Here is a 101,749-nt window from a genome sequence, read left to right as displayed (position 1 = left end):
CTGGCGTTGACTTTTGGCACGCTGTTGAGTTCTCAAGGAACGGTCGCTTCCTTTGTACTCACCCTCTCGGGCTTTCCTCCGGGCTTCCCTTCGGTCTTGCGTTTCCGACTCTATCAGATCTTTTCTCGATCCGATTTCCTCGGTGCTTTCCAGGTTCCCGCTCTCGCGTTTCCCTTTCCGGCGGTTCCGACTCTATCAGATCCTTTCGGCGTCTGATTCCCAGTCAGCGGGAGTTGCCTTCGCGGCCGTTGGGCCGTTCCGACGAGTGAGACTTTAGCGGATTCCCGGCCTCCGAGCTAATCGGGGCCGCGTCCTTTCGAACGTGGATTCCTCATTCCGCAAATACGCACGCAGAAGCCGTCGACGACGTATCGCCGATTGCCGGTGGGTACTTGCGGAGTGGCTGTCCGGGGACCGACCGAGGTCGGCGCTCACGTCGGACAACTCGGAGAACACTACGTATGCGGTTGGGGCGTGTCAACTCGCGGCGGGACGGCACCCCGGCGGCGTATGGTGGGCCCCATGACGACGCGTACGTGTTCCCAGCAGTGGTGGCCCGCCTGACGGCGGCCGCCCTCACGTACGTATCCAACGGCCGCCGCTTCGGCGGCCGTTCGCGTATCTCCCTCCAGAACCCCTGAGGGCCGGCCGCCGGGGACGGCGGCCTCGACCAGGAGGTGGAGAGGGAATGACACGGGTCTTCAGCGGGATCAAGCCGACCGGGCATCTGACACTGGGGAACTACCTGGGGGCCATGCGGCAGTGGGCTGCCGTGGACCAGCACCAGTCCGACGCGCTGTTCTGCGTCGTCGATCTGCACGGCATGACCGTGGACCACGATCCGGCCCGGCTGCGCAGGCTCACCCGGCAGGCGGCGACGCTGCTGCTGGCGGCGGGGCTGGATCCGGAGCTGTGCACCGTGTTCGTGCAGAGCCATGTCGACGAGCACACCCGGCTGTCGTACGTCATGGAGTGCGTGGCGACCGACGGTGAGATGCGGCGGATGATCCAGTACAAGGAGAAGGTCGCCGGCGAGGCGGCGCGGGGGCGGGGTGTGCGGCTGTCCCTGCTGACGTATCCGGCGCTGATGGCGGCGGACATCCTGGCCTACGGGGCGGACGAGGTGCCGGTCGGGGACGACCAGGCGCAGCACGTGGAGCTGACCCGGGATCTCGCGGTGCGGTTCAACCAGCGGTACGGGCACACGTTCGTGGTGCCGAAGGCGACCGTGCCGACCGTGGCGGCGCGGGTGATGAATCTTCAGGATCCGACATCGAAGATGGGCAAGAGCGACGACTCCGGTCCCGGGATCGTCTATCTGCTGGACGAGCCGGACGTGATCCGGAAGAAGGTCATGCGGGCCGTGACGGACAGCGGGCGGGAGGTCGTGTACGACAGGGAGGAGCGGCCCGGGGTCGCGAATCTGCTGGAGATTCTCGCTGCGTGCACGGGCGGGAACCCTGAGTCACTGGCAACCGTTCACCATTCGTACGGAGCGCTGAAGCAGGCCACCGCGGAGGCGGTGCTGGAGACGCTGAGGCCCGTGCAGGCCAGGCACAAGGAGTTGTGTGCCGATCCTGGATATGTGGAGGGGGTGCTGCGGCATGGGGCGGAGAAGGCCCGGGCGATCGCCCGGCCGATCGTCGATACGGCTTACCGGGCGATCGGGCTGTTGCCGCCGGGCACCGTCTCTGACTCGGGCGCGGCCCCGGTGACGGCCGAGCCTGCGTTGAACGCCGCGCGGTAGGCGCGGGGGCTGGTGGCGAGGCGCGATGCGAAATGCTGACGCATGGTGACCTCGCTGCCGAACCCGGCCCGGCGGGCGATCTCGGGCATGGGCAGGTCGGTGCGTTCGAGGAGTTTCTGAGCCGCGGCGAGGCGCTGGTCGAGGAGCCAGCGGAGCGGGGTCGTGCCGGTCTCCGCCGTGAAGTGTCGGGCGAAGCTGCGCGGGGACATGCCGGCGTGCGCGGCCAGGTCGGCGACCGTCAGTGGTTCGTGCAGGTGGCGCAAGGCGTGTTCGCGGACGGCGGCAAGGGTGTCGGCGTCCCGGTCGGCGCGCGGTGTGGGGTGCTCGATGAACTGTGCCTGGGTGCCCGTGCGGAAGGGGGCGGTGACCATCGAGCGGGCGATGGTGGCAGCCGCTTCGGCGCCATGGGTCCGGCGGACCAGGTGGAGGCAGAGGTCGATGCCGGCGGCCGTGCCGGCGGCGGTCCAGATGTTGTCGTCCTCGATGTAGAGGGCGTCGGGGACGACGGTGATGCGGGGATGCCGGGTGTGGAGGAGGTCGATCAGGTTCCAGTGGGTGATGGCCCGGCGGCCGTCGAGCAGGCCGGCCTGGGCGAGGGTGAAGGCGCCGCCGCAGAGGGCGGCGAGGGTGGTGCCGCGGGCGTGTGCGCGGCGGAGGGCGTCGAGAACGGGGGTGGGTGCGGGGGTGAGGTCGTCGTCGAGGCCTGGGACGACGACGAGATCGGCTCGGTCGAGCCAGGCGAGGGTGCGGTCGGGGTGCAGGGCCAGGCCGCCACGCATCGGGACGGGGGTGCTGTCCACGGCGACTCTGCGCAGGTCGAAGGCGGGGGCGCCGCGGTCGGTGCGGTCGGTGCCCCAGACCTCCGTGATGACGGAGACGTCGAAGGCGCGAACGCCGGGGAAGGCGACGAGGGCGATGCGCTGTACGGGGGCCGTGGTCGGCATGGTTGGCAGTAAACCATCGATCGCTGACTTTTGCCGCTCTGGGGCGTGGCGCCCCACGGCGACAGGATCGTGCCCATGGGAAACGACAGGGAAAGCACACAGACCACGGCGAACTCCGAGAACTCGGAGAACTCGGTCACCGCGGAGAACTCGGTGTCTGCCGTCGCCGCCGACGCGGCGCTGGTGGTCGTAGACGTGCAGAAGGGCTTCGAGGAGCTCGGCTTCTGGGGACCGCGGAACAACCCTGGGGCCGACGAGAACATCGCCGCGCTCATCGATGTGTGGCAGGAGACCGGGCGGCCGGTGGTGTTCGTCCGGCACGACTCGTCGAAGCCGGGGTCGCCACTGCGGCCGGGGCAGGAGGGGAACGACTTCAAGGAGTACGTGGCGGAGAGGAGAGGAAAAAGGGCTGCCGGAGGCGGCGGTGCCGAGCTGCTGGTCACGAAGTCCGTGAACTCGGCGTTTCTGGGGGCGCCGGATCTGGGGGCCTGGCTGACCGGGCAGGGCGTCGGGCAGATCGTGCTGGCCGGGATCCAGACCAACATGTGTGTCGAGACGACGGCCCGGATGGGCGGGAACCTCGGGTACGACGTGCTGGTGGCGTACGACGCGACGTACACCTTCGACCTGGTGGGGCCGTTCGGCTGGCGGCGCGGCGCGGAGGAGCTGGCGCAGGCGTCGGCTGTGTCCCTGCACGGGGGTGGCTTCGCGCGGGTGTTGACCACGAGGGAGATCGTGGCGGCGGCGCGGTGACCACGGGACCACCCCCGGCGGGCCGTCAGTCCTTCTTGCCGGAGGCGAGTTCGCGGCTGCGGTCGCGGGCGGCCTCGAGGGCGGCGATGAGGGCGGCGCGGACGCCGTGGTTCTCCAGTTCGCGGATGGCGTTGATGGTGGTGCCGGCGGGCGAGGTGACGTTCTCGCGGAGCTTGACCGGGTGTTCGCCGCTGTCGCGGAGCATCACGGCGGCGCCGATCGCGGACTGGACGATGAGGTCGTGGGCCTTGTCGCGGGGCAGGCCGAGCAGGATGCCGGCGTCGGTCATGGCCTCGACCAGGTAGAAGAAGTAGGCCGGGCCCGAGCCGGAGAGGGCGGTGCAGGCGTCCTGCTGGGACTCGGGTACCCGGAGGGTCTTGCCGACGGCGCCGAAGATCTCCTCGGCGTGGGCTACGTGGGCCTCGGTGGCGTGGGTGCCGGCGGAGATGACGGACATCGCCTCGTCGACGAGGGCGGGGGTGTTCGTCATGACGCGGACGACCGGGGTGCCGGTGGCGAGGCGTTCCTCGAAGAAGGAGGTGGGGATGCCCGCGGCGCCGCTGATGACGAGGCGGTCGGCGGGCAGGTGCGGGGCGAGTTCGTCGAGGAGGGTGCCCATGTCCTGGGGCTTGACCGTGAGGATCAGGGTGTCGGCGGTCTTCGCGGCCTCGGGGTTGGTGACCGGGGTGACTCCGTGGCGGGCACGGAGTTCTTCGGCGCGTTCGGGGCGGCGGGCGGTGACCAGGAGGTCGGCTGGGGCCCAGCCGGCGCGGATCATTCCGCTGAGCAGGGCTTCGCCGATCTTGCCGGTGCCGAGGACTGCGACTTTCTGACTCATGCGGTTCAGTCTGGCACCGGGGGTGCGGGCGGGGGCCGGTTGTCCGCTGGACGGACGCCGGCGGCGGGTTACGCGGTGCGGCGCCGCAGGGTGGCCGCTCCGAGGGCCAGGACCAGCAGGGCGCAGCCGGCGACGATCAGGACGTCCCTGACGAACGTGGCGGTCATGTCGGTGTGGCGGAGGACCTCGTTCATGCCGTCGACGGCATAGGACATGGGCAGGACGTCGGAGATGGCTTCGAGGGCGGGGTGCATCTCGGAGCGGGGGGTGAAGAGGCCGCAGAGGAGGATCTGGGGGAAGATCACCGCGGGCATGAACTGGACCGCCTGGAATTCCGAGGCCGCGAAGGCCGAGACGAAGAGACCGAGGGCCGTGCCGAGCAGGGCGTCGAGCAGGGCGACCAGGAGCAGGAGCCAGGGGGAGCCGGTGACGTCGAGGCCGAGGAGCCAGACGGCGAGGCCGGTGGCGAGGGCCGACTGGATGATCGCGAGGATGCCGAAGGCGAGGGCGTAGCCAGCGATGAGGTCGGCTTTGCCGAGGGGCATGGCGAGGAGTCGTTCGAGGGTGCCCGAGGTGCGTTCGCGGAGGGTGGCGATGGAGGTCACCAGGAACATCGTGATGAGCGGGAAGATGCCGAGGAGTGAGGCGCCGATGTTGTCGAAGGTGTGCGGGCTGCCGTCGAAGACGTAGCGGAGCAGGACCAGCATCAGGCAGGGGATGAGGATCAGCAGCGCGATGGTGCGGGGGTCGTGGCGGAGCTGGCGCAGGACGCGGGCGGCGGTGGCGATGGTCCGGGAGAGGCTCAGGGCGCCGACGGGGATGGTGCCGGCGGTGGTGGTCGCGGTCTGGGTGGTCATCGTGCCGTTTCCTTCGTGCGGGAGTTGGCGGCGGCTTCGTCGACGAGGTGGAGGAAGGCGGACTCGACGGTGTCGGAGCCGGTGCGGGTGCGCAGGGCCTCGGGGGTGTCGTCGGCGAGGATCTCGCCCTCGCGCATGAGGAGGAGGCGGTGGCAGCGTTCGGCCTCGTCCATGACGTGGGAGGAGATGAGGAGGGTGGCGCCGCGGTCGGCGGCGATGGAGTGGAAGAGGTTCCAGAGGTCGCGGCGCAGGACGGGGTCGAGGCCGACGGTGGGTTCGTCGAGGACGAGGAGTTCGGGGCTGCCGAGCAGGGCCACGGCGAGGGAGACGCGGTTGCGCTGGCCGCCGGAGAGGTTGCCGGCGAGGGCGTCGGCGTGGTCGGTGAGGTCGACTTCGCCGAGGACGCGGTCGACGTCGGCGCGGCGGGCGGCGGTGGTACGGGTGGGGTCGAGGATCGCGCCGAAGTAGTCGAGGTTCTGGCGGATGGTCAGGTCGTCGTAGACGGAGGCGGCTTGGGTGACGTAGCCGATCCGGGTGCGCAGGGAGGGGTGTCCGGCGGGGCGGCCGAGGACGTTCAGGGTGCCGGTGACCTTGGCCTGGGTGCCGACGATGGAGCGCATCAGGGTGGACTTGCCGCATCCGGAGGGGCCCAGGAGGCCGGTGATCTGACCGCGCGGGACGGTGAAGTCGAGTCCGCGCAGGACGGTACGGGGGCCGCGGACCGCGGTGAGTCCGGTGGCCTGGACGGCGGGGGGCAGGGCTGGGTTGCCGGGGGCCTGGGGCGGCTCCGGCGAGTAATTCACCATGTGATGAATAATGCTCGGGAGGGGGTGGCCCGTCAAGGGGAGGGCATGGCGGGGCCGGGGCAGGGTGGTGGCGGGGACGGAGAGGGGGCGGGGGCGGGGAAGAGGGGCGGGCGGGGAGGAGGGGCGCTCACCGGCACTGGGCGGGTGCCGCCCGCGCCCACCCGTGCCGCCCGCGCCGCCCGCGCCGCCTGAGCGGCACGGGGAGCTGGGGATGCCTCGGACATGCCCCGTGAGGGGCGCCGGGGATGGCGGGGACGGGCCCCGTAAGGGGCGCTGGGGGCGGCCCCGGCCGAAGGCTGGGGGAGGAACTGCGCGACCAGCCTGCCCCACCCCCACCGGCCCACGGCCGAGTCGCTGCCGCGGGCCGGTGTTGTCGGTAGCGCTCAGGCGTTGAGTGCTACGAGGAGGAGGACGTCGTACGTCTCCTCGACGACGCCGTCCGGGAAGATCTTCAGGAGGTGGGCGCGTTCCGCCGCGAGGAACTCGGTGCGGCGTGCCTCGGAGGTGACGAGGAACGCCGAGTGGCTGCCGATGTTGGCGAGGTGGGTGTCGATCGGGACCCGGCGGCTCCAGCGGACCTCGCGGCGCGCGAAGCGGAGCCTGCCGCTGGGGTCGGCGAGGTCGGTGCGGTCGGCCCCCTTGCGCTGCTCGAACGCGTTGTTGATGCCGAAGAACCGGCTGATGCGTTCGGAGGCGTCGGCGATCCAGCCGATGTCGAGTGCGCTGGTGTTCCACCACAGCGCCAGCGCCCCGCCGGGACGCAGCACGCGGAGCGCCTCCGGCACGGAGCGGGCCGGGTCGGTCCAGTGCCAGGCCTGGGCGTAGGTGAGGAAGTCTGCGGTGGCGTCGGCGAGCGGAAGGGCGTCGCCGTTGCCGCGGACGATCGGAATGCCGGGCCGGGTGGCGTGGAACTGCGCCGCCATGCCCTCCCCAGGCTCCACCGCGATCACCTCGGCGCCGCGCGTGTGCAGGAGGGCGGTCGCGATGCCGGTGCCCGCGCCGACGTCGACCACCCGGGCGCCCGTGAGGGAGCGGCCGGCCTCCTCCTCGACGGCGTCCAGGAGGGCGGGCGGGTAGGAGGGGCGGTTCGCGGCGTACTGGGCCGCGGCGGCGTTGAAGGAGTGCGCGCGTGCGGCGTGGGAGGGGGCGGGGGTCGGGTTCGGGCCCGGGTTCCGGGGGTGCGACTGCGACTGGCCTGTGGTCATGCGGCCATGGTCCCCGGGGGCGGGGCGGGGAGGACAGGGATGTCCGAGAGGTGGGCTGGATTTGGCGCGCCGGCCTCAGGACTTCCGCTTCTTCTTCGACGGGTTGCCCGAGCGGCGGGTGGTGCGGCGTTCGTGGTCCCGGACGGCGGTGTCGTACTCGGCGCGGTGGAGTTTCTCGCCGGGGGCCTCGGCGAGGGAACGGAAGAAGTAGGCGAGGAGCGAGCCGACGAACCCGATGGCGAGGAGGCCGCGCAGGGAGGCCTGGCGTTCGGGGTCGGGGCGCTTGCCGAAGGACTCCCAGGTGTTGCGGAAGGCCAGGGCGCTGCAGATGGCGAACATCGCGACGACGAGGACGGTCACGAAGGCGCCGGTGTCGGCGAGCTGGACGCCCTCGTAGGCGAGGCGCAGGACCAGGCAGGAGCCGACGGCGGCGGCCAGCGAGCCCACGGCCACGCCGATCCGGCGGGCGGTGTAGCCGTCGTCGTGGTTCACCCAGGACGTGCCGAAGAAACGGAGGGGCTCGGGGCGGGGCCCGCCGGTGGAGCCCGCGGGGGTGTCCGGGGTGCCTGGTTCGTCGCTCACGGGACGATTATGGCGCCGGGGGCCGCGGGCTCCGGGTCGGGGTTGGTGTGCGGGTCAGGCGCAGCGGTCGGCCACGTAGCCGTCACTGCCCGTGTTGACGTAGGCGTCCGAGACGTACTCACCGTTGTCGATGTTGTCCCAGATGTTCGACGTGCCGTAGTAACCCGACACCGAGGTCCCCGGCGTCTGGCAGAAGATCGGGACCTTGGTGTTCTCGGGAAGGGTGCGGGTGATGCTGTAGCCGGTGCCCGGGCCGCTGCGGACGTTCAGGCGAACGCCCGGCGCGACCGAGTACGTCGATACGGCGGCGGCTTCCGACGCCGCACCCAGAATCATGAGAAAGGCTCCGGCAGAGCCTGCGAGAAGGACGGAAGCGCGTCTTAAGGGTGTCATCCCAGTCCCCCTGGACCGGTCAGGAGCAGCGGTCGGCCACGTAACCGTCGCTGCCGGTGTGGACATAAGCGTCTGACACGAACTCGCCGTTGCTGATGTTGTCCCAGATGTTCGACGTGCCGTAGTAACCCGACACCGAGGTCCCCGGCGTCTGGCAGTAGATCGGGACCTTGGCACCCTCGGGGAGGGCTCGGGTGATGTCGTAGCTGGTGCCCGGGCCGCTGCGAACGTTCAGGCGCACGCCCGGGGCGACGGAGTAGTAGCGGACTGTGGTGGTTGCCGCCAGCGTCGTGGCGGCACTCTCCTCGCCGCTGCTTTCGGCTTCCTGCACGTGGTCGACGGACATGTGCTGCTCCCCCCACTGGCCCCATGAGTTCCATGGGGTCCCGTTGATTCCCCTCATTCGAGTCACGAAACACATGTCCGCAACTCGCACGCGGAGGCTAGCAAGCCGCCTCTGTCTCGTACGAGTCATCGACTAGGCTCCGTGAGTCGCGCTCCGCGGAAACAGCACGGGGGTGGTCCCTTGACGCCACAGCGCAACACCGGAGCGGGCGCGGAAGCGGAACTTCCCGAGTATGCCGGGCACTACCGTCTGGAGTCGTGCCTCGGCTCCGGTGGCATGGGCGTGGTGCACCTTGCCCGCAGCACCTCGGGGCTGAAGCTCGCGGTGAAGGTCGTGCATGCCCAGTACGCCAAGGACCGTGAGTTCAGGGGCCGTTTCCGGCAGGAGGTGGCCGCCGCGCGCAAGGTCAGCGGCGCGTTCACGGCCCCCGTGGTGGACGCCGACCCCGAGGCCGAACGGCCCTGGATGGCCACCCTCTTCATCCCCGGCCCGACCCTTTCCGAGCACGTGAAGCGGAACGGTCCGATGCCTCCCGCCCAGTTGCGCCGGCTGATGGCCGGACTGGCGGAGGCGTTGCGCGACATTCACAGGGTCGGTGTGGTGCACCGGGATCTGAAGCCGAGCAACGTGCTGCTCGCCGAGGACGGTCCCAAGGTGATCGACTTCGGCATCTCCCGGCCGAAGGACAGCGAACTGCGGACCGAGACGGGAAAGTTGATCGGTACGCCGCCGTTCATGGCGCCGGAGCAGTTCCGGCGGCCGCGTGAGGTGGGGTTCGCCGCCGACATCTTCGCGCTCGGGTCGGTGCTGGTGCATGCGGCGACGGGGCGGGGGCCGTTCGACTCCGACAGCCCGTACGTCGTCGCCTACCAGGTCGTGCACGACGAGCCCGACCTCACCGGCGTACCGGAGGAACTCGCGCCGGTGGTGCTGCGGTGCCTCGCCAAGGAGCCGGAGGACAGGCCGACGCCCGACGAACTGATGCGGGAACTAAGGTCGTTGTCCGCGTCGTACGACACGCAGGCGTTCATACCGGCACAGCGGGCGACCGTTGGGGGCGGCACCGAGGAGGCCGTGAAAGCGGAGCCGTCGGAGGAGGGCGCGGAGCGCCCGCGGGAGGCGGAGAAACCGCGGCAGCCGGGCACAGCGCGGCTCGGCAGGCGGGTCGCCTTGGCCACGGGCGCTGTTGTCCTCGTGCTCGGCGCGGTCGCGGCCTTGGTCGAGTGGGGCGCCGGGAGTACCGCGCAGCCGCAGGTGAGCAACCCGAGGACGACGGCCGCCGCCTTCTCCGCCTGGCAGGCCAAGCCCGTCACCAAGGACGCGACCACTCCCCAGTGCACCGTCGGCAAGGGGAGGTTGTTCTGCACCGAGGCGTCGGTGGCGTTCGCCCTGGACCCTGTGACGGGTGACGTGCTCTGGCGACACACCGTCGCGAACGCCCACTGGAACCGGCCCCCGGTCCTCTCCGGCGGCCTCCTCCAACTCGTCACCGACGAGGCCCGGCACGTAAGCGCGCTCGATCCGGACTCGGGCAGGAGCCGATGGCAGCGTGACCTGCCCGAGAACAAAGGGATGGAGTACGCCGGCGACACCCTCCTGCTCACGCGTGCGGACGGCACGGTCACCGGAGTGGACAGCGCCACCGGCGCCACCAGGTGGAGCCGGTCGACAGGGGTGCACGGCACGGCACGGATCGATTTCTTCGCCGCGGATCCGTCCTCGGCATATGTGACCAGTACGTCCGCGGACGGGACCAGCACGCAGCTCACCGTCCTGGATCCGGCCACCGGAGACGTACGGGGAGACACCCGCCGATTGCAGGGGCTGCTGAAGCCGGTCGGCGCGCAGGACGGGACGGTCTTCCTGCTGTCCACCGATCCGGTCTACGGCGACGCCGACGCCGTGGTCCGCTACACGCCGGCGTCCGGGGACACCCGCCGGGTCAAACTGCCCGTGCCGCGTGAGGACGTGCAGGCCGGGGTGCACGGCGGCGTGGTCTACGTGCTGGCGGCCACCGGCTCGCTGGACGCCGTCGACGTGACGGCGGGCAGGCGCACCTGGCATGCGGAGACCTCGGTCAGCCGGGGCTCGGTGCCCGTCGCCGACGGCCGGCACGTGTACTTCTCGGCCGCCGACGGCCGGCTCATGGCCGTCGACGCACGCAGCGGAACGGCCGCCGGACAGACCTCGGCCCGCTTCGGAACGGACTCCGGCGGCGTCACCACCTCGGTGCCCGCCCCCCTGCTCCTCGACTCCCACGTCTACGCCACCGCCCCCGACGGCACCGTCTTCGCCGTGGACGCGGGGGATCCCGGCGACTGGTAGCGGCGCCGGAGAGAAGAGGAAGGGGCCGCCTCCGTGCGGGAGGCGGCCCCTTGCCGGCGTGCGGTGTGGTTCAGCCCAGCTTCGTCACGTCGCGGACCGCGCCCTTGTCGGCGCTGGTGGCCATCGCGGCGTAGGCGCGCAGGGCGGCGGAGACCTTGCGGTCGCGGTTCTTCGGGGCGTACACGCCGTTCAGGGCCTGCTCGCGGCGGGACAGTTCGGCCTCGTCGACGAGGAGCTCGATCGTGCGGTTCGGGATGTCGATGCGGATGCGGTCGCCGTCCTCGACGAGGGCGATGGTGCCGCCGGAGGCCGCCTCCGGGGAGGCGTGGCCGATGGAGAGGCCCGAGGTGCCGCCGGAGAAGCGGCCGTCGGTGATCAGCGCGCAGGTCTTGCCGAGGCCGCGGCCCTTGAGGAAGGACGTCGGGTAGAGCATCTCCTGCATGCCGGGGCCGCCCTTGGGACCCTCGTAGCGGATCACGACGACGTCGCCGTGGGTGACCTGCTTGTTGAGGATCTTCTCGACGGCCTCCTCCTGCGACTCGCAGACGACCGCGGGGCCCTCGAAGGTCCAGATGGACTCGTCGACGCCGGCCGTCTTGACCACGCAGCCGTCGACGGCGAGGTTGCCCTTGAGGACCGCGAGGCCGCCGTCCTTGGAGTACGCGTGCTCGACGCTGCGGATGCAGCCCTCCGCCGCGTCCTCGTCCAGAGCCTCCCAGCGCTCGGACTGGGAGAACGCCTCGGCGGAGCGGACGCAGCCGGGGGCCGCGTGCCACAGTTCGACCGCCTCGGGGGACGGGGAGCCGCCGCGCACGTCCCAGGTCTTCAGCCAGTCCGCGAGGGACGGGCTGTGGACGGAGTGCACGTCCTCGTTGAGGAGACCGCCGCGGTGCAGCTCGCCGAGGAGGGCCGGAATGCCGCCGGCGCGGTGCACGTCCTCCATGTAGTACGTGCGGGTCTTCGCGACGTTCGGGGCCACCTTGGCCAGGCAGGGCACCCGGCGCGAGACCTCGTTGATCTCCTCCAGACCGAAGGGGACGCCCGCCTCCTGGGCGGCGGCCAGCAGGTGGAGGATCGTGTTCGTGGAACCGCCCATCGCGATGTCCAGGGCCATCGCGTTCTCGAACGCGGCGAAGGTCGCGATGTTCAGCGGCAGGACCGTCTCGTCGTCCTGCTCGTAGTAGCGGCGGGTGAGGTCCATGACCGTGCGGGCCGCGTCGACGTACAGCTGCTTGCGGGCCGTGTGGGTGGCCAGCACCGAGCCGTTGCCGGGGAGGGAGAGGCCGATCGCCTCCGTCAGGCAGTTCATCGAGTTGGCCGTGAACATGCCGGAACAGGAGCCGCAGGTCGGACAGGCGTTCTCCTCGATACGGAGGATGTCCTCGTCCGAGATCTTGTCGTTCACCGCGTCGGAGATCGCGTCGACCAGGTCGAGGGTGCGGACGGTGCCGTCGACCAGGGTGGCGCGGCCGGCCTCCATGGGGCCGCCGGAGACGAAGACCGTCGGGATGTTCAGGCGCAGGGCGGCCATGAGCATGCCCGGGGTGATCTTGTCGCAGTTGGAGATGCAGACCAGGGCGTCGGCGCAGTGGGCCTCGACCATGTACTCGACCGAGTCGGCGATCAGGTCGCGGGACGGGAGGGAGTACAGCATGCCGCCGTGGCCCATCGCGATGCCGTCGTCCACGGCGATCGTGTTGAACTCGCGCGGGATGCCGCCCGCCTCCCTGATCGCCTCGGAGACGATCCGGCCGACCGGCTGGAGGTGGGTGTGGCCCGGCACGAACTCCGTGAACGAGTTCGCGACGGCGATGATCGGCTTGCGGCCGATGTCCGCACCCGGTACACCGGAGGCGCGCATAAGGGCGCGGGCGCCCGCCATGTTGCGGCCGTGGGTGACTGTGCGGGACCTCAGCTCGGGCATCGTCGCTCGCTCCTTCAGACAGATAGGGCTGCTAACGAGCGTACGCCCGTTGTTCAGGCCTCGGGACGAGGTGTCCGGAATGCGGGACGCGCGTCTCGCACGGGCGGGGATCACGGGTCGGGGATCACGGGTCGGCTCGCGGCCCCGCTCAAGGTCCGGCCCACGGCCCGGCTTACTGCCCCGCTCACGGTCCGGTCAGATGTCCCTGCACCACCGGGGCGATCCTCGCCACGATCTGCTCCAGGTCCGCGGACGCCAGCGGCTCCAGCTTGATCACGTAGCGCAGCATCGCGCACCCCACCAGCTGTGCCGCGGCCAGCTCGGCCCGCAGCTCCCCGTCGGAGTGGCCCAGCTGCTCCGCGAGCCGGCGCAGCAGCTGGGCGGCGACCAGCCGGCGGAAGACGGCGGCGGCCGTCTCGTTGTTGACGGCGGAGCGGACGATCGCGAGGAGCGGCTTACGGGTGGTGGGGTTCTCCCAGATGCCGAAGATGAACCGGGTCAGACGCTCTCCGACGCCGTCCAGCGGGCCGTCGGCGATGGCGGCGGGCGCGTTGAGCGCGGGGGCGAAGGCGACCGCGATGGCGGCCTCGAAGATCTGTTCCTTGGTGCCGAAGTAGTGGTGGACCAAGGCGGAGTCGACACCGGCGGCCTTGGCGATGCCACGTACGGACGTCTTCTCGTAGCCGTGTTCGGAGAACTCCTCGCGGGCGGCGACGAGGATACGGTCCCGGGTGTCGGCCGACTCGGTGCGCGGGGGGCGGCCGCGGCGCCGGCTGCCCGCACCGCCTTCGGCCGGGGTGTCGCTCACCGGCGGGGCACCTTCACCGCCGAGGCCAGGTGCAGCCGGGTGAAGGCCAGGGCCTCCGCGAGGTCGGCCTCGCGCTCCGCGCCGGACATCGCGCGCCGGGTGTTGACCTCGATGACGACATGGCCGTCGAAGCCGGTGACCGCGAGCCGCTCCAGCAGCTCGGCGCAGGGCTGGGTGCCGCGTCCTGGCACCAGGTGCTCGTCCTTGGCCGAGCCGCGGCCGTCGGCGAGGTGGACGTGGCCGAGCCGGCCGCCCATGCGGTCCAGCATGGCGAGCGCGTCGACGCGGGACGTCGCGGCATGGCTGAGGTCGATCGTGAAGTGCCGGTAGTCGTCCTTGGTGACGTCCCAGTCGGGGGCGTACGCGAGCATCTCGCGGTCGCGGTAGCGCCACGGGTACATGTTCTCCACCGCGAACCGCACGGCCGTCTCGTTCGCCATGCGCCAGATCCCCTCGACGAAGTCGCGGGCGTACTGGCGCTGCCAGCGGAACGGGGGGTGCACGACGACCGTGCTCGCGCCCAGCTTCTCGGCGGCGGCCCGGGCCCGCTGGAGCTTGACCCAGGGGTCGGTGGACCAGACCCGCTGGGTGATCAGCAGACAGGGGGCGTGAACCGCGAGGATCGGGATGCGGTGGTAGTCGCTCAGCCGGCGCAGCGCCTCGATGTCCTGGCTGACCGGGTCGGTCCAGACCATGACCTCGACGCCGTCGTAACCGAGGCGCGCGGCGATCTCGAAGGCCGTCGCCGTCGACTCCGGATAGACGGAGGCCGTGGAGAGCGCGACCTTCGCATCCGGGATGCGGACGACGTCCCTTGGGTTTGCCACGAGGGACAGGTTACGGGGTGGGGAGGAGTGGGAAGCGGGCGCCTACTCGCCGTTGTGACGAGGGTCGCGTCGGCGCGTGCGGCGCCTTCGTGGCTGCCCGAGCCCCTTCCGGGGCGCTCAAGCGGAACCCATGTGGTCGAGGCGCCGCAGGATCACGCCCTCCCTGAGCGCCCATGGGCACACCTCCACGCTCTCCACCTCGAAGAGGTCCATCGCGGCCTCCGCCACCAGCGCACCCGCCACCAGCTGGCCCGACCGCCCTTCCGACACTCCCGGGAGCGCGGAGCGCTGGGCCGTGGTCATGGCCCCCAGCCTCGGGACCCAGGTCTCCAGGGAGTCCCGCTTGAGTTCGCGCTGGACGTAGAGGCCGTCGGCGGAGCGGGCCGCGCCGGCGATGCGGGCCAGCTGCTTGAAGGTCTTCGACGTGGCGACCACGTGGTCGGGGGCGCCGAAGCGGCTGAACTCGCCGACGGTACGGGCGATCTCGGCGCGTACGTGGCGGCGCAGTGCCCGTATGTCGTCGGAGGAGGGCGGGTCGCCGGGGAGCCAGCCCGCGGTGAGCCGGCCGGCGCCGAGCGGCAGCGAGACGGCCGTGTCGGGCTCCTCGTCGATGCCGTACGCGATCTCCAGGGAGCCGCCGCCGATGTCGAGCACCAGCAGCTTTCCGGCGGACCAGCCGAACCAGCGGCGGACCGCGAGGAAGGTCAGCCGGGCCTCGTCGGCACCGGTGAGGACCTGGAGCTCGACACCGGTCTCGGCCCTCACGCGCGCGAGGACGTCGTCCGCGTTGGTGGCCTCGCGCACGGCGGAGGTGGCGAACGGCAGCAGGTCCTCGACGCCCTTGTCCTCCGCGGCCTGGAGGGCGTCCTTGACGACACCGACCAGTTTCTCGATGCCGTCGGGGCCGATCGCCCCGTTGCCGTCGAGGAGTTGGGCAAGGCGCAACTCCGCCTTGTGCGAGTGCGCCGGCAGCGGGCGCGCGCCGGGGTGCGCATCCACCACCAGCAGATGCACCGTGTTGGATCCCACGTCGAGGACACCGAGTCTCATGTACGGAACTGTACGGAACGCTGCAGACAGGGGTCCCTGAGCAGTCCCCGGAGTGGCCGTCGGCGACTTACCCTGGACGGGTGCCAAAGACGAAAAAGACGAAGGACCACAAGGCCGCCAAATCAGCCGACGGTTCTTCGCGGGCGAAGCCACCGAAGCAGTCGAAGCCGCCGAAGACCGCCCTCGCCGCGGACGAGAAGGGTCTCGACTTCGCGCGGGCCTGGGTGGAGTTCCCGGATCCGGCCGACGACGAGCAGGTGTTCCGCTGTGATCTGACCTGGCTGACCTCGCGCTGGAACTGCATCTTCGGCAGCGGCTGCCAGGGCATCCAGGCGGGCCGCGCGGACGACGGCTGCTGCACGCTGGGCGCGCACTTCTCCGACGAGGACGACGAGAAGCGGGTCGCCGATCATGTGGCGAGGCTCACTCCGGAGATCTGGCAGCACTACGACGAGGGCACGCGGGGCGGCTGGATCTCGGAGGACGAGGAGGGCTCCCGCCAGACCCGCCCGTTCCAGGGCTCCTGCATCTTCCAGAACCGCCCCGGTTTCGCCGCCGGCGCCGGCTGCTCGCTGCACATCCTGGCGCTGCGGGAGGGCCGCGAGCCGCTGGAGACCAAACCGGACGTCTGCTGGCAGCTCCCGATCCGCCGGACGTACGACTGGATCGACCGCCCCGACGACACGCGGGTCCTGCAGATCTCGATCGGCGAGTACGACCGCCGGGGCTGGGGTCCGGGCGGCCACGACCTGCACTGGTGGTGCACCTCGGCGACCTCGGCACACGGCGCGGGCGATCCGGTCTACGTCTCCTACCGCCCGGAACTGACCGAACTGATGGGCAAGGCCGGCTACGACCGGCTGGTGGAGCTGTGCGAGGCACGTCTCGCCTCCCAGCTCCCCCTGGTGGCACCGCACCCGGCCGACCCGGTGGACTGACGCCCCCCGGAGGGCCCCGAAAGGGCGCGGGGACCTGCGCGAACCCGCAGGCCGTAGGGGCCCCGCGGTACTCACGAAGCCGGTGGCGGGGTTTCGCTGCCGGGGTCTGTCGGTGAAGCCGGTGCCGTGGGGCTCGCGGTGTCGGAGTCCGTGGGGGTCGGTGTGGGCGAAGGTGAGGTCGGTGGGTCGGTGGGCGGTGGTGTCGGCGGGGTCGTCGGAGCGGATGCCGTCGGTGTCGGTGTCGGCCTCCCCGCAGGGGGCGGTTTCGGTCCCCGGCGCGTCGGCGGGGCCATCCCGAAGCCGTCGATCGACACCACCGCCCCCGCCGGCGCCACCGCCACCCGCGCGCTCCAGCGCCCGGCCGGCTCCCGCAGGTGATCGACGTACACCTTGATCGTGAACGTCTCGCCCGGCCGGAGCGTTCCCGACGGTCTGGAGAAGTACAGCCAGTCCGCCGAAGTGGACACCGACCACCGCACCGCCGCGCCCCCGGACGCCGTGAGCGTGACCAGGGTCGTGTCGCCGTCGTTCGCGGCGGTCACGGCGAGGTGCGCGGCACCGACCTTCCTCCGGTCGGCTCCCGTGACACCGATCACCTCGACCGACACGTCGGCCTTGCCGTCCTTGCCGATGCGCGGCCCGGGTCTGGTGCTGGCGTTGCCGGCGTTCTGGTAGCCCCCGCCCGTGTCGCCGTCGAGCGCGTCGGGTCCCGCGGCCTCCCGCGCGGTCACGGACGGACCGTCGTGCCCCTCCCCCGGCGAGCCCCGGTAGGCCGCCCACAGGGCCAGCACCGGGGCGGCCACCACCGTGGCGACGACGGTCGTCGTGACGGCACGCGCGCGCAGCCGGTCGCGGCGGGCCGCGTGGTCCTTGGGGTCCATCGGGAAGCCGCGCCGGTCGAAGCGCGGGGCGGCGGCGCCACGCGCGCGTGGCTGGTGCGCCATGGCCACGTGCAGGGCCGCGCGGGGCGCCTCCAGGACGGGCAGCTCGGCGGGCGTGGTCATCGCGCCGGGCCACCGGCCGGGGGCGGCACGCTCGGCGGTGCGGCGGCAGCGCGGGCAGTCGTCGACGTGCCGGACCAGTTCCCGGCGCAGGGCACTGCTGAGGACCAGCTGGCTGTCGCCGGTGAGGTGGGACACGCTCGGGCAGCCGCCGGTCTCGACGACCGCGAGTGCGGCGCGGGTGCGTTCGACCTCGCAGGCGGCGGAGGCGAGCAGCTCCCGGGCACCGGCCAGGTCCATGCCGAGGACGGCGGCGACCTCGTGGGCGGCCAGGTGGTGGCGTACCGCGAGTTCGAGCGCCTCGCGCTGCTCGGGGGTGGTGCCGGCGGCTTCCGGCCAGGCGAGCAGGGCGAGTTCGCGGCGCCGCTCCTCCTGGGTGTCGGCGGGGACCACGGGGTCGGCGGCGGGGGCGGGGTGCCGGCCCGCCGCGTGGGTGGCCTGACGTTTCTGCTTGGCCTCGGCGAGCCCGCGCAGACAGGCCCAGCGGGCCAGCGCGTACAGCCAGGCCCTGCGGTCCCCGGCGGCCTCCGGGACGCGCTGGCCGCGCCGCTCGGCGAGGGCGAGGACGTCCCCGAGCGCGGCGGTGGCCGCGTCGTGGTCGCACAGCACCGAGAGGCAGTAGGTGAACAGCCCGTCCAGGTACGGCTCGTAGCGGGTCGGCGGTCGCTGCGCCAGCGCACGCGCCGCCGCGCGGTCACGCGCCGTGCGCGCCTCCCGGTGCGCCCGGTGTGCGCCGGTCGTTCGGGCCGAGGTCTCCGGACTGCTGCTCATCACCCGTGCGACCGTAGGCGGCGCCGTATGGCCCCTTCTGGCGGCTTGAGCTCTTTTAATCCGTACGGGTGAAACGATCCCTCAATCGGGGACAGGAACCTGTTCCACCCTGGCTCGTACCCGTCCCCGGCCGGCCGGGATTGGTCCACCCACACCTGTCACGCGGGCCACCGTGGCCCCACTGTCAGTGGCGGAGGCTACGGTTTCCGCATGGCTGCCCGTACCAAGACCGCGAAGGACCGTCCGTCGTACCGCTGCACCGAGTGCGGCTGGCAGACGGCCAAGTGGCTCGGCCGGTGCGCCGAGTGCCAGGCGTGGGGGACGATCGAGGAGTACGGCGCGCCCGCGGTCCGTACGACGGCCCCCGGCCGGGTCACCACCTCCGCCGTGCCCATCGGCCAGGTCGACGGCCGGCAGGCCGCCGCCCGCACCACCGGCGTCCCGGAACTGGACCGCGTTCTCGGCGGCGGCCTGGTCCCCGGCGCGGTGGTGCTGCTCGCCGGCGAGCCCGGCGTCGGCAAGTCCACCCTCCTGCTCGACGTGGCCGCCAAGTCGGCCAGCGACGAGCACCGCACGCTCTACGTCACCGGCGAGGAGTCGGCGAGCCAGGTCCGGATGCGCGCCGACCGCATCGGCGCCATCGACGACCACCTCTACCTCGCCGCCGAGACCGATCTGGCCGCCGTCCTCGGCCACTTGGACGCGGTGAAGCCGTCGCTGCTGATCCTGGACTCCGTCCAGACGGTCGCCTCCCCGGAGATCGACGGCGCCCCGGGCGGCATGGCCCAGGTCCGCGAGGTGGCCGGGGCCCTCATCCGCGCCTCGAAGGAGCGGGGCATGTCCACGCTCCTCGTGGGCCACGTCACCAAGGACGGCGCGATCGCGGGTCCGCGGCTGCTCGAACACCTCGTGGACGTCGTCCTGCACTTCGAGGGCGACCGCCACGCCCGGCTGCGCCTGGTCCGGGGCGTCAAGAACCGCTACGGCGCCACCGACGAGGTCGGCTGCTTCGAGCTGCACGACGAGGGCATCACGGGCCTCGCCGACCCGAGCGGCCTCTTCCTGACCCGGCGTGCCGAACCGGTCCCGGGCACCTGCCTGACCGTCACCCTGGAGGGCCGCCGCCCCCTGGTCGCCGAGGTGCAGGCGCTGACGGTCGACTCCCAGATCCCCTCCCCCCGCCGCACCACCTCCGGCCTGGAGACCTCCCGGGTCTCGATGATGCTGGCCGTCCTGGAGCAGCGCGGGCGGATCAGCGCGCTCGGCAAGCGGGACATCTACTCCGCGACGGTCGGCGGGGTGAAGCTCTCGGAGCCCGCCGCCGACCTGGCCATCGCCCTCGCGCTGGCCTCCGCCGCCAGCGACACCCCGCTCCCGAAGAACCTGGTCGCCATCGGTGAGGTCGGCCTCGCGGGCGAGGTCAGACGGGTCACCGGGGTCCAGCGCAGGCTCGCGGAGGCGCACCGGCTCGGCTTCACGCACGCGCTCGTACCGGGCGACCCCGGCAAGATCCCGGCGGGCATGAAGGTCCTGGAAGTCGCCGACATGGGGGACGCGCTGCGGGTGCTGCCGCGCTCCCGTCGCCGAGAGGCCCCACGGGAGGCGGAGGAGCGCCGGTAGACTTTGCCCTGGTCTCGCCCGTCCGTACGAACCGAGTGCGGGGACGGCAGCGCCTCAGAACCTGCGACCGGAGGAGTGCAGTGGCAGCCAACGACCGGGCAGGAGCTCCCGGAAAGTCCGGTGGGAGTGCCGGTTCCGATGGCCTGATGCGCGCCTCGCTGAGCGCCGTGGCTCCGGGCACGTCCATGCGGGACGGCCTGGAGCGGGTCCTCCGCGGCAACACGGGCGGACTCATCGTCCTCGGCTTCGACAAGACGGTCGAGTCGATGTGCACGGGCGGATTCGTCCTGGATGTCGAGTTCACGGCGACCCGGCTGCGCGAGCTGTGCAAGCTCGACGGCGGCATCGTGATCTCCTCCGACCTGTCGAAGATCCTCCGGGCGGGCGTGCAGTTCGTGCCCGACGCGACGATCCCCACGGAGGAGACCGGCACCCGCCACCGCACGGCGGACCGCGTCTCCAAGCAGGTCGGGTTCCCGGTGGTCTCGGTCTCCCAGTCGATGCGGCTGATCGCGCTGTACGTCGAGGGGCAGCGCCGCGTCCTCGAGGACTCGGCGGCGATCCTGTCCCGCGCGAACCAGGCGCTGGCGACCCTGGAGCGGTACAAGCTCCGCCTGGACGAGGTCGCGGGGACGCTGTCGGCGCTGGAGATCGAGGACCTGGTGACGGTCCGCGACGTGTCGGCGGTCGCCCAGCGCCTCGAGATGGTCCGCCGGATCGCCACGGAGATCGCCGAGTACGTGGTCGAACTGGGCACCGACGGGCGGCTGCTCGCCCTCCAGCTGGACGAGCTGATCGCAGGGGTGGAGCCGGAGCGCGAGCTGGTGGTCCGGGACTATGTGCCCGAGCCGACTGCGAAGCGCTCCCGCACGGTCGACGAAGCGCTCTCCGAGCTGGACGCCCTGAGCCATGCGGAGCTGCTGGAGCTGCCGACGGTGGCACGGGCCCTGGGGTACACCGGGTCGCCGGAGGCGCTGGACTCGGCGGTGTCGCCCCGCGGCTTCCGGCTGCTGGCGAAGGTGCCGCGGCTGCCGGGGGCGATCATCGACCGGCTGGTCGAGCACTTCGGGGGCCTCCAGAAGCTGCTCGCCGCGAGCGTGGATGATCTGCAGACCGTGGACGGCGTCGGCGAGGCCCGCGCCCGCAGCGTGCGCGAGGGGCTGTCGCGGCTGGCGGAGTCGTCGATCCTTGAGCGGTACGTCTGATTTCGCCGGTCAGCTCGGGGCGATGCGTTGTGCGGCGAATGCGGGCCGGACGGGGCTGGTCGCGCAGTTCCTCGCGCCCCCGAGGGGCGCGCCGTACAGCCGCACCCGCAACCCGCCCTAGTCCGCCGCCAGCACGAAGGACGCCTGGGCCTTGGCATAGCCCGGGGCCGTCGCCTCCAGCAGGTAGGTGCCCGCTCCGGCCGAGCCCGCCGCAGGCGTCGCGCACTGGGGGGCGCTCGGCTTCCGGTCCCACTTCAGGGTGTACGTGATGCTGCTCCCGGACGGCACCCGGTACCACCGGCTCCCCGCCGACTTCGGGCAGTCCGCCGACGACCAGTAGGTGTCGTCCGCGCTGGCCTGCGTGATGGTCAGCACCGCGCTCTTCGGCCCGAGGTCGATCTTGCAGTCACTGGACGACGTGTTCTTCGCGGTGAGCTCGAAGGTCGGCGTCTGCTCGGGCGAGTACGAGTTGTGCAGGCTCCGCAGCGTCAACGCCACCGAACCCGCGGTGCAGTTGGGCAGCGAGGAGGCCCCCGGCAGCGAGGCGACCGTGCCGCCGGACCCGGACGTCACGTCGCCTCCCGAGCCGGAGGAACCGCCCGAACCACCCGAGCCGCCGGACGTGTCGCCGCCCGAGCCGGCCGAACTCCCGCCGGCGTCACCGGAACCGGACGTCGACCCGGACGTCGACCCGGAACTCGAACCGGAACCACCCGCCGAACCGCTGCCGCTCGACCCGTCCCGGCCACCCGGTGCCTGGCTGATCGCGGGACCGCTGCCCGACGGCCCCGGCGTGATCGTGGACACGGGATTCTTGCCGTTCGCCCCGTTGTCGCCCTTCTTGCCGCCTCCGCCGCCGGACGTGACGACCCAGACGATCAGCAGCGCCAGCACGGCGACCACGGACACCATGACGACCCTCCGTCGCCAGTAGATGGAGGAGGGAAGCGGCCCGACCGGATTGCGCAGAGATCCCACGGCGCAAACTGTACGAGAGATCCGTGCAGTTCCTCGCCCCACCCGCCGCCCAAACCTCAACTTTTCCGGATCATCATTTCGGCAACTCCCGTCGGCACGGCCACCCTTCGCCGTACGCGGCGTCGACCCCGACCCCGCCGCGCCCTCGCCGCGGACCACGTCCACCCCACCCGTCGCCGGACGTGGCAGGATCGGAAGGGCCATGACTGAGAAGCTTCACACCCCTGTGATCGCCTGGTTCGACGCCCACGCCCGCGACCTCCCCTGGCGCCGCCCGGAGGCGGGCCCGTGGGGTGTCATGGTCAGCGAGTTCATGCTGCAGCAGACCCCGGTGAACCGGGTCCTGCCCGTGTACGAGCAGTGGCTGGCCCGCTGGCCGCGCCCCGCCGACCTCGCCGCGGAGGCGCCCGGTGAGGCGGTCCGCGCCTGGGGCCGGCTCGGCTACCCGCGCCGCGCCCTGCGGCTGCACGGCGCCGCCGTCGCCATAACGGAACGGCACGGCGGCGACGTACCGACGGATCACGCGCAGCTGCTCGCGCTGCCGGGCATCGGCGAGTACACCGCCGCCGCGGTGGCCTCGTTCGCGTACGGGCAGCGGCACGCCGTACTGGACACCAATGTGCGGCGGGTGTTCGCGCGGGCGGTGACCGGAGTGCAGTACCCGCCGAACGCCACCACCGCCGCCGAGCGCAAGCTCGCCCGCGAACTGCTGCCCCCGGACGAGAGGACCGCCGCGCGCTGGGCAGCCGCCTCGATGGAGCTGGGCGCGCTGGTGTGCACGGCGAAGAACGAGACGTGCCAGCGGTGCCCGATCGCCGGGGAGTGTGCCTGGCGGCTGGCGGGCAAGCCCGAGCACGAGGGGCCGCCGCGGCGCGGGCAGACGTACGCCGGTACCGACCGGCAGGTGCGCGGCAAGCTGCTGGCCGTCCTGCGGGAGGCGCACGCGCCGGTGCCGCAGACGGCGCTCGACCGGGTGTGGCACGAGCCGGTGCAGCGGGCCCGCGCGCTGGACGGGCTGGTCTCGGACGGCCTGGTGGAGCCGCTCGCGGGCGGTCTGTACCGGCTTCCGCTGAGCTGACGTACAGCCACATCACAGGAGACGGGGCTCCGTTACGGCCTCACCCGCGCGACAAATGCCTACATACTCGGGCATAAGACTGCGCCTACTTACCCCGAACCTACTTCCGTTACACAACCGACGGACAGCCGATTGCTACCCGCAGGCTGCTCCGCACAGCCCCGTGACAACGGGTCCGTAGCTTCGTTTCTGTGCCCGCCAGGACCGCGGGACGGCAGTAACTCAGGCACAGGGCCGGGGAAAACGGGGATCGGGAGGCGGTTGATCATGGCGCAGGGCGAGGTGCTCGAATTCGAGGAGTACGTCCGCACTCGACAGGACGCGCTGCTGCGCAGCGCCCGCCGGCTGGTCCCCGACCCGACGGACGCCCAGGATCTGCTGCAGACGGCGCTGGTCCGGACGTACGGCCGCTGGGAGACCATCGAGGACAAGAAGCTCGCGGACGCCTACCTGCGCCGGGTCATGATCAACACGCGCACCGAGTGGTGGCGGGCCCGGAAGCTGGAGGAGGTCCCGACCGAGCAGCTGCCCGACGCGTCCGTGGAGGACTCCACCGAGCAGCACGCGGACCGCGCTCTCCTCATGGACATCATGAAGGTGCTGGCTCCGAAGCAGCGCAGTGTCGTGGTGCTGCGACACTGGGAGCAGATGTCCACGGAGGAGACGGCCGCCGCCCTCGGCATGTCGGCCGGAACGGTCAAGAGCACGCTGCACCGGGCGCTCGCCCGGCTCCGCGAGGAGCTGGAGTCACGCGACCTCGACGCACGCGCGCTGGAGCGTGAGGAGCGGGAGCGTTGCGCGGCCTGACCGGCACGGGGTCCAGCAGGGGCCCGGCGAGTGCACAGGCGGTGATCACGGCGACGGTCGTGCTCGCCGCCCTCGCCCTTTTCGCCGCGGCCTGCGGCACCGGCGGCACCGGAGCCCGTGACGAGGGACCGGCGCACGCCGGCTCGGTCGCGCCCGCCCCGGCCGCCAAGTCCCCCTCGCCCAACCCGTCGCAGACGTACGAGAAGGTCGACGCGGTCGCCCTGGTGAAGGCCGACCCGGCGGTCTCGGGCACGGTGAAACGGGACCTGAAACCGTGCTCGGGCGACGAGTACCCCGTCGACGTGACGTACGGCAATCTGACCGGCGGCCCGGTCGAGGACATCGTCGTGAACGTCCTGACCTGCGGGGACGCGGTCGGGGTCGGGGCGTACGTGTACCGCAGGGAGAGCGGCGCGTACAAGAACGTCTTCAAGGCCGAGGAGTCCCCGGTCTACGCGGAGATAGACCGGGGCGACCTGAGCGTGACCAAGCAGGTGTACGAGAAGGGCGACCCGGTGTCGAGCCCCTCCGGCGAGAACGTGATCACCTACGGCTGGTCCGGGGGACGCTTCGTCCAGGAGGACTTCCACCACACCGACTACGGCAACGCGTCCGGCAGCGGCGACGACGCCACGCCGGTGCCCTCCGTGGCCGGCTGAACCAGCCGCACCCGCCGTAGCGGCCGTACCCACTCGATCCCCCCACCGACCACCGACCACCGACCACCGAGAGAGCCGGGATGGCAGACCAGACCCACGTCCTGTTCGTCGAGGACGACGACGTCATCCGCGAGGCCACCCAGCTCGCCCTGGAGCGGGACGGCTTCGCGGTCACCGCCATGCCCGACGGCCTGTCGGGCCTGGAGGCCTTCCGCGCCGACCGGCCCGACATCGCCCTGCTGGACGTGATGGTCCCGGGCCTGGACGGGGTGAGCCTGTGCCGGCGCATCCGCGACGAGTCGACCGTCCCGGTGATCATGCTGTCGGCGCGGGCCGACTCGATCGACGTGGTGCTGGGTCTGGAGGCGGGCGCCGACGACTACGTCACCAAGCCGTTCGACGGGGCCGTCCTGGTCGCCCGGATCCGGGCGGTGCTGCGCCGCTTCGGGCACGCGAGCGGCGGCGAGAAGCCGCACGAGGACGCGGCGGAGGCGACGGGCGGCCTGCTCACCTTCGGCGACCTGGAGATCGACACCGAGGGCATGGAGGTGCGCCGGGCCGGGCAGCCGGTCGCGCTGACGCCCACCGAGATGCGGCTGCTCCTGGAGTTCTCCTCGGCGCCGGGGACCGTGCTCTCCCGCGACAAGCTGCTCGAACGCGTCTGGGACTACGGCTGGGGCGGGGACACCCGCGTCGTCGACGTCCACGTGCAGCGACTGCGCACGAAGATCGGCCAGGACCGGATCGAGACGGTCCGCGGTTTCGGCTACAAGTTGAAGGCCTGAGCGAGGCGGTCATGCGGGGGTTCTCCAGCCGGTACCGGGGTCCGGGGTTGCGCACCGGACTCAGATGGAAGCTGAGCGCGGCGATCGCGCTGGTCGGCGCGCTGGTCGCGATCGCGTTGAGCCTGGTGGTGCACAACGCCGCCCGGGTCTCGATGCTGGACAACGCGCGCGAGCTGGCCAACGAGCGGCTGCAGATCGGCCAGCGCAACTACGAGCTGTACGGGAGGGCGAACTTCCCCGACGTCAAGGTCGACGACCCCCGGCTGCCGCCGGCCCTGCGCGAGCGGGTCGACGCCGGCCGCCGGGCGACCGACGTGATCGACCACGGCAGCGGCGCGCCGGACATCTGGGCCGCGGTGCAGGCCAAGGACGGGCGGGTGCTGTCCCTGCACAGCACGTTCGCCAACCGCAGCAGCAATGTGCTGAAGGACCTCGACCAGGCTCTGGTCATCGGGTCCATCGCGGTCGTCCTCGGTGGCAGTGCGCTCGGCGTGCTGATCGGCGGGCAGCTCTCGGTCCGGCTGCGCAAGGCGGCGGCCGCGGCCAACCAGGTCGCCCAGGGCCAGCCGGACGTGCGGGTGCGGGAGGCGATCGGCGGGGTGGTACGGGACGAGACCGACGATCTGGCGCGGGCCGTGGACGCCATGGCGGACGCGTTGCAGCAGCGGCTTGAGGCCGAGCGGCGGGTGACGGCCGACATCGCGCACGAGCTGCGTACGCCGGTGACCGGCCTGCTCACGGCGGCCGAGCTGCTGCCGCCCGGCCGTCCGACCGAACTGGTCCTGGACCGGGCGAAGGCGATGCGCACCCTCGTCGAGGACGTGCTGGAGGTGGCCCGGCTCGACAGCGCCTCCGAGCGGGCCGAGCTGCAGGACATCGTGCTGGGCGAGTTCGTGGCCCGGCGGGTGGCCGCGAAGGACCCGGAGATCGAGGTGCGGGTGGTGCACGAGTCGGAGGCGACCACCGACCCGCGCCGGCTGGAGCGGGTGCTGTTCAACCTGCTCGCCAACGCCGCCCGGCACGGCAAGCCGCCCATCGAGGTGACCGTCGAGGGCCGGGTCATCCGGGTCCGCGACCACGGCCCCGGCTTCCCCGAGAAACTCCTCGCGGAGGGGCCGAGCCGCTTCCGCACCGGCAGCGAGGACCGGGCCGGCCAGGGCCACGGCCTCGGCCTGACCATCGCGGCGGGCCAGGCCCGGGTCCTGGGCGCCCGCCTGACCTTCCGCAACATCCGCCCGGCCGGGGCACCCGCGCACGTCCCCGCGGAGGGCGCGGTGGCCGTCCTGTGGCTCCCGGAGCACGCCCCGACGGCCACCGGCAGCTACCCGATCCTGCCGGGACCGACCCAGACGGGGAGCCGCTGACTCTCAGGTGGATGCCACCAGGAGTTCCCCGCCGCGTCCGGTCCGGCGAGCCGCAGCCCGACCTCCGTCCTCGATGACGTGCGGCGGCGGGTCGGCGCGCAGGTGCAGGGCCCGCCACAGCGCGGTGCGGACGGCGGTGTGGTCGGGCCCGGTCTGCGCCGGCATGCTCCATGACCCCCGTGGCGACCAGCCTGCGCAGCGCCTGGCGCCCTTGGCGAGGCGCAGCTGCCGCAGTGTGTCCACGCCGTCATTCCCGGCCCGGGAACGAAGAAGCGGGGGCCCCGGGGGCAGCAGCCCCCAGAACCCCCGCACCCGGTCTCAGATCGCCTCGACCGCCGGCATCGGTGCCGCCTCGTCCGCCTTCTGCGGGCCGCCCCGCAGCGGGACCTCCTTCACGAAGACCGCCGCCACCAGCACCAGCACGGCGATCACGGAACCGAGCAGGAACGCCGAGTGGGTACCGGCCGACACCGCGTGCTGGTACGCCTCGCGCGCCGCCGCCGGCAGCTTCGCCAGGCTCTTCGCGTCCAGCTGCGCCGACTGCTCGGTGATCTTCGAGCCCAGCGAGCCGGCCCGCTCGGCCATGACCGCCTTGACCCGGTCGTTGAAGATCGCGCCCATGATGGCGACGCCGAAGGACGAGCCGAGCGTACGGAACAGGGTGGTGGACGAGGACGCGACGCCCATGTCCTTCATCTCCACGCTGTTCTGCGCGACCAGCATGGTGATCTGCATCAGGCAGCCCATGCCGAGGCCGACCACGGCCATGTAGACGCCGGAGATGAACCGGGTGGTGTCCGTGTCCATGGTGGACAGCAGGTACAGGCCGATGGTGAGCAGCACGCCGCCCACGAGAGGGAAGATCTTGTAGCGGCCGGTGCTGGTGGTGACCCGGCCGGCGACCATCGAGGTCACCAGCATCGCGCCGAGCATCGGCAGCAGCAGCAGACCGGAGTTGGTCGCGGACGCGCCCTGCACGGACTGCTGGTAGAGCGGCAGGAACAGCGTGGCGCCGAACATCACGAAGCCCACGACGAAGCCGATGATCGACATCAGGGTGAAGTTGCGGCTGCGGAAGATGTGCAGCGGCAGGACCGGCTCGGCGGCCTTGGTCTGCCAGAAGACGAAGCCGATCAGGGCGACCACGCCGATGGCGATCAGTTCCATGATCCGCGCGGACGTCCAGGCGTACTGGGAGCCGCCCCAGGTCGTGACCAGCACGATCGAGGTGATGCCCAGGGTCAGCAGCGCGGCGCCCAGGTAGTCGATGCGCGTCTTGTTCCGCTTCTTCGGCAGGTGCAGGACGGCGCTGATGGCGGCCAGCGCGACCACGCCGAGCGGCAGGTTGATGTAGAAGGCCCAGCGCCAGCCCCAGTTGTCGGTGATGGTGCCGCCGACCAGCGGGCCGCCGATCATGGCGAGCGCCATGACGCCGGCCATCATGCCCTGGTACTTGCCGCGCTCACGGGGCGGCACGAGGTCGCCGATGATCGCCATGACGCCGACCATCAGACCGCCGGCGCCGAGGCCCTGGACGGCCCGGAACCCGATCAGCTGGCCCATGTCCTGGGCCATGCCGCTGAGCGCGGAGCCGATCAGGAAGATGACTATGGAGGTCATGAAGGCGCCCTTGCGCCCGTACATGTCACCGAGCTTGCCCCAGAGCGGGGTGGCCGCCGCGGTCGCGAGGGTGTACGCGGTCACGACCCACGACAGGTGCTCCAGGCCGCCCAGCTCGCCGACGATGGTCGGCATCGCGGTGCCCACGATCATGTTGTCGAGCATCGCGAGCATCATCGCGACCATGAGCGCGAGCATCACGACCCGTACGCTCCTGGGCTCCTTCTGCGGTGTCTCGGCCGCTGCCGGTGCCTCCGGTGCCTCCGGTGTTTCCTGGCCGGTCTCGGCCGCCTGGGTGTCCGCCATCTCTCCCACTCCCCCTGGCGACAACTACTTACTTGCCGCCCGGCTAGTTCAGTACACTCGGAAGTTAGACCCGTTGCTAGCCGGGCGTCAAGTAAGTTTACTAGCCGGGCGGCAAGCAAGTTTTCGCGGGAGTGCGAGGAGTAAGAGGATGAGCGTCACCATGGACGGCACCAAGCAGCAGCGCCGCGGGAACACCCGCCAGCGCATCCAGGACGTGGCGCTCGAACTCTTCGCCGAGCAGGGCTACGAGAAGACCTCCCTGCGGGAGATCGCCGAGCACCTCGACGTGACCAAGGCGGCCCTGTACTACCACTTCAAGACCAAGGAAGAGATCCTGGTCAGCGTCTTCCAGGACCTGACGCGGCCGATCGAGGACCTGATCGAGTGGGGCAAGGGCCAGCCGCACACCCTGGAGACCAAGCAGGAGATCGTACGGCGCTACCACGCGGCGCTGGGCGCCGCCGAGCCGCTGTTCCGGTTCATGCAGGAGAACCAGGCGACGGTCCGCGAGCTGAAGATCGGCGACACCTTCAAGGACCGGATGCGCGGCCTGCGGAACATCATCATCGACCCGGACGCGGCGCTGACCGACCAGATCCGCTGCATCAGCGCGCTCTTCACGCTGCACGCCGGCATGTTCGTGATGCAGGACATCGAGGGCGACCCCCGCAAGAAGCGCGAGGCCGTCCTGGAGGTCGCCGTGGACCTGGTGACCCAGGCCCACCGGGGCTCACACCCCGCCTGACCGCCGCTCAGACGGTCAGGCCCTTGGTGCGCAGGAAGGCGACGGGGTCTATCGCGGAACCGTAGTTCGGGGTCGTACGGATCTCGAAGTGCAGGTGCGGGCCCGAGGAGTTCCCGGTGTTGCCGGAGCGGGCGATGTGCTGGCCGGTCTTGACGATCTGGCCGACCCTGACGTCGATGCGGGACAGGTGGGCGTACTGCGAGTACTGGCCGTTGCCGTGCTTGACGACGATGGCGTTGCCGTACGCGGGACCGTCGCCTGCGCCGTTGCCGCCGGCCTTGACGACGGTGCCGCCGTGCGCCGCGACGACCTCGGTGCCGCTCGGCACCGCGAAGTCCTGACCGCTGTGGCGGGCGGACCACATGCCCCCGGCCTGGTTGAAGGTCGCGGAGAGCGTGTACTTCTTCACCGGGTCGACCCAGGCGGCGGCGCCGGAGGTGGCGGCCGACGCGACCCCCGAGCCCACCACGGCCGTGACCCCGGCACCGGCGGCCAGAACGGCGGCCCGCCTGCGGAACGAGGACGTACGGGGGGAGCGGAGAGCGGCGCGCAGGGACATCGAAACCTCGTGGAGTAGGCAGCAGGACCCCCCTCCGGCGGCACCGGCCCACAGGGGCGGCCGCCGAACGGGGCATCTCTTGGTAACCCGGAGGCCCGAAAACGCTCAAACCGCGCTTCTACGGCACACCTTAGTAATCTGACCCAGAATTGACCATTCCTTGACACGGACCATGCCGTCGAGGCAAGCCCGCTCTCACGTCGACTCCGCGCCAGGAATTACGGAAGGAAATTCCCGTTTCCTCCCGATAGGCGAATCCACTATCTCCACTAGTACCGGACATTTCGCCCGTGCGGTATGTCACCCTCTGGGGCCGCCGTCGGCCCCCGCGACACACCCGCGCCCGGCGACAGGACACCTGAGACCCTGCCCCGCCCCTCCACGCCACCCACGGGACCGCACGTACCGATACGACGCACACCCCTAGCGCCCTACCCGTCAGTAACCCTATGGTTCCCCGCACGCCATCTGCCCCACTCATCATGCCCCTGACACCACAGCCATGACGTGAGCCATGACGTGAGAGGACACCCCGCCCCGATGACCAGAGGCACCTGGACCCGCCGCATATCCGTCACCGCCGTCTCCGTGGCCGCGCTCGCCGGACTGGCCGCGCCGGCCCGGGCCGCGACGGAGAGCAGCTCCACCACGGTCGACTACGCCACCTGGCAGCAGGACTGCCAGTCCGTGATGGACCAGGCCCTGCCCTACCTGAAGCAGCGCATCGCCGCCGCCGAGCCGGGCGGGAAGCAGGCGATCGTCTTCGACATCGACAACACCACGCTGGAGACCGACTTCGGCTTCAGCTTCCCCCAGCCGGCCAACAAGCCGGTCCTGAACGTCGCCAAGTACGCCCAGGAGCACGGCGTCTCCCTGTTCTTCGTCACCGCGCGCCCCGGCATCATCTACCTGCCCACCGAGTACAACCTCGAACACGACGGCTACCAGGTCTCCGGCCTCTACGTCCGCGGCTTCCTCGACCTCTTCAAGGACGTCGCCGCCTACAAGACCGCCCAGCGCGTCGACATCGAGAACAAGGGCTACGACATCATCGCGAACATCGGCAACAGCGCCACCGACCTCTCCGGCGGCCACGCCGACAAGACGTTCAAGCTGCCGGACTACAACGGCCAGTTGTCGTAGACCACGGATAGGCTCCATCCGTCGACCGGACTCACGGGGGTGGCGGATGGAGCCGACGGTACTGGGCGGGAAGCTGGCGTCGAGCCTGGTCAGCCAGCTGGTGAAGAAGCTGTTCGTGGCGGACGGCCCGGGCGCCGGGCTGGTGGACAGGCCGGTGCGGCTGCGGGACCTGGTGTCCTTCAGGGGCGAGAAGCGGGTGCTGGGCGAGAAGGAGGTCGGCAGGCTCTCCGCCCAGCTGGTCGCACGGGCCGTCGAGCCCCCGGGGGAGCCGCGGTTCCCCGCCGACGAACAAGCGGCGGTGGCCGACGCCCTGGCCCGCCGGCTGCTCGCCCTCGGCGACCTGGACATGGACGACGTACAGGCCGTACGCCTGGGCCACGACGAACTCGCCAGGCGCCTTCGCGAAGCCGCCCCCGCCTCCGGCGCCGGCCTCTCCTCGGACGCCGCCCTCTTCCTCGACTCCGCGACCGGGTGGGCCTGCCTCCAGATCCTGGAGTTCTTCACCCGCCGGTCCACCTTCGTAGCCCGCACCCTGGTCGAACAGACCCGCTCGCAGGCCGAACTGATCGCCAGGACCGACGAGCTGATCACCCGCGTCCCGCGCCCGGACGCCCACGACACGGCCTTCGAACGCCGCTACCTTCCGTACGTCGCAGAGCACCACAGCCAGATCACCATCTACGGCATCGACCTGCGCGACTCGCCGGACCGCTGGCCTTTGGAAGTCGCCTACCTGAGCCTGGAGGCGACGACGGCCGACGAGCCCGACGCCCGGCAGGATGCCGCTCACTCGGCCCCGGTCACCCTCAAGCTGCCGGCCGAGGAGGCCATGCGCGGCAACGACCGCGTGCTGCTGCGCGGCGACGCCGGCTCCGGCAAGACGACCCTGGTCCAGTGGCTGGCGGTGTCGGCGGCCCACGCCGGTGAACGCGTCCCGTACGTGCTCCCCCTGCGCACGTTGATCCGCGCGGGCGCACTTCCCGCTCCGGCGGCCTTCCTCACCGCGGTGAGTTGCCCCCTGACACCCCCAGAAGGGTGGACGGAACGCGTCCTGACGGCGGGCCGGGCCCTGGTCCTGGTCGACGGCCTGGACGAGGTCCCGGCACCCGACCGCCACCGCACACGCGACTGGCTCCTGGCCCTGATCCGCGCGTTCCCCGGGAACAGCTGGCTCCTGACCTCCCGCCCGACGGCGGTACGCCCCGACTGGCTCGCCACCGAGGGCTTCCGCGAACTGGCCCTCGCCCCCATGCGCCGCCCGGACGTGACGACCTTCGTCCACCGCTGGCACACGGCCGCCGGGGCCCCGCAGTTCGAGGGGCCGCTGCTGGACTCCCTCCGGACCAAACGCGACCTCGCCCGCCTCGCCACCAACCCCCTGATGTGCGGCCTGATCTGCGCCCTGCACCGAGAGCGCCGCGGTTATCTCCCCACCGGCCGCAAGGAGTTGTACGACTCCGCCCTCACGATGCTGCTGGCCCGCCGGGACCGGGAACGGGGTATGGGCGCGGTGGACGAGGTGGAACTGAGCGAGGAGGCCCAGCTGGAACTCCTCCAGCGCCTGGCCTACGCGCTGGTGCTGAGCGGCCGCACCGAGATGGAGGTGGAGACGGCCGAGAGCATCGTGGAACGCTGCCTGCCGTCGATCACGCTGCCGGGACGGCGGGCGGACGCGCCGACCGTGCTCCACGCCCTGCTCCTGCGCAGCGGCCTGGTCCGTCAACCGGCCGTCGGTGTCATGGATTTCGTCCACCGCACCTTCCAGGACTACCTGGGCGCCCGGTACGCGGTGGCGGAGGGTCACCTGGACGTCCTCGCGAGCCACGCGAACGACACGCAGTGGGAGGACGTCATCCGCATGGCGATGGCCCATGCCAGGCCTCGCGAACGGGCCTGGCTGCTGCGGCAGCTGCTGGCCGGCGACAGTCCGCGGCTGACCCTGCTGGCACTGGCCTGTCTGGAGCACGCGACAGCACTGGATCCGGGGGTACGGGCGGAGGTGGAGGCACGGGCCGCCGCACTGATTCCACCCCGTACGAAGGAGGACGCGAAGCTCCTGGCAGAGGCGGGACCTCTGGTGCTGGAGCTGCTGCCGGGACCGGAGGCGCTGAGCGCCGAGGAGGCCCTGGGGGTCACGGTGACGGCATCGGTGCTGGGTACGGAGGACCCGACGGGGGCGCTGGGGGTGCTGCGGCGGTACCGGGACCATCAGGACCTCGATGTACGCAGGCAGTTGGCCGGCACCTGGAGCCGGTTCGACACCGAGGAGTACGCGCTGGAGGTGCTGGATCACCTCGCGCGGACGGACCTCTTCCTCCGCGGTGAGTCGGCCGGGGAGCTGAGGGCGCTGGCCCGCATGCGCCCCTGGCCGGAGCTTTCCTTCGTGGGGGCGCACCAGGTCTCGGACGTCCTGGCCGCGGTGCCGGCACCCGAATGCGTGACATCGCTCAATCTGCAGGGCAACCCCTGTCTCACCGATCTGGGGGTGCTCTCGCCCTTCAGCTCGCTCAACCGGCTCTGGGTCGACGGCTGCCCGGCGGCCACCGGCCTGGACCGACTGGCCGGCCTGCCGCTCGCGCTGCTCGGCTGCGGCGGTGTCGCCGATCTGACCGGGATGCGGTTCCTGCGGTCACTGACCGGAATCACCCTGGACCAGGAGCTCCCGGGCACCGATCTCACGGAGACCCTGCCGACGGAGGCGGCCCTGGAGTTCCTCTTCCTCGGCGCACACAGCACGGACGGCACGGGGCTGCGCGGGCTCCAGCACTGGACCACGTTGCGCACGCTCAGCCTGGGACCGCTGACCACGGAGCTGACGGTCGCCGACTGGCGACGGGTCACCGAGCTGCCGGAACTGACCCGCCTGTATCTGAACGCGCGGATCATCCGGGACTTCCCCCACTCCATCGAGCTGATGCCCGAACTGCCGGGTGTCGAGGAGCTGCGGATCGCGTCGATGCACGGCGCCGAGGACCTCGCTCCGCTGGTGCCTCGTCTTCCGGGACTGCGCTCGCTGATTTTGACCGACCGATCGGGGCACACCTTCCCGATCTCCCGCTTCACGGGCCTCTTCCCCGGCGTGGAGACGCGCCTTGAACCGCGCTGACGAGTGAGGGGCCGGTGCTCCGAAAAGCACCGGCCCCTCATCTCGGCTCACCCCGGAGGGCTACGCCTCCTTGCTCAGGTTCGGCCCGGCACCGCCGGCCGCCTGCTCGATCGGCGGGACGTCGGGGAGGGCCGACTTCTCCTCGCCGCGGAAGGTGAAGGTCTTGGTGTCGCCCTCACCCTCCGTGTCGACGACCACGATGTGACCGGGACGCAGCTCGCCGAAGAGGATCTTCTCCGAGAGCGTGTCCTCGATCTCGCGCTGGATCGTGCGACGCAGCGGACGCGCGCCCAGCACCGGGTCGTAGCCCTTCTTGGACAGCAGCTCCTTGGCGGACTGGGAGAGCTCGATGCCCATGTCCCGGTCCTTGAGGCGCTCGTCCACCTTGCTGATCATCAGGTCGACGATCCGCAGGATGTCCTCCTGCGTCAGCTGCGGGAAGACGACCACGTCGTCGACGCGGTTGAGGAACTCGGGCCGGAAGTGCTGCTTGAGCTCGTCCTGGACCTTGTTCTTCATGCGCTCGTAGTTGGACTTGGTGTCACCCGTGGCCGCGAAGCCCAGGTTGAAGCCCTTGGAGATGTCCCGGGTGCCGAGGTTGGTCGTCATGATGATGACCGTGTTCTTGAAGTCCACGACCCGGCCCTGGGAGTCGGTCAGGCGACCGTCCTCCAGGATCTGCAGCAGGCTGTTGAAGATGTCCGGGTGGGCCTTCTCCACCTCGTCGAAGAGGACGACGGAGAACGGCTTGCGGCGGACCTTCTCGGTCAGCTGGCCACCCTCCTCGTAGCCCACGTAGCCGGGGGGCGAACCGAAGAGCCGCGACACCGTGTGCTTCTCGCTGAACTCCGACATGTCGAGGGAGATCAGCGCGTCCTCGTCGCCGAAGAGGAACTCGGCGAGCGCCTTGGACAGCTCGGTCTTACCGACACCGGACGGGCCGGCGAAGATGAACGAGCCACCGGGGCGCTTCGGGTCCTTCAGACCGGCACGCGTACGGCGGATCGCCTTCGACAGCGCCTTGACGGCGTCGACCTGGCCGATGACCCGCTTGTGGAGCTCGTCCTCCATGCGCAGCAGACGCGAGGACTCCTCCTCGGTCAGCTTGAAGACCGGGATGCCGGTGGCCGTGGCGAGGACCTCGGCGATCAGCTCGCCGTCGACCTCGGCGACGACGTCCATGTCGCCGGCCTTCCACTCCTTCTCCCGCTTGGCCTTGGCGGCCAGGAGCTGCTTCTCCTTGTCGCGGAGGGAGGCGGCCTTCTCGAAGTCCTGCGAGTCGATCGCGGACTCCTTGTCCCGGCGGACGGCGGCGATCTTCTCGTCGAACTCGCGCAGGTCCGGCGGCGCGGTCATCCGGCGGATGCGCATCCGGGAACCGGCCTCGTCGATCAGGTCGATCGCCTTGTCCGGCAGGAAGCGGTCCGAGATGTACCGGTCGGCCAGGGTGGCGGCCTGGACCAGCGCCTCGTCCGTGATGGAGACCCGGTGGTGGGCCTCGTACCGGTCACGCAGACCCTTGAGGATCTCGATCGTGTGCGGCAGGGACGGCTCGGCGACCTGGATGGGCTGGAAGCGGCGCTCCAGGGCCGCGTCCTTCTCCAGGTGCTTGCGGTACTCGTCCAGGGTGGTGGCACCGATGGTCTGCAGCTCACCGCGGGCCAGCATCGGCTTCAGGATGGAAGCCGCGTCGATGGCGCCCTCGGCGGCACCCGCACCGACCAGCGTGTGCAGCTCGTCGATGAACAGGATGATGTCGCCGCGGGTGCGGATCTCCTTGAGCACCTTCTTCAGGCGCTCCTCGAAGTCACCGCGGTAGCGGGAGCCGGCGACCAGGGCGCCGAGGTCCAGGGTGTAGAGGTGCTTGTCCTTGAGGGTCTCGGGCACCTCGCCCTTGACGATGGCCTGGGCGAGGCCCTCGACGACGGCGGTCTTGCCGACGCCGGGCTCACCGATCAGGACCGGGTTGTTCTTGGTACGGCGGGACAGCACCTGCATGACCCGCTCGATCTCCTTCTCGCGCCCGATGACCGGGTCGAGCTTGGACTCACGAGCGGCCTGGGTGAGGTTCCGGCCGAACTGGTCGAGGACCAGGGACGTCGAGGGGGTGCCCTCGGCAGGCCCGCCGGCGGTGGCGGTCTCCTTGCCCTGGTAGCCGGAGAGCAGCTGGATGACCTGCTGCCGCACCCGGTTGAGATCAGCGCCCAGCTTGACCAGGACCTGGGCGGCGACGCCCTCGCCCTCACGGATCAGGCCGAGCAGGATGTGCTCCGTGCCGATGTAGTTGTGACCGAGCTGAAGGGCCTCGCGGAGCGACAGCTCCAGGACCTTCTTGGCACGGGGGGTGAAGGGGATGTGCCCGGACGGGGCCTGCTGGCCCTGGCCGATGATCTCCTCCACCTGCTGGCGGACCGCCTCGAGCGAAATCCCGAGGCTCTCAAGGGCCTTGGCGGCGACACCCTCACCCTCGTGGATCAGGCCCAGGAGGATGTGCTCGGTGCCGATGTAGTTGTGGTTGAGCATCCGGGCTTCTTCCTGAGCCAGGACGACAACCCGCCGCGCGCGGTCGGTGAACCTCTCGAACATCGTTAATCGCTCCTCAGAGCGGTCAGGCAGTGGGGGGAACTTCCCCTCTCTGTCCTTCCGCAGCTTAGTCCCGCAAGCGGGGACCGCTCATTCCAACTGCCGACACCGTCGATGGCCTCCTGACCCCGAACGCCGACATCTGCTCCAACCCGATGGTGCGAGACGATGTTCCCGCAGGCCAGGCAGTTACCCTTTCCTCCAGTACGCCGATGGCGAACGTGAGACGGCCTCGCCTGCGTGTCGCCCCCTCCCACTAGGGATGTCTTACCCGCTGCTACTGACAGTCCATGCCGTGTGCCCCCGGTCCCTCCGCTACGGGCGAACAACCTTGCGTCTCTCCGGACCCCCGGACACCCCCGTTCGCGGAACTCTGCGCAGCCGCACGCGCACCCAGCGTAACCCGCACGGCTTTGGGACGGTTGCGCCTGGCATGGCTGGCACAGCACCTCTGGCCGCTTCAACGGTCCCTCACCCCCGTCGTCCGTTCGACTCCGCTGCCGGTTCCGGGTGCGGCGCCGACTCCGGTCCGGACGCCTTCCGGCACTGGTACGAGAACGATCTGGGGTGGCCAACGGTGCCCGCGGTGCCCGGAGAGCCGCTGCGGCTGGTCACGGGCGTGCGATTCGACGTGCTGGAGGTGCCGGCGCCGGCGGGTGTGCGGGCGCTCGGACACCTGGCGCCGGGCTCTCCGGTGGCCCTTCAGGGCGGCCGGATGCGGCTGCTGGTGGCCGCCGGCAGCGCGGAGGAGCTGCCTGGGCTGCTGGCCTGGCTGGAGTGGGGCGCACCGGCCCTCGATCCCGGCGTGCGGGCGCTGGGCGCCGGGGGCGCGATGGACGCCCCGGTCCGGCCGGGGCCGTCGGTCGGCGGGATCCGGCCGCCTTCCGGATCCGCCGAGGGCCCGGCCGGGCCCGTGCAGGGGGCCGCCGTCTGGTTGCGGCCCCCCGAGTCGGGGTGCGAGGTCGAGGCCTCGCTGCCGACACTGTCGGCCATGGGGGGCGTCGGAGGCGCCCCCGATCTCGCACGACTGGTGAACACGCTGGCCACGGAGTGCCATCGCGTCCGGCTGCGGCGCGCGGGCCGCGGGCCGCGGGACGGTCAGGCGTTCGCGTCCTCGTAGGCCTGGCGAATCGTCGCCGGAACTCGGCCGCGGTCGTTGACGTCGTAACCGTTCTCCTTGGCCCACGCGCGAATCTGCGCGGTGTCCTGGCTGCCGCCGGAGGCCGCACGGGCCTTTCCGCGTCCGCCGGAAGCACGGCCACCGGTACGCCGGCCGCCCTTGACATAGGGGTCGAGAAGGCCGCGCAGCTTGTCCGCATTGGCGGTCGTGAGGTCGATCTCGTAGGTCTTGCCGTCCAACGCGAACGTCACGGTCTCGTCCGCCTCGCCGCCGTCGAGGTCGTCGACAAGAAGGACCTGAACCTTCTGTGCCACCGGTTTTCCTTTCATCGATAACTTCAGGGCCGGGGTGTGCGGCGCCCGCCGTTTCGCCGCCCCCTGTTATATGCAGTACTGCAGTACGTCGGAAAGCAAACCGCTTTTGCGGGAAAAACACAAACCCCTGGGAGAGGCCGAGGGGCCCGCTCCCACCCGGAAACATGCGCGTTTCGGACATAGGGCACCGGGGCAAGGGGGGATGCCCGGAATAGCAGGCGGATCTCCGCCCCATCTCCGCCCATCTCTGCCTCGACGGCCCTTGTCCGCCGCGATGCCTCTCGATGCCTCTCGGCGATCACAGATGCAGAAGCATCCGGCTGTTGCCCAAGGTGTTCGGTTTCACTCGTTCGAGTCCGAGGAACTCCGCGACACCCTCGTCATAGGAACGCAGCAGCTCCGCGTAGACATCGGTGTCCACGGGCGTCTCGCCGATCTCCACGAAGCCGTGCTTCCCGAAGAACTCGACTTCGAAGGTCAGACAGAAAACGCGGCGAACACCAAGCCAACGTGCGGTCTCCAGCAACTTCTCCAGCAACTGATGACCGACACCGGCGCCCTTGAGGCTGCGGTTCACCGCGAGAGTGCGCACTTCCGCGAGGTCTTCCCACATCACGTGCAGTGCGCCGCAGCCGACCACCTCGGCGTTGTCGTCGCGTTCCGCGACCCAGAACTCCTGGATGTCCTCGTAAAGCGTCACCATGGCTTTGTCGAGCAGGATGCGGTCGCGAACGTACACGTCGAGGAGGCGGCGCACGGCCGGGACATCGCTGGTCCGGGCCCGCCGGACGGTGATGGCTTTTGCGGTGACTTCGGGGCGCGTCGCTGACATGAGCGGACGCTATCGCCCGCCGGCGTCCGTCACCGAGCCGGGGTTCTGCTGTTGCGGGCCTTCCCGGTCTTCCCTCTCGCTATCCGGACCCTGCACGATACGTACGGCGTCCCGGAGGGACTGCCGCTGTGCGTCGCTCATCATCCCGAAGAAGGCGACGAGCGCGGCGGCCGGGTTGTCGCTCTGCGACCAGGCGTCGTTCATCAGGGCGGCGGCGTAGGCGGCCCGGGTGGAGACGGCCTCATATCGATAGGCGCGACCTTCGGCCTCCCGGCGGACCCAGCCCTTCTGATGGAGATTGTCCAAGACGGTCATCACCGTGGTGTACGCGATGGACCGTTCCTGCTGAAGGTCTTCCAGGACTTCTCGAACGGTCACCGGGCGGTTCCACTTCCACACCCGCGTCATGACCGCGTCTTCGAGTTCTCCCAATGGGCGAGGCACAGCTCAGAACAATAGTGGGAGATCCGGCCAATGGCGTGCCGGACGTGCACTTTCACCGACAAAGGCGAACAAAAGGGGCGTACGGCTCGGAAAGTGCGGTACGCCGCGGCGGCCGTGGGCCGACCCTCAGACGCCGTCGGCCTTGGAGACGGCGGCCTGGCGGGCGTTCTCCGCGAAGGCCGCGTCGACGGCGGCGTCCTCCTTGGCCTTGGCGGCCCCGCCCTGGGTCTTCACGATCACCCGGACCAGACCGATGAAGAAGATGGCCATGACGACCGGAGGCACGAGCGCGGCGACGTAGTCCATGGGACCAGAGTAGCCACGGCGGACCGGGCGAAAGGGGCGGGGTGGGCGAACCACGCCGCCACCCCCGTCGGCTGCCGGTTTCTCAGCCCGCGGCGAGTTGCTGCGGGGGCCCGGCGGGCGGCGCGGCGGGCCGGCGCCGCGGAAAGACCTCGCCCGGCGTGGGGATGGGCCGCTTCGGCGCGGTGGGCTCGGGAGCCGCGGGCCGCGGCGCGGGCCGCTCGGCGGGCTTCTCCTTGGGCTTCTTCTCCGGCTCCTTGGCCACTCCGCCCGGCAGAGCCGTCAGCCGGACCCTGGAGGCCGGAACGGCCGGTGCCGGTACCTTGCGTGCCCCCTGGGCGAGCCGGGCCCGCACGTCGTGCTCGGCGAGCTCCTGGCAGCGGCCCAGCAGAGCGGCGGCACCGGCATTCCCCCGCAGCGCCCGCAGCGCGGCGAGGTCGTCCGGGGTGGGCCGGTGCCCGGCCGCCAGCGCCTCCTCCAGAAGGGCGAGGTAACCGACGACGGTCCCCGGCAGGGCGGCCCGGTACCGGGCCAGATCGGCCACCAGGAAGGCACGCAGCCGAGCCCCCTCGCCGATCGCCTCGTCGAGCGACTCGGCGAGCCGATGACAGTCCTTGACGTCCTCGGCGGAGACGGGACCGGGGTGAAGGGCGAGGGCGAGAGCACGGCGGAGCACACGCAGCTCCTCCGCACCGAACGCCATGCCGCCGCGGGATCCGTATGGCGTGGGCATGGACCGAAGATACGCGTAAATCAGACAAACTCGACATAGGGGCCAGGGTGTGGCGCACACCGTCCACCCGCTCAGCCCCGCACTTTCAGCCCGTCCGGCGCCTGAGGACAACAACCGGCCCGCACCCTCTCCAGCCCGCCCGGCGCCTGAGGACGAGGCCCGCAGCCGCACTGTCCAGCCCGTCCGGCGTTTGAGGACGAGAACCGCACCCGCACCATCCAGCCCATCCGGCGCCTGAGGACGAGAACCGCACCCGCACCATCCAGCCCATCCGGCGCCTGAGGACGAGAACCGCAGCCGCACTGTCCAGCCCGTCCGGCGTTTGAGGACGAGGCCGGAGGCCGATGCGGGGGTCCGGGGGCGGCAGCCCCCGGAACGGGCGGTCGAAGGGGGCCCACCCCCTGGAGGACGGGACGGGTAGGGGCGGCGGGGGCGAGAAAACCCCCGCCGCTCACATCCGCGACACGTTCCGCTCGTACACCAGCCGCAACCCCACCAGCGTCAGCCACGGTTCATGCTCGTCGATCACCGACGACTCCCCCAGCACCATCGGCGCCAACCCACCCGTCGCGATCACCGTCACATCGTCCGGATCATCGGCAAGCTCCCGCGCCATCCGCCCGACCACCCCGTCGACCTGCCCGGCGAACCCGTACACGATGCCCGCCTGCATGGCCTCCACCGTGTTCTTCCCGATCACACTCCGCGGCCGCGCCACCTCGATCTTCCGCAGCTGCGCCCCCTTGACGCCCAGCGCCTCCACGGAGATCTCGATACCGGGCGCGATCACACCCCCGACGTACTCCCCGCGCGCGGACACCGCGTCGAAGGTCGTGGCCGTACCGAAGTCGACGACGATCGCCGGCCCCCCGAACAGCTCGACGGCGGCGACCGCGTTGATGATGCGGTCGGCGCCGACCTCCTTGGGGTTGTCGGTGAGGATCGGCACCCCGGTCTTGACCCCGGGCTCCACCAGCACCGCCGGCACGTCGCCGTAGTAGCGCCGCGTGACCTCGCGCAGCTCGTGCAGCACGCTCGGCACGGTCGCGCAGATCGCGATCCCGTCGATGCCGTCGCCCAGCTCGTCGCCGAGCAGCGGGTGCATGCCCATCAGACCCTGGAGGAGCACCGCCAGCTCGTCCGCGGTACGGCGCGCGTCCGTGGAGATGCGCCAGTGCTCGACGATGTCCTCGCCGTCGAAGAGCCCGAGGACGGTATGCGTGTTGCCGACGTCGATCGTGAGGAGCATGGGGTCACTCCGCCTCGCGCAGGTCCAGGCCGATGTCCAGGATCGGCGAGGAGTGGGTGAGGGCGCCGACGGCCAGGAAGTCCACGCCCGTCTCGGCGTACGCCCGCGCGTTGTCCAGCGTGAGCCGCCCGGACGCCTCCAGGAGCGCGCGCCCGTCGACGATCGCGACGGCCTCCTCGCACTCCATCGGCGTGAAGTTGTCCAGCAGGATCAGGTCGGCGCCCGCGTCGACGACCTCGCGCAGCTGGTGCAGAGTGTCGACCTCGACCTCGATCGGCAGGTCCGGGAACGCCTCCCGTACCGCCTTGAAGGCCTGGCCGACGCCGCCGGCGGCGACCACGTGGTTGTCCTTGACCAGGGCTGCGTCGGAGAGCGACATGCGGTGGTTGACGCCGCCGCCGCTGCGCACCGCGAACTTCTCCAGGGACCGGAGCCCCGGAGTGGTCTTCCGGGTGTCACGCACGCGTGTCTGCGTGCCGTCCAGGGCGTCCGCCCACGCGCGCGTGGCGGTCGCGATGCCGGACAGCCGGCACAGGATGTTCAGCGCGCTGCGCTCGGCGGTGAGCAGGTCGCGGGTGCGGGTGGTGATCGACAGCAGTGGCTGCCCGGCCTCGACCCGGTCCCCGTCCTCGACGTGCCGCTCGACCTCGAACTCGTCGGTGCAGACCACGGAGACGACGGCCTCGGCGACCCTGAGGCCCGCCACGACACCGGCCTCGCGCGCGACGAAGTCGCCGGTCGCCACCGCCTCCTCGGGGATGGTCGCGACGGTCGTCACGTCCAGGCCGCCCGCCAGGTCCTCCTGGATGGCCACGTTGGCGACGTCCTCGACCTCGATGGGGTCGAGCCCGGCGGCGGCCAGCAGTTCGGCGAGCGCGGGGTCGAGCCCGCACTCCAGGTATTCCTCGTCGCCCTCGGCGCCACAGGCACAGCCGTCGCCGCAGCCGCCGCCGTCGGCGAGGGGAAGGTCGTTGGTGCTCACGTCTGTCACTGCTCCTGGTGTGGCTGGTGCGGCCGGGTAGGGGGGAAGTCTGCGGTGTCGGTGGTGCCGACGGCCAGCGTCCGGTCGGGATTCAGCCGTACGACGATGTGCCGGCCCCAGCGGGCGTCGTCGCGGTCGGCGTGGTCCTCGCGCCAGTGGCAGCCGCGGGTCTCCTCGCGGCGGCGGGCCGCCTCGACGAGCACGCGCGCGACGCACAGGAGGTTGGTGGCCTCCCAGGTGTCGACGCCGGGCTCGGCGGTCTTGCCGTTCTCGTCCAGGGCGTCGCGGGCGTCCGCGTGCAGCCGCTGGAGCTGTTCGGCGGCCCTGGCCAGGGACTCCTCGGAGCGCAGCACGCCGGCGCCCTCGGTCATGATCCGCTGGATGGCGAAGCGGGTCTCGGGGGCGAGCAGCGGGTGCGCGGGCTTCTCGGGGTGCGCGACCGGTACCGGCACGCGCGCGTCCAGGCCGTGGTCCGCGCGGGCCGCCGTGATGTCGGCGGCGATGCGCTCGGCGTACACGAGGCCTTCGAGGAGGGAGTTGGAGGCGAGCCGGTTCGCGCCGTGCACGCCGGTGCAGGCGACCTCGCCGCACGCGTAGAGCCCGGGGACGGTCGTGCGCCCGCGCGCGTCGGTGCGTACGCCCCCGGAGGCGTAGTGGGCGGCGGGCGCTATCGGGATGGGCTCGGTGACCGGGTCGATGCCGTTGGCCCGGCAGGCGGCCAGGATGGTCGGGAAGCGGTGCTCCCACATGTCGGCGCCGAAGTGCCGGGCGTCGAGGTACATGTGCTCGGCGTCCTGCTCCAGCATGCGCCGCGTGATCCCCTTGGCGACGATGTCCCGGGGCGCCAGCTCGGCCAGTTCGTGCTGCCCCACCATGAAGCGGGTGCCGTCCGCGTCGACCAGGTGGGCGCCCTCGCCGCGGACCGCCTCGGAGACCAGCGGCTGCTGGCCCTCCGCGTCCGGGCCGAGGAAGAGCACGGTCGGGTGGAACTGGACGAACTCGAGGTCGCTGACCTCGGCGCCGGCCCGCAGGGCGAGCGCCACGCCGTCGCCGGTCGACACCGACGGGTTGGTGGTCGCGGAGAACACCTGGCCCATGCCGCCGGTGGCGAGGACGACCGCGGGGGCGTGCACGGCGCCCACGCCGTCGTGCTGGCCCTCGCCCATGACGTGCAGGGTGACGCCGGCCGTACGGCCCTCGGCGTCCGTCAGCAGGTCCAGGACGAGCGCGTTCTCGAAGGTGCGCAGCCCACGCGCGCGTACCGCCTCCACCAGGGCCCGGGAGACCTCGGCGCCGGTGGCGTCGCCGCCCGCGTGCGCGATCCGGCGCCGGTGGTGGCCGCCCTCGCGGGTGAGGTCGAGCCCGCCCTCGGAGGACTCGTCGAAGATGGCGCCGGTGTCGATGAGCCGCCGAACCGCGCCGGGGCCCTCGGTGACGAGGATCCGTACGGCGTCCTCGTCGCAGAGGCCGACGCCGGCCACCAGGGTGTCCGCGAGGTGCTGTTCGGGGGTGTCGCCCTCGCCGAGGGCCGCAGCGATGCCGCCCTGCGCCCAGCGGGTGGAGCCGTCGTCCAGGCGGGCCTTGGTGACGACGACGGTGGTGAGGCCGGCGGCCTGGCAGCGCAGGGCCGCGGTCAGGCCGGCCACCCCGGACCCGACGACGACCACGTCCGCCGAGATGCTCCACCCGGGGGCGGGCGCGTGCAGGCGTATGCCGGTGCTGGTGCCGGTGCTGCTGGTGCCTGTGCTGGTCACGAGGCGGCTCCGAGGGTTCCGAAGGTGAGCGGAAGGTTGTCGATCAGCCGGGTCGTCCCGACCCGGGCGGCGACGGCGAGGACGGCCTCTCCGGTGAAGTCGTCGTCGATCTCGGTGAAGTCGGACGGGTCGACCAGGGCGAGGTAGTCCAGTTCGAGCGGCGGGTCGAAGTGGACGGCCTCGTCCAGGACCTGGCGGGCGGCCGCGCGGACCGCCGCGGCGGCGTTCGGCACGGCCTTGGCGACGGCGTGCGCGTCGGCGGCCGCCCGGGACTCGCCTATGGCGCTGAGCGCCTCGGCACGCGCCCGCGTGGACGGCACCTCCAGCGCCCGCGCGCGCAGCGCCTCCTGCGCCGCGTGCCGGTCGCGCCCGGCGAACAGCGCGCGGGACAGCGTGAGCGCCGTGCGCCGCTCGTCGACCGACAGGTAGCGGTTGCGGCTCGAGAGCGCGAGCCCGTCGGCCTCGCGCACGGTCGGTACGCCGACGATCTCGACGCCGAAGTTCAGGTCGCGCACCATGCGCCGGATCACGGCCAGCTGCTGGGCGTCCTTCTGCCCGAACAGGGCCGCGTCGGGCCGGGTGAGGTGCAGCAGTTTGGCGATGACAGTGAGGACGCCGTCGAAGTGCCCGGGGCGGGAGGCGCCCTCCAGGACCGTGCCCATGGGACCGGCGGTGACCCGCACCTGGGGCTCCCCGCCCGGGTAGACCTCGTCGACGGAGGGGGCGAACACCACGTCCGCGCCGGCCTGCTCGGCGATCTTCAGATCGGCGTCCAGGGTGCGCGGGTAGCGGTCGAGGTCCTCGCCGGCACCGAACTGGAGCGGGTTGACGAAGACCGTGACGACGACCTCTCCGTCCGGGCCCGCGATCTCGCGCGCGGTGCGGATCAGGGTGGCGTGGCCCTCGTGCAGGGCGCCCATGGTCATCACGACGGCGCGGCGGCCGCGCCGCACGCGCGCGTGCAGTTGGTCGGCGGTGCGCAGCAGGGCGGTGCTCATCGGGAGTTCCCCTCGGTGCCGTTGGAACCGGTCGTGCCGTTGCCGCCGTCGCCGTTGGCGAGGACGCCGAGCAGGTCCTCGGCGAGCTCCGGCTTCAGCAGGCCGTGCGCGAGCGCCCGGTCGGCGGTCGCACGGGCCATCGCCAGGTAGCCGTCGACGGCCTGCGGGGCGTGCCTGCGCAACTCCGTGACGTGCGCGGCGACGGTGCCCGCGTCCCCGCGCGCGACCGGCCCGGTCAGCGCCGCGTCACCGAAGCGCAGGGCGTTGTCCAGGGCGGCGCCGAGCAGCGGCCCGAGCATCCGGTCGGGGGCCTCCACGCCGGCGGTGCGCAGCAGCTCCATGGCCTGCGCGACCAGGGTGACCAGGTGGTTGGCGCCGAGGGCGAGGGCCGCGTGGTAGAGCGGGCGGTTCTCCTCGAAGATCCACTCCGGTTCGCCGCCCATCTCGATGACCAGGGCCTCGGCGGCCAGCCGCAGCTCCTCGGGCGCGGTGACCCCGAACGAGCAGCCCGCCAGCCGCTGCACGTCCACGGGCGTCCCGGTGAAGGTCATCGCCGGGTGCAGGGCCAGCGGGAGCGCGCCCGCGCGCAGGGCCGGGTCCAGGACCTTCGCGCCGTACCGCCCGGAGGTGTGCACGAGCAGCTGGCCCGGGCGCACGGCGCCAGTCTCGGCGAGACCGGCGACCAGGCCGGGCAGGGCGTCGTCGGGGACGGTCAGCAGGACCAGGTCGGCGCGCTGGAGGACCTCGGCGGGGGGTACCAGCGGGACGTCGGGCAGCATCGCCTCGGCGCGCCGCCGGGAGGCGTCGGAGACCCCGGAGACGGCCACCGGACGGTGCCCGGCGAGCTGCAGGGACGCGGCCAGCGCGGGACCCACCCGGCCGGCGCCGACCACGCCGACGGTGAGCCGCGCGGGGCGGTCACTCGGGTCTGGCTGTTGGACTGTACTCACGCGAGGGTGGCCTTCCCGTTCCAGTCCGCTCTGGGTACCGGACGATTTCTCGTCATGTTAACGCTATCCGGTCCGGGGCCGATCGGTCGTCCACAGGCTGTGGGTGACGGATCACACCGGCGGTGGGGAGAAAAATGACGGGCCCCCGGCCGCCGTGCCACGGCATCATCCACGGCATGAGTGATACGGCCACGGGCCAGGACGAGCAGCCGAAGGAACCCCTGTCCGCGGAGGACCGGATGCGGGAGCGGCGCGCCGCCGCCTACCGGGAAGCCACCCGCGTCCTCGCGCGCGTGGGCGCGCGCGCCTCGCTCCGCGAACGGCTCGCGGGGCTCCAGGAGGCGGCTCCCGGGGTGTACGACCTGGACGAGCCGTCGGACGTCTACGGCAACGGCGTCGTGGCGGCCCTGGAGCGGCGCGTGGCGGCCGTGCTGGGCACGGAGGCCGCCGCGTTCTTCCCGACCGGCACGATGGCCCAGCAGGTCGCCCTGCGCTGCTGGGCGGCCCGTACCGGCAACCCCACGGTCGCCCTGCACGCGCTCGCCCACCCCGAGGTGCACGAGCGCAACGCCTTCCGCGAGGTGGCCGGCCTGCGCACCGTGCGCCTCACCGGCGAGCCCCGGCTCCCCACCGCCCAGGAGATACGCGACTTCCCGGAGCCCTTCGGGGCGCTGATGCTGGAGCTGCCCCTGAGGGACGCCGGTTTCGTGCTGCCCTCCTGGGAGGAGCTCACGGAGCTGGTGGAGGCGGCGCGGGAGCGCGACGCGGTGGTGCACTTCGACGGCGCGCGCCTGTGGGAGGCCACCGTCCACTTCGGGCGCCCGCTGTCCGAGATCGCGGACCTGGCGGACAGCGTCTACGTGTCGTTCTACAAGTCCCTCGAGGGCTTCGGCGGAGCCGCTCTGGCAGGCCCGAGACTCCTGGTCGAGGAGGCGAAGACCTGGCGCCACCGCTACGGCGGCATGATCTTCCAGCAGTTCCCTGCCGCCCTCGCGGCCCTGGCCGGCCTGGACCGCGAGCTGCCCCGCCTCCCGGACTACGTCCGCCACGCGCGCGTGGTCGCCGCGGCCCTGCGGGACGGCTTCACCGAGGCGGGCGGCCCCTGGTCCCGCATCCACCCCGAGCCACCGCACACCCACCAGTTCCAGGTCTGGCTGCCGTACGACGCCGACGTTCTGCTGGAGACGGCGCTGCGCCAGGCCGAGGAGACCGGCACCTACCTCTTCCCCGGCTTCTGGGAGCAGAAGGGCCCGGGCCTGTCGATGACCGAGGTGACGGTGACGGAGGCGGGCCTGCGGTGGTCGCCGGAGGACGTACGGGCGGCGGTCGCGGACTTCGTGGGACGGCTGCCCGGAACACCGCGAGCCGAGGCGCCCCTTTAGGGGCGCTGGGGGTCACCCCCATAGGCGCCCGGCCCAACCCACACCGTGGCACCGTGCACGATGGGCGTATGAGCGTACGTATCGACATCGCGGAGCTGCGACCGGAGCGGGTCACCATCGTGCCCTCCCCGCTCGCCGAGCTCGGCATGGCGCTGCACGCCCTGTCCGAACCCGGCCACCACCCCGGCCTGCAGGGCTGGGCGACCGGCGTCACCGCCCGCATGGAACCGCATCTGGCCGACCGGATGTGCGAGGCGGACTTCCTGTGGCGGACGACGTTCTCGGACCTGTTCCTGCCGTACGCGGCCGTGCCGGGCGCCCTCCCGGCCGGCACGCTCGCGGCGGAACTCGACCAGCTGGACAAGCTGACGGACGAACAGTTCGTGGACGCGGCCCTGGAGTTCGCGTGCGTGCTCACGTACTCCACGCGGGCGCCGGCGCTCCTGTCGGATCATCCCGGGCGCCGCAGGGCGCTGGAGGCGGCCGCCTTGCGCGGCCCGCAGCAGGCCCGGTTCGCCCGGCGGCTGCTGGAGGACCCGCCGGGCGTGCGCGCGTGGCTGCGCCGGTTCCTGGAGGACTGCGCCGCGGCGTTCTTCGACGACGCCTGGTCGCGGCTGCGCACCAACCTGGAGGCCGACGCCCGCCACAAGACGGAGCTGCTGCGCCGCAGGGGGCTGGCCGAGGCCCTGGCGGCGGTCTCGCCCGCCGTGACACTCGACGGGACGGGCGCCCGGATCACCGTGGACAAGCTCACCGACGGCCACGCGCGCGTGGCGGCCGACGGCCTGCTGCTGGTGCCCACCAGCCTGGGCCGGCCGCATCTGATGGTGCTGCACCGCTACGGCTGGCAGCCGGTGCTGCACTACCCGGTCGGCTCGCCGGAGCTCGCCCCGCCCGCGTCCGTGGAGGAACTGACGCTGCGGATGGCGGCGCTGTCCCATCCCGTGCGGATGCGGCTGTGCCGGCATCTGGCACGCAGCGCGTACACCACCGGCGAGCTGGCCCAGATGCACGGCCTGTCGGCACCGGAGGTGTCCCGGCACCTGGGCGTGCTCAAGAAGGCGGGCCTGGTCACGACGCGTCGCCGCGGCCGGTACGTCCTGCACCAGCTGGACGTCACCGTCGTCGCCCGCCTCGGCAGCGACTTCCTGGAGGGGATGCTCCGCTGAACGCTGCGCGGGAAGGGGCGCGCTGCCCGGCGGGCGTCAGCCGTGGCCGCCGCCCGCCCGCACCAGCCCCGTCTCGTAGGCCAGCACGACCACCTGTACGCGGTCGCGGAGGCCGAGCTTGGTCAGGATGCGGCCCACGTGGGTCTTCACGGTGGCCTCGGACAGCACCAGCCGGCTCGCGATCTCGCCGTTCGACAGGCCCTGCGCGACCAGCACCATCACCTCGCGCTCGCGCTCGGTGAGCCGGTCCAGCTCCTGGTGCCGGGGCTCCCCGGCGGAGGGCAGCATGGGCGCGAAGCGGTCGAGGAGGCGCCGGGTGGTGGAGGGCGCGACGACGGCGTCGCCGCTGTGCACGGAACGGATGGCGGCCAGCAGTTCGCCCGGGGGCACGTCCTTGAGCATGAAGCCGGATGCGCCCGCCTTCAGCCCCGAGAAGGCGTACTCGTCGAGGTCGAAGGTGGTCAGGATGAGCACCTTGGGCGCGTCCGGCTGCTCGCAGATGCGGCGGGTGGCCTCCACACCGTCCAGCTTGGGCATGCGCACGTCCATCAGGACGACGTCCACGGCGGTGGACGTCAGCACCTGGAGGGCCTCGACGCCGTCGCCCGCCTCGGCGACGACCTCCATGTCCGGCTGGGCCGCGAGCACCATCCGGAACCCGGTGCGCAGCAGCACCTGGTCGTCGACGAGCATCACGCGGATCGTCATCGGGTCCTCTTCCGTTTCTTGTTCTTCTCTTGTTCTTCGTCGTGTTCCGCCCCTCGGCCTGGGGGCGTGACAGGTGTCAATCGGGGGCGTGCGTCTGCGTCAATGCGCCGGTTTGAGCGGCAGCAGGGCACTGATGCGGAATCCTCCGCCCGGGCGGGGGCCCGCGTCGAGGGTGCCGCCCACCATGCCGACGCGTTCGCGCATGCCGATCAGGCCGTGCCCCTGGCCGTCGGCGCCGCCGTCCTCGTACATCTCGTGCGGGGCGCCCTTGCCGTCGTCCTCGACCAGCAGGCCGAGTCCGTCGTCGAAGTAGACCAGCCGCACGCTGGCGCCCGCGTTGGGGCCGCCGTGCTTGCGGGTGTTGGTCAACGCCTCCTGCACGATCCGGTACGCCGTGAGCTCGACGCCGCTCGGCAGCGGGCGCGGGGTGCCCTCGACCTTGAAGTCGACGGGCAGGCCTGAGGTGCGGCACTGCTCGATGAGGTCGTCGATCTGCTCGACGTCGGGCTGCGGGACGTACTCGCCGACCTCCTTGTGCTCGCCGGTGCGCAGCACGCCCAGCAGGCGGCGCATCTCGGCGAGGGCCTGGCGGCCGGTGGAGGAGATCGTCTCCAGGGCCTTCTTCGCCTGGTCGGGGGCGGCGTCCAGGACGTAGGCGGCGCCGTCGGCCTGGACCACCATCACCGAGACGTTGTGCGCGACCACGTCGTGCAGCTCGCGTGCGATCCGGGCGCGTTCCGCGGCGACCGCGACCTTGGCCTGCGCCTCGCGCTCCTTCTCCAGCCGGGCGGCGCGCTCCTCCAGCTGCGCGAAGTAGGCGCGGCGGGTGCGCATGGAGTCGCCGAGCACCCAGGCGAGCACGAACGGCACGGTCTGGAACAGCACGATCGCGACGTGCCCCGGGAAGCTCGCCTCCTGCTGCGGCCACCGGATCTGCGCCAGGGGCGCGGCGCCCAGCCCGGCGTAGAGGCCGAACCGGGACGCCCAGCGGGCGCCGACGGCGGCGTTCGTGCAGACGATCACCAGCATGGCGAAGTTGGCGAGGGTCGTCTCCACGTCCAGCACCAGCTGGGCCAGGCCGGTGGCCGCGGCCAGCAGCAGCATCGGCTCCGGGAAACGGCGGCGCAGCGCGACGACGACGCTCATCACGACGGACACGGCCAGCATGGCGGGCCTGGATCCGTGGTGCGCCTGGGCCTCACCGAGCTTCCAGATGCTCGCGCCGGAGAGCCCGAGCAGGACGACGGCCCAGAAGCTGTCGACCCATGTCGGGTGCCTGCGGAGGAAGTCATAGAGGCGCTGCACGTAACCCAGAGTAGGGAAGCGTGATAGGTGCAGGGGTCAACCGGAGGACCGATCCCTGTTCCGCAGGCGTACTCCGCAAGGTGGAGAAGGTGATCACCTGTGCGCCTAGTCTGGCCCGGTGACGGATGAGGCGACGCGAGAGACGGCGGACGACGCCCGTGGCTGGCGTGCGGCCACGGAGGCGGCCCTGTACGGCCCCGGCGGCTTCTACCGCCGGCCGGAGGGCCCGGCCGGGCACTTCCGCACGTCGGTGCATGCCTCGCGGCTGTTCGCCGAGGCCGTGGCCGAACTGCTGTGCCGGGTCGACGAGGCCCTGGACGGCCCCGAGGAGCTGGACTTCGTCGACATGGGCGCCGGCCGGGGCGAACTGGTCACCGGCGTGCTCGCGGCCCTGCCGGCGGGCGTGGCGGCCCGCACGCGTGCGTACGCCGTCGAACTCGCCGACCGCCCGCCGGGCCTGCCCGACCGGATCACCTGGCTGACCGAGCTCCCGCGCACCGTCCGGGGCCTGCTCTTCGCCAACGAATGGCTGGACAACGTGCCGGTCGAGGTGGCCGAGGTGGACCCGGCCGGAGTGCCCCGGCTGGTGCACGTCCGCCGGGACGGCACCGAGCTGCTCGGCGAGCGGGTGTCGGGCGCGGAGGCGCAGTGGCTCGCGCGGTGGTGGCCGCTGGGCGCCGAACCGGGCCTGCGCGCGGAGATCGGGCTGCCCCGGGACCGGGCGTGGGCGTCCGCCGTCACCAGCCTCCAGCGGGGTCTCGCGGTGGCCGTGGACTACGCGCACACCGTGGACACGCGCCCCCCGTTCGGGACGCTCACCGGCTTCCGCGAGGGCCGCGCGACGGCCCCCGTGCCGGACGGGGCGTGCGACATCACGGCGCATGTGGCGCTGGACGCGTGCACGGCGCTCGACCCGGCGCTCAGGCTGCCCGAAGCGCTCCTGTGCACGCAGCGCGACGCCCTGCGCGCCCTCGGCCTGGTCGGCGCCCGCCCCCCGCTCACCCTCGCCTCCACGAACCCCGCCGCATACGTGCGCGCCCTGGCGACCGCGGGCGAGGCCGCCGAACTCACCGCCCCCGGCGGCCTCGGCGACTTCCTCTGGCTGCTCCAGCCGGTGGGGATCGAGGACACGCTGATCTAGCCGCTCACGTCGCGCGCTCTCCCTCACCCTTACTTGTCGATGTCCCCCACCACGAAGAACAGCGACCCCAGGATCGCGACCATGTCCGCCACCAGCGTCCCCGGCAGCAGTTCGGTCAGGGCCTGGATGTTGTTGTAGGACGCCGAGCGCAGTTTCAGCCGGTACGGGGTCTTCTCGCCCTTGCTGACGAGGTAGTAGCCGTTGATGCCGAGAGGGTTCTCGGTCCAGGCGTAGGTGTGGCCCTCGGGTGCCTTGAGGACCTTGGGGAGCCGCTGGTTGATCGGTCCCGGCGGCAGGTCGGCGAGCCGGTCCAGGCAGGCGTCGGCCAGGTCCAGGGCGTTGTGGGTCTGCTCCAGGAGGCACTCGAAGCGGGCCAGGCAGTCGCCCTCGGCCCGGGTGACGACCTTCAGGGTCTCCTGGAGCTCGCCGTAGGCCAGGTAGGGCTCGTCCCGGCGCAGGTCGAAGTCGACGCCCGAGGCGCGTGCGATGGGCCCGCTCACGCCGTACGCGTGCACGGCCTCCGGCGCGAGGACGCCCACGCCCCGGGTGCGGCCGCGGAAGATCTCGTTGCCGAGGACCAGGTCGTCGAAGACGTCCATGCGGGAACGCACGTCGGCCACGGCTGCACGCGCGCGTGCGGTCCAGCCGGCCGGCAGGTCCTCCTTGAGGCCGCCGACACGGTTGAACATGTAGTGCATGCGCCCGCCGGAGACCTCCTCCATGACGTTCTGCAGCTCCTCGCGCTCGCGGAACGCGTAGAAGACCGGGGTGATGCCGCCCAGCTCCAGGGGGTAGGAGCCGAGGAACATCAGGTGGTTGAGGACCCGGTTCAGCTCGGCGAGCAGGGTGCGGGTCCACACCGCGCGGACCGGTACCTCCATGCCGAGCATGCGCTCGACGGCGAGGACCACGCCCAGCTCGTTCGAGAAGGCCGACAGCCAGTCGTGGCGGTTGGCGAGCATGATGATCTGCCGGTAGTCGCGGGCCTCGAAGAGCTTCTCCGCGCCCCGGTGCATGTAGCCGATCACCGGCTCCGCGGAGACGATCCGCTCGCCGTCCAGCACCAGCCGCAGCCGCAGCACGCCGTGCGTGGAGGGATGCTGGGGGCCGATGTTGAGCACCATGTCGGTGCTCTCGGCGGCGCCGCCGATCCCGACCGTGGTCTGCGTCGTAGGCGTCATGGACCCAGTCTCCCCTACGTACGCTGGCCCCATGGAGACGGGGAGCGCCGCCGGCGCCGAGACCACGGGGACCGAGCCGGTCTGGACGGGGCTGCCGCCCGGCCTGCTGCGGATGCGCCGGCTGCTGCTGGTGGTGTGGCTGGGGCTGCTCGCCCTGGCCCTGGGACTGCTGCCCGGCCTGCTCGCGGGCCCGGAGTGGGCGGCCCTCGCGCTGTTGCCGCTGGCCGCGCTGGCCTGGGGCTGGGTGCTGCTGGGCCGCAACTGGCGCTCCTGGCGGTACGCCGAGCGCGCCGACGACCTGCTGATCACCCGCGGGGTGCTGTGGCGCGAGGAGACCGTGGTGCCGTACGGGCGGATGCAGCTGGTGGAGGTGACCTCGGGGCCCGTCGAGCGGCACTTCGGGCTCGCCACCGTGCAGCTGCACACCGCGGCCGCGGCCACCGACGCGACGATCCCCGGCCTGGACCCGGCCGAGGCGGAACGGCTCCGCGACCGGCTCACCGAGCTCGGCGAGGCCCGATCGGCGGGACTGTGACCGCGCCGGGCGTCGAGGGCGCCATACGCGCGGGCAAGGCCGCCGGCGAGCGGCGGCTGCACCCGGTGACGCCGTTCCGGCGGGCCTGGGCGCCGGTCGCGGTGCTCACCGGCTGGGCGGTGCACGACCCGAACCAGGCGCAGGAGCAGCTGACGAAGCTGACCACGACCATGGTCCTGGGCGGGCTCGCCGCCCTGGTCACGGCGGGTGCCCTGTACGGCTTCCTCACCTGGTGGTTCACCTACTTCTCGGTGACCGACAGCGAACTGCGCATACGCACGGGCCTGTTGTTCCGGCGCACCGCGCACATCCGCCTCGAGCGGATCCAGGCCGTCGACGTCACCCAGCCGCTCCTGGCACGCGTGGCGGGCGTCGCCAAGCTGCGGATAGACGTCGTCGGCACGGACAAGAAGGACGAACTGGCCTTCCTCGGCCAGGGCGAGGCGCGTGCGCTCCGCGCGGAACTGCTCGCGCGCGCCGCCGGGTTCGCGCCGGAGACGGCGCACGAGGTAGGCGAGGCGCCGGCGCACGAGCTGATGCGGGTGCCCCCGGCGAAGCTCGCGCTCTCGATCGTGCTGACGGGCGCCACCTGGGGCTCCCTGGCCGCCGCCCTCGTGGCCCCGCCGCTCCTCTGGCTGGGCACCCACAGCGTGTGGACGGTACTCGCGACCGCAGTGCCGCTGCTCGGCGCGGCGGCCACGACCAGTGTGGGGCGGTTCGTCGGGGAGTACGACTGGACGGTCGGCGAGTCCCCTGACGGACTGCGCATCGACCACGGGCTCCTCGACCGCACGCACGAGACGGTGCCGCCGGGGCGGGTGCAGACCGTGCGGATCGTGGAGCCGCTGATGTGGCGGCCGCTGCGCTGGGTGCGGGTCGAGCTGGACGTGGCCGGGTCGGCGAACTCGGTGCTGGTCCCGGTCGCGCCGCGCGCGGTCGCCGAGTCGGTCGTCGCGCGCGTGCTGCCCGGTGTGACCGTGCCCGGTGAGCTGCTGCGGCCGCCGGGGCGGGCCCGGTGGTGCGTGCCGCTGTGGTGGCGCGGGTACGGGCTCGCGGTCACGGAGGCGGTGTTCGCGGCGCGGCACGGGCTGCTGCGCCGGAAGCTGTCGCTCGTACCGCACGCCAAGGTCCAGAGCGTACGGCTGACCCAGGGGCCCTGGGAGCGGCTGTGGCGCGTCGCGGACGTTTATGTGGACACCGGGGCGAACAAGACCGTGACGGCCCGGCTGCGGGGCGCTGAGGAGGCGGCGGCGCTGCTGCGGAAGCAGGCCGAGCGGTCACGGACGGGCCGCCGGACGGCGCGGCCGGACCGCTGGATGGCCTGACGGCCGGTCCGGCCGGTGGTCGGGTGCGGGTGAGTGGGGGCTGGTCGCGCAGTTCCCCGCGCCCCTAAAAGCAGGTCGCTGCGGTGAGCGCCCCTTCAGGGGCGCGGGGAACTGCGCGACCGGCCACGACGGCGCCGCACCCGACCACCGGCCGTCCCCGGCGCAGGACCGGGCCGCATGTTCAGGACGCGGCGCTGCGCAGGCCGCCGAGGTTGATCTGTTCCGTCTCGTCGTGCGCGGTCAGGTCGATGACCTGGCTGACACCTCGCGCCTGCGCGGGCTTGAACTCGGCCTCGGACTCGGCCTTGTGGAGCGCGAGCGCCTCCTGGCCGACGACGTCCGCGAGGTCCTCGTTGTGCATGGCGTCCAGGCCGCCCGCGGGCGAGCCCTTCTGGGTGCCGAAGAAGTCGAAGCCGCCGGTGACCAGCGGGCGCGGGATGGGCGCGGCCGGCAGCACCGCCACCGCGGTGGGCACCGTGAAGTGGCCCGAGGGCTGCACGGAACGGGCGGACGGTGCCGTCGTGGGGTGGGCGTCCTGCTCCGCCGGCGCCGGGGTGGTGTCCTCCGCCTCCGGTCCGGCCGTGGTGGCGGCGGCCGCACGCCCGTGCCCGTCGGCCGCCTCGGGCTGCCCCTGTGCCTCGTCCTCCGGCGCGCTCTCGCCCGCCGGGGCGGCCTCGGTCCCGGCGGCCGTCTCCGCCGCGCCCTGAGCCTCGGCGCCCGCGTCGGTCCCGTCCTTCGGAGCGTCCTTCTCGTCGAACCGGGCCAATGCCACCTTGGCCCGGAGGAACAGCTTGGAGCCTTCCGGCGAGAAGATCGCGGGCGCCGTCTCCTCGACCGTCAGCGCCTCGGACCCGTCCGCGGCCTTGCCCTCGGCCTTCTCCGCGGTCTTCTCCTCGGCGGGGGCCGCGGACTGCTCCGCCTCCTCCGCCTTGCGGGGCGCCGGGAGCGCGTTCGACGGTTCGGCGGCCTCGATCTCCAGCAGGCGGCGGCCCTCCAGGGCGCTCGCACGCTCCGTCTCGGCGGTGGCGTAACGGCGCAGCAGGGACGCGTGCTCGTTGCGCAGCCCCGCCAGCTCCGACCGCTTCGCGCGCAGCCGCTGCTCCAGCTTGGCGCGCAGCTCCCGCGACTCCTCCAGGTCGGTCTCCAGCTCGGCGATCCGCTCCTCGTGGCGCCACTCGTCGCTCGCACGCGCGCGTGCGAGGTCGGCCACCTGCTTGCCCGCCTCGCTGTCCCAGCGCCGCATGACGGCGGCGCCGACGGCCGCGGTGGCCGCGGCTATCGCGGCCAGGGTGCGCAGCACCGTGGGTTGGGAGAACAACCAGGGGCCCAAGGCGCAGACGAGGGAGACACCGGCGATCGCCGAAGGAGGCAACAGCCTGTGCAAAGGCGGGGAATGACGGTGGCGTCCACGTGGCATGGCCAGAAACTTACCGCGCGTAGGCGAATCGTGGTGCCCCGGCCCGTAAAAACACAGCGACAACGAAGTCCGCACACGGTACCGGCAGAGCCCGGACTCAGCCGCCGCTCAATCGGCCGCTGAGCCACTGGAGGGTCGCGGGGATCTCGCGGCGCCAGGTGTTGAAGTTGTGGCCGCCGCTGTCGAGGATGATCGACGAGATCCGGGTCCGCTCGGTGGCCTCCACGCTCGCGATGAATTTCAGCGTGGCCTTGTAGTTGGTTTCCCCGACTTTGCTGCTGGTGACCAGCAGGGAGGTGTCCGGGGCCGGCTCGTGCTTCAGGAACCACCACAGGTCCGCGCGGTGCTCGAGATTCCGGTCGCCGTGGAAGAGGTCGCCGGTCGTGGGGTCGAGGGGCGCCTTGTACGACGGGGAGAGCCCGGCCGCGGCCGCGTACACGCCGGGGTGGTGCACGGCGAGCTTGAGTGCGCAGTACCCGCCGGTCGAGTCGCCGACGATGCCCCAGCCGCCCGGCTTCACGGCGGCCCGGTAGTGCGCGCGCACGGCGTCGGGCAGGTCCTTGGCGAAGAAGGTCTCGGTCTGCGGCCCGTGCGGGACGTCCACGCACTCGGTGTCCCGGGGCGGCGCGACCGTGGGGCGCAGCATCACCAGGATCGTCGGCCGCATCTTCCCGTCCCTGACCAGGTGCTGCGCGGTGCGCGGATAGTACAGCTTGTCGACCAGCGCGCTGGCGGTGCCCGGATAGCCGCTGAGGACGACCACCACCGGGAACGTCCGCGTGCGGTACTGCGGCTGGAAGTACTCCGGCGGCAGGTACACGTACGCGGGCGTGGTGATGTGCGTCGTACGGCCGACTATGCCGACCTGCTGGATCTGACCGGCCGTGCGGGGCAACGAGCCGCCCATGCCGTGCACCTCGGAGGTGGACATCACCTGGAGCGGGCCGGCCGCGTGGTCGACGACGACGCCCTGGTCGGTCTCCGTGCCGAGCAGGTCCGCCCAGCTCGCGTAGAAACCGAAAGCCTGGTTGACCGCCACCCCGACGCACGCGAAGAGTGCCAGCTGGGTGGCCAGCAGAAGACCGACACGGCCGCTGACGGCCCGCCAGTCACGGCGGGCGAGCCGGGGCCACAGCCACACCGTGCCTACGAACAGCAGTACGGCGGACAAGATCGTCAATGCCAGCAGTTTATTACTCGTGAGACCCATGAGGTGCTTCCTGCCTGCGCTTTCCCCCGTGACCTCCGCTGCTTTCAGCGAGGCTTGCCCCGGGCTTTCCCTGGCCTTTGAACCGGCTTTCCGGTGGGGAGTGAACCTCTCCCCCCGAGACACCGTCCTAGAGGGCGCAATGTCGCCGGATGCCCGAATCGGGCCCGGATCCAAGGTCTCTCGCAGAACTACGGGATGCGATGTCTGTCAGGATAGATGGGGAAATGTCGGGCGAGGTTCCGAGCCGATCAGGCCGGGCGCGGCGCATAGTCCGTGGCCCGCGCCCCGAGGCCGTCCCCGCCCTGGTCGGCAGGGCGTGCGCGGTCGTGGGCGTCCTGGACATCGCCGCGGGCGTGTTCCCGCGCTTCCGTCACAGCCGTATGCACGCCATCGCCGAGGTGCTGCCGGGCTCGCTCGGCCCGTTCGCCGCGGCGCTCTCGCTCAGCGTCGGCGTGCTGTTGCTGCTGCTCGCGCACGGGCTCAAGCGGCGCAAGCGCCGGGCCTGGCGGGCCGCGGTCGCTCTGCTGCCGGCCGGTGCGGTCTCCCAGTTCGTGTACCGGCACTCGGTCATCGGCGCGCTGATCTCGCTGGCCCTGTTCGTGCCGCTCGTGATCCATCGTGACGAGTTCAAGGCGCTGCCCGACCCGCGCAGCAGGTGGCGCGCGCTCGCCAACTTCGTCCTCATGAGCGCCGGTTCGCTCGCGCTCGGCCTGGTCATCGTCAGCGCGCACCCCAAGCGCACCATCGGCGACCCCAGCCTGGCCGACCGCATCACCCACGTCCTGTACGGCCTGTTCGGCTTCGAGGGCCCCGTCGACTACGAGGGCTCCACCTCCTGGACGGTCGCCTTCTCCCTCGGCGCCCTCGGCCTGATCACCGCGGTCACCACCATCTACCTCGCCTTCCGCCCCGAACACCCCGCCGCCCACCTCACCGAGGAGGACGAGACCCAGCTGCGCGCCCTCCTGGAGAAGCACGGCGCCCGCGACTCCCTCGGCCACTTCGCGCTCCGCCGCGACAAGGCGGTCGTCTTCTCCCCCAGCGGCAAGGCGGCGGTCACCTACCGCGTCGTCTCCGGCGTGATGCTCGCCAGCGGCGACCCGATCGGCGACGTCGAGGCCTGGCCCGGCGCCATCGAACGCTTCATGGACGAGGCCAAGGCCCACTCCTGGACCCCCGCCGTCATGGGCTGCTCGGAGACGGGCGGCGAGGTGTGGACCCGCGAGACCGGCCTGGACGCCCTCGAACTGGGCGACGAGGCGGTGGTGGACGTGGCGGATTTCTCGCTCGCCGGACGCGCGATGCGCAACGTGCGCCAGATGGTCAAGCGCATCGAGCGGGCCGGCTACGAAACCCGGGTACGGCGCATCCGTGACCTCGGCGAGGCCGAACTCGACCGCATCCGCCGGGCTGCCGAGGACTGGCGCGGCACCGACACCGAGCGTGGCTTCTCCATGGCGCTCGGCCGCATCGGCGACGCCGCCGACGGTGACTGCCTGATCGCCACCGCCCACAAGGCGGACGAGACGCCCGGCCAGTACGGCGACCTCAAGGCGATCCTGCACTTCGTGCCCTGGGGCACCGACGGCGTCTCCCTCGACCTGATGCGCCGCGACCGCTCCGCCGACCCCGGCATGAACGAACTGCTCATCGTGGCCGCCCTCCAGGCGGCCCCGAAGCTCGGCATCACCCGGATCTCGCTCAACTTCGCGATGTTCCGCTCGGCGCTCGCCCGCGGCGAGAAGATCGGCGCCGGACCGGTGCTGCGCGCCTGGCGCGGACTGCTGGTGTTCCTCTCCCGCTGGTTCCAGATCGAGTCGCTGTACAAGTTCAACGCCAAGTTCCAGCCCCGCTGGGAGCCGCGCTTCGTGGTCTACCGGGCCTCCGGCGACCTCCCGCGCATCGGCCTCGCCGCCATGCAGGCCGAGGGCTTCGTCAGCCTCGCCCTCCCGCTGCCCCGCTTCCTGCGCCGCCAGGCGCCCACTCCCCGCCCCTGCGCCCACAGCATCGCCGAACAGGGTGTACGGGCGGCCTGACCCCCTGACCGGCCCGAGCGGACGCCCGCCCCCTCCAGCCCTGAGGGCGCCGCTCGGGCCACGGGGCTGGCCACAGGGCCCTGGGCCTACGCTGAACGTATGAGCAACCACAGCGGACGTGGCCAGGTGGCAGGCCTTCCGGCATGGGACCGGTGCGCGGTCATGGGGGTCGTGAACGTCACCCCCGACTCCTTCTCCGACGGCGGCCGCTGGTTCGACACGACCGCCGCCGTCAAGCACGGCCTCGACCTCGGCGCCCAGGGCGCCGACCTGGTCGACGTCGGCGGCGAGTCCACCCGCCCGGGCGCCACCCGCGTCGACGAGGACGAGGAACTGCGCCGGGTCGTCCCCGTCGTCCGCGGCCTCGCCTCCGAAGGCGTCGTCGTCTCCGTCGACACCATGCGCGCCTCCGTCGCCCGGCAGGCCCTCGCCGCCGGCGCCGCCCTCGTCAACGACGTCAGCGGCGGCCTCGCCGACCCCGACATGATCCCCGTCGTCGCCGACTCCGGCGCCCCCTTCGTCGTCATGCACTGGCGCGGCTTCCTGGCGGGCGGCAACGTCAAGGGCGTGTACGACGACGTCGTCGGCGAGGTCCTCGACGAGCTCCACGCGCGCGTGGACGCCGTCCTGGCCGGCGGCGTCTCCCCCGACCGGATCGTCGTCGACCCCGGCCTCGGCTTCTCCAAGAACTCCGAGCACGACCTGGCCCTGCTCGCCCGTCTCGACCGGCTGCACGCCCTGGGCCACCCCCTCCTCGTCGCCGCCTCCCGCAAGCGGTTCCTCGGCCGGGTCCTGGCCGGACCCGAAGGAGCGCCCCCGCCGGCCCGGGAGCGCGACGCCGCGACGGCCGCCGTCTCCGCGCTCGCGGCGCACGCCGGCGCATGGGCGGTGCGCGTGCACGAGGTACGCGCCACGGCCGACGCGGTACGGGTCGCGCGTGCAATAGAGGGAGCGCGCACCGGAACCGACGCGCCGGGCGAAGGAGCCCGGTGAGCGCCCCCCATACCGACGTCGAGCAGGTCGAGGCCGCCAACACCGCCTTCTACGAGGCCCTGGAGAACGGCGACTTCGAGGCGGTCTCCGGCCTCTGGCTCACCCCCGCCGACCTGGGCGTCGACGAGGAGTACCACGACCCCGCCGACAGTGGCGTGATCTCCTGCGTGCATCCGGGCTGGCCGGTGCTCACCGGCCGGGGCGAGGTCCTGCGGTCGTACGCGCTGATCATGGCGAACACCGACTACATCCAGTTCTTCCTCACCGACGTGCACGTCTCCGTCACCGGCGACACCGCCCTGGTGACCTGCACGGAGAACATCCTCAGCGGCGGCCCCGCCCCCGAGGGCGGCCAGGAACTCGGCCCGCTGGTCGGACAGCTGGTCGTCGCCACGAACGTGTTCCGGCGCACCCGGGACGGCTGGAAGCTCTGGTCCCACCACGCCTCCCCGGTGCTGGCCGAGACCGACGAGGACGAAGAGGACGACACGCCCTCCTGAGCGCGGGACATCCCCTGGCGGACCAAGAAGTGGCTGGAATCACGAACTCGCGAGTAGGGACGGCCACCGGCCCGTGAGCCACCGGGTTCTCCGGGGGAAACACCCGATGAACCCTGCCGCACCCCGAAGAACCCCACGCCCCGTATCCCGGCTCTGTCGGTGCCCGCAGGTAGATTCGTGTGAGGCCGGTCCATCGCCCGCACGCGATGCGGTCCGGCCGCACACCGACGATTGCAGGAGTGATTCGCGTGGATCGTGTCGCGCTGCGCGGCCTGAGGGCCCGCGGGCACCACGGTGTCTTCCCGAAGGAGCGCGAGGAGGGCCAGACCTTCATCGTGGACCTCGCCCTCGGGCTGGACACCCGTCCGGCGGCGGCCGACGACGACCTGACGAAGACCGTGCACTACGGCATCGTGGCCGAGGAGGTCGTCGCCGTGGTCGAGGGGGAACCGGTGAACCTGATCGAGACGCTCGCCGAGCGGATCGCCCAGGTCTGCCTCAAGCACGAGGGGGTAAGAGAGGTCGAGGTCCAGGTCCACAAGCCGGACGCGCCCATCACCGTCCCCTTCGACGACGTCACCGTCACCATCACCCGGAGCCGAGTATGACCGCATCCTCCCTGCGGGGCCCGAGCGACCCGACCGTCCAGCCGGTGCCCGCCTCCGTCGTCGAGCAGGTCGACGCCGCCGACACGACCCTGTCCAACCCCAAACGCGCCGTGGTCGCCCTCGGCTCCAACCTCGGCAACCGCCTGGAGACCCTCCAGGGCGCCGTCGACGCCCTGGAGGACACCCCCGGCGTCCGCATCAAGGCCGTGTCGCCGGTGTACGAGACGGAGCCGTGGGGCGTCGAGCCCGGCAGCCAGCCGACGTACTACAACGCGATCGTGGTGCTGAAGACCACCCTCCCGCCGTCCTCCCTGCTGGAGCGGGCACACGCCGTCGAGGAGGCGTTCAACCGGGTACGGGACGAGCACTGGGGCCCGCGCACCCTCGACGTCGACATCGTCGCCTACGCCGACGTCGTCTCCGACGACCCGCACCTCACCCTCCCGCACCCGCGCGCCCACGAGCGCGCCTTCGTGCTCGCGCCCTGGTACGACGTCGACCCCGAGGCCCTGCTGCCCGGCCGCGGCACGGTCGCGGACCTCCTGGCCGCCGTCACCCGGCACGGTGTGGAAGCGCGCGGGGACCTGGAACTCCGACTGCCCGAGTAGTCGTTAAGGTCGAGACGACCACATCGCTGCGGGGGAGCTGAAGGAAAACAGTGAAAGAGCTGCGGATCAGGGTGCTGGCCGGCGTCTTCGTCGTGGCCGGAGTGCTGTCCTGGGCGGCCGCCCGCCTCTGGAACGCGGTGGGGACCCTGCCGAGCGTGCCGGTGGCCGCCCCGATCGTCCTCGCCCTGATCGCCGTGGTCCTGCTCTCCACCGCGCTCTCGTTGCGCGCCCGCCTCAAGGCCCAGCGCGAGCGCCGCCCCGGCGCCAAGGGTGTCGACCCCCTGATGGCGGCCCGCGCCGTCGTCTTCGGCCAGGCCAGTGCCCTCGTCGCCGCGCTCGTCGCCGGCATGTACGGCGGCACCGGCGTCTTCCTCCTCGAACTCCTCGACCTCCCCACCCGCCGTGACCAGGCCCTTTACGCGGCCTTCTCGGTCGTCGCCGGCATCGCCGTCATAGCAGCGGCCATCTTCCTGGAACGGGTGTGCAAGCTCCCGGAGGACGACGACGACAACCACACCGGGGCCGAGCCGGTGGCGTGACCCCGGGCAGGGCAGCCGTCAGCGAGCCATGATGAGGCTCATCGCCTCGTTCCGGGTGGCCGCGTCCCGCAGCTGGCCGCGGACCGCCGACGTTATGGTCTTCGCGCCGGGCTTGCGGATCCCCCGCATCGACATGCACATGTGCTCGCACTCGACGACCACGATGACGCCCCGTGGCTCCAGGATCTGCATCAGCGAGTCCGCGATCTGCGTAGTGAGACGTTCCTGCACCTGCGGGCGGCGGGCGTAGACGTCGACCAGCCGGGCCAGTTTGGACAGCCCGGTGATCTTCCCGGTCACCGACGGGATGTACCCGACGTGGGCGACGCCGTGGAACGGGACCAGATGGTGTTCACATGTGCTGTAGACCTCGATGTCCTTCACGAGCACCATCTCGTCGTGCCCGATGTCGAACGTGGTGGTCAGGACGCCCTCGGGCTTCTGCCACAGCCCCGCGAAGATCTCCTTGTAGGCCCGCGCCACCCGCGCCGGAGTCTCCCGCAGGCCCTCGCGGTCCGGGTCCTCGCCGACCGCGATGAGGAGTTCGCGTACGGCGTTCTCGGCGCGCTTCTCGTCGAACTCGCCGATGGTGCCTTCGCCGTCCAGGGTCACGGGGTCGGTCATCTGGGGTGCCTCGTTCCTCAGGGTGGGCACATGTGGATCACGCGCCTCATGTACAGGCATTACGGAAATGCCGCGCCCCCCAGGCTAGGTCCTGGGGGGCGCGGCATCCATTCCGAGCCAGGTGAGGCCGGTGTGAGTCAGCTCTCGGGGCGGTCCTCGGGAGCCTTCTCGACCCCGGGGGCGGATTCGGCCGCCGTGGCCTTGGCGGTGCTGATCGCCGGGGTGGCGCCGTTGGCCCCGTTGGTCAGTGCGAGCTCCTTCGGGGAGAGCACCGGCGGGCGGGTGGACGGCGTGCGGCGGGAGGAGCCGGTCCAGGCGGGCCGGGCCGGGCGCTTGACGATGGCGGAGAAGATCTCGGCGATCTCCTCCTTGCCCAGGGTCTCCTTCTCCAGGAGCTGGAGCACCAGGTTGTCGAGGACGTCGCGGTTCTCGACCAGGATCTCCCAGGCCTCGTTGTGCGCGTTCTCGATCAGCTTCTTGACTTCCTCGTCCACCAGGGCGGCGACCTCTTCCGAGTAGTCGCGCTGGTGGGACATCTCACGGCCGAGGAAGGGCTCGGTGTTGTCGCCGCCGAACTTGATCGCGCCGAGACGCTCGGTCATGCCGTACTGCGTGACCATCGCGCGGGCGGTGGCCGTGGCCTTCTCGATGTCGTTGGCAGCGCCGGTGGTCGGGTCGTGGAAGACCAGTTCCTCGGCCGCGCGGCCGCCCAGCATGTAGGCGAGCTGGTCGAGCATCTCGTTGCGCGTGGTCGAGTACTTGTCCTCGTCCGGCAGGACCATCGTGTAGCCGAGGGCGCGGCCGCGGGACAGGATGGTGATCTTGTGGACCGGGTCGGAGTTCGGTGAGGCCGCCGCGACCAGGGCGTGGCCGCCCTCGTGGTACGCGGTGATCTTCTTCTCCTTGTCCGACATGATCCGGGTCCGCTTCTGCGGGCCCGCGACCACGCGGTCGATCGCCTCGTCGAGCATCTGGTTGTCGATGAGCTTGCGGTCGCTGCGGGCCGTGAGCAGCGCCGCCTCGTTCAGCACGTTCGACAGGTCGGCGCCGGTGAAGCCCGGGGTACGGCGGGCGACCGCCGCGAGGTCGACGTCGGGCGCGACCGGCTTGCCCTTCTGGTGGACCTTGAGGATCTCCAGGCGACCCTGCAGGTCCGGCGGGTCGACCGCGATCTGGCGGTCGAAGCGGCCGGGGCGCAGCAGCGCCGGGTCGAGGATGTCGGGCCGGTTCGTCGCGGCGATGAGGATCACGCCGCCCTTGACGTCGAAGCCGTCCATCTCGACGAGCAGCTGGTTCAGCGTCTGCTCGCGCTCGTCGTGACCGCCGCCGAGGCCGGCGCCGCGGTGGCGGCCGACCGCGTCGATCTCGTCGACGAAGACGATCGCCGGGGCGTTCGCCTTGGCCTGCTCGAAGAGGTCACGGACCCGGGAGGCACCGACACCGACGAACATCTCGACGAAGTCGGAACCGGAGATCGAGTAGAAGGGAACCCCTGCCTCGCCGGCGACGGCACGCGCGAGGAGCGTCTTGCCGGTGCCGGGACGGCCGTAGAGGAGCACGCCCTTGGGGATCTTGGCGCCGACGGCCTGGAACTTGGCCGGCTCCTGCAGGAACTCCTTGATCTCGTGGAGTTCCTCGACGGCCTCGTCGCAGCCCGCGACGTCCGCGAAGGTCGTCTTCGGGGTGTCCTTGGTGATGAGCTTCGCCTTGGACTTGCCGAAGTTCATGACCCGGGAGCCGCCGCCCTGCATCTGGTTCATCAGGAACAGGAAGACGACCACGATGAGGACGAAGGGCAGCAGGGAGAGCAGGACGCTGACGAAGGCGTTCTGCTTGGTCGGCGCGACGGTGTAGCCGTCGGTGATCTGCTTGTCCTGGTACTTGGTCTGCAGCGTGTTGGCGAGGGCCACGCCCTGGTCGCCGATGTAGCTCGCCTGGATCTTCGAGCTGCCGTCGACCTTCTCGCCGTTCTTGAGCGTGACCTTGATGGTCTGCTCGTCGCCGGTGGTCAGCTTGGCCGATTCCACCTTGTTGTCATTGATCGCCGCCACGACCTGGCCGGTGTCCACCGTCTTGTAGCCGCCGGACGAGCCGACGACCTGCATCAACACGACCACGGCAAGGACGGCCAGCACGATCCACATGACCGGCCCACGGAAGTATCGCTTCACGTCCATCCATACGGAGCGGTGTCGCCCCGTCCCTCCTGCCATAGTGAGTTTGATAAGACAGTTCTTCTGACGGTACCCCAGCATTGTGGCCCGAAGCCGCACGAAGCTGCGCGGACGACTGGTGAAACGCGTCTCTGCATGCTCCAACGGCGCGAAACCCGCTGGGGTTCCCGATCGTCTTACGCAACTGGACCCTGCGGCGTATCAGCCGGGGTTCAGCCGCCGTAGACGTGAGGCGCGAGCGTACCGACGAACGGGAGGTTGCGGTACTTCTCGGCGTAGTCGAGGCCGTAGCCGACGACGAACTCGTTGGGGATGTCGAAGCCGACCCACTCGACGTCGATCGCGACCTTGGCCGCGTCCGGCTTGCGCAGCAGGGTGCAGATCTTCAGCGTCTCGGGCTCGCGGGAGCCGAGGTTGTTGATCAGCCAGGAGAGGGTCAGGCCCGAGTCGATGATGTCCTCGACGATCAGGACGTGCCGGCCCTTGATGTCGGTGTCGAGGTCCTTGAGGATCCGCACCACACCGGAGGACTGGGTGCCCGCGCCGTACGAGGACACGGCCATCCAGTCCATGGTGACGGGGGTGGACAGCGCCCGGGCGAGGTCCGCCATGACCATCACGGCGCCCTTGAGGACGCCGACGATGAGCAGGTCCTTGCCCGCGTACTCCGCGTCGATCTTCGCGGCCAGCTCGGCCAGCTTCGCGTCGATCTCTTCCTTGGTGATGAGCACCTGCTGGAGGTCGGCACCCATGTCTTTCGCGTCCACCCGCATCACTTTCGGTCGGTCGTCCCACCGGCCTACCCGGCCTCGGGGAGGAGCTCAGGGGAGCTCTCCGTGAGGTCGGGATTCAGCCTTGCCGAATCACCAGTCTGCCACCCTGGCGCTGGGCGACGACTTTGCCGGGGAGATTGATGGCCCCCTGGCCTCGCCATCCGGTGATGAGGCGGTCGACTTCCTCGATGTGCCGGGCGAACAGGGAACCGGCCGGTGCACCCGCCTGGATGGCCGCCCGGCGCAGGATCCGGCGGCGGACCGCGGGGGGCAGCGCGTAGAGCTTGGCGCACTCCAGCTGGCCCGTGGCGTCCCGTACGGAGGCCTCGGCCTGGCTGGCCCAGGTGTCGAGGGCGTCGGCGTCGTCGCGGGAGAGCTGGGCGGTGCGGGCGAGCGCCTCGACGACGCCCTTGCCGAGGGCTTTCTCCAGGGCGGGCAGGCCCTCGTGGCGGAGCCGGGAGCGGGTGTAGGCCGGGTCCGTGTTGTGCGGGTCGTCCCAGACGGGCAGGGCCTGGACCATGCAGGCCTTGCGGGCGGTCTGCCGGTCCAGCTGGAGGAACGGGCGGCGGTAACGGCCGCCGGCCCCCGAGACCGCGGCCATTCCGGACAGGGAGCGGATGCCGGAGCCGCGGGCGAGGCCGAGCAGGACGGTTTCGGCCTGGTCGTCCCTGGTGTGGCCGAGCAGGATCGCGGCGCCCCCGTGCCGTTCGAGTGCGGCGTCCAGGGCGGCGTAGCGGGCGTCGCGGGCGGCGGCTTCGGGTCCGCCGTCGCGGCCGACGGTCACGGTGATGGACTCGACGGGGTCGAGGCCGAGTTCCCGCAGCCGCAGGACGACCTCCTCGGCGCGCAGGTCGGAGCCGGGCTGCAGGCCGTGGTCGACGGTGATGCCGCCCGCCCGGATGCCGAGTTTGGGGGCCTCGAAGGCGAGGGCGGAGGCGAGCGCCATGGAGTCGGCGCCGCCGGAGCACGCGACGAGGACGAGCGGGGAGGGGGGCCGCTCGTTCGGGGTCTGCTCCGGGATCTCCGGGGCCTCGGGGAGGCCGCCGGCGGGGCGCGCGAGGCGCACGCCGATCCGACCGCCGGTGCGCTCACCGGTGGTGCGGCTGTGGCGGCTGTCGTCGGTGAGGATGTCGTGGAGGACGCGGCGGACCGCCAGGCGTATCGCCGCGACCGCAGGATGGGGACCCATGTCCGGTTCCCTTCATGAAGTTTTCGGGGGGTGAACCCGAGATCGGTCACTCAGAGTGTGTCGATGGTGACAGAAACGGGCCGTTCCCCGAGCATCGCACGCCTACCCATCGCTCACGGTCCCTCGGACGGGTGATTGGAGGGGCGTTCGCCTGCCGTCGGCCGGTTTCCGTTCACCACGGGTCCACTGGCTCACGACTCGGCCTTGCGGTGCACCCGCGCGACCCAGTCCGCGGGTTTGGCGATCTCCGCCTTGGTCGGCAGGGTGTTCGGGGAGGTCCACACCCGGTTGAAGCCGTCCATGCCGACCTGCTCGACGACGGCCCGCACGAACCGTTCGCCGTCCCGGTACTGACGGAGTTTGGCATCCAGGCCGAGCAGCTTGCGCAGGGTCGTGTCGAGCCGGGAGGCGCCCTTGGCGCGCCGCTGCTGGAACTTCTCGCGGATCTCGGCGACGGTCGGCACGACCGCGGGCCCGACGCCGTCCATGACGAAGTCGGCGTGGCCCTCCAGGAGGGACATGACGGCGGTGAGGCGGCCGAGGATCTCGCGCTGGGCGGGGGTCTGCACCAGTTCCACGAACGAGCGTCCGCCGTCGTCCTCCTCGGCCTCGGGGCGGCTCCCTGCGAGGGACTGGGCGGCGTCCCTGATGCGTTCGAGCACGGTCATCGGGTCGACGTCGGTCTCCGACAGGAACGACTGGATCTCGCCCTCCAGATGGGCGCGCAGCCAGGGCACCGCCGTGAACTGGGTGCGGTGCGTCTCCTCGTGCAGGCACACCCACAGGCGGAAGTCGTGGGGCTGCACGTCGAGTTCGCGTTCCACGTGGACGATGTTCGGGGCGACGAGCAGCAGCCGGCCGCCGCCGTTCTCGTCCGCCGGGAGGTCGCGGGAGGAGGGGGCGAAGGTCTCGTACTGGCCGAGGACCCGGGACGACAGGAACGACAGCAGCATGCCGAGTTCCACGCCGGTGACCTTGCCGCCGACCGCGCCGAGGACCGCGCCGCCGGGGGTGCCGGAGCGCCGCTCCTGCATCTTCTCGAGCAGCGGCTTGAGGAGTTCGCGGAAACCGGCGACGTTCGCCTTCACCCAGCCGGGCCTGTCGACCACCAGAACGGGGGTGTCGTGGATGTCGTCGGTCCCCATACGAGTGAAGCCCCGGACGTGTTCCTCCGAGGCCTTCGCGTGCCGCCGCAGTTCCGCGACGATGGCCCGGGCCTCGTCGCGGCTCACCTCGGGGCCCGGCCGCACGAGCCGGGTCGCGGTCGCCACCGCGAGATTCCAGTCGACCATCCCAGATGAAGCAGCGCCACCGATGCTCGTCATGCGTCAACCGTACGTTAGCGCTACCGCTTGGGGCAGGCCGTGGGGGTTGGTGTGGTTGGCGTGACTTGTGCGGTGGGGTGGGGCTGGGGGCTTGCGTCGGCAGGGGCGGGGGTTGTTCCCCGGTGCCCGGCACTGTCGCCCGTGCCCACCCGTTCCGCCCTGCGGAACGCCTGCCCACGGCAGTCGAGCAGCGGCCGCGCCCCGGCGCCCCGGCGGTACGGCGGTACGGCGGTACGGCTGCCAGCGGGCGGCGCGGCAGGCGGTACGGCGGTACGGCGGTACGGCTGCCAGCGGGCGGCGCGGCAGGCGGTACGGCGGTACGCGGTCCGGCGGTACGGCGGTCCGGTAGTGCGGCTGCCGGCGGGCGGCGCGGCAGGCGGCAGGCGGCAGGCGGCAGGCGGCAGGCCATGTTGGCCACGGGCGGCAGGCCGTGGTTACAGCCCCGCCAGTGCCGTCGCCGTCTTGTCCAGGGCCGCCTGAGCCGCCACCGGGTTGGTCGTGTTCGCGGTGAGGAAGGCGAAGGCCAGGAGGCGCCCGTCCTTGTCGACGACGGTGCCCGCGAGGGTGTTGACGCCGGTCAGGGTGCCGGTCTTGGCGCGTACGACGCCTGCCGCCCCGTCCGTGTAACGGGCGGTGAGGGTGCCGGTGAAGTGGGCGACGGGGAGGCCCGTGAGGACCGCGCGCAGGCCAGGCTGGTCCACGTCGGCGGCCTTGACGAGGAGGGCCGTGAGGAGGTTCGCGGTCAGCCGGTCGTCGCGGTTGAGGCCGCTGCCGTCGTGGAAGGAGGCGCCGGTCATCGGCAGGCCCAGCTTGGTCAGCTGGGCCTCGATCGCGGCCGCTCCCCCGTCGAAGCCGGCCGGTCTGCCGCCGGCCAGCGCCGTCTGGCGGGCCAGGGCCTCGGCGATGTCGTTGTCGCTGTTGGTCAGCATGCGTTCGACGATCGAGGACAGCGGCGGTGAGGAGACGGCGGCGAGGGGCTCGGCCCGGCTGCTCGCCTTGGAGGTGCCGGGTGACGAGGCCTTGATGCCGGCGTCCGCGAGGAAGCCCGCGAACTTCCGTGCCGCGTCCGCCGCCGGGTCGCCGACCCTGGTCACCGGTCCCTCGACGGAGTCGTTGGTGCGGCCCTCGTCGGCCGTCAGGGGGCTCACGCGCGCGAGGTTCTCGTTGACGCCGATGACGTGCAGGTCCGGGCCGGAGTAGAGCGTGGTGTCGTACGAGAGGGTGATCTGCCTGATGCCCCGCGCGGTCAGCGCCTTCGCCGTCTCGGTGGCGAGGGTGCGCAGGCTGGCCCAGCCGGCCGCGTCCTTGTGCGCGGTCAGGGTGGGGTCGCCGCCGCCGACCAGGACGACCTCCCTGGTGCCGGGTTCCAGGACCACGCGCGTGGTGATGCGGTGGTCGGGGCCCAGGGCGGAGAGGGCGGCGACGGCGGTGGCGATCTTGGTGGTGGAGGCGGGGGTGAGGGCGGTGTCGGCACCGGAGCCGTACAGGCGGCTGCCGGTGGCCACGTCGACGACCACGGCGGTACGGGTGCTGCCGAGCGCCGGAGCCTTCAGGAGGGGCCCCAGGAGGCTCGTGACGGCCGTTCCGGAGATGCCGACGGACTTTCCGGCGGGCGCCGACTTCACGGTGTTCGTGGCGCCGTCCAGCCCCGTCAGGACGGGCCCGGCGCTGGGCGCGGGGCCCGGCACGCCGTCGGCTGTGACGGAGTCCGCACCGGAGCCGTGATCTGTGCCACCCGTCCGCTCCAGGGCGGCGGCCCGGTCCCGCTCGGCCGTACGCTGACCGTCGGCGTCCCAGGGGCCCGCCGCGGTCACCGCACCGGCGGCCAGCGCGAGCCCCGCCGTGGCGGCGCCCACGGTGTACTGCCAGGTCCTGGTCGTCCGGGGCCGAGGTCGAGAGGGGCGGACCAGGGTGGCAAGCCGGGGTCCCGTCATGCGCGCGACACGGGCGAGCCGCGGTCCCATCGCTCGCCGCAACCGCGTGACCTGCGGTTTCGTGGCGGTCACCAGGCGTGCCAGGCGCGGTCGTACGGCGGCCGCGATCTTCCGCACACGCGGTTTCGCGGACTGCCAAGGCCTCAGCTCTGGCACGACCACCAGCCCCTTTCGCGATCACACACCTGCGTGGGGGACACTTAACCATCAGAACTATGTGTTGATCATGGAGGAGCCACCGGTGGAGTTCGACGTCACGATCGAGATCCCGAAGGGTTCGCGGAACAAGTACGAGGTGGACCACGAGACCGGTCGGATCCGCCTCGACCGTCGTCTCTTCACCTCGACCGCCTACCCGACCGACTACGGCTTCGTCGAGAACACCCTCGGCGAGGACGGCGACCCGCTGGACGCGCTGGTCATCCTGGACGAGCCGACCTTCCCGGGCTGCCTGATCAAGTGCCGCGCGATCGGCATGTTCCGGATGACGGACGAGGCCGGCGGCGACGACAAGCTGCTGTGCGTCCCGGCGACCGACCCGCGCGTGGAGCACCTGCGCGACATCCACCACGTGTCGGAGTTCGACCGTCTGGAGATCCAGCACTTCTTCGAGGTCTACAAGGACCTGGAGCCCGGCAAGTCCGTCGAGGGCGCCAACTGGGTCGGCCGCACCGACGCCGAGGCGGAGATCGAGCGGTCCTACAAGCGCTTCAAGGAGACCGGCGGTCACTGAGACCGTCCGGGGACAGCACCGGGAAACGGGCCGCACGCACGCGTGGGGCCCGTTTTTCGTGTCCCCGGAGCGGTCATGCGCATACTGAGGCTCAGGTGAGGTTGTCGTTCAGGGAGCGTTGCGAAGGTGACGGAGGCGGAGGACCGCAAGCCCAGGTCGGACGAGGCGCGGTACGACCCGGAACTGACATCCGAGTTCGCCGTCCCTCAGGGCATCGAGGTCCCCGAGGGCGGCGGCGGTGAGCCGGAGACGACGTCCGAGTTCGCGGTACCGAAGGGGCTCGCGGCGCCGCAGCCGGCGGCCGCCGAGCCGGAGGGGTCGGCGTTCAGCCTGCCGAGCACCTACAGCGCCCAAGACGCCCCGCCCGCCTTCACGCCCGCCTCCGGGTTCCCCGCGGTCAGCCTCGTCAAGGACGCGCCCTGGCAGGACCGGATGCGCACGATGCTGCGCATGCCGGTGGCCGAGCGGCCCGCCGTGGAGCCGGTGCAGAAGCCCGAGGAGGGTGCCCCCGCCGTCCCGCGTGTGCTCGACCTGACCCTGCGTATCGGGGAGTTGCTGCTGGCGGGCGGTGAGGGCGCGGAGGACGTGGAGGCCGCGATGTTCGCGGTCTGCCGGTCGTACGGGCTGGACCGGTGCGAGCCGGGTGTCACCTTCACGCTGCTGGCGATCTCGTACCAGCCCTCGCTCGTCGACGACCCGGTGACCGCGTCCCGGACGGTGCGGCGGCGCGGGACCGACTACACGCGCCTGTCCGCCGTCTTCCGTCTCGTCGACGACCTCACCGACCCCGAGACCCATGTCTCCCTGGAGGAGGCCTACCGGCGGCTCGCGGAGATCCGCCGCAACCGGCACCCCTACCCCGGCTGGGCGCTGACCGCCGCGAGCGGGCTGCTGGCCGGGGCCGCCTCCGTGCTGGTCGGCGGTGATCTGCTGGTGTTCGTGGCGGCCGCGATCGGCGCGATGCTGGGTGACCGGCTGGCGTGGCTGTGCGCGGGGCGGGGGCTGCCGGAGTTCTACCAGTTCATGATCGCCGCGATGCCGCCGGCCGCGATCGGGGTCGCCTTCTCGCTCGTCCACGTCGACGTCGCGGCGTCCGCCGTCGTCACCGGTGGACTCTTCGCGCTGCTGCCCGGACGTGCCCTGGTGGCGGGCGTCCAGGACGGGCTCACCGGCTTCTACATCACCGCCTCCGCGCGCCTTCTGGAGGTCATGTACTTCTTCGTCGGCATCGTCATCGGGGTGCTGACCGTCCTGTACTTCGGCGTGAAGCTGGGCGGCCGGCTCAATCCCGACGCGGCGCTGGTCGGCTCCGAACGGCCGCTGCTGCAGATCGCCGCGTCGATGGTGCTGTCGCTGACCTTCGCCGTCCTGCTCCAGCAGGAACGATCCACCGTGCTGGCGGTGACCCTCAACGGCGGTGTCGCGTGGTGCGTCTACGGCGCGATGCACGACGCCGGGAGGATCTCGCCGGTCGCCTCCACGGCGGTGGCGGCCGGCCTGGTGGGGTTGTTCGGGCAGCTGCTGTCGCGGTACCGGTTCGCCTCCGCGCTGCCGTACACGACGGCGGCGATCGGGCCGCTGCTGCCGGGGTCGGCGACCTATTTCGGGCTGCTGTCGATGGCTCAGAACGAGGTCGACAAGGGGCTGGTGTCGCTGGCCAAGGCGGCGTCGCTCGCCATGGCCATCGCCATCGGGGTCAACCTGGGCTCGGAAATCTCCCGGCTGACCCTTCGGGTGGGGTCGGCCGGAAAGCGGCGGGCCGCGAAGCGGACCAGGGGGTTCTGAGCGCCCACGGGTGATCGCGCAGTTCCCCGCGCCCCTCAAAACACGGCGTTGCCGCTTACGGAGCCCGGTAGTGGTCCTCGGTGTACGGGTTCTGCTGCTGGCCGTAGGCGTTCTGGTCGTAGTAGGGCTGCTGCTGGTCGTGGTACGGCTGCTGCTGGTCGTAGTAGGGCTGCTGCTGCCCGTACCCGTACTGCTGCTGGGGCTGGGGCTGCTGTCCGTACTGCGGCTGCGGGGTGTACGTCGGCTCGATGCGGCGGAGCTGGGTCGTCGCGTCGTCCATCACCGGAGGTGCCGGGTACTGCTGGACCGGCTCCGGCTGCTGTGCCGCCGCCTTCTTGTCCTTCGCACGGGCCCGCAGGAACTCGATGACGATCGGGACCACCGAGACCAGGACGATCAGGATCAGGATCGCCTCGATGTTGTTCTTGACGAATTCGATCTTGCCGAGCCAGGAGCCGAGCAGGGTGACGCCGGCGCCCCACAGGACGCCGCCGATGACGTTGAACGTCAGGAACGAGCGGTAGGCCATGCCGCTGACGCCGGCGATGATCGGCGTGAACGTCCGGATCACCGGCACGAAGCGGGCCAGGATCAGGGACTTGGGGCCGTGCTTCTCGAAGAACTCGTGCGCCTTGGTGACGTTCTCCTGCTTGAAGATGCGGGAGTCCGGGCGGTTGAAGAGCGACGGGCCGACCTTCTTGCCGAACATGTAGCCCGCCTGGTCGCCGAGGATCGCGGCGAGGCAGATCAGGGCGATGGCGCCCCAGAGCGGGAAGTTCAGCTGGTTCGAGGTGATCAGCAGGCCGCAGGTGAAGAGGAGTGAGTCACCCGGGAGGAAGAAGCCGATCAGGAGGCCGGACTCGGCGAAGACCACCAGGAGCAGGCCCCAGATGCCGAACGAGTCGAGAAGTTGGTTCGGATCCAGCCAGCTCGGGCCGAGAGCGAGCGTCATCGCGGTTCCGGTCGTCACGGTTCCGGGCTCCTGAGGGGGGAAGGCACGTCGGGTTCCTAGTGCGGGCGCACAAACCTATCAACGTAAAGTGTCCGCCCCAGGTTCCACCGGTGGAACCTGGGTGGACTGTGCCCGGCCTGGGGAATGGCTGTGGACATGGGTATCGAAGAGTACGGCGGCGGTCAGGGACCGCAGGCCGATGTGCTGGTCGTCACCACGAACGACGTGCCCGGGTACCGGGTGCGGGAGGTCGTCGGCGAGGTCTTCGGGCTGACCGTGCGCTCCCGGCACCTGGGCAGTCAGATCGGCGCCGGTCTGAAGTCGATGATCGGCGGCGAGCTGAAGGGGCTGACGAAAACGCTCGTCCAGACCCGCAACCAGGCCATGGAGCGGCTGATCGAGCAGGCACGCGCGCGTGGGGCCAACGCCGTGCTGGCCTTCCGGTTCGACGTGACCGAGGCGGCGGACACGGGGACCGAGGTCTGCGCGTACGGCACCGCCGTCGTGATCGACAGGGAGTAGGGCAAGGGGGAGGACCGGGGGCAGAGGGGGGACCGACAGGGAGCAGGGCCGGGTCAGGCCGTGTGCCGGTCCGCGTTCGCCTCGATCGCCTGCTTCAGGTGCGCGGCCAGGCCCGGGGCCATGGCTTCGTAGAAGGCCCTGAACCGCTCGTCGGAGACGTACATGGCGGCGAGGCAGCGGTGCATCTCGGGCGGGCAGTCGTAGAACCAGGCCGAGATGTGCTGCCGGTGTTCCTCCGCCATGTCCATGGCCCGTTCACCGGCCGGCGGCTCGGCGGCGGTCACCAGGGCGGCGTAACGTGCGCCCCAGTCGTCGGCCTCGGCCTTCATGCGCTGCCAGTCGGCCTTGGTGTAGCGGGCCGCGCGGCGCCGGGACTCGGCGTAGGACTCGGTGCCGCCCCAGCGCTGCTCGGTCTCCTCGGCGTACTGCTCGGGGTCGTTGTCGCCGAAGACCTCGAAGCGTTCCTCGGGGGTGAGGTTGATGCCCATCCTGCGTGCCTCCATGGCGTGCTCCACGGCCGCGGCCATCTTCTGCAGCTTCTCGATCCGGGCGGTCAGCAGGTCATGCTGGCGGCGCAGCTGCGCGCGCGGGTCCGCGTCCGGGTCGTCGAGCAGGGCCGCGACCTCGTCGAGCGGGAAGCCGAGCTCCCGGTAGAACAGGATCTTCTGCAGCCGGTCGAGGTCGGCGTCGCCGTAGCGCCGGTGCCCCGCGGCGCTGCGCTCGCCCGGCACCAGCAGGCCGATCTCGTCGTAGTGGTGCAGGGTGCGCACGGTGACGCCGGCGAACCCGGCGGCCTGTCCTACGGAGTAGTTCACTTCCGCTCCTTTCCGCCCTCCACCCTGGGTCCTCACGTCACGTGAGGTGCAAGCCCGTTCCGCGGCCCCCGCCCGAGAAGTTCCGGATGTTATGTCCGTTCAGCCCGCTTATCGTGAGCCCGTGGCCCAGGACACCGCGCAGCAGGCGCTCCCCACCCCGCCCTCGGCCCCCGCGCGTGCCCTGCTGCCGCTGATCCTGCCCGCTCTCGTCGTCGGCGTCGGCAGCAGCCTGCTGTTCCTGCTGGTGAGCTCGCTGGCCGAACGGCTGCAGCACGTGCTGTGGAACAACCTGCCGGACGCGCTGGGCATCGGACGCTACTCGGTGCCGTGGATGCTGGTGATGCTGACGGCCACCGGGATCGCGGTGGGGCTGGTGGTGTGGCTGGTGCCGGGGCACGCGGGGCCGGATCCGGCCACCCTGGGCCTGGAGGCGGTGGCGCTGCCGCCGGCCGTGCTGCCGGGGCTGGTGCTGGCGACCGTGCTGATGCTGGCGGGCGGGCCGAGCCTCGGTCCGGAGAACCCCCTCATCGCCGTCAACGTCGGGCTCGCGCTGTGGCTGGGGCGGCTCGCGATGCCCCGGCTGCCGGGCTCGCTGTGGCCCGCGCTGGCCGACGCGGCGACGCTGGGCGCGCTGTTCGGGACGCCGGTGGCGGCGGCCCTGGTGATCTCCGAGGCGCTGGCCGGGAAACCGCTGAAGGGGGCGCTGTGGGACAACCTCTTCGGGCCGCTGATGGCCGCGGGGGCGGGTTCGATGACGACCGCCCTGGTGGCCCGTCCCACCCTGGACCTCGGTCTGCCCGCGCTAGGCCACCCGCGCTGGCCCGATCTGGTGGCGGTCCTGGTGATCGCCCCCGCGGCCGCGCTGCTCGGCATGTGCGCCGTCCATGCCTTCCCGTCCGTCCACGGCGCCTTCCAGCGCCTCGGACACCCCATGCTGGCCCTTCCGGTCGGCGGGCTCGTGCTGGGCCTTCTGGGGGCGCTGGGCGGCCATCTGACGCTCTTCAAGGGGCTGGACGAGGTCGAGGAGCTCGCGAAGGACCCGGCGGGCTGGTCGGCGGGACAGTTCGCCGTGATGGCGGTCGTCAAGCTGGCCGCGCTGCTGGTGGCCGCCGCCTGCGGGTTCCGCGGTGGCCGGATCTTTCCGTCGGTGTTCATCGGCGCCGCCCTCGGGCTGTGCGCCCACGCCCTGGTGCCCGCGGTCCAGCCCTCGGTGGGCGTGGCGGCGGGCGTGCTGGGCATGCTGTTGGCGATCACCCGGCAGGGCTGGGTGAGCCTGTTCACGGCCGCGGTGCTCGTGGCCTCGGCGAGCGTCGTCGCGCTGCTGTGCATCGCGTCGCTGCCCGCGTGGCTGCTGGTGACCGGGCGGCCGAGAATGCAGTTGCGGGCGGACGGTAGCGCCCTGCGCTGATCCCGGCGGGTTCCCGCGCGCCGTTCACGTCCTTGTTGATACCGCCCATATCGCTCATGTCGTCCAGGAGGCACTCCGCATGCCGTTGCACAAAGGTCCCCAGAAGCACCAAGAGCGACCCATGTCCGTCAACCCGTTCTTCGGTGAGGCGAACCCGGTCGCCGGCATGACCGAGGCACCGCCCACGCACCGGCTGCCGGACGGCCCGCTGCCGCCCTCGACCGCCTACCAGCTGGTGCACGACGAGCTGATGCTGGACGGCAACGCCCGGCTGAATCTGGCCACTTTCGTCACCACGTGGATGGAGCCCCAGGCCGGGATCCTGATGACGGAGTGCGACGACAAGAACATGATCGACAAGGACGAGTACCCACGCACCGCCGAGCTGGAGCGGCGCTGTGTGGCGATGCTCGCCGACCTGTGGAACGCGCCGGACCCGGCGAACACCATCGGCTGTTCGACGACCGGCTCCAGCGAGGCCTGCATGCTGGCCGGGATGGCGCTCAAGCGGCGCTGGATGCAGCGCAACACCGACCGCTATCCGGGCAGCGCCCGCCCGAACCTGATCATGGGCATCAACGTCCAGGTCTGCTGGGAGAAGTTCTGCAACTTCTGGGAGGTGGAGCCGCGGTTCGTACCCATGGAGGGCGACCGCTACCACCTGGACCCGCAGGCCGCCGCCGACCTCTGCGACGAGAACACCATCGGGGTCGTCGCGATCCTCGGCTCCACCTTCGACGGGTCCTACGAGCCGGTCGCCGACCTCTGCGCGGCGCTCGACGCCCTCCAGGAGCGCACCGGGATCGACGTCCCGGTCCACGTGGACGGCGCGTCCGGCGGGATGATCGCACCCTTCCTCGACGAGGACCTGGTGTGGGACTTCCGGCTCCCGCGCGTGGCGTCGATCAACACCTCGGGGCACAAGTACGGGCTGGTCTACCCGGGCGTCGGCTGGGCGCTGTGGCGGGACAAGGAGGCACTGCCCGAGGAGCTGGTCTTCCGGGTCAACTACCTGGGCGGCAACATGCCCACCTTCGCCCTCAACTTCTCCCGCCCCGGTGCCCAGGTGGTCGCGCAGTACTACACGTTCCTGCGGCTGGGCCGGGACGGCTACCGCGCGGTGCAGCAGGTGTCCCGGGACGTGGCGACCGGGCTCGCCGAACGCATCGAGGCGCTCGGCGACTTCCGCCTCCTCACCCGGGGCGACGAGCTGCCCGTGTTCGCGTTCACCACGGCCGACCACGTGACCTCGTACGACGTCTTCGACGTGTCCCGGCGGCTGCGCGAGAACGGCTGGCTGGTGCCCGCGTACACGTTCCCGGCGAACCGGGAGGACCTGTCCGTGCTGCGGGTGGTGTGCCGCAACGGCTTCTCGAAGGACCTGGCGGACCTGTTCGTCGACGACCTGTCCCGGCTGCTGCCCGGCCTGCGCCGGCAGCCGCACCCCCTGACCCGCGACAAGGACGCGGCCACCAGCTTCCACCACTAGGGGCTAGGCGCCCTGTTCCAGCGCCACCAGCTCGAAGGCCGTCTTCCCGTCCAGGGACTCGCGGATGATGTCGGCGTGGCCCGCGTGCCGGGCGGTCTCGCGGATCAGGTGGAGGCAGACCCAGCGCATGGAGACGCTGCCCTTCGGGAACCAGGGGGCCTCGGGGAGCGGGAAGGTGTCGTCGAGGCTCGGGACGGAGCGGATGAACTTCTCCGTCTCGGCCGCGACCTCCTGCCAGTAGGCCAGCTGCGAGGCCACCGTCTCCTCGCCGACCAGCTGGAAGGTCTCGTGCCAGTTCGTCTGGTCGCGCTGGATCGCCGCGGGCTCCTGCTTGGCGCGGGCGATCCAGCTCTGCTCGACCTCCGCGCAGTGCTTGAGCAGGCCCGCGAGGGACAGTTCGCTCGCGCTCGGCCTGCTCGCGGCCTGCTCGTCGGTCAGGCCGAGCAGCGCCCGGCGGATGCCGCCGCGCTGCTCCTCGATGAAGGAGAGCAGTGCTCCGCGCTCGTCGCCCTGTGCTTCCGCGGGAACGTGAGTGACCATGGCCGGCCGCCTTTCGGGTGTGCTGTCCTGACACGACCGAAGCTACGGGCCCTTTAGGACAGCTCGCGTCCTAAAGGGCCTGGGTGGCCGAACTCCGCCGGCTAGAACGGGAAGCCGCTCCGGCCGTGCTGCACCGAGATCCACTTCAGGGTGGTGAAGGACTCCACGGTCGTCTCGCCGTTCAGGCGGCCGATCCCGGAGTGCTTCTCGCCGCCGAAGGGGACGACGGGCTCGTCGTGGACGGTGCCGTCGTTGACGTGGAACATCCCGGTGTCGATCTGCTTGGCGAAGGCCACGCCCCGTTCGACGTTCCCGGTGTGGACCGCGCCGCTGAGGCCGTAGGGGGTGTCGTTGACCAGGCGCACGGCCTCCTCCTCGCCGTCGAACGGGATGAGGAAGGCGACCGGGCCGAAGACCTCCTGGCGGAGCAGGTCGGAGTCGGCGGGGACGCCGGTGAGGACCGAGGGCTCGACCAGGTTGTCGTGGGTCGAGCCGCGCACCAGGGCGGTGGCGCCCTCGGCGACGGCCTGCTCGACGGTGGCCGAAACCGACTCCGCCTGCTGGGAGTTGATCAGCGGGCCGATGACGGTCTCCGGGTCGTTCGGATCGCCGGCCTTGAGGGTCCTGACCTTGGCGACGAACTTCTCGGTGAACTCGTCCGCGATCGAGCGGTCGACCAGGACGCGGTTCGCGGCCATGCAGACCTGGCCCTGGTGGACGTACCGGCTGAAGACCGCCGCGTCGACCGCGTAGTCGATGTCGGCGTCGTCGAGGACCACCAGGGCGCTGTTGCCGCCCAGTTCGAGCACCGAGCGCTTGAAGAGCGAGGCGCAGACGGTGGCGACGTGCCGGCCGACCTTGTCGGAGCCGGTGAAGGAGATGACCTTGGGGACCGGGTGCTCGATGAAGGCGTCGCCGATCTCCGCGATGTCGGTGACGACGACGTTGAGCAGGCCGCCGGGCAGGCCCGCGTCCTCGAAGAGCTTCGCGACCAGGGTGCCGCCGACGATCGGGGTGTTCTGGTGCGGCTTGAGGACCACGGCGTTGCCGAGCGCGAGCGCCGGGGCGACCGACTTGATCGAGAGCAGGAAGGGGAAGTTGAAGGGGCTGATCACGCCCACCACGCCGACCGGCATCCGGTAGACGCGGTTCTCCTTGCCGTCCACCGGTGAGGGCAGGATTCTGCCCTCGGGGCGCAGCGCCCACTGGATCGACTCGCGCAGGAACTCCTTGGCGAGGTGCAGCTCGAAGGCGGCCTTCAGACGCGTGCCACCGAGCTCGGCGATGATCGCCTCGGTGATCTCCGCCTCGCGCTCCTCGATCAGGCGCAGGGCCTTCTCGAACACGGCACGGCGGGCGTAGGGGTTGGTGGCGGCCCACTGCTTCTGGGCGCGCGCGGCGGCCTGGTAGGCCTGATCTATCTCCTCGACCGCGGCTATGGTGATCGACGCGAGCTTCTCACCGTCGTACGGGTTGAAGTCGATGATGTCCCAGGAACCGGTCCCCTGGCGCCACTCACCGTCGATGTACTGCTGGGCCAGGTCAGTGAAGTACGACGACATGTGATCCCCAAATCACTAGCGGCCATGATCAACATCACGGTCTGATCACACGTCATCGTACTTGCGTGACACGCCAGTTGGGGACGGAGAGCGAACTTCTGGGGAAAGCCTCGGGAGAGGGGCCGCCCTACGAGAGCTGGAGCAGCCCGCGCAGCAGGTCCCGGCTCTCGTCCGGTCCCGGGCTGTCCTGCTGGAGTTCCTTGAGCGCCTGCTCGTACTGGGCGACGTCCTCGCGCTTGTCGAGGTAGAGGGCGCTGGTGAGCTGCTCCAGGTAGACCACGTCGGACAGGTCCGACTCGGGGAAGCTCAGGATGGTGAACGAACCGCCCTCCCCGGAGTGGCCGCCGAAACTGAACGGCATGATCTGCAGCCGGACATTGGGCCGTTCGGAGATCTCGACGAGATGCTGGAGCTGGCCGCGCATCACCTCGCGGTCACCGTAGGGACGGCGCAGGGCGGCCTCGTCGAGGACGATGTGGAAGTCGGGGGCGTTTTCGGCCACCAGGTACTTCTGCCGCTCCAGGCGCAGTGTGACGCGCCGTTCGACGTCGGCCTCGCCGGCCCCCCGCATACCTCGGCGCACCACGGCGCGCGCGTACTCCTCGGTCTGCAGCAAGCCGTGGATGAACTGCACCTCGTAGGCGCGGATCAGGTGTGCCGCGCCCTCCAGACCGACATAGGTGGGGAACCAGCTCGGCAGGACGTCGGAGTAACTGTGCCACCAGCCGGCCACGTTGGCCTCCCGGGCGAGGGAGAGCAGCTGTTGGCGCTCGGCCTCGTCGGTGATGCCGTACAGCGTCAGCAGGTCTTCCACGTCCCTGGTCTTGAAGCTCACCCGGCCCAGCTCCATGCGACTGATCTTCGACTCGGAGGCGCGGATCGAGTACCCCGCGGCCTCGCGAGTGATCCCCCGGGCCTCGCGCAGCCGCCTGAGTTGCGAGCCGAGCAGCATTCGCCGCACCACCGATCCGGGCTCTCCCGCGCTCACGTTCGCCAGCCTCCCCAACCGTCTTCAGGGCCCGCAGTCTGCCACTAAAACACTTCGAGCAGTACTCGTCCGGTTACGGAAACGGCAAGCGGCCAAAGTTTAAGCACAGGAACTTGCAAGCAGGTAGTAAGCCAAGGGCAGCAAGTTGGCGGAAAAAATGGCCAACAAGCGGTACGGGAGGGTCCAATTCGGTCGCGTGCACGTGCATCTGCCCTTGCATCTGCTGTACGCATCCGAAACCATGGTCCCGCGCCACCGCTGCATCGCAACGACCGCGAATTCCCGGGAGTGCCTCGCATGGGGACGAATGGATCGACCATGCTCAAGCCATTACGGCAGGGCCTTCCGCCGCTTGATCCCGCGGCCGTGTCCAACGCCGCCTCCTGTGCCCTGCCCGCCCGCTTCGAAGCGGTGCGCGAGGCCCGGCTGTTCACCCGCAGAACGCTCGGCCAGTGGGACGTCGGTGACCGCTTCGACGACATCTGTCTCGTCGTCTCGGAACTCGTCACCAACGCCCTGCGGCACGCGGTGCCCGGCGAGACCGACTGTCTCGCGCCGCCCCAGGCGCCGGCGGTGCGGCTGCACCTGATGCGGTGGACCGGACGGCTGGTGTGCGCGGTGCGCGACCCCAGCCACGAGACGCCCGTCCCGCGCGACTCCGACGACTTCTCCGCGGAGTCCGGCCGCGGGCTGTTCCTGGTCGACTCGTTCAGCGACGGCTGGGGCTGGCACCCGCTGGCGGGCACCCTCAGCGGCAAGGTCGTGTGGGCGCTGTTCCGGCTGCAGGCCGCCGAGTGACGGACCCGGCGTCTTCGGACGCCGGGTTTCTACGCGCGTTACCCGGGCGTTGTGCACCGAACGCACCGGGTTGCCCCGGATACGGCCGCCGTCAGCTGGTGATCAGGTGGTCGAACTCGCCGTCCTTGACGCCGAGCAGCATCGCCTCGATCTCGGCGCGCGTGTAGACGAGCGCGGGCCCGTCCGGGAAGCGCGAGTTGCGGACCGCCACGTCGCCACCCGGCAGCCGGGCGAACTCCACGCAGGACCCCTGCGAGTTGCTGTGCCTGCTCTTCTGCCAGGCCACTCCGTCCAGCTGCGTGGCAGCCATGCCGTTGTACACGTCAAACCCCCCGTACACGCCGTCAACGTCGAGGTCCACAGGTCGCTCCCCGGTGGTGCACTAACTGGCTGATGTGACCATTGATGCAGCGGTCAACTGACCCGGATCATAACCTTGTTCACGTGCAGATGCATGAGCAGATGCACGTGCACGGGGGGTGTTCCTGCGGTTACAGCTTTGACGCCCGCTTTACTCAACCCGTTCCAGCGTCTGCCCCAGACTCCGCAGGACATGCGACCGCCAGCCCCCGTCCATGATCCCGCGCCGCCATCTGCGCGGGATCGCCCGGATCGAATCCTTCATGCACTAAGAAAAGACGCTTCTCCCGGCCCTGGTGTTCCACTGCGTGTGTGACGGTCCGGTGAGCAAGTTCGGCCGGATCGGAACCGGACCACCGGAGGGACGCCATCCGCCACCTGTCGTAGAGGAGGACGGGCACATCGACGACGCCGGGGAAGCGGCACGACCGAGGCCGGTGCACGGTCGTACGACCGCCCGCGCACCGGCCGCACCGACGTTCCGCAGGAGCGCGACGATCTTCCGCGTGGTCCCGTACGGCGGCAGTGCCCTCTCGGGCAGGCCCAACCTCTCGGGCAGGCCCACAGCGGATCCCTACCCGGCGTCCGCAAGTCCTCCTGGTGAGTGCTGGTAGCTTGCCGCTGTCGTCCGGGCGGCCGGGCGGCCGACCCCCTAGAACCCGGGAGCGTTGCGGTGACCACGGCTACGGCGAGTACGACTACGACGCGTATGGAGACGGCGGGCATGGAGACGGCGGGCGTGGCGACGGCGGCCGTGGGGACGGCGGGCGTGGCGACGGCGGCCGTGGGGACGGCGGGCGTGGCGACGGCTTCGGTCCCGCCCGTGGCAGTGGGGCGGAACGTTGCGGGGCGGACCGCTTCGGCGGTGGCGGCGGGGGCCTGCTCGCGGCCGCCGACGGCCCGGCGGCCTGCTCTGCGGATCGTGGCCGCCGCAGCGGGGCTGGCGGGTGCGCTCGCGCTGACCGCGTGCAGCGGGGGCGGCGGGTCCGGCGGCGACTCCTCGGCCACCCCGTCCGGCACGTCGTCCGCCGGCGCCACCGCCACGGGCGGTTCGGACGGCTCCACGGCCTCCTCCGACAAGCTGCAGGGCAGCTGGATCACCACGAGCGGTGGCAAGATCGTCGCGCTGGTCGTCACCGGCAAGGAGGCCGGGCTCTTCGAGACCGGGGGGGCCGTGTGCAGCGGGTCCGCCGGCGAGGAGGCCGGGATGCGGATGATCCATCTCACCTGCACGGACGGCAGCAAGGACCGGGTCACCGGAATGGTGGACTCGGTCAGCAAGAGCGGCATGAAGGTCACCTGGTCCGGAAAATCGGGCGAGGAGACCTACACCAAGGCCGAGGGCGGCAAGCTGCCTTCGGGGCTGCCGACGGCGGGCCTCGGGCAATAGGGGCCGGAAGGGCCGTTTTCGACCCGCGCGCGGCGTGTTCGCGGTGGGCCGGAACGGCGGCGGGGACTGGCCGGCAAGCGGTCAGAAGCGGGGGCGGGCGCGCGGGGCCCGGGCCGGGGCGTGATGATGCTGGGACACCGTCACGACCTCGATGGGGATCTGCACATGCGCGCCATTCCGCTCACCGTCACCGCCGTCGCCGCCGCCCTGGCCCTGACCGCCTGCAATGGCAGCGGTTCCAGCTCCAGCGGCAAGAACAGCTCGGCCTGCGAGATCGGCAAGGTCTCCGTCCAGGTCGGCTCCGCGAGCGTGGCGCCTGCCGCGGGGGACACCGGAGAGGTGCCGGTGAGCATCACCAACCAGAGCGCGCCGTGCACGCTGGACGGCTTCGCCGGCGTCACGCTGAAGGCCGGCGGTACGTCGGCGGCGGTCGGCGCGCAGTCGGGTGCGAAGAGCGTGCAGCTCAAGCTCGCCAAGGGTGACTCCGCGACGTTCTCCATCAGCTACGTGCGCGGCAAGGACGGCGACAAGGCGAGCCTCGCGGCCACGTCTCTGACGGTGTCCCTGCCGGGGGGCGACGCGACGGAGAGCTTCCCGTGGAAGTACGGGGCCGTGGCGGGCAAGGGGACGGCGGAGAAGCCGAACGCCTCGGTGGGGGCGTTTCAGCAGGCGGGGGACTGAATCGGGGGCGGTGCGGTCGGGCTTCGGCCGACCGGTGGTGGGGGTGGCTCGCGCAGTTCCCCGCGCCCCCGACGGGGCACTCACGGTCGTATTTCGGCTGACCGGTGGTGGGGGCGGCTCGCGCATATCCCCGCGCCCCTGACGGGGCACTCACGGTCGTATTTCGGCCGACCGGTGGTGGGGGTGGCTCGCGCAGTTCCCCGCGCCCCTGACAGGGCCCCCGCGCCGTGGCTCCGTGCCGCGCCGTGGGGGTTGCCGCGCAGTTCCCCGTGGCCCTGCCGTGGGCGCGTTGGGGGTCAGGGGAGTTGGGTGTGTGAGTGGACCTGGGCCTGGTCGGCTGCTTTTGTGCCCTCTGTCCAGCCGGCCTCGTCGGTTATGCCGCGCAGGCGGGTCGTGGTGGTTTCCGGGAACATCTGGGCCATGCGGTCGGTGACCGCCAGCTCCCTCGTGGCCAGGGCCGGGAGCAGGTCCCGGGACGGGTCGGTGTCGGCCAGGGCCGACCGGGCCGCTGCCCTGAGGCGGTCGCCGACCCGGTGGGCGTAGGCCGCCAGGAAGGACTGGCGGAAGGTCTTCGTACGCTTGCGGCCGCCCGCCCGCTGCGCCGCCTCCGCCTTCGTCATCGCGTGCGTGGCCTGCACCAGCAGCGAGGTGTGGAGCAGCTCGACCACCTCCAGGTCCGCCTCGAAGCCGACGACCGTGGAGAAGGCCAGCGGCTCGTTCCACACCGCGCGGCAGTGGTTTGCCGTGGCCACCGCGTCCAGCAGCACCGCCTTGGCCTGCTCGTACGGCGGCTCGACGCCGATCCGGCAGGCACCCGGCGCGTCCGGCGCCGGCGCCCCCGCGGCGAGCAGCGCCTCGTCCACGCTGTGCCGGGCCATCAGTTCCTGCGCCTTGGCGCTGAGCGCCTCCGCCTCCTCCGGAAAGCCGGTCGCCTCCGCCTTGGCTAGCAGCGCGCGGATCCGGGTGAGCATGCGGGACTCCGGGCGGTGCCCGGTCGCGGTGGGCCGGGGCTCGTCCAGGGGCTCCAGGGCGGGCAGCCGCAGCAGCAGGCGGTAGAGCTCCAGGACCGCGGTGGCGTGCGAGAAACGGTCCCCCACGCGTGCGGGGCCGTCCGTCTGCGGCAAAGCGTCGAGCTGCGCCCGCCAGCGGGGGCCGCGCGGCCGGTCGTCCGGTGCCTGCGCCCGGATCAGGCCGGTGGCGAGCCGTACGTGCGGATCGTCCAGCTCGCGCCGCACCAGCCGTACGACATCGGCGGGCTGCCAGCCGCGCCGCCAGGCGGCGGCGACGAACTCCCGGCCCCGACGCGCGAGTTCCACGTCGGCGCCCGAGTCGGCCGCGAGGAGGGACGCGCCCGTGTCGAGCCCGGTGTCGGTGTCGTCGTACAGGGCGCTCTGGAAAGCTCGGTCGACGGTGCTGGGCTGGCTGCTGGTCACGTGTCGATCGTGCCATGCGGCCCCGACAACGGCCGATGGCCGTCCACACCCTGTGGACAACCTCCGATCTCCCGTCGCGGGGGCGCCCGCCCCACCCAGTGTCAACCATGGGTTGACATTCAAATGCGTGTCAACCTATGGTTGACACATGGCTACCGACCCGCACATCACGGCATCCGTACGCCTCGACGACCTCATCGCGGCGATCAAGAAGGTTCACCCCGAACCCCTCGAACAGCTCCAGGACGCGGTGATCGCCGCCGACCACCTGGGCGACGTGGCCGACCACCTGATCGGCCACTTCGTCGACCAGGCCCGGCGCTCGGGCGCGTCCTGGTCCGACATCGGCAAGAGCATGGGCGTGACCCGGCAGGCGGCACAGAAGCGCTTCGTGCCCAAGGAGTCCGCCGCCCTCGACCCCGGTCAGGGCTTCGACCGCTACACCCCGCGCGCACGGAACGTGGTGATGGCGGCCCACAACGAGGCGGTCGCGGCCCGCAACTCCGAGGGCCGCCCCGAGCACCTGGTCCTCGGCCTGCTGGCCGAACCGGACGGCATCGCGGCGAAGGCGATCCTCGCGCAGGGCGTCCTGCTCGACACCGTGCGCCAGGCGGCGACGGCGGCGCTGCCGCCGGCCTCGGACGACGCCCCCGACCTCGTCCCCTACGGCCCGGAGGCCAAGAAGGCCCTCGAACTCACTTTCCGCGAGGCGCTCCGCCTCGGCCACAACTACATCGGCACCGAACACCTGCTGCTGGCCCTCCTGGAACACGAGAACGGCGACGGCGTCCTCAGCGGACTGGGCATCACCAAACCGGCGACCGAGGAGTACATGACCAAGGTGCTGTCGCTGCTGCTGGAGCAGAAGAACGCGGCGGCCGAGGCGGCGGGCGCGGCGGAGGCCGCGGGCGGCTCGGACGGGGAGGGGAGCGGGGCAGGCACGGGGGCGGGCTGAAAGCCCGCCGGAACGGCGAATCCGCAGGTCACAGCGATTGTCAGTGGTGGATGCCACACTCGCAGCATGACCGACCGGTGGGCTCTCGCTCCGGCCGAGGACGGTGGCGTGGACGTCGCCCCCCTCGGTCCGGACGGGCTGCCCGCCGGGCCGGTGCGGCGGGAGCCCGATCTCGCCGGGGCGGTCAGGGGCCGCCCGGAGGTGACGCGCTGGGTGTGGCGGTCGACCGCCGAGGTCTACCCGCGTCTGCTCGCCACGGGGGTGCGAGTGGAGCGGTGCTACGACATCGAGGACGCCGAGACACTTCTGCTGGGCCACGAGGGACGCTCCGGCGAGCCGCATTCGGCCGCCGCCGCCCTGGCCCGCCTCCGCGGCGGCCCCGTACCGCCCGACCCGCCGCAGCGCGCCGCCGAACCGGGCGCGCAGTCCCCGCTGTTCGAGCCGCAGGGCGCCGCCCGCCTGACGCTCGACGAGCTCCTCGCGGTCTACGCCGAGCAGCAGCGCCGGCACGACCGGGCCGAACACCCGGACCGGATGCGGCTGCTGACCGCCGCGGAGTCGGCCGGGATGCTGGTCGCCGCCGAGATGAACCGCGCGGGCCTGCCCTGGAGCGCCGAGGTCCACCGCGAGGTGCTGCGCGAACTGCTCGGCGAGCGGTACGCGGGCGGCGGCGAGCCGCGCCGGCTGGCCGAGCTGGCGGACGACGTGTCGGCCGCGTTCGGCAGGCGGGTGCGCCCGGACCTGCCGGCCGACGTGGTCAAGGCCTTCGCGCAGGCCGGGATCAAGGTGAAGTCCACCCGCCGCTGGGAGCTCTCCGGCATCGATCATCCGGCGGTGAAACCGCTCCTCGAATACAAGAAGCTGTACCGGATCTGGGTGGCGCACGGCTGGACCTGGCTCCAGGACTGGGTGCGCGACGGCCGCTTCCGGCCCGAGTTCCACGCGGGCGGCACGGTCACCGGGCGCTGGGTGACCAACGGCGGGGGCGCACTGCAGATCCCCAAGGTGATCCGGCGGGCCGCGGTCGCCGAGCCCGGCTGGCGGCTGGTCGTGGCCGACGCCGACCAGATGGAACCCCGCGTGCTGGCGGCGATCTCCCGCGACCCCGGGCTGATGGAGGTCGCCGGGCGCGAGACCGACCTCTACCAGTCCGTCTCCGACCGCGCCTTCTCCGGCGACCGCGCCCAGGCCAAGCTCGCCGTCCTCGGCGCGGTCTACGGCCAGACCTCGGGCGACGGGCTGAAGAACCTGGCCGCGCTCAGACGCCGCTTCCCCAAGGCGGTCGCCTACGTCGACGAGGCGGCGCGGGCCGGGGAGGAGGGCCGGCTGGTGCGCACCTGGCTGGGCCGGACCTGCCCGCCGGCGACCGGTGCGGGCGACGGCACCGAGGAGGCGGGGATGCCCCAGGAGGAGCCGGAGGAGCAGGCGGCCGAGGGCTGGGTGCCGGGCTACGCCTCCAGCAACTCCCGGGCCAGAGGCCGCTTCGCACGCAACTTCGTCGTCCAGGGCAGCGCCGCCGACTGGGCCCTGCTGATGCTCGCGGCGCTGCGCCGGACCTGCGCGGACCTGGCCGCCGAGCTGGTCTTCTTCCAGCACGACGAGGTGATCGTGCATTGCCCCGAGGAGGAGACCGACACGGTCGTGGCGGCGATACGGGAGGCGGCCGACCTGGCCGGACGGCTGACGTTCGGGCAGACGCCGGTACGGTTCCCGTTCACGACGGCGGTGGTGGAGTGCTATGCCGACGCGAAGTGACCGGCCCGGTCAGCCGTCGGAGGCCAGCAGGGTGCGCAGCTCCGCGAGGACATCCGGCTCGTCCGTCCCGTCCAGGGCCGTGAGGGCCTCGCGCCAGACGCCGTGCGCCTCCTCGGTGCGCCCCTGCTCGCGCAGGAGCAGACCGAGTTGGTGGCGGGCGAGACCCCCGCTGTAGCGGTCGGCGCGGGCGTCGGCGCGGCGCAGGAGTTCGGCGCACTCGTGGTGGGCGCGGGCGGTCCGTCCGAGGGCGCGCAGCGAGCGGACCAGGCCGAGCCGGGTCTGGGACTCCCCGTGCCAGTCGCCGTGGCCGCCGAGAATGCGCAGGCTCTCCTCGAAGTGCCCGGTGGCGGCCGCCGGTTCACCGAGGCGAAGCTGGGCGTAGCCGATGTTGCAGTGCGCGGAGTGCCGCAGGATCACGGCGCCGATGGCGTCTCCGATCGCGAGGGAGCGCCGGTGCTGCTCGATGGCTGCGCGCGGGTCGGTGTGTTCGTAGAGGTTGCCGAGATGGCTGTGGGTGACGGCCTCGCCGTAGGGATCGTTCAGCTGCCGGGAGTAGTCCAGGCTCTGCCGCAGCGCCTCGCCCGACTCCTCGTACCGGCCGAGCCCCTCTAGCAGCAGTCCCCGGTTGTTCAGGGCGCGCCGGATCCAGGAGACCATGCCCAGCCGCCGCCACAGGGCCAGCGCCCCGTCGGTCAGGGTGAGGGCCTCCCGCTGGCGCCCGGTGAGGAAGCGCAGGCCGGCGAGGTCGCCCAACGCGTAGGCCTCGGCGGGCTCGTCTCCGAGGCGCCGGGCGGCGGCCAGGGCGGCGGTGCCGAGCACCTCCATCTCGGCGACCCGGCCGCTGCGCAGGACGTAGGGGTAGAGGAGCCGGACGAGCGTGGCGAGGTAGGCGCTGATCCGCGCGTCGGCGGAGTCGGCGTACCGCTCCACCAGGGCGACTATGTTCTCCAGTTCCGTGTCCCCCCAGGCGAAGGCGTGCTCGGCGCACTCGAAGGGCGGCAGGGCGGCGGCGTACCGCTGGTGTTCGGGCGGCTGGGCGGTGGTGGGCCGGCGGCGGTCGGCCTGGTCGCGTCCCGGTTCGAGGATCGCGAGGAGGGCGCGCTCGGCGACGGCGGCGAACCAGCGCAGGGCGGTGAGAGCCGCCTCGGTTCGGTCGGCGCCATGAACGCCGTCGGTGCCGGTGCCCCCGGCCCGACCGCCCCCGTCGCTCCGGTCGCTCCTGTCAGCCCTCTCGGCCCCGTCGGCCAGCTCGCGGGCGAAGTCCCGTACGAGGTCGTGCGGGGTGTAGCGGCCGTACGCCGTCTCCTCCAGGAGGGCGACGTCGACCAGGCGGTCCAGGGCAGCCTCGGCGCGACGCTCGTCGGTGCCGGTGAGCCGGGCGACGAGGGGGGCGCCGTAGGTGGGGAGGTCGAGGGCGCCGAGGTGGCGCAGGACGAGGGCGGCGTCGCGGTCGGGGACGCGGTCGGAGCCGGCCAGGGCGTCATGGGCCACGGCGAGGGAACGCCGGACACTGAGGTCGTCGTATTCGAGATGGCGCAGCCTGTCCTCGGTGGCGGCCAGTTGACCGGCCAGCACCTCGGGGGTGAGGGCACCGCGGGCGGCCAGCCGGGCGGCCACCACGCGCAGGGCGAGCGGGAGCCGTCCGGTGAGGCCGACGAGCGGGTGACCGGCGTCGATCTCCGCACGCCCGCTGACCGCGCGCAGCAGCGCGGCGCTGTCCTCCCCGCTCAGCGGCCCGAGCGGGAAGCGGCGGGCACCGTCGAGCGCGGCGAGCGGCGAACGGCTCGTGACGATCACCGCGCAGCCGGGGCCGCCGGGGAGCAGCGGCCGCACCTGGGCGGCGTTCGCGGCGTCGTCGAGGAGCAGCAGGGTGCGCGTCGGCGCGAGCAGGGACCGCAGCAACGCGGCGGCCGCGTCCGGGTGTTCGGGGATGTGCCGGGGATCGGCGCCGAGGTCCCGCAGCAGCGCGGCGAGCGCCTGGCCGGGCGCGAGCGGGGGCATGCCAGGGGTGGCGCCGTGCAGGTTGACGTAGAGCTGGCCGTCGGGGAAACGATCCCGCAGCTGGTGTGCCACGTGCAGGGCGAGCGCGCTCTTGCCGACGCCGGCCATGCCGCTGAGGACGACGAGGACAGGGGCAGGGGCAGGGGCAGCCGCAGGCGGACGGGTGAGGGCGAGAGCCAGTTCTTCGCGCGTGGCGCTGCGGCCCGTGAAGTGGGCCGGGGGCGGGGGAAGTTGGGCGGGACGGGGGGACGCGGAGTCGTCGCGCGTAGAACCCGGGTCAAGGGGCTGGCCGGGATCACGGCCAAGGCGCTGGCCGGGATCGGCGGCGCCGGCGTCCGGGCGACGGTCAGGTGACGCGCCGTCCAGGGGCGCGGGGAACTGCGCGACCGGCCGCAACGCACCCGCATCCGGCCCACCGCCCGAGGCGCCCTCGTACGTCAGCGCTCCCGCCACCGCGCCACTCCCCCGCAGCACCTCCACATGGGCCCGGCGCACCGCCGGGCCGGGCTCGACGCCGAGCTCCTCGCGCAGGCGGTTGCGCAGGTCGCGGTGGACGGCGAGGGCCTCGGCCTGCCGCCCGCCGCGGTGGAGGGCGAGCATCAGCTGGCGGTGATAGGCCTCGCGGAGCGGGTACTCCGCGACAAGCGCGGCCAGCTCCGGTACGACGCCGCCCAGCCGGGGCCCGCCGAGGGCGAGTTCCGCGTCGTAGCGCCACTCCAGGAGCAGCAGCCGGGCCTCCTCCAGGCGCTGCACGAAGGCGTAGCCGCCGAGTTCGGCGGGGAGACCGCCGAGCGGGCTGCCACGCCAGAGCGCGAGCGCGTCGGCGCAGGCGCGCAACACCCGGTCCCACTCCCGCCGCCCGTGCGCCGCGCGCGCCTGGGACACCCGGACCTCGAACACGTCGACGTCCAGTTCACCGTCGTCGACACGCAGCAGATACCCGGGCGGCACGGCCCGCAGCCGCTCCGGGTCGTCGAGGAGCCGGCGCAGCCGGGTGACGTGGTTGTGCAGGGAGGCGCGCGCCGACACCGGGGGCGCCCCGCCCCACAGCGCCTCCCGCAGCGACTCGACGGAGACGACCCGTCCGGCCTCCAGGAGCAGCGCGGCGAGCAGCGCGCGCACCTTGGGGCTGCCGATGGGGCGTACGTCGGCCGCGTCGTAGAGGACCGGAGGTCCCAGCAGTCCGAACCGCAGCTCGTACCGCTGCATCACTCCACCCTTCGCCTCCCCGCACGGCGGAGGTGCCCGCCGGTCCTGGATCCTGGCGGAATCGCATCCCGTAGGGGATGACTTCCCGCCACCTTCTCTGTGCCGGTCGGAGCCGGAATCCGCTGGGCTTCCGGCCTGCTCCCCGAGCCGAACGACGTCTTCGCGCCAACCGGTTGACGACCTCCGGGAGAACCGCTGGCCACATGTTAGCGATCCGTTGGCGAGCCCTGATGTGATCTTCGTATCGGACCGGGTCCGACGGCGCACGCGTGAATCGCGTGACTCGGGGGAGTGTCGCCGCAGGCCAGGGTCCGGGGACGCGAGAGGGTTCCGGTCGGCGGAGGTGATCGACCGGGACCCTCGTCCCGCTTCCGGACCGGACTACGACCGGCTCCCCGCCCCCGGCTTCCCCAACCTCAGACGACGGGCGGGCGTCCGAGCCGGGTGAGCCGCCAGACCGTGCGCCAGCGCATCGGGCGGCGCTCCCCGGCCGGCTCGCGCAGCCCTTCGGCGAAGCCGGCGAACCAGGCCCGCAGGCCGCCCGTCGAACGGGTGCGCAGGAGCGTGATCAGTATCCAGACGCCGAGGTGGACCGGGATGAGCGGCAGGGGCAGCCGACGGCGGGTCAGCCAGACGCGGTTGCGGGCGGTGACCCGGAAGTAGACGGCGTGCCGCGCGGGCGAGGTCCGGGGGTGCTGGAGGAGCAGCTCGGGGGCGTAGAGGATCCGCCAGCCGGCGTCGGCGGCCCGCCAGGCGAGGTCGGTTTCCTCGTGCGCGAAGAAGAACTCGGCGGGCCAGTCGCCGGTCTCGGCGAGCATGGCCATGCGCAGGGCGTGCCCGCCGCCGAGGAACCCGGTGACGTAACCCCCGCGCATGGGGTCCGCGTTGCCGACGCGCGGCACGTGCCGCCGCTGGGTCACACCGCGCTCGTCCGCGATCCGGAAGCCGACGATGCCGAGACGGGGGTCGGCGGCGAACAGGTCCCGTACCTGCCGGAACACCTCGACGTCGACGAGCAGGCCGTCGTCGTCCAGTTCGACGACGACGTCCACGTCGCCGAACGCGCGCAGGGTGTCGAGGGCGACGTTGCGGCCGCCGGGGCAGCCGAGGTTGTCCTCGACGTCGACGGTGGTGACCTCGCCGGGCAGGTCGAGTCGGCGGGCGAACTCGGGCAGCCGGCAGCCGTTGCCGACGATCACGATGCGGGCCGGGGCGAGGTCCTGCTTGGCGACGGACCTGAGCAGGGCGTCGACCTCGTCGGGTCGGTTCCCCATGGTCACCACGGCAACCGCGAGCCTCGGCTCCGCCATGTCCCTCACCCCATCCGGCCGACGGCGGTGACCACGCCCTGACCGCGCGACACTCGTCGTTCACCACGATGTTGCCCCAGGTGCGCCGGTAATCCTGACTCCGATTTAGTTTGCATCCCTTTTACGGCGATTTTTCCTGTGCCGAACGAACGGGAGGAGCAGCACGACATGGGACCCAACGACGCGCAGATCGTCCGCATCTTCAGCCGGGAGGAGAAGGGCATGAGCGCCGACTTCACGCTGAAGGCCACCGGCAACGCCGAGATCGTGGTGGAGGCGGAGGCCGGCCACACCCGGGTACTCCCGCCCCTCCCCCAGCAGCTGCGCCAGTACCCCGTACGGCAGCGCGGTCTCGCTCTCCGCGCCACCACCGCCGATGACGCACCCGGCGCCCGACTCCCCGAGAAACCGCCGCACCAGCGCGGTCTTCCCGATCCCGGAGGCCCCTTCGACCACGACCGCTCGCGGCCGCCCGGACGCGGCCTCCTCGGACAACCGCCGCAGCAGCACCCGCTCCGCCACGCCCCCCCCGAACCCGCAGCCCATGCCGAAGTGAGCCCACCCCGTCGGGAACGGGGTGGGCTCAGTGCTTCGGCCGAGGGCTCTCTGTCTCAGGACGCCGGGATCACATCGCCGTCGATGGCGACGACCACTGATCCCGATCCCTCGGCCAGATAGTCGTGGTCCGGAAAGTAGTCCACGTGCAGATGGTCGTCCTGGTCCGCCTCCGCGGCGAAGCCCTCGATGTTCTCGGCGAGGAGCGAAAAGGACTCCGGACCGCCCCGCAGATCCACGGACCCGCTGTCCCCGGACGACGAGATCGTGATCTTCCCGCTCCCCTGCCGGAATGTCATCCGTGACAACGACCTGCTGTACGGGAACGGATCAGAGACCTTCTCCAGGAGAATCTCTCCCTGCCCGCTCCGCAACTGCTGCCCCAGGGACCGCAGTTCGGAACGGGTTCCGGAGAGCTCCAGCTCCCCGGTCGAATCACCGCGCAAGACCTTCACCGTTACACCTTTGCTCTTCGCCTACGGCCAGTAGTCGCCGGGCCGGATGGTGGACGGGTCGATCGCCGTGTGCGGATCCTTGAGCGGGCCGCTGGTGACCGTTTTACCGTTGATCTGGGTCTCCAGGTTCAGATGCGGGCCCAGCTTCTGGACGTGCCCGCTCCCGGGGTTCACATCGAACCTCGCGATCTTCCTGACCATGTTCCCGGACGCGTCGGTCGACACGCTCATGAACTGGACTCCGCCGCTGCCGGACCGCACCACTGTCGCGTTGTCCCCGACATGCGCCACGGCGCGGCTGACGGCCTCGTCCATCGAGATGCTGCAGTTGTGGACCAGGACCGGTGTGCCGCCTGCCAGCACATAGTACGTGTGGAGGTCGGCGACGGTGAGGTTGTACATGTCAGCCACGCCGGGGCGGGGCAGGACGGCGGCCAGGGTGACACGCCTGTCGTCGACGCTCTTGAGGGTGTGGCCAGGCGAGAGCCGGCCAGCCTCGACCCAGGTGTGGGCGGAGTCGTCCCAGAAGGGGTGGTGAGAGGTGGTGCGGATCGTGACGGTCCTGCCGTCCGTGCCGCGGACCTCGAGGTCGACGAGGTCGTTGTCGCGGTGCAGGAGTTCGGCCGTCACCGTCCGCGCACCGCGTCTGCCGGTCCTGGGATCCGTCGCGATGACCTTGTCGCCGATCCTCACTTCGACGATGGGTTTGGTGGTGCCGTCGGCCATGAGGACTTCGGTGCGGGGGTCGAAGCTGTTCCGGCAGGTGGCGGCCGCCTTGCTCTCGGCTCCCGCGGCGCCCCCGAGATAGGCCATGAACAGCTCACTGGTGATGCCCTCGATGACCTTGCCCCGGGCGACCTCCTTGGCCTCGTCCGCGCACTGGTCGGCGTGGTAGACGCAGTAGGTCGCCGCGATCTCCTTGGCTTTCGCGACGTCCTTGCCGCCGTGCAGCACGTAGAGGTAGGCCTGGCGGCATCCCTCGCGGCCGTAGCAGGCGGAGCCCGCCGTGGAGGACTCGTAGGCCGGGTTGTACCAGAAGTCGTCCGTAGCCTCCCCGTTCATCCGGGGGGACCAGAAGTCGTCCGCCAGCTTGTCGATGTCGTTCGTGACCGGGGTGTTCACGGCGACCCAGTGCTTCTTCGCCGCCTGGGAGCGCTTGTAGATGTTGCCGCGGTGGTAGTCGGACGTGCCGGTCTTCGGGTCGTAGCCGACTTCCTGCTGCTCGTGCTTGGAGCAGTACTTGAGGTCGTACTGGCAGGAGTTGGGCTTGGAGCCGATCTCCGTGCCCGCCGGGTCGGAGTGGGTCAGCGGGTTGTTGTTGGCGTAGGTGTAGCCGTGCATCTGCTGCGGGTCGGTGGCCGTGAAGACCGGGTCGACCGACAGGAAGCGGCCCGTGGCGGGGTCGTACTCGCGCGCGCCGAGGTGGGTGAGGCCGGTCGCGGTGTCGGTGGTGCCGCCGACGAAGCCCCGGGTGCCGGTCCAGGTGTTCGGCACGGTGCCGCGCAGCCCGCCGAACGGCAGGGTGCGGCGCTGGGTCAGCGCCTGGGTGTCGGCGTTGACGGACAGCTGGGCGGTGCCGTGGTGGTCGGCCAGGGTGAAGGAGAAGGTTCCGTCGTTGGCCTGAACGGCCTGGTGGCCGCCGCCGAGGTCGAAGTAGCGGGTGCCCTTGGCCGTCGTGGCGCCCTTGGCCAGAGTGACTTCCGTGGCGCCCAGGTAGAGCGTGGTCTCGGTCGGGGTGCGGCCGATCAGCCGGTTGCCGTCGGCGTCGTACAGGTACTCGGTGACCTTGTCGCTGCCGCCCTCCACCGGCTGGGTGACCTTGGCGAGATGGCCTTCGGCGTCCCAGTCCAGGGTCTGGGAGGTGCCGTTGCCCAGCAGCCGGGTGTGGGTGTTGCCCGCGTCGTCGTAGGTGAAGCTGTCGGTGGACTTCACCGTGCCGGTGGTGGTGTCCACCGAGCCCAGCGTGTGCGGCCGGACCGCACCCGGATCGGGGTAGTGGTAGCTGCGCTGAGTGTCCGAGGCCCCGCTCGTGGTGGCGTGCTGCGTCTCGGTGAGCCGGTTGCCGACCTTGTCGTAGGTGTAGGAGGTCCAGTACGGGGCCGGCCCGCCAGGCGTCGCGGCGTTGGGGCTGGTGACACAGCCGGTGGCCGACTGGGCCCACGCCTCGGTCAGCCGGCCGAGGTAGTCATAGGTGAAGCACTGGTTGTCGGTGCCGGACCGGGAGGTGTCCGAGACGGACAGGACGTTGCCCGCCTCGTCGTAGGAGTAGGTGTTGTACTGGTCGACGCCCGCGACGTCCTGGCGGTCCACCCGTGAGGTGGCCAGCCGCTGGGTGCCCCACTGATAGGTGTTGGTCTCGTACGTCGTCTTGCCGCCGTTCGCGGCCAGCGAGTACTGCAGCGGCTTGCCGACGGAGCTGTAGGACGTGGTCGCGGTGAGGTTCTGCGGGCCGCTGACCTTGACGGGCCGCAGCGTGCCGTCCTCGTAGGTGTAGGCGACGGTGTTGGCGGCCAGGTCGCCGGCCTTCGGGTAGCCGACGCCCTGCACCGTGCCCGACGCGTTGTAGGTGGTCGTCGACAGGTAGGTGCCGGCGAGCGCGCCCTCGCTGGAGGGGATGGTCACCGAGGTGCGCAGGGGCCGGTAGAGCCGGTCGTAGGCGACGACGCTGGACTTGTACTCCTGGCCGCCGCTGTAGCGCGAGCTGGACGCGAGCCGGCCCTTGGCGCCGCTGATCGTGTCGTACACCCACTTGGCGCGCAGCGTGCCGGTGGCGGAGGTGTCCCGCAGTTCGGTCCTGCGGCCCAGACCGTCGTAGACGCTGGCGAGGACGGTGCCTCGGGCGTCCTTGGTGCTGGTCAGCTGGGCGCGGTCGTCGTACTCGTTGTGGGTGGCGCCCTTGTCGGGGTCCGTGGTGTCGGTGAGCCGGCCCATCAGGTCGTACGTCCAGGTCCAGGCATTGCCCGCCGGGTCGGTGACCCTGGTCAGCTCACCGCGCGGCGAGTAGCCGTAGGACGTGGTGTCGTAGGCGGCGTCAGCGTCACGGGCGCGCAGCTCACGCAGTTCGGTGGTGTTGCCGCGGGCGTCGGTGACGGTGGTCCGAGCCGTGCCGCCGACCGGCGGGATGACGGTGGTGCGGTCGCCGCCGTAGACGGTCTTCGTGACACCGAGGACCGCTCCACCGTCGCCGTTGCCGGCGATCTGCCGCAGCTCGGTCACCCGGCCCAGACCGTCGTAGGTGTAGCGGTTCTGGGTCTCCACGCTCAGCGCGTTCTCGGGCTTGAACATCGTCGTGGAGGGCGCGGTGGTGTCGGTGTAGTAGGTGGCGAACTCCTTGACCACCTGGCCGCGTTCGTCGTAGAAGGTGTCCGCCAGCAGCGTGCCGCCGTTCGGACCGGGCGCCTGGGTCTGGCGGGGGCGCAGGAAGCCGTCGTAGAAGGCGTACGAGGTGTCCTGGGCGCCGGAGTTGCCGATCGTCTTCGTGCCCACGGCCACCGGCTTGCCGTCGGTGACGGTGTACGTGAACTCGTAGCTGGGGGTCTGGCTCGTGGTCCGGTCCGCCAGCCACACCTTGCTGGTGCGGCCCAGCGGGTCGTACGCGTACGTCGTGACCTTGCCGTTGGTGTCGGTCTCGGTGAGCGGCTGCCCGCGCAGCGCCTCGTAGGCGGTGGTCGACGTCTGGGCGGTCGTGCTGTCCCCGGCCGTGGCGGGCGGGGTGGTCACCGTGCTGCTCGTCGGGAACCCGGTGGCCGGGGTGTACGCGGTGGTGGTGGTACGGCCGTCCGAACGCGCGGTGCGGGTGAGCGTGCCGGCGGAGGTGACCGTGACGTCGGCGGTCAGGTCGGTGGTGGTCAGCGCCCGTCCGTAGCCGTCGTAGGTGGAGCCGGACTCCAGATAGGCCGCGGTGGTGCCGCTGTACGTCTTGAGTTTCGCGGTCCTGGTGGCGTCGCCCTTCGTCGCCGCGGCACCGTACGCCCCGCCGTCGTAGGCGGTGCGGACGTCGGACAGCACGTCGGCCGGGCGGCTGGTGGTGGCGTCACAGGCCTTGGCGACCGTCTCGACCCGCACGGGGGCGTCGACGGGGACACTGCCGGAGACGTAGGTGGTGCGGGTGCACTGGTCGTCGGCCGCGGTCGTGGTGTCGCCCAGGTCCTCGCTCTGGATGACCAGGCCCGTGGTGGTGTCATGGGTGTCGGAGCCCGCGGTGGTCCGCCACTTGACGCCCGCGCCGTCGTCCAGAGAGGTCCAGGACCTGGTGGAGGCGGAGCCGGTCAGGTTGGCGGTGACGGTGCCCCAGTCCCGGACCTTCTTCGCGGTCTGCTGGTACCAGGGCCGGCTCACCGTCTTGGAGAGCACCTTGCCGCCGGGACCGGAGTAGGTGACGGTCTTGTAGGCGAAACCCGCCTGCGACTCGTGGTCGGTGATCGGGTCGCCCTCGCCGGAGTCCAGAGTGACCGACACGCTCTTGGTACCGCCGGAGGGACCCAGCCGGTCGCCGTCCATGCCGCGCAGGAAGTACGTGTCCGTCTGCGACTTCATCGCCGACGCGCCGCCCTGCCCGCCGGTGCGCACCCGTACGTGGCCGTAACCGCGCCACTGCGACCAGGTCTTGGACTTCTCCTTGGTCATCCCGTCGTCATCGTCGTAGTGCCAGGCGGCGCCGTCCAGGTAGTCGTACATGGTGACCTGGTCGGGCGCGCCGCCGGTGCGGTCGGTCGAGGTGACCGTGTCGACCACGTACTTGTTGAACCACTGCCGGTCCGGGTCGTCGGTCGTACTGCCGCCGATGTACTGCGGGAAGCAGCGGGTCGTGTTGGTCTGCGGCGTGGGCAGTGCGGCCGCGTCACAGACCGGGGCGGAGTAGCCGACGTCGATCTGGCCGCCGGACTCGTCGGCGACGGTGGAGAGCCGGGACTTGATGTACGGGGCGTAGCCGTCGCCGATCTTGTCCAGCCGGTTGGCGAGCTGGGTGTAGGCGAGGGTGACCTTCGGCAGGGTGACCGAGTTGGTGCCGTCGTAGCCGGTGCGCTGGACGGAGTCGAGCAGCAGCTGGTAGTCGGTGTCGGCCATCCCCCACCGGTGGGTGAGCTTCCAGCCGTCGACGTTGCTGTAGGAACCGGACACCAGTACCTGGGTGGTGACACCGGTCAGCCGCTTGCGGGTGAAGAACGCCGGGGAGTAGCGGCCGTTGTCGCAGTCGGTGCCCGCCTCGCAGTTGAGGTCCCACGGGGTGTCGTACCAGTACGGGGAGTCCGTGGTGATGGACGAGCACGTCGTCGAGCTGTCGGGGATGCATCGCTCACTGCTGGTGAAGTCGACCTTGGCCAGCGCCTTCGCCGAGTACATGGCCGTGTTCTTCAGGCCGTACTCGATGCGGTCCACCGTCCCGCCGCGGACGTACGTCGTGTCGTCGGCGGCGGTCAGGTTGCGGCCGTAGGAGTTGGTCTCCTTGTCGTAGTAGTACGCGACCGCGTTGCCGTGCGGGTCCACGACGTAGTCGAGGTTCCAGCGCCAGCCCTGCTGGCACCAGGAGGCCGCGAACGTCGAGGCGTTGCACGGTTCGCCGGTGTTGTTGCCGAAGACCGGCACCGTCCAGGCCGAGTCGGTGGTCTCGTTGCCGCTCGCCCAGCCGGGCAGCCGGTTGTAGCCGAAGTAGTACTGGATGCCGTCGGGAGTGGTCACCCGCCAGTACTCGTCGTTGCGCGCGCCGTTCGAGCGCACGTCGGACGACGAGCCGTAGATCCGGTCGATCTTCGTTCCGTCGTCGTTCTGCAGCTTGAAGGAGTTGGTGCCGTTCGGCACCAGCTCCCCGCCCGAACCGTTCAGCGACAGCGTGGCGTTGTCGTACGCCCAGCACAGGTCGCCCGGCTTGTTCCCGTCGGCGTTGGTCGCGCCGTCGTCCGCGCATCCCTTGTAGCTGCGCTCGATGAAGCCGGGCGACAGGTCGAAACCGTCACCGACCCACGAGGACTGGTTGTTGGTGTTGCCGGTACGGCCGTCGACGCCGCCGGAGGAGTACGAGAGCCCGACCTGCGGGGTCAGCCCGCCGGGCACCTGCGGCACCGTCATGTCGTACGACCACGCGAACGAGCCGCTGCTCTGATCCGTGCTCCACGTCGACGAGGAGGACAGGGAAGTGGCCTTGTAGTCGCCCCTGTCGCCGCTCGCCGAGGCGGTCGCCGCGAGGACGGTAGCCGTGTTCGCGCTGAGGGTGACCGAGTTCGCGGTCAGCGTCTGCTTCTCGGTGTCGTTGACCGTCGCCACGGGGCGGGTCGTACGGCACTGCTTCTTCTGCGGGGTCGTCAGCGCGCACGCGGGCAGCCGGACCAGGGTCAGCCGGGATGCGTAACCGCCGCCGTACAGGCCGGCGAACGAGGAGTAGTCCAGCCCGGCACGCACCTTGCCGCCGCGCTGGGTGCCACCGCTGCGGCCTGGGGTCAGTGCGAAGACCGGTCCTTCGACACCCGCCTTGCGCGCCGCGCCGCGCGACAGTGTGCTCACGGTGTAGGCGCCGGCGGCCGCGGACCGCTCCGCCCCGGTGTCCAGGGTGAGCGGGAGCCCCTTGACCCGGGCCGCTTCATGACCGAGCGTCACCTGCACCGCGCCCGCCTTCGGCCAGGCGGTGGCCGGCGCCTCGGCGGGCGTCCGGGGCCCCTTCGTCACCTTGCGGGGCAACGCCTTGCCCACCGGGCCGCCGGCGACCGGCGACTCGGCCTGCGGCAGCGCCGGCTTGCGCCAGCCCTGGGCGACGGCGGGCACTCCCGACGCCTGCAGCAGTGTCGCGGTCAGCACGGCGGCCGTGGCCATGGCCACCCGGGGCCATGGCCGAAGGCCTGTTCGTGTGCGTCGTCTGATCTTCATTGCGGGGCTGTCTTCCTCCCGTTGGGTGCTCCGCGGGCAGCAGGGGGCCGCACACGGCGGAGCGAGGCAGGTGGCCGGGGGGGGGGGGGGGGGGGGGGGGGGGGGGGGGGGGGGGGGGGGGGGGGGGGGGGGGGGGGGGGGGGGGGGGGGGGGGGGGGGGGGGGGGG

Annotated in this window: 87 protein-coding genes and 1 pseudogene; 37 read left to right on the top strand and 51 right to left on the bottom strand. The window is 71.5% G+C overall.

The annotated features are described in order from the left end of the window. A partial coding sequence (locus ACZ63F_RS40155; protein WP_351706620.1) for a hypothetical protein occupies nt 1–216 on the top strand: 216 nt, incomplete at its 5' end. A 472-nt stretch (nt 217–688) separates the two neighbouring features. Further along, the gene (trpS, locus tag ACZ63F_RS40150; RefSeq protein WP_469718733.1) at nt 689–1,747 is read left to right on the top strand and encodes a tryptophan--tRNA ligase; all 1,059 of its coding nucleotides are present in this window, start codon (nt 689–691) and stop codon (nt 1,745–1,747) included. Here trpS and ACZ63F_RS40145 read toward each other — a convergent pair. Next, nucleotides 1,654–2,691, bottom strand: coding sequence for a GlxA family transcriptional regulator (locus ACZ63F_RS40145; RefSeq protein ID WP_469718731.1), 1,038 nt, complete (start codon nt 2,689–2,691; stop codon nt 1,654–1,656). The two genes, trpS and ACZ63F_RS40145, sit on opposite strands and share 94 nt — an antisense overlap. Nucleotides 2,692–2,766: 75 nt before the next feature. Here ACZ63F_RS40145 and ACZ63F_RS40140 point away from each other — a divergent pair, with 75 nt between their 5' ends. Continuing rightward, complete coding sequence (locus ACZ63F_RS40140) at nt 2,767–3,444, top strand: cysteine hydrolase family protein (RefSeq protein ID WP_469718729.1); 678 nt, start codon at nt 2,767–2,769, stop codon at nt 3,442–3,444. Nucleotides 3,445–3,469: 25 nt separating this feature from the next. On the opposite strand, the gene proC is transcribed toward ACZ63F_RS40140, so the two are convergent. From proC to ACZ63F_RS40105, 7 genes are all read right to left on the bottom strand, one after another. After that, a complete protein-coding gene (proC, locus tag ACZ63F_RS40135; RefSeq protein ID WP_294009600.1) occupies nt 3,470–4,282 on the bottom strand; it encodes a pyrroline-5-carboxylate reductase in 813 nt (270 codons plus the stop codon). A gap of 68 nt (nt 4,283–4,350) precedes the next feature. Continuing rightward, nucleotides 4,351–5,139 (bottom strand): ABC transporter permease, encoded by a 789-nt coding sequence (locus ACZ63F_RS40130; protein ID WP_469718727.1) that lies wholly within the window; start codon nt 5,137–5,139, stop codon nt 4,351–4,353. Further along, on the bottom strand, nt 5,136–5,945 hold the full coding sequence (locus ACZ63F_RS40125) for an ABC transporter ATP-binding protein (RefSeq protein ID WP_469718725.1): 810 nt from the start codon (nt 5,943–5,945) through the stop codon (nt 5,136–5,138). Before ACZ63F_RS40125 ends, ACZ63F_RS40130 begins: the two co-directional genes overlap by 4 nt. Before the next feature lie 383 nt (nt 5,946–6,328). After that, entirely contained in the window at nt 6,329–7,150 is an 822-nt protein-coding gene (locus ACZ63F_RS40120) for a class I SAM-dependent methyltransferase (RefSeq protein ID WP_469718724.1), read from the bottom strand. A gap of 75 nt (nt 7,151–7,225) precedes the next feature. After that, nucleotides 7,226–7,732, bottom strand: coding sequence for an EamA/RhaT family transporter (locus tag ACZ63F_RS40115; protein ID WP_469718723.1), 507 nt, complete (start codon nt 7,730–7,732; stop codon nt 7,226–7,228). A gap of 54 nt (nt 7,733–7,786) precedes the next feature. After that, nucleotides 7,787–8,068 (bottom strand): SH3 domain-containing protein, encoded by a 282-nt coding sequence (locus ACZ63F_RS40110; RefSeq protein WP_469718722.1) that lies wholly within the window; start codon nt 8,066–8,068, stop codon nt 7,787–7,789. 76 nt (nt 8,069–8,144) lie between these two features. Then, nucleotides 8,145–8,471 carry an SH3 domain-containing protein gene (locus tag ACZ63F_RS40105; protein ID WP_469718720.1) on the bottom strand — a complete coding sequence of 109 codons (327 nt, stop codon included), beginning with the start codon at nt 8,469–8,471 and terminating at the stop codon, nt 8,145–8,147. 180 nt (nt 8,472–8,651) lie between these two features. Between ACZ63F_RS40105 and ACZ63F_RS40100 the strand changes: the two genes are divergently transcribed. After that, nucleotides 8,652–10,796: a serine/threonine-protein kinase gene (locus ACZ63F_RS40100; RefSeq protein WP_469718719.1), complete on the top strand. Its 2,145-nt coding sequence runs from the start codon at nt 8,652–8,654 to the stop codon at nt 10,794–10,796. Nucleotides 10,797–10,866: 70 nt separating this feature from the next. Here ACZ63F_RS40100 and ilvD read toward each other — a convergent pair whose 3' ends face one another. The 4 genes from ilvD to ACZ63F_RS40080 form a co-directional block, all read right to left on the bottom strand. Continuing rightward, nucleotides 10,867–12,720 carry a dihydroxy-acid dehydratase gene (ilvD, locus tag ACZ63F_RS40095; protein WP_469718717.1) on the bottom strand — a complete coding sequence of 618 codons (1,854 nt, stop codon included), beginning with the start codon at nt 12,718–12,720 and terminating at the stop codon, nt 10,867–10,869. A 184-nt stretch (nt 12,721–12,904) separates the two neighbouring features. Continuing rightward, entirely contained in the window at nt 12,905–13,528 is a 624-nt protein-coding gene (locus ACZ63F_RS40090; protein WP_469718715.1) for a TetR/AcrR family transcriptional regulator, read from the bottom strand. Then, the gene (locus ACZ63F_RS40085) at nt 13,525–14,355 is read right to left on the bottom strand and encodes a sugar phosphate isomerase/epimerase family protein (protein WP_469718713.1); all 831 of its coding nucleotides are present in this window, start codon (nt 14,353–14,355) and stop codon (nt 13,525–13,527) included. The genes ACZ63F_RS40090 and ACZ63F_RS40085 overlap by 4 nt, the downstream gene beginning before the upstream one ends. Before the next feature lie 117 nt (nt 14,356–14,472). Then, nucleotides 14,473–15,405: a Ppx/GppA family phosphatase gene (locus tag ACZ63F_RS40080; RefSeq protein WP_469718711.1), complete on the bottom strand. Its 933-nt coding sequence runs from the start codon at nt 15,403–15,405 to the stop codon at nt 14,473–14,475. Between the two features lie 80 nt (nt 15,406–15,485). On the opposite strand from ACZ63F_RS40080, the gene ACZ63F_RS40075 reads away from it, so the two are divergent. Then, complete coding sequence (locus ACZ63F_RS40075) at nt 15,486–16,343, top strand: DUF3109 family protein (protein ID WP_469718709.1); 858 nt, start codon at nt 15,486–15,488, stop codon at nt 16,341–16,343. A gap of 71 nt (nt 16,344–16,414) precedes the next feature. Here ACZ63F_RS40075 and ACZ63F_RS40070 read toward each other — a convergent pair whose 3' ends face one another. Beyond that, nucleotides 16,415–18,118 carry a BACON domain-containing protein gene (locus tag ACZ63F_RS40070; RefSeq protein ID WP_469718707.1) on the bottom strand — a complete coding sequence of 568 codons (1,704 nt, stop codon included), beginning with the start codon at nt 18,116–18,118 and terminating at the stop codon, nt 16,415–16,417. A gap of 207 nt (nt 18,119–18,325) precedes the next feature. Here ACZ63F_RS40070 and radA point away from each other — a divergent pair, with 207 nt between their 5' ends. Both radA and disA read left to right on the top strand, forming a co-directional pair. Continuing rightward, nucleotides 18,326–19,735, top strand: a complete 1,410-nt coding sequence (radA, locus tag ACZ63F_RS40065; RefSeq protein WP_469718705.1) for a DNA repair protein RadA — start codon at nt 18,326–18,328, stop codon at nt 19,733–19,735. 80 nt (nt 19,736–19,815) lie between these two features. Next, nucleotides 19,816–20,940: a DNA integrity scanning diadenylate cyclase DisA gene (gene disA / locus ACZ63F_RS40060; protein ID WP_351714154.1), complete on the top strand. Its 1,125-nt coding sequence runs from the start codon at nt 19,816–19,818 to the stop codon at nt 20,938–20,940. 117 nt (nt 20,941–21,057) lie between these two features. Here the strand turns inward: disA and ACZ63F_RS40055 are convergent, their stop codons facing one another. Further along, nucleotides 21,058–21,918 carry a hypothetical protein gene (locus tag ACZ63F_RS40055; RefSeq protein WP_469718703.1) on the bottom strand — a complete coding sequence of 287 codons (861 nt, stop codon included), beginning with the start codon at nt 21,916–21,918 and terminating at the stop codon, nt 21,058–21,060. Nucleotides 21,919–22,120: 202 nt separating this feature from the next. Between ACZ63F_RS40055 and ACZ63F_RS40050 the strand changes: the two genes are divergently transcribed. From ACZ63F_RS40050 to cseC, 5 genes are all read left to right on the top strand, one after another. Then, on the top strand, nt 22,121–22,996 hold the full coding sequence (locus tag ACZ63F_RS40050; protein ID WP_469718702.1) for an HhH-GPD family protein: 876 nt from the start codon (nt 22,121–22,123) through the stop codon (nt 22,994–22,996). A 267-nt stretch (nt 22,997–23,263) separates the two neighbouring features. Further along, nucleotides 23,264–23,803 carry a SigE family RNA polymerase sigma factor gene (locus ACZ63F_RS40045; protein WP_362603150.1) on the top strand — a complete coding sequence of 180 codons (540 nt, stop codon included), beginning with the start codon at nt 23,264–23,266 and terminating at the stop codon, nt 23,801–23,803. Next, nucleotides 23,791–24,462, top strand: a complete 672-nt coding sequence (locus ACZ63F_RS40040) for a hypothetical protein (protein WP_469718701.1) — start codon at nt 23,791–23,793, stop codon at nt 24,460–24,462. The genes ACZ63F_RS40045 and ACZ63F_RS40040 overlap by 13 nt, the downstream gene beginning before the upstream one ends. An 80-nt stretch (nt 24,463–24,542) precedes the next feature. Further along, nucleotides 24,543–25,247 (top strand): two-component system response regulator CseB, encoded by a 705-nt coding sequence (cseB, locus tag ACZ63F_RS40035; RefSeq protein WP_351960943.1) that lies wholly within the window; start codon nt 24,543–24,545, stop codon nt 25,245–25,247. An 11-nt stretch (nt 25,248–25,258) separates the two neighbouring features. Beyond that, nucleotides 25,259–26,611, top strand: coding sequence for a two-component system sensor histidine kinase CseC (gene cseC, locus ACZ63F_RS40030; protein WP_469718699.1), 1,353 nt, complete (start codon nt 25,259–25,261; stop codon nt 26,609–26,611). A 2-nt stretch (nt 26,612–26,613) separates the two neighbouring features. On the opposite strand, the pseudogene ACZ63F_RS40025 reads toward cseC, so the two are convergent. Together ACZ63F_RS40025 and ACZ63F_RS40020 are read right to left on the bottom strand one after the other, a co-directional pair. Continuing rightward, nucleotides 26,614–26,776: pseudogene (locus ACZ63F_RS40025) on the bottom strand (SAM-dependent methyltransferase); the annotation flags it as partial. A 153-nt stretch (nt 26,777–26,929) separates the two neighbouring features. Beyond that, entirely contained in the window at nt 26,930–28,537 is a 1,608-nt protein-coding gene (locus ACZ63F_RS40020; protein WP_469718698.1) for an MDR family MFS transporter, read from the bottom strand. 148 nt (nt 28,538–28,685) lie between these two features. Here ACZ63F_RS40020 and ACZ63F_RS40015 point away from each other — a divergent pair, with 148 nt between their 5' ends. Further along, complete coding sequence (locus ACZ63F_RS40015; protein ID WP_469718696.1) at nt 28,686–29,282, top strand: TetR/AcrR family transcriptional regulator; 597 nt, start codon at nt 28,686–28,688, stop codon at nt 29,280–29,282. A 7-nt stretch (nt 29,283–29,289) separates the two neighbouring features. Here the strand turns inward: ACZ63F_RS40015 and ACZ63F_RS40010 are convergent, their stop codons facing one another. After that, a complete protein-coding gene (locus ACZ63F_RS40010) occupies nt 29,290–29,841 on the bottom strand; it encodes a M23 family metallopeptidase (protein ID WP_469718695.1) in 552 nt (183 codons plus the stop codon). A gap of 540 nt (nt 29,842–30,381) precedes the next feature. On the opposite strand from ACZ63F_RS40010, the gene ACZ63F_RS40005 reads away from it, so the two are divergent. Together ACZ63F_RS40005 and ACZ63F_RS40000 are read left to right on the top strand one after the other, a co-directional pair. After that, nucleotides 30,382–30,984 (top strand): HAD family acid phosphatase, encoded by a 603-nt coding sequence (locus ACZ63F_RS40005; protein ID WP_469718694.1) that lies wholly within the window; start codon nt 30,382–30,384, stop codon nt 30,982–30,984. 46 nt (nt 30,985–31,030) lie between these two features. Further along, on the top strand, nt 31,031–34,090 hold the full coding sequence (locus ACZ63F_RS40000; protein ID WP_469718692.1) for an NACHT domain-containing protein: 3,060 nt from the start codon (nt 31,031–31,033) through the stop codon (nt 34,088–34,090). Nucleotides 34,091–34,150: 60 nt separating this feature from the next. Here the strand turns inward: ACZ63F_RS40000 and ACZ63F_RS39995 are convergent, their stop codons facing one another. Continuing rightward, nucleotides 34,151–36,676, bottom strand: coding sequence for an ATP-dependent Clp protease ATP-binding subunit (locus ACZ63F_RS39995; RefSeq protein WP_351960935.1), 2,526 nt, complete (start codon nt 36,674–36,676; stop codon nt 34,151–34,153). Nucleotides 36,677–37,106: 430 nt separating this feature from the next. On the opposite strand from ACZ63F_RS39995, the gene ACZ63F_RS39990 reads away from it, so the two are divergent. Further along, entirely contained in the window at nt 37,107–37,793 is a 687-nt protein-coding gene (locus tag ACZ63F_RS39990) for an SCO3374 family protein (RefSeq protein ID WP_469718690.1), read from the top strand. Here the strand turns inward: ACZ63F_RS39990 and ACZ63F_RS39985 are convergent. From ACZ63F_RS39985 to ACZ63F_RS39940, 10 genes are all read right to left on the bottom strand, one after another. Continuing rightward, nucleotides 37,772–38,107, bottom strand: coding sequence for a histone-like nucleoid-structuring protein Lsr2 (locus ACZ63F_RS39985; protein WP_093500012.1), 336 nt, complete (start codon nt 38,105–38,107; stop codon nt 37,772–37,774). The genes ACZ63F_RS39990 and ACZ63F_RS39985 overlap by 22 nt on opposite strands. Before the next feature lie 298 nt (nt 38,108–38,405). Beyond that, complete coding sequence (locus ACZ63F_RS39980; protein WP_351960932.1) at nt 38,406–38,939, bottom strand: amino-acid N-acetyltransferase; 534 nt, start codon at nt 38,937–38,939, stop codon at nt 38,406–38,408. Nucleotides 38,940–38,948: 9 nt separating this feature from the next. Continuing rightward, complete coding sequence (locus ACZ63F_RS39975) at nt 38,949–39,371, bottom strand: BlaI/MecI/CopY family transcriptional regulator (RefSeq protein WP_469718687.1); 423 nt, start codon at nt 39,369–39,371, stop codon at nt 38,949–38,951. Between the two features lie 138 nt (nt 39,372–39,509). Continuing rightward, nucleotides 39,510–39,689, bottom strand: a complete 180-nt coding sequence (locus ACZ63F_RS39970; RefSeq protein ID WP_469718685.1) for a hypothetical protein — start codon at nt 39,687–39,689, stop codon at nt 39,510–39,512. An 82-nt stretch (nt 39,690–39,771) separates the two neighbouring features. After that, nucleotides 39,772–40,389, bottom strand: coding sequence for a hypothetical protein (locus ACZ63F_RS39965; protein WP_351960966.1), 618 nt, complete (start codon nt 40,387–40,389; stop codon nt 39,772–39,774). Nucleotides 40,390–40,870: 481 nt separating this feature from the next. Continuing rightward, nucleotides 40,871–41,668 carry a type III pantothenate kinase gene (locus ACZ63F_RS39960; RefSeq protein ID WP_089099902.1) on the bottom strand — a complete coding sequence of 266 codons (798 nt, stop codon included), beginning with the start codon at nt 41,666–41,668 and terminating at the stop codon, nt 40,871–40,873. A gap of 4 nt (nt 41,669–41,672) precedes the next feature. After that, entirely contained in the window at nt 41,673–42,650 is a 978-nt protein-coding gene (nadC, locus tag ACZ63F_RS39955) for a carboxylating nicotinate-nucleotide diphosphorylase (protein ID WP_469718683.1), read from the bottom strand. A gap of 5 nt (nt 42,651–42,655) precedes the next feature. After that, nucleotides 42,656–44,404, bottom strand: a complete 1,749-nt coding sequence (locus ACZ63F_RS39950; protein ID WP_469718681.1) for an L-aspartate oxidase — start codon at nt 44,402–44,404, stop codon at nt 42,656–42,658. After that, nucleotides 44,401–45,402, bottom strand: coding sequence for a pantoate--beta-alanine ligase (panC, locus tag ACZ63F_RS39945; RefSeq protein ID WP_469718679.1), 1,002 nt, complete (start codon nt 45,400–45,402; stop codon nt 44,401–44,403). The genes ACZ63F_RS39950 and panC overlap by 4 nt, the downstream gene beginning before the upstream one ends. Then, nucleotides 45,399–46,352: a Rossmann-like and DUF2520 domain-containing protein gene (locus ACZ63F_RS39940; RefSeq protein ID WP_469718678.1), complete on the bottom strand. Its 954-nt coding sequence runs from the start codon at nt 46,350–46,352 to the stop codon at nt 45,399–45,401. Before ACZ63F_RS39940 ends, panC begins: the two co-directional genes overlap by 4 nt. Nucleotides 46,353–46,528: 176 nt before the next feature. On the opposite strand from ACZ63F_RS39940, the gene ACZ63F_RS39935 reads away from it, so the two are divergent. Continuing rightward, a complete protein-coding gene (locus tag ACZ63F_RS39935; RefSeq protein ID WP_469718677.1) occupies nt 46,529–47,734 on the top strand; it encodes a threonine aldolase family protein in 1,206 nt (401 codons plus the stop codon). 68 nt (nt 47,735–47,802) lie between these two features. Further along, nucleotides 47,803–48,903 (top strand): DUF5937 family protein, encoded by a 1,101-nt coding sequence (locus tag ACZ63F_RS39930; RefSeq protein ID WP_469718675.1) that lies wholly within the window; start codon nt 47,803–47,805, stop codon nt 48,901–48,903. Between the two features lie 36 nt (nt 48,904–48,939). Here ACZ63F_RS39930 and ACZ63F_RS39925 read toward each other — a convergent pair whose 3' ends face one another. Beyond that, complete coding sequence (locus tag ACZ63F_RS39925) at nt 48,940–49,611, bottom strand: response regulator transcription factor (RefSeq protein WP_351960923.1); 672 nt, start codon at nt 49,609–49,611, stop codon at nt 48,940–48,942. 99 nt (nt 49,612–49,710) lie between these two features. Continuing rightward, nucleotides 49,711–50,916: a sensor histidine kinase gene (locus ACZ63F_RS39920; protein ID WP_469718673.1), complete on the bottom strand. Its 1,206-nt coding sequence runs from the start codon at nt 50,914–50,916 to the stop codon at nt 49,711–49,713. A 118-nt stretch (nt 50,917–51,034) separates the two neighbouring features. Between ACZ63F_RS39920 and ACZ63F_RS39915 the strand changes: the two genes are divergently transcribed. Then, nucleotides 51,035–52,057: an SAM-dependent methyltransferase gene (locus ACZ63F_RS39915; RefSeq protein WP_469718671.1), complete on the top strand. Its 1,023-nt coding sequence runs from the start codon at nt 51,035–51,037 to the stop codon at nt 52,055–52,057. A 29-nt stretch (nt 52,058–52,086) separates the two neighbouring features. Here the strand turns inward: ACZ63F_RS39915 and ACZ63F_RS39910 are convergent, their stop codons facing one another. Next, complete coding sequence (locus tag ACZ63F_RS39910) at nt 52,087–53,238, bottom strand: NADH-quinone oxidoreductase subunit D (protein ID WP_352365586.1); 1,152 nt, start codon at nt 53,236–53,238, stop codon at nt 52,087–52,089. 31 nt (nt 53,239–53,269) lie between these two features. Here ACZ63F_RS39910 and ACZ63F_RS39905 point away from each other — a divergent pair, with 31 nt between their 5' ends. Beyond that, complete coding sequence (locus ACZ63F_RS39905; RefSeq protein ID WP_469718670.1) at nt 53,270–53,773, top strand: PH domain-containing protein; 504 nt, start codon at nt 53,270–53,272, stop codon at nt 53,771–53,773. Continuing rightward, nucleotides 53,770–55,098 (top strand): PH domain-containing protein, encoded by a 1,329-nt coding sequence (locus ACZ63F_RS39900; protein WP_469718669.1) that lies wholly within the window; start codon nt 53,770–53,772, stop codon nt 55,096–55,098. The genes ACZ63F_RS39905 and ACZ63F_RS39900 overlap by 4 nt, the downstream gene beginning before the upstream one ends. A 181-nt stretch (nt 55,099–55,279) precedes the next feature. On the opposite strand, the gene ACZ63F_RS39895 is transcribed toward ACZ63F_RS39900, so the two are convergent. Then, on the bottom strand, nt 55,280–56,515 hold the full coding sequence (locus ACZ63F_RS39895) for a hypothetical protein (RefSeq protein ID WP_469718668.1): 1,236 nt from the start codon (nt 56,513–56,515) through the stop codon (nt 55,280–55,282). A gap of 97 nt (nt 56,516–56,612) precedes the next feature. Next, the gene (locus ACZ63F_RS39890) at nt 56,613–57,725 is read right to left on the bottom strand and encodes an alpha/beta hydrolase (RefSeq protein WP_469718666.1); all 1,113 of its coding nucleotides are present in this window, start codon (nt 57,723–57,725) and stop codon (nt 56,613–56,615) included. A gap of 224 nt (nt 57,726–57,949) precedes the next feature. On the opposite strand from ACZ63F_RS39890, the gene ACZ63F_RS39885 reads away from it, so the two are divergent. The 6 genes from ACZ63F_RS39885 (at nt 57,950) to ACZ63F_RS39860 (ending at nt 63,009) form a co-directional block, all read left to right on the top strand. After that, complete coding sequence (locus tag ACZ63F_RS39885; RefSeq protein ID WP_469718665.1) at nt 57,950–59,761, top strand: phosphatidylglycerol lysyltransferase domain-containing protein; 1,812 nt, start codon at nt 57,950–57,952, stop codon at nt 59,759–59,761. 99 nt (nt 59,762–59,860) lie between these two features. After that, entirely contained in the window at nt 59,861–60,754 is an 894-nt protein-coding gene (folP, locus tag ACZ63F_RS39880) for a dihydropteroate synthase (protein ID WP_469718663.1), read from the top strand. Next, nucleotides 60,751–61,254 carry a nuclear transport factor 2 family protein gene (locus ACZ63F_RS39875; RefSeq protein WP_352363523.1) on the top strand — a complete coding sequence of 168 codons (504 nt, stop codon included), beginning with the start codon at nt 60,751–60,753 and terminating at the stop codon, nt 61,252–61,254. The genes folP and ACZ63F_RS39875 overlap by 4 nt, the downstream gene beginning before the upstream one ends. A gap of 248 nt (nt 61,255–61,502) precedes the next feature. Further along, complete coding sequence (gene folB, locus ACZ63F_RS39870) at nt 61,503–61,862, top strand: dihydroneopterin aldolase (protein WP_093500050.1); 360 nt, start codon at nt 61,503–61,505, stop codon at nt 61,860–61,862. Continuing rightward, nucleotides 61,859–62,470 (top strand): 2-amino-4-hydroxy-6-hydroxymethyldihydropteridine diphosphokinase, encoded by a 612-nt coding sequence (gene folK / locus ACZ63F_RS39865; RefSeq protein WP_382729317.1) that lies wholly within the window; start codon nt 61,859–61,861, stop codon nt 62,468–62,470. Before folB ends, folK begins: the two co-directional genes overlap by 4 nt. Before the next feature lie 50 nt (nt 62,471–62,520). Further along, nucleotides 62,521–63,009, top strand: coding sequence for a DUF3180 domain-containing protein (locus ACZ63F_RS39860; RefSeq protein WP_469718661.1), 489 nt, complete (start codon nt 62,521–62,523; stop codon nt 63,007–63,009). Nucleotides 63,010–63,027: 18 nt separating this feature from the next. Here ACZ63F_RS39860 and folE read toward each other — a convergent pair whose 3' ends face one another. From folE to dacB, 6 genes are all read right to left on the bottom strand, one after another. After that, on the bottom strand, nt 63,028–63,633 hold the full coding sequence (gene folE / locus ACZ63F_RS39855; protein WP_469718659.1) for a GTP cyclohydrolase I FolE: 606 nt from the start codon (nt 63,631–63,633) through the stop codon (nt 63,028–63,030). A 137-nt stretch (nt 63,634–63,770) separates the two neighbouring features. Further along, the gene (gene ftsH, locus ACZ63F_RS39850) at nt 63,771–65,810 is read right to left on the bottom strand and encodes an ATP-dependent zinc metalloprotease FtsH (protein WP_469718657.1); all 2,040 of its coding nucleotides are present in this window, start codon (nt 65,808–65,810) and stop codon (nt 63,771–63,773) included. Between the two features lie 209 nt (nt 65,811–66,019). Beyond that, a complete protein-coding gene (hpt, locus tag ACZ63F_RS39845) occupies nt 66,020–66,580 on the bottom strand; it encodes a hypoxanthine phosphoribosyltransferase (protein ID WP_093500061.1) in 561 nt (186 codons plus the stop codon). A gap of 76 nt (nt 66,581–66,656) precedes the next feature. Beyond that, nucleotides 66,657–67,769, bottom strand: a complete 1,113-nt coding sequence (gene tilS, locus ACZ63F_RS39840; RefSeq protein ID WP_469718655.1) for a tRNA lysidine(34) synthetase TilS — start codon at nt 67,767–67,769, stop codon at nt 66,657–66,659. Nucleotides 67,770–67,960: 191 nt separating this feature from the next. After that, nucleotides 67,961–69,094: a zinc-dependent metalloprotease gene (locus ACZ63F_RS39835; RefSeq protein WP_469718653.1), complete on the bottom strand. Its 1,134-nt coding sequence runs from the start codon at nt 69,092–69,094 to the stop codon at nt 67,961–67,963. A 434-nt stretch (nt 69,095–69,528) separates the two neighbouring features. Continuing rightward, nucleotides 69,529–71,028: a D-alanyl-D-alanine carboxypeptidase/D-alanyl-D-alanine endopeptidase gene (gene dacB / locus ACZ63F_RS39830; RefSeq protein WP_469718651.1), complete on the bottom strand. Its 1,500-nt coding sequence runs from the start codon at nt 71,026–71,028 to the stop codon at nt 69,529–69,531. Between the two features lie 241 nt (nt 71,029–71,269). Here dacB and ACZ63F_RS39825 point away from each other — a divergent pair, with 241 nt between their 5' ends. Next, nucleotides 71,270–71,761 (top strand): inorganic diphosphatase, encoded by a 492-nt coding sequence (locus tag ACZ63F_RS39825; RefSeq protein WP_018547987.1) that lies wholly within the window; start codon nt 71,270–71,272, stop codon nt 71,759–71,761. 126 nt (nt 71,762–71,887) lie between these two features. Next, nucleotides 71,888–73,546, top strand: a complete 1,659-nt coding sequence (locus tag ACZ63F_RS39820) for a threonine/serine exporter family protein (protein WP_469718650.1) — start codon at nt 71,888–71,890, stop codon at nt 73,544–73,546. Between the two features lie 55 nt (nt 73,547–73,601). On the opposite strand, the gene ACZ63F_RS39815 is transcribed toward ACZ63F_RS39820, so the two are convergent. Further along, on the bottom strand, nt 73,602–74,498 hold the full coding sequence (locus ACZ63F_RS39815) for a DedA family protein (protein WP_469718739.1): 897 nt from the start codon (nt 74,496–74,498) through the stop codon (nt 73,602–73,604). 156 nt (nt 74,499–74,654) lie between these two features. On the opposite strand from ACZ63F_RS39815, the gene ACZ63F_RS39810 reads away from it, so the two are divergent. Then, nucleotides 74,655–75,020, top strand: coding sequence for a YbjQ family protein (locus tag ACZ63F_RS39810; RefSeq protein WP_093508133.1), 366 nt, complete (start codon nt 74,655–74,657; stop codon nt 75,018–75,020). A gap of 53 nt (nt 75,021–75,073) precedes the next feature. Here ACZ63F_RS39810 and ACZ63F_RS39805 read toward each other — a convergent pair whose 3' ends face one another. Further along, nucleotides 75,074–75,835, bottom strand: coding sequence for a MerR family transcriptional regulator (locus ACZ63F_RS39805; RefSeq protein ID WP_469718648.1), 762 nt, complete (start codon nt 75,833–75,835; stop codon nt 75,074–75,076). Nucleotides 75,836–75,956: 121 nt separating this feature from the next. On the opposite strand from ACZ63F_RS39805, the gene ACZ63F_RS39800 reads away from it, so the two are divergent. Next, on the top strand, nt 75,957–77,243 hold the full coding sequence (locus tag ACZ63F_RS39800; protein WP_469718646.1) for an ion channel protein: 1,287 nt from the start codon (nt 75,957–75,959) through the stop codon (nt 77,241–77,243). Nucleotides 77,244–77,322: 79 nt separating this feature from the next. After that, entirely contained in the window at nt 77,323–78,732 is a 1,410-nt protein-coding gene (locus ACZ63F_RS39795) for a glutamate decarboxylase (RefSeq protein ID WP_469718644.1), read from the top strand. 3 nt (nt 78,733–78,735) lie between these two features. Here ACZ63F_RS39795 and ACZ63F_RS39790 read toward each other — a convergent pair whose 3' ends face one another. The 3 genes from ACZ63F_RS39790 to ACZ63F_RS39780 all read right to left on the bottom strand — a co-directional run bounded on the left by ACZ63F_RS39790 (nt 78,736) and on the right by ACZ63F_RS39780 (nt 81,786). Continuing rightward, complete coding sequence (locus tag ACZ63F_RS39790) at nt 78,736–79,272, bottom strand: DinB family protein (RefSeq protein ID WP_469718642.1); 537 nt, start codon at nt 79,270–79,272, stop codon at nt 78,736–78,738. A 101-nt stretch (nt 79,273–79,373) separates the two neighbouring features. Then, entirely contained in the window at nt 79,374–80,834 is a 1,461-nt protein-coding gene (locus ACZ63F_RS39785; RefSeq protein WP_469718641.1) for an aldehyde dehydrogenase family protein, read from the bottom strand. Nucleotides 80,835–80,961: 127 nt separating this feature from the next. After that, a complete protein-coding gene (locus ACZ63F_RS39780) occupies nt 80,962–81,786 on the bottom strand; it encodes a helix-turn-helix domain-containing protein (RefSeq protein WP_469718737.1) in 825 nt (274 codons plus the stop codon). Nucleotides 81,787–82,140: 354 nt separating this feature from the next. Between ACZ63F_RS39780 and ACZ63F_RS39775 the strand changes: the two genes are divergently transcribed. Beyond that, entirely contained in the window at nt 82,141–82,620 is a 480-nt protein-coding gene (locus ACZ63F_RS39775) for an ATP-binding protein (protein WP_469718639.1), read from the top strand. Between the two features lie 91 nt (nt 82,621–82,711). Here ACZ63F_RS39775 and ACZ63F_RS39770 read toward each other — a convergent pair whose 3' ends face one another. Further along, entirely contained in the window at nt 82,712–82,981 is a 270-nt protein-coding gene (locus ACZ63F_RS39770) for a DUF397 domain-containing protein (RefSeq protein WP_177232996.1), read from the bottom strand. Nucleotides 82,982–83,893: 912 nt separating this feature from the next. On the opposite strand from ACZ63F_RS39770, the gene ACZ63F_RS39765 reads away from it, so the two are divergent. Together ACZ63F_RS39765 and ACZ63F_RS39760 are read left to right on the top strand one after the other, a co-directional pair. Next, nucleotides 83,894–84,370: a hypothetical protein gene (locus tag ACZ63F_RS39765; protein WP_469718735.1), complete on the top strand. Its 477-nt coding sequence runs from the start codon at nt 83,894–83,896 to the stop codon at nt 84,368–84,370. 165 nt (nt 84,371–84,535) lie between these two features. Continuing rightward, the gene (locus tag ACZ63F_RS39760) at nt 84,536–85,051 is read left to right on the top strand and encodes a DUF4232 domain-containing protein (RefSeq protein WP_469718638.1); all 516 of its coding nucleotides are present in this window, start codon (nt 84,536–84,538) and stop codon (nt 85,049–85,051) included. A gap of 296 nt (nt 85,052–85,347) precedes the next feature. Here the strand turns inward: ACZ63F_RS39760 and ACZ63F_RS39755 are convergent, their stop codons facing one another. After that, nucleotides 85,348–86,484, bottom strand: a complete 1,137-nt coding sequence (locus ACZ63F_RS39755) for a DUF2786 domain-containing protein (protein ID WP_469718636.1) — start codon at nt 86,482–86,484, stop codon at nt 85,348–85,350. Nucleotides 86,485–86,632: 148 nt separating this feature from the next. On the opposite strand from ACZ63F_RS39755, the gene ACZ63F_RS39750 reads away from it, so the two are divergent. Together ACZ63F_RS39750 and ACZ63F_RS39745 are read left to right on the top strand one after the other, a co-directional pair. After that, a complete protein-coding gene (locus ACZ63F_RS39750) occupies nt 86,633–87,439 on the top strand; it encodes a Clp protease N-terminal domain-containing protein (protein ID WP_469718634.1) in 807 nt (268 codons plus the stop codon). Nucleotides 87,440–87,505: 66 nt separating this feature from the next. After that, complete coding sequence (locus tag ACZ63F_RS39745) at nt 87,506–89,194, top strand: bifunctional 3'-5' exonuclease/DNA polymerase (RefSeq protein ID WP_469718633.1); 1,689 nt, start codon at nt 87,506–87,508, stop codon at nt 89,192–89,194. A 9-nt stretch (nt 89,195–89,203) separates the two neighbouring features. On the opposite strand, the gene ACZ63F_RS39740 is transcribed toward ACZ63F_RS39745, so the two are convergent. From ACZ63F_RS39740 to ACZ63F_RS39720, 5 genes are all read right to left on the bottom strand, one after another. Next, nucleotides 89,204–92,404 carry an AfsR/SARP family transcriptional regulator gene (locus tag ACZ63F_RS39740; protein ID WP_469718632.1) on the bottom strand — a complete coding sequence of 1,067 codons (3,201 nt, stop codon included), beginning with the start codon at nt 92,402–92,404 and terminating at the stop codon, nt 89,204–89,206. Between the two features lie 416 nt (nt 92,405–92,820). Then, nucleotides 92,821–93,714: a glycosyltransferase family 2 protein gene (locus ACZ63F_RS39735; RefSeq protein WP_469718630.1), complete on the bottom strand. Its 894-nt coding sequence runs from the start codon at nt 93,712–93,714 to the stop codon at nt 92,821–92,823. Nucleotides 93,715–93,819: 105 nt separating this feature from the next. Continuing rightward, nucleotides 93,820–94,236: an ATP-binding protein gene (locus ACZ63F_RS39730; RefSeq protein WP_469718628.1), complete on the bottom strand. Its 417-nt coding sequence runs from the start codon at nt 94,234–94,236 to the stop codon at nt 93,820–93,822. Nucleotides 94,237–94,325: 89 nt separating this feature from the next. Next, a complete protein-coding gene (locus tag ACZ63F_RS39725; protein ID WP_469718626.1) occupies nt 94,326–94,568 on the bottom strand; it encodes an Imm32 family immunity protein in 243 nt (80 codons plus the stop codon). A gap of 177 nt (nt 94,569–94,745) precedes the next feature. Beyond that, the gene (locus ACZ63F_RS39720) at nt 94,746–101,528 is read right to left on the bottom strand and encodes a polymorphic toxin-type HINT domain-containing protein (RefSeq protein WP_469718624.1); all 6,783 of its coding nucleotides are present in this window, start codon (nt 101,526–101,528) and stop codon (nt 94,746–94,748) included. Between the last annotated feature and the right edge of the window lie 221 nt (nt 101,529–101,749).

This window comes from Streptomyces sp. NPDC104761 (genome assembly GCF_055583445.1).
Note: the sequence above shows the minus strand (reverse complement) of the source record. Positions and strands in the feature narration are given on the sequence as shown.

Excerpts from the sequence above, each read along its gene's own strand:
- trpS (WP_469718733.1), top strand. The coding sequence starts at position 689 with ATGACACGGGTCTTCAGCGGGATCAAGCCGACCGGGCATCTGACACTG.
- ACZ63F_RS40110 (WP_469718722.1), bottom strand. The coding sequence starts at position 8,068 with ATGATTCTGGGTGCGGCGTCGGAAGCCGCCGCCGTATCGACGTACTCG.
- ACZ63F_RS39990 (WP_469718690.1), top strand. The coding sequence starts at position 37,107 with ATGGCTGGCACAGCACCTCTGGCCGCTTCAACGGTCCCTCACCCCCGT.
- ACZ63F_RS39725 (WP_469718626.1), bottom strand. The coding sequence starts at position 94,568 with ATGACATTCCGGCAGGGGAGCGGGAAGATCACGATCTCGTCGTCCGGG.
- ACZ63F_RS39720 (WP_469718624.1), bottom strand. The coding sequence starts at position 101,528 with ATGGCCACGGCCGCCGTGCTGACCGCGACACTGCTGCAGGCGTCGGGA.
- folE (WP_469718659.1), bottom strand. The coding sequence starts at position 63,633 with ATGACCGACCCCGTGACCCTGGACGGCGAAGGCACCATCGGCGAGTTC.
- radA (WP_469718705.1), top strand. The coding sequence starts at position 18,326 with ATGGCTGCCCGTACCAAGACCGCGAAGGACCGTCCGTCGTACCGCTGC.
- ACZ63F_RS40010 (WP_469718695.1), bottom strand. The coding sequence starts at position 29,841 with ATGTCCCTGCGCGCCGCTCTCCGCTCCCCCCGTACGTCCTCGTTCCGC.
- ACZ63F_RS39775 (WP_469718639.1), top strand. The coding sequence starts at position 82,141 with ATGCTCAAGCCATTACGGCAGGGCCTTCCGCCGCTTGATCCCGCGGCC.
- ACZ63F_RS39905 (WP_469718670.1), top strand. The coding sequence starts at position 53,270 with ATGGAGACGGGGAGCGCCGCCGGCGCCGAGACCACGGGGACCGAGCCG.
- ACZ63F_RS39785 (WP_469718641.1), bottom strand. The coding sequence starts at position 80,834 with ATGTCGTCGTACTTCACTGACCTGGCCCAGCAGTACATCGACGGTGAG.
- hpt (WP_093500061.1), bottom strand. The coding sequence starts at position 66,580 with ATGCGGGTGGACGCGAAAGACATGGGTGCCGACCTCCAGCAGGTGCTC.
- ACZ63F_RS39750 (WP_469718634.1), top strand. The coding sequence starts at position 86,633 with ATGGCTACCGACCCGCACATCACGGCATCCGTACGCCTCGACGACCTC.
- ACZ63F_RS39980 (WP_351960932.1), bottom strand. The coding sequence starts at position 38,939 with ATGTCAGCGACGCGCCCCGAAGTCACCGCAAAAGCCATCACCGTCCGG.
- ftsH (WP_469718657.1), bottom strand. The coding sequence starts at position 65,810 with ATGGACGTGAAGCGATACTTCCGTGGGCCGGTCATGTGGATCGTGCTG.
- ACZ63F_RS39795 (WP_469718644.1), top strand. The coding sequence starts at position 77,323 with ATGCCGTTGCACAAAGGTCCCCAGAAGCACCAAGAGCGACCCATGTCC.
- ACZ63F_RS39885 (WP_469718665.1), top strand. The coding sequence starts at position 57,950 with ATGTCGGGCGAGGTTCCGAGCCGATCAGGCCGGGCGCGGCGCATAGTC.
- ACZ63F_RS40045 (WP_362603150.1), top strand. The coding sequence starts at position 23,264 with ATGGCGCAGGGCGAGGTGCTCGAATTCGAGGAGTACGTCCGCACTCGA.
- ACZ63F_RS39995 (WP_351960935.1), bottom strand. The coding sequence starts at position 36,676 with ATGTTCGAGAGGTTCACCGACCGCGCGCGGCGGGTTGTCGTCCTGGCT.
- ACZ63F_RS40000 (WP_469718692.1), top strand. The coding sequence starts at position 31,031 with ATGGAGCCGACGGTACTGGGCGGGAAGCTGGCGTCGAGCCTGGTCAGC.
- ACZ63F_RS39960 (WP_089099902.1), bottom strand. The coding sequence starts at position 41,668 with ATGCTCCTCACGATCGACGTCGGCAACACGCATACCGTCCTCGGGCTC.
- ACZ63F_RS39835 (WP_469718653.1), bottom strand. The coding sequence starts at position 69,094 with ATGACGAGCATCGGTGGCGCTGCTTCATCTGGGATGGTCGACTGGAAT.
- ACZ63F_RS39965 (WP_351960966.1), bottom strand. The coding sequence starts at position 40,389 with ATGGCGTTCGGTGCGGAGGAGCTGCGTGTGCTCCGCCGTGCTCTCGCC.
- folK (WP_382729317.1), top strand. The coding sequence starts at position 61,859 with ATGACCGCATCCTCCCTGCGGGGCCCGAGCGACCCGACCGTCCAGCCG.
- ACZ63F_RS40050 (WP_469718702.1), top strand. The coding sequence starts at position 22,121 with ATGACTGAGAAGCTTCACACCCCTGTGATCGCCTGGTTCGACGCCCAC.
- panC (WP_469718679.1), bottom strand. The coding sequence starts at position 45,402 with ATGAGCACCGCCCTGCTGCGCACCGCCGACCAACTGCACGCGCGCGTG.
- ACZ63F_RS39745 (WP_469718633.1), top strand. The coding sequence starts at position 87,506 with ATGACCGACCGGTGGGCTCTCGCTCCGGCCGAGGACGGTGGCGTGGAC.
- folP (WP_469718663.1), top strand. The coding sequence starts at position 59,861 with ATGAGCAACCACAGCGGACGTGGCCAGGTGGCAGGCCTTCCGGCATGG.
- ACZ63F_RS39780 (WP_469718737.1), bottom strand. The coding sequence starts at position 81,786 with ATGCTGCTCGGCTCGCAACTCAGGCGGCTGCGCGAGGCCCGGGGGATC.
- ACZ63F_RS39925 (WP_351960923.1), bottom strand. The coding sequence starts at position 49,611 with ATGACGATCCGCGTGATGCTCGTCGACGACCAGGTGCTGCTGCGCACC.
- proC (WP_294009600.1), bottom strand. The coding sequence starts at position 4,282 with ATGAGTCAGAAAGTCGCAGTCCTCGGCACCGGCAAGATCGGCGAAGCC.
- tilS (WP_469718655.1), bottom strand. The coding sequence starts at position 67,769 with ATGGGTCCCCATCCTGCGGTCGCGGCGATACGCCTGGCGGTCCGCCGC.
- ACZ63F_RS40125 (WP_469718725.1), bottom strand. The coding sequence starts at position 5,945 with ATGGTGAATTACTCGCCGGAGCCGCCCCAGGCCCCCGGCAACCCAGCC.
- ACZ63F_RS39930 (WP_469718675.1), top strand. The coding sequence starts at position 47,803 with ATGAGCGTACGTATCGACATCGCGGAGCTGCGACCGGAGCGGGTCACC.
- ACZ63F_RS39760 (WP_469718638.1), top strand. The coding sequence starts at position 84,536 with ATGCGCGCCATTCCGCTCACCGTCACCGCCGTCGCCGCCGCCCTGGCC.
- ACZ63F_RS39895 (WP_469718668.1), bottom strand. The coding sequence starts at position 56,515 with ATGCCACGTGGACGCCACCGTCATTCCCCGCCTTTGCACAGGCTGTTG.
- ACZ63F_RS39970 (WP_469718685.1), bottom strand. The coding sequence starts at position 39,689 with ATGGACTACGTCGCCGCGCTCGTGCCTCCGGTCGTCATGGCCATCTTC.
- ACZ63F_RS40105 (WP_469718720.1), bottom strand. The coding sequence starts at position 8,471 with ATGTCCGTCGACCACGTGCAGGAAGCCGAAAGCAGCGGCGAGGAGAGT.
- ACZ63F_RS40140 (WP_469718729.1), top strand. The coding sequence starts at position 2,767 with ATGGGAAACGACAGGGAAAGCACACAGACCACGGCGAACTCCGAGAAC.
- ACZ63F_RS40015 (WP_469718696.1), top strand. The coding sequence starts at position 28,686 with ATGAGCGTCACCATGGACGGCACCAAGCAGCAGCGCCGCGGGAACACC.
- dacB (WP_469718651.1), bottom strand. The coding sequence starts at position 71,028 with ATGACGGGACCCCGGCTTGCCACCCTGGTCCGCCCCTCTCGACCTCGG.
- ACZ63F_RS39935 (WP_469718677.1), top strand. The coding sequence starts at position 46,529 with ATGAGTGATACGGCCACGGGCCAGGACGAGCAGCCGAAGGAACCCCTG.
- ACZ63F_RS39790 (WP_469718642.1), bottom strand. The coding sequence starts at position 79,272 with ATGGTCACTCACGTTCCCGCGGAAGCACAGGGCGACGAGCGCGGAGCA.
- ACZ63F_RS40005 (WP_469718694.1), top strand. The coding sequence starts at position 30,382 with ATGACCAGAGGCACCTGGACCCGCCGCATATCCGTCACCGCCGTCTCC.
- ACZ63F_RS40145 (WP_469718731.1), bottom strand. The coding sequence starts at position 2,691 with ATGCCGACCACGGCCCCCGTACAGCGCATCGCCCTCGTCGCCTTCCCC.
- ACZ63F_RS40120 (WP_469718724.1), bottom strand. The coding sequence starts at position 7,150 with ATGACCACAGGCCAGTCGCAGTCGCACCCCCGGAACCCGGGCCCGAAC.
- ACZ63F_RS39890 (WP_469718666.1), bottom strand. The coding sequence starts at position 57,725 with ATGGGTCTCACGAGTAATAAACTGCTGGCATTGACGATCTTGTCCGCC.
- cseC (WP_469718699.1), top strand. The coding sequence starts at position 25,259 with ATGCGGGGGTTCTCCAGCCGGTACCGGGGTCCGGGGTTGCGCACCGGA.
- ACZ63F_RS40020 (WP_469718698.1), bottom strand. The coding sequence starts at position 28,537 with ATGGCGGACACCCAGGCGGCCGAGACCGGCCAGGAAACACCGGAGGCA.
- ACZ63F_RS39735 (WP_469718630.1), bottom strand. The coding sequence starts at position 93,714 with ATGGCGGAGCCGAGGCTCGCGGTTGCCGTGGTGACCATGGGGAACCGA.
- ACZ63F_RS39910 (WP_352365586.1), bottom strand. The coding sequence starts at position 53,238 with ATGACGCCTACGACGCAGACCACGGTCGGGATCGGCGGCGCCGCCGAG.
- ilvD (WP_469718717.1), bottom strand. The coding sequence starts at position 12,720 with ATGCCCGAGCTGAGGTCCCGCACAGTCACCCACGGCCGCAACATGGCG.
- ACZ63F_RS39810 (WP_093508133.1), top strand. The coding sequence starts at position 74,655 with ATGGGTATCGAAGAGTACGGCGGCGGTCAGGGACCGCAGGCCGATGTG.
- ACZ63F_RS39815 (WP_469718739.1), bottom strand. The coding sequence starts at position 74,498 with ATGACGCTCGCTCTCGGCCCGAGCTGGCTGGATCCGAACCAACTTCTC.
- ACZ63F_RS40130 (WP_469718727.1), bottom strand. The coding sequence starts at position 5,139 with ATGACCACCCAGACCGCGACCACCACCGCCGGCACCATCCCCGTCGGC.
- ACZ63F_RS40080 (WP_469718711.1), bottom strand. The coding sequence starts at position 15,405 with ATGAGACTCGGTGTCCTCGACGTGGGATCCAACACGGTGCATCTGCTG.
- cseB (WP_351960943.1), top strand. The coding sequence starts at position 24,543 with ATGGCAGACCAGACCCACGTCCTGTTCGTCGAGGACGACGACGTCATC.
- ACZ63F_RS39740 (WP_469718632.1), bottom strand. The coding sequence starts at position 92,404 with ATGCAGCGGTACGAGCTGCGGTTCGGACTGCTGGGACCTCCGGTCCTC.